Annotated in this window: 109 protein-coding genes and 2 tRNA genes (2 of these 111 cut by a window edge); 45 read left to right on the top strand and 66 right to left on the bottom strand. The window is 71.3% G+C overall.

What is annotated here, in order from left to right:
* The 3 genes from G3576_RS18730 to G3576_RS18720 all read left to right on the top strand — a co-directional run.
* Positions 1–61, top strand: partial view of a hypothetical protein gene (locus tag G3576_RS18730; RefSeq protein WP_164695954.1) — the 3' portion only. It extends 302 nt beyond the left edge of the window; the window shows 61 of its 363 coding nt (coding positions 303–363); its start codon lies off the left edge, out of view; its stop codon occupies positions 59–61.
* A gap of 101 nt (positions 62–162) precedes the next feature.
* On the top strand, positions 163–1,014 hold the full coding sequence (locus G3576_RS18725) for a hypothetical protein (RefSeq protein ID WP_164695953.1): 852 nt from the start codon (positions 163–165) through the stop codon (positions 1,012–1,014).
* Positions 1,015–1,045: 31 nt separating this feature from the next.
* Positions 1,046–2,041 (top strand): DUF4424 family protein, encoded by a 996-nt coding sequence (locus G3576_RS18720; RefSeq protein WP_164695952.1) that lies wholly within the window; start codon positions 1,046–1,048, stop codon positions 2,039–2,041.
* A gap of 31 nt (positions 2,042–2,072) precedes the next feature.
* Here G3576_RS18720 and G3576_RS18715 read toward each other — a convergent pair whose 3' ends face one another.
* The 10 genes from G3576_RS18715 to G3576_RS18670 form a co-directional block, all read right to left on the bottom strand.
* The gene (locus tag G3576_RS18715; RefSeq protein ID WP_164695951.1) at positions 2,073–3,026 is read right to left on the bottom strand and encodes an aldo/keto reductase; all 954 of its coding nucleotides are present in this window, start codon (positions 3,024–3,026) and stop codon (positions 2,073–2,075) included.
* Entirely contained in the window at positions 3,023–3,670 is a 648-nt protein-coding gene (locus G3576_RS18710) for a hypothetical protein (protein ID WP_164695950.1), read from the bottom strand. Before G3576_RS18710 ends, G3576_RS18715 begins: the two co-directional genes overlap by 4 nt.
* Positions 3,663–4,694, bottom strand: coding sequence for a zinc-dependent alcohol dehydrogenase (locus tag G3576_RS18705; RefSeq protein ID WP_164695949.1), 1,032 nt, complete (start codon positions 4,692–4,694; stop codon positions 3,663–3,665). The genes G3576_RS18710 and G3576_RS18705 overlap by 8 nt, the downstream gene beginning before the upstream one ends.
* 18 nt (positions 4,695–4,712) lie before the next feature.
* Positions 4,713–5,129 carry a MerR family transcriptional regulator gene (locus tag G3576_RS18700; protein WP_164695948.1) on the bottom strand — a complete coding sequence of 139 codons (417 nt, stop codon included), beginning with the start codon at positions 5,127–5,129 and terminating at the stop codon, positions 4,713–4,715.
* Positions 5,126–5,443 carry an integration host factor subunit alpha gene (locus G3576_RS18695; RefSeq protein ID WP_164695947.1) on the bottom strand — a complete coding sequence of 106 codons (318 nt, stop codon included), beginning with the start codon at positions 5,441–5,443 and terminating at the stop codon, positions 5,126–5,128. Before G3576_RS18695 ends, G3576_RS18700 begins: the two co-directional genes overlap by 4 nt.
* Before the next feature lie 147 nt (positions 5,444–5,590).
* Positions 5,591–6,556: a beta-ketoacyl-ACP synthase III gene (locus G3576_RS18690; RefSeq protein ID WP_164695946.1), complete on the bottom strand. Its 966-nt coding sequence runs from the start codon at positions 6,554–6,556 to the stop codon at positions 5,591–5,593.
* A 46-nt stretch (positions 6,557–6,602) separates the two neighbouring features.
* On the bottom strand, positions 6,603–7,670 hold the full coding sequence (gene plsX / locus G3576_RS18685) for a phosphate acyltransferase PlsX (RefSeq protein WP_164695945.1): 1,068 nt from the start codon (positions 7,668–7,670) through the stop codon (positions 6,603–6,605).
* Positions 7,671–7,715: 45 nt separating this feature from the next.
* Positions 7,716–7,916 carry a 50S ribosomal protein L32 gene (gene rpmF, locus G3576_RS18680; RefSeq protein ID WP_092960083.1) on the bottom strand — a complete coding sequence of 67 codons (201 nt, stop codon included), beginning with the start codon at positions 7,914–7,916 and terminating at the stop codon, positions 7,716–7,718.
* Between the two features lie 92 nt (positions 7,917–8,008).
* On the bottom strand, positions 8,009–8,557 hold the full coding sequence (locus tag G3576_RS18675; protein ID WP_164695944.1) for a YceD family protein: 549 nt from the start codon (positions 8,555–8,557) through the stop codon (positions 8,009–8,011).
* Entirely contained in the window at positions 8,554–9,108 is a 555-nt protein-coding gene (locus tag G3576_RS18670) for a ubiquinol-cytochrome C chaperone family protein (protein ID WP_164695943.1), read from the bottom strand. Before G3576_RS18670 ends, G3576_RS18675 begins: the two co-directional genes overlap by 4 nt.
* Positions 9,109–9,230: 122 nt before the next feature.
* Between G3576_RS18670 and G3576_RS18665 the strand changes: the two genes are divergently transcribed.
* Positions 9,231–9,791, top strand: a complete 561-nt coding sequence (locus G3576_RS18665) for an outer membrane protein assembly factor BamE (RefSeq protein WP_164695942.1) — start codon at positions 9,231–9,233, stop codon at positions 9,789–9,791.
* Positions 9,792–9,809: 18 nt separating this feature from the next.
* On the opposite strand, the gene G3576_RS18660 is transcribed toward G3576_RS18665, so the two are convergent.
* The 10 genes from G3576_RS18660 to rpiB form a co-directional block, all read right to left on the bottom strand.
* Positions 9,810–11,021 (bottom strand): MFS transporter, encoded by a 1,212-nt coding sequence (locus G3576_RS18660; RefSeq protein WP_164695941.1) that lies wholly within the window; start codon positions 11,019–11,021, stop codon positions 9,810–9,812.
* On the bottom strand, positions 11,021–11,980 hold the full coding sequence (thiL, locus tag G3576_RS18655; RefSeq protein WP_164695940.1) for a thiamine-phosphate kinase: 960 nt from the start codon (positions 11,978–11,980) through the stop codon (positions 11,021–11,023). Before thiL ends, G3576_RS18660 begins: the two co-directional genes overlap by 1 nt.
* Before the next feature lie 186 nt (positions 11,981–12,166).
* A complete protein-coding gene (gene nusB, locus G3576_RS18650) occupies positions 12,167–12,670 on the bottom strand; it encodes a transcription antitermination factor NusB (protein WP_164695939.1) in 504 nt (167 codons plus the stop codon).
* Complete coding sequence (ribH, locus tag G3576_RS18645) at positions 12,667–13,149, bottom strand: 6,7-dimethyl-8-ribityllumazine synthase (protein ID WP_164695938.1); 483 nt, start codon at positions 13,147–13,149, stop codon at positions 12,667–12,669. Before ribH ends, nusB begins: the two co-directional genes overlap by 4 nt.
* A 47-nt stretch (positions 13,150–13,196) precedes the next feature.
* Positions 13,197–14,315, bottom strand: a complete 1,119-nt coding sequence (gene ribB, locus G3576_RS18640; protein ID WP_164695937.1) for a 3,4-dihydroxy-2-butanone-4-phosphate synthase — start codon at positions 14,313–14,315, stop codon at positions 13,197–13,199.
* Positions 14,312–14,914 carry a riboflavin synthase gene (locus G3576_RS18635; RefSeq protein WP_164695936.1) on the bottom strand — a complete coding sequence of 201 codons (603 nt, stop codon included), beginning with the start codon at positions 14,912–14,914 and terminating at the stop codon, positions 14,312–14,314. Before G3576_RS18635 ends, ribB begins: the two co-directional genes overlap by 4 nt.
* Positions 14,915–15,997: a bifunctional diaminohydroxyphosphoribosylaminopyrimidine deaminase/5-amino-6-(5-phosphoribosylamino)uracil reductase RibD gene (gene ribD, locus G3576_RS18630; protein ID WP_164695935.1), complete on the bottom strand. Its 1,083-nt coding sequence runs from the start codon at positions 15,995–15,997 to the stop codon at positions 14,915–14,917.
* Between the two features lie 23 nt (positions 15,998–16,020).
* Positions 16,021–16,473, bottom strand: coding sequence for a transcriptional regulator NrdR (gene nrdR, locus G3576_RS18625; RefSeq protein ID WP_164695934.1), 453 nt, complete (start codon positions 16,471–16,473; stop codon positions 16,021–16,023).
* Positions 16,474–16,643: 170 nt separating this feature from the next.
* The gene (gene glyA, locus G3576_RS18620) at positions 16,644–17,942 is read right to left on the bottom strand and encodes a serine hydroxymethyltransferase (protein WP_164695933.1); all 1,299 of its coding nucleotides are present in this window, start codon (positions 17,940–17,942) and stop codon (positions 16,644–16,646) included.
* Entirely contained in the window at positions 17,939–18,400 is a 462-nt protein-coding gene (gene rpiB / locus G3576_RS18615; protein WP_164695932.1) for a ribose 5-phosphate isomerase B, read from the bottom strand. The genes glyA and rpiB overlap by 4 nt, the downstream gene beginning before the upstream one ends.
* 239 nt (positions 18,401–18,639) lie before the next feature.
* On the opposite strand from rpiB, the gene G3576_RS18610 reads away from it, so the two are divergent.
* Genes G3576_RS18610 through G3576_RS18600 form a run of 3 tightly spaced genes read left to right on the top strand, consistent with a single transcriptional unit; the run spans position 18,640 to position 21,324 of the window.
* The gene (locus G3576_RS18610; protein WP_164695931.1) at positions 18,640–19,932 is read left to right on the top strand and encodes an O-acetylhomoserine aminocarboxypropyltransferase/cysteine synthase family protein; all 1,293 of its coding nucleotides are present in this window, start codon (positions 18,640–18,642) and stop codon (positions 19,930–19,932) included.
* Positions 19,929–20,981 carry a porphobilinogen synthase gene (hemB, locus tag G3576_RS18605; RefSeq protein WP_164695930.1) on the top strand — a complete coding sequence of 351 codons (1,053 nt, stop codon included), beginning with the start codon at positions 19,929–19,931 and terminating at the stop codon, positions 20,979–20,981. Before G3576_RS18610 ends, hemB begins: the two co-directional genes overlap by 4 nt.
* Entirely contained in the window at positions 20,974–21,324 is a 351-nt protein-coding gene (locus tag G3576_RS18600; RefSeq protein WP_164695929.1) for a hypothetical protein, read from the top strand. Before hemB ends, G3576_RS18600 begins: the two co-directional genes overlap by 8 nt.
* On the opposite strand, the gene G3576_RS18595 is transcribed toward G3576_RS18600, so the two are convergent.
* The 4 genes from G3576_RS18595 to rfbC form a co-directional block, all read right to left on the bottom strand.
* Positions 21,325–23,382, bottom strand: a complete 2,058-nt coding sequence (locus G3576_RS18595; RefSeq protein ID WP_164695928.1) for a methyl-accepting chemotaxis protein — start codon at positions 23,380–23,382, stop codon at positions 21,325–21,327.
* An 82-nt stretch (positions 23,383–23,464) separates the two neighbouring features.
* Complete coding sequence (locus tag G3576_RS18590) at positions 23,465–24,448, bottom strand: Bug family tripartite tricarboxylate transporter substrate binding protein (RefSeq protein WP_164695927.1); 984 nt, start codon at positions 24,446–24,448, stop codon at positions 23,465–23,467.
* Positions 24,449–24,539: 91 nt separating this feature from the next.
* The gene (locus tag G3576_RS18585; RefSeq protein WP_164695926.1) at positions 24,540–25,871 is read right to left on the bottom strand and encodes an NAD(P)H-dependent oxidoreductase; all 1,332 of its coding nucleotides are present in this window, start codon (positions 25,869–25,871) and stop codon (positions 24,540–24,542) included.
* A 13-nt stretch (positions 25,872–25,884) separates the two neighbouring features.
* Entirely contained in the window at positions 25,885–26,490 is a 606-nt protein-coding gene (gene rfbC, locus G3576_RS18580; RefSeq protein WP_207622895.1) for a dTDP-4-dehydrorhamnose 3,5-epimerase, read from the bottom strand.
* Between the two features lie 193 nt (positions 26,491–26,683).
* On the opposite strand from rfbC, the gene G3576_RS18575 reads away from it, so the two are divergent.
* Entirely contained in the window at positions 26,684–27,616 is a 933-nt protein-coding gene (locus tag G3576_RS18575) for a hypothetical protein (RefSeq protein ID WP_164695925.1), read from the top strand.
* A 7-nt stretch (positions 27,617–27,623) separates the two neighbouring features.
* Here G3576_RS18575 and G3576_RS18570 read toward each other — a convergent pair whose 3' ends face one another.
* A complete protein-coding gene (locus tag G3576_RS18570; RefSeq protein ID WP_328729339.1) occupies positions 27,624–28,460 on the bottom strand; it encodes an alpha/beta fold hydrolase in 837 nt (278 codons plus the stop codon).
* 75 nt (positions 28,461–28,535) lie between these two features.
* Positions 28,536–29,744 (bottom strand): CaiB/BaiF CoA transferase family protein, encoded by a 1,209-nt coding sequence (locus G3576_RS18565; RefSeq protein WP_164695924.1) that lies wholly within the window; start codon positions 29,742–29,744, stop codon positions 28,536–28,538.
* A 138-nt stretch (positions 29,745–29,882) separates the two neighbouring features.
* Here G3576_RS18565 and G3576_RS18560 point away from each other — a divergent pair, with 138 nt between their 5' ends.
* The 7 genes from G3576_RS18560 to G3576_RS18530 all read left to right on the top strand — a co-directional run bounded on the left by G3576_RS18560 (position 29,883) and on the right by G3576_RS18530 (position 38,576).
* Positions 29,883–31,394: an aldehyde dehydrogenase family protein gene (locus tag G3576_RS18560; RefSeq protein ID WP_164695923.1), complete on the top strand. Its 1,512-nt coding sequence runs from the start codon at positions 29,883–29,885 to the stop codon at positions 31,392–31,394.
* Positions 31,391–31,948, top strand: a complete 558-nt coding sequence (locus G3576_RS18555; RefSeq protein WP_164695922.1) for a hypothetical protein — start codon at positions 31,391–31,393, stop codon at positions 31,946–31,948. The genes G3576_RS18560 and G3576_RS18555 overlap by 4 nt, the downstream gene beginning before the upstream one ends.
* A gap of 132 nt (positions 31,949–32,080) precedes the next feature.
* Positions 32,081–32,902 (top strand): transthyretin-like family protein, encoded by an 822-nt coding sequence (locus tag G3576_RS18550; protein WP_164695921.1) that lies wholly within the window; start codon positions 32,081–32,083, stop codon positions 32,900–32,902.
* 75 nt (positions 32,903–32,977) lie between these two features.
* Positions 32,978–35,365, top strand: coding sequence for a penicillin acylase family protein (locus G3576_RS18545; RefSeq protein WP_164695920.1), 2,388 nt, complete (start codon positions 32,978–32,980; stop codon positions 35,363–35,365).
* Positions 35,334–35,837 carry an RDD family protein gene (locus G3576_RS18540; RefSeq protein ID WP_164695919.1) on the top strand — a complete coding sequence of 168 codons (504 nt, stop codon included), beginning with the start codon at positions 35,334–35,336 and terminating at the stop codon, positions 35,835–35,837. Before G3576_RS18545 ends, G3576_RS18540 begins: the two co-directional genes overlap by 32 nt.
* Positions 35,838–35,876: 39 nt before the next feature.
* Positions 35,877–36,659 carry an arginyltransferase gene (locus G3576_RS18535; protein ID WP_164695918.1) on the top strand — a complete coding sequence of 261 codons (783 nt, stop codon included), beginning with the start codon at positions 35,877–35,879 and terminating at the stop codon, positions 36,657–36,659.
* A 111-nt stretch (positions 36,660–36,770) separates the two neighbouring features.
* Entirely contained in the window at positions 36,771–38,576 is a 1,806-nt protein-coding gene (locus tag G3576_RS18530; RefSeq protein WP_164695917.1) for an SLC13 family permease, read from the top strand.
* Positions 38,577–38,583: 7 nt separating this feature from the next.
* Here the strand turns inward: G3576_RS18530 and parC are convergent, their stop codons facing one another.
* The 3 genes from parC to G3576_RS18515 form a co-directional block, all read right to left on the bottom strand.
* The gene (gene parC / locus G3576_RS18525) at positions 38,584–40,818 is read right to left on the bottom strand and encodes a DNA topoisomerase IV subunit A (protein ID WP_164695916.1); all 2,235 of its coding nucleotides are present in this window, start codon (positions 40,816–40,818) and stop codon (positions 38,584–38,586) included.
* A 77-nt stretch (positions 40,819–40,895) separates the two neighbouring features.
* Positions 40,896–43,019, bottom strand: coding sequence for a methyl-accepting chemotaxis protein (locus tag G3576_RS18520; RefSeq protein WP_164695915.1), 2,124 nt, complete (start codon positions 43,017–43,019; stop codon positions 40,896–40,898).
* Between the two features lie 132 nt (positions 43,020–43,151).
* Positions 43,152–44,669, bottom strand: a complete 1,518-nt coding sequence (locus G3576_RS18515) for a calcium-binding protein (protein WP_164695914.1) — start codon at positions 44,667–44,669, stop codon at positions 43,152–43,154.
* Positions 44,670–44,870: 201 nt separating this feature from the next.
* Here G3576_RS18515 and G3576_RS18510 point away from each other — a divergent pair, with 201 nt between their 5' ends.
* Positions 44,871–45,734 carry a class I SAM-dependent methyltransferase gene (locus G3576_RS18510; RefSeq protein ID WP_164695913.1) on the top strand — a complete coding sequence of 288 codons (864 nt, stop codon included), beginning with the start codon at positions 44,871–44,873 and terminating at the stop codon, positions 45,732–45,734.
* Between the two features lie 108 nt (positions 45,735–45,842).
* On the opposite strand, the gene G3576_RS18505 is transcribed toward G3576_RS18510, so the two are convergent.
* Together G3576_RS18505 and ssb are read right to left on the bottom strand one after the other, a co-directional pair.
* Positions 45,843–47,495 (bottom strand): sensor histidine kinase, encoded by a 1,653-nt coding sequence (locus tag G3576_RS18505; RefSeq protein ID WP_164695912.1) that lies wholly within the window; start codon positions 47,493–47,495, stop codon positions 45,843–45,845.
* 204 nt (positions 47,496–47,699) lie between these two features.
* Positions 47,700–48,278, bottom strand: coding sequence for a single-stranded DNA-binding protein (gene ssb, locus G3576_RS18500; RefSeq protein ID WP_164695911.1), 579 nt, complete (start codon positions 48,276–48,278; stop codon positions 47,700–47,702).
* A gap of 222 nt (positions 48,279–48,500) precedes the next feature.
* Here ssb and uvrA point away from each other — a divergent pair, with 222 nt between their 5' ends.
* The gene (uvrA, locus tag G3576_RS18495) at positions 48,501–51,377 is read left to right on the top strand and encodes an excinuclease ABC subunit UvrA (RefSeq protein ID WP_164695910.1); all 2,877 of its coding nucleotides are present in this window, start codon (positions 48,501–48,503) and stop codon (positions 51,375–51,377) included.
* Positions 51,374–52,480 (top strand): glycosyltransferase family 29 protein, encoded by a 1,107-nt coding sequence (locus G3576_RS32620; protein ID WP_164695909.1) that lies wholly within the window; start codon positions 51,374–51,376, stop codon positions 52,478–52,480. Before uvrA ends, G3576_RS32620 begins: the two co-directional genes overlap by 4 nt.
* A 12-nt stretch (positions 52,481–52,492) precedes the next feature.
* Here the strand turns inward: G3576_RS32620 and G3576_RS18485 are convergent, their stop codons facing one another.
* Together G3576_RS18485 and G3576_RS18480 are read right to left on the bottom strand one after the other, a co-directional pair.
* On the bottom strand, positions 52,493–53,245 hold the full coding sequence (locus G3576_RS18485; RefSeq protein ID WP_164695908.1) for a molybdate ABC transporter substrate-binding protein: 753 nt from the start codon (positions 53,243–53,245) through the stop codon (positions 52,493–52,495).
* Positions 53,246–53,322: 77 nt separating this feature from the next.
* Complete coding sequence (locus G3576_RS18480) at positions 53,323–54,141, bottom strand: squalene/phytoene synthase family protein (protein WP_164695907.1); 819 nt, start codon at positions 54,139–54,141, stop codon at positions 53,323–53,325.
* 136 nt (positions 54,142–54,277) lie between these two features.
* Here G3576_RS18480 and G3576_RS18475 point away from each other — a divergent pair, with 136 nt between their 5' ends.
* Positions 54,278–54,916, top strand: coding sequence for a superoxide dismutase (locus G3576_RS18475; RefSeq protein ID WP_164695906.1), 639 nt, complete (start codon positions 54,278–54,280; stop codon positions 54,914–54,916).
* A gap of 60 nt (positions 54,917–54,976) precedes the next feature.
* On the opposite strand, the gene G3576_RS18470 is transcribed toward G3576_RS18475, so the two are convergent.
* Both G3576_RS18470 and yajC read right to left on the bottom strand, forming a co-directional pair.
* Positions 54,977–55,573, bottom strand: a complete 597-nt coding sequence (locus G3576_RS18470) for a cysteine hydrolase family protein (RefSeq protein WP_164695905.1) — start codon at positions 55,571–55,573, stop codon at positions 54,977–54,979.
* Between the two features lie 151 nt (positions 55,574–55,724).
* Positions 55,725–56,063: a preprotein translocase subunit YajC gene (gene yajC / locus G3576_RS18465; RefSeq protein ID WP_164695904.1), complete on the bottom strand. Its 339-nt coding sequence runs from the start codon at positions 56,061–56,063 to the stop codon at positions 55,725–55,727.
* A 112-nt stretch (positions 56,064–56,175) separates the two neighbouring features.
* Between yajC and G3576_RS18460 the strand changes: the two genes are divergently transcribed.
* Positions 56,176–57,042, top strand: coding sequence for an ATP-binding protein (locus tag G3576_RS18460; RefSeq protein ID WP_164695903.1), 867 nt, complete (start codon positions 56,176–56,178; stop codon positions 57,040–57,042).
* 245 nt (positions 57,043–57,287) lie between these two features.
* Positions 57,288–57,509 carry a hypothetical protein gene (locus G3576_RS18455; RefSeq protein ID WP_164695902.1) on the top strand — a complete coding sequence of 74 codons (222 nt, stop codon included), beginning with the start codon at positions 57,288–57,290 and terminating at the stop codon, positions 57,507–57,509.
* A 212-nt stretch (positions 57,510–57,721) separates the two neighbouring features.
* On the opposite strand, the gene G3576_RS18450 is transcribed toward G3576_RS18455, so the two are convergent.
* Complete coding sequence (locus G3576_RS18450; RefSeq protein WP_164695901.1) at positions 57,722–58,327, bottom strand: hypothetical protein; 606 nt, start codon at positions 58,325–58,327, stop codon at positions 57,722–57,724.
* 217 nt (positions 58,328–58,544) lie between these two features.
* Here G3576_RS18450 and G3576_RS18445 point away from each other — a divergent pair, with 217 nt between their 5' ends.
* Complete coding sequence (locus tag G3576_RS18445; RefSeq protein ID WP_164695900.1) at positions 58,545–58,760, top strand: hypothetical protein; 216 nt, start codon at positions 58,545–58,547, stop codon at positions 58,758–58,760.
* A 17-nt stretch (positions 58,761–58,777) separates the two neighbouring features.
* Here the strand turns inward: G3576_RS18445 and serS are convergent, their stop codons facing one another.
* The 11 genes from serS to G3576_RS18390 all read right to left on the bottom strand — a co-directional run bounded on the left by serS (position 58,778) and on the right by G3576_RS18390 (position 69,858).
* Complete coding sequence (gene serS / locus G3576_RS18440; protein ID WP_164695899.1) at positions 58,778–60,049, bottom strand: serine--tRNA ligase; 1,272 nt, start codon at positions 60,047–60,049, stop codon at positions 58,778–58,780.
* A 94-nt stretch (positions 60,050–60,143) separates the two neighbouring features.
* Positions 60,144–60,938: a twin-arginine translocase subunit TatC gene (gene tatC, locus G3576_RS18435; RefSeq protein ID WP_328729332.1), complete on the bottom strand. Its 795-nt coding sequence runs from the start codon at positions 60,936–60,938 to the stop codon at positions 60,144–60,146.
* Positions 60,939–60,955: 17 nt separating this feature from the next.
* Entirely contained in the window at positions 60,956–61,528 is a 573-nt protein-coding gene (gene tatB / locus G3576_RS32340) for a Sec-independent protein translocase protein TatB (protein WP_164695898.1), read from the bottom strand.
* Between the two features lie 103 nt (positions 61,529–61,631).
* On the bottom strand, positions 61,632–62,729 hold the full coding sequence (locus G3576_RS18425; RefSeq protein ID WP_164695897.1) for an ABC transporter ATP-binding protein: 1,098 nt from the start codon (positions 62,727–62,729) through the stop codon (positions 61,632–61,634).
* A gap of 153 nt (positions 62,730–62,882) precedes the next feature.
* Positions 62,883–63,506 (bottom strand): SMC-Scp complex subunit ScpB, encoded by a 624-nt coding sequence (gene scpB, locus G3576_RS18420; protein ID WP_164695896.1) that lies wholly within the window; start codon positions 63,504–63,506, stop codon positions 62,883–62,885.
* Between the two features lie 22 nt (positions 63,507–63,528).
* Positions 63,529–64,299 (bottom strand): segregation and condensation protein A, encoded by a 771-nt coding sequence (locus G3576_RS18415; RefSeq protein ID WP_164695895.1) that lies wholly within the window; start codon positions 64,297–64,299, stop codon positions 63,529–63,531.
* A complete protein-coding gene (locus tag G3576_RS18410) occupies positions 64,299–65,000 on the bottom strand; it encodes a site-2 protease family protein (protein WP_164695985.1) in 702 nt (233 codons plus the stop codon). The genes G3576_RS18415 and G3576_RS18410 overlap by 1 nt, the downstream gene beginning before the upstream one ends.
* 2 nt (positions 65,001–65,002) lie before the next feature.
* Positions 65,003–66,010: a beta-N-acetylhexosaminidase gene (gene nagZ, locus G3576_RS18405; RefSeq protein WP_164695894.1), complete on the bottom strand. Its 1,008-nt coding sequence runs from the start codon at positions 66,008–66,010 to the stop codon at positions 65,003–65,005.
* Between the two features lie 8 nt (positions 66,011–66,018).
* The gene (locus G3576_RS18400) at positions 66,019–66,885 is read right to left on the bottom strand and encodes an SPOR domain-containing protein (protein WP_164695893.1); all 867 of its coding nucleotides are present in this window, start codon (positions 66,883–66,885) and stop codon (positions 66,019–66,021) included.
* Positions 66,882–68,657: an arginine--tRNA ligase gene (gene argS, locus G3576_RS18395; RefSeq protein WP_164695892.1), complete on the bottom strand. Its 1,776-nt coding sequence runs from the start codon at positions 68,655–68,657 to the stop codon at positions 66,882–66,884. Before argS ends, G3576_RS18400 begins: the two co-directional genes overlap by 4 nt.
* 31 nt (positions 68,658–68,688) lie before the next feature.
* A complete protein-coding gene (locus G3576_RS18390) occupies positions 68,689–69,858 on the bottom strand; it encodes a deoxyguanosinetriphosphate triphosphohydrolase (RefSeq protein WP_164695891.1) in 1,170 nt (389 codons plus the stop codon).
* 104 nt (positions 69,859–69,962) lie between these two features.
* On the opposite strand from G3576_RS18390, the gene G3576_RS18385 reads away from it, so the two are divergent.
* Positions 69,963–70,310, top strand: a complete 348-nt coding sequence (locus G3576_RS18385) for a HesB/IscA family protein (protein WP_164695890.1) — start codon at positions 69,963–69,965, stop codon at positions 70,308–70,310.
* 8 nt (positions 70,311–70,318) lie between these two features.
* Here G3576_RS18385 and G3576_RS18380 read toward each other — a convergent pair whose 3' ends face one another.
* Positions 70,319–71,977 carry a methyl-accepting chemotaxis protein gene (locus G3576_RS18380; protein WP_164695889.1) on the bottom strand — a complete coding sequence of 553 codons (1,659 nt, stop codon included), beginning with the start codon at positions 71,975–71,977 and terminating at the stop codon, positions 70,319–70,321.
* A 167-nt stretch (positions 71,978–72,144) separates the two neighbouring features.
* Here G3576_RS18380 and xth point away from each other — a divergent pair, with 167 nt between their 5' ends.
* Positions 72,145–72,921 carry an exodeoxyribonuclease III gene (gene xth, locus G3576_RS18375; protein WP_164695984.1) on the top strand — a complete coding sequence of 259 codons (777 nt, stop codon included), beginning with the start codon at positions 72,145–72,147 and terminating at the stop codon, positions 72,919–72,921.
* Between the two features lies 1 nt (position 72,922).
* Here the strand turns inward: xth and G3576_RS18370 are convergent, their stop codons facing one another.
* Positions 72,923–73,192, bottom strand: a complete 270-nt coding sequence (locus G3576_RS18370) for a hypothetical protein (RefSeq protein ID WP_164695712.1) — start codon at positions 73,190–73,192, stop codon at positions 72,923–72,925.
* A 137-nt stretch (positions 73,193–73,329) separates the two neighbouring features.
* Positions 73,330–73,473 (bottom strand): hypothetical protein, encoded by a 144-nt coding sequence (locus G3576_RS18365; RefSeq protein ID WP_164695711.1) that lies wholly within the window; start codon positions 73,471–73,473, stop codon positions 73,330–73,332.
* 244 nt (positions 73,474–73,717) lie between these two features.
* Here G3576_RS18365 and G3576_RS18360 point away from each other — a divergent pair, with 244 nt between their 5' ends.
* Positions 73,718–73,954, top strand: coding sequence for a phage baseplate assembly protein V (locus tag G3576_RS18360; RefSeq protein ID WP_164695888.1), 237 nt, complete (start codon positions 73,718–73,720; stop codon positions 73,952–73,954).
* A gap of 3 nt (positions 73,955–73,957) precedes the next feature.
* Here the strand turns inward: G3576_RS18360 and ilvD are convergent, their stop codons facing one another.
* Positions 73,958–75,676, bottom strand: coding sequence for a dihydroxy-acid dehydratase (gene ilvD, locus G3576_RS18355; RefSeq protein WP_164695887.1), 1,719 nt, complete (start codon positions 75,674–75,676; stop codon positions 73,958–73,960).
* A 125-nt stretch (positions 75,677–75,801) separates the two neighbouring features.
* Here ilvD and G3576_RS18350 point away from each other — a divergent pair, with 125 nt between their 5' ends.
* Positions 75,802–76,371, top strand: coding sequence for a Uma2 family endonuclease (locus G3576_RS18350; RefSeq protein ID WP_164695886.1), 570 nt, complete (start codon positions 75,802–75,804; stop codon positions 76,369–76,371).
* A 4-nt stretch (positions 76,372–76,375) separates the two neighbouring features.
* On the opposite strand, the gene G3576_RS18345 is transcribed toward G3576_RS18350, so the two are convergent.
* Entirely contained in the window at positions 76,376–76,561 is a 186-nt protein-coding gene (locus tag G3576_RS18345; protein WP_164695885.1) for a hypothetical protein, read from the bottom strand.
* Between the two features lie 4 nt (positions 76,562–76,565).
* A complete protein-coding gene (locus G3576_RS18340; RefSeq protein WP_164695884.1) occupies positions 76,566–79,256 on the bottom strand; it encodes a valine--tRNA ligase in 2,691 nt (896 codons plus the stop codon).
* A 101-nt stretch (positions 79,257–79,357) separates the two neighbouring features.
* Between G3576_RS18340 and G3576_RS18335 the strand changes: the two genes are divergently transcribed.
* A complete protein-coding gene (locus G3576_RS18335) occupies positions 79,358–80,326 on the top strand; it encodes a Bug family tripartite tricarboxylate transporter substrate binding protein (protein ID WP_164695883.1) in 969 nt (322 codons plus the stop codon).
* Positions 80,327–80,478: 152 nt separating this feature from the next.
* Here the strand turns inward: G3576_RS18335 and G3576_RS18330 are convergent, their stop codons facing one another.
* From G3576_RS18330 to G3576_RS18320, 3 genes are all read right to left on the bottom strand, one after another.
* Entirely contained in the window at positions 80,479–80,970 is a 492-nt protein-coding gene (locus G3576_RS18330; protein ID WP_235952181.1) for a DUF2497 domain-containing protein, read from the bottom strand.
* Positions 80,971–81,037: 67 nt separating this feature from the next.
* Positions 81,038–82,450, bottom strand: coding sequence for a TolC family outer membrane protein (locus tag G3576_RS18325; protein ID WP_164695881.1), 1,413 nt, complete (start codon positions 82,448–82,450; stop codon positions 81,038–81,040).
* Between the two features lie 107 nt (positions 82,451–82,557).
* Positions 82,558–83,238: a protein-L-isoaspartate O-methyltransferase family protein gene (locus G3576_RS18320; RefSeq protein WP_164695880.1), complete on the bottom strand. Its 681-nt coding sequence runs from the start codon at positions 83,236–83,238 to the stop codon at positions 82,558–82,560.
* Between the two features lie 176 nt (positions 83,239–83,414).
* Here G3576_RS18320 and G3576_RS18315 point away from each other — a divergent pair.
* Both G3576_RS18315 and G3576_RS18310 read left to right on the top strand, forming a co-directional pair.
* Positions 83,415–83,485, top strand: a tRNA-Cys gene (locus tag G3576_RS18315).
* Positions 83,486–83,613: 128 nt separating this feature from the next.
* Positions 83,614–83,688, top strand: a tRNA-Asn gene (locus tag G3576_RS18310).
* A gap of 104 nt (positions 83,689–83,792) precedes the next feature.
* Here G3576_RS18310 and G3576_RS18305 read toward each other — a convergent pair.
* Positions 83,793–84,134 carry a hypothetical protein gene (locus G3576_RS18305; RefSeq protein WP_164695879.1) on the bottom strand — a complete coding sequence of 114 codons (342 nt, stop codon included), beginning with the start codon at positions 84,132–84,134 and terminating at the stop codon, positions 83,793–83,795.
* Between the two features lie 120 nt (positions 84,135–84,254).
* On the opposite strand from G3576_RS18305, the gene G3576_RS18300 reads away from it, so the two are divergent.
* Both G3576_RS18300 and G3576_RS18295 read left to right on the top strand, forming a co-directional pair.
* Positions 84,255–84,929, top strand: coding sequence for an HAD hydrolase-like protein (locus G3576_RS18300; protein ID WP_164695878.1), 675 nt, complete (start codon positions 84,255–84,257; stop codon positions 84,927–84,929).
* A 58-nt stretch (positions 84,930–84,987) separates the two neighbouring features.
* Complete coding sequence (locus G3576_RS18295; protein ID WP_164695877.1) at positions 84,988–87,990, top strand: calcium-binding protein; 3,003 nt, start codon at positions 84,988–84,990, stop codon at positions 87,988–87,990.
* A 16-nt stretch (positions 87,991–88,006) separates the two neighbouring features.
* Here the strand turns inward: G3576_RS18295 and G3576_RS18290 are convergent, their stop codons facing one another.
* Both G3576_RS18290 and phnF read right to left on the bottom strand, forming a co-directional pair.
* Positions 88,007–89,146, bottom strand: a complete 1,140-nt coding sequence (locus G3576_RS18290; protein WP_164695876.1) for an alpha-D-ribose 1-methylphosphonate 5-triphosphate diphosphatase — start codon at positions 89,144–89,146, stop codon at positions 88,007–88,009.
* Positions 89,147–89,902, bottom strand: coding sequence for a phosphonate metabolism transcriptional regulator PhnF (gene phnF / locus G3576_RS18285; RefSeq protein WP_164695875.1), 756 nt, complete (start codon positions 89,900–89,902; stop codon positions 89,147–89,149).
* 94 nt (positions 89,903–89,996) lie between these two features.
* On the opposite strand from phnF, the gene phnG reads away from it, so the two are divergent.
* Genes phnG through G3576_RS18245 form a run of 8 tightly spaced genes read left to right on the top strand, consistent with a single transcriptional unit; the run spans position 89,997 to position 96,214 of the window.
* Positions 89,997–90,455 carry a phosphonate C-P lyase system protein PhnG gene (phnG, locus tag G3576_RS18280; RefSeq protein WP_164695874.1) on the top strand — a complete coding sequence of 153 codons (459 nt, stop codon included), beginning with the start codon at positions 89,997–89,999 and terminating at the stop codon, positions 90,453–90,455.
* Complete coding sequence (gene phnH, locus G3576_RS18275; protein ID WP_164695873.1) at positions 90,452–91,024, top strand: phosphonate C-P lyase system protein PhnH; 573 nt, start codon at positions 90,452–90,454, stop codon at positions 91,022–91,024. The genes phnG and phnH overlap by 4 nt, the downstream gene beginning before the upstream one ends.
* Positions 91,025–91,029: 5 nt before the next feature.
* Complete coding sequence (locus G3576_RS18270) at positions 91,030–92,106, top strand: carbon-phosphorus lyase complex subunit PhnI (RefSeq protein WP_164695872.1); 1,077 nt, start codon at positions 91,030–91,032, stop codon at positions 92,104–92,106.
* Entirely contained in the window at positions 92,103–92,954 is an 852-nt protein-coding gene (locus G3576_RS18265; RefSeq protein ID WP_164695871.1) for an alpha-D-ribose 1-methylphosphonate 5-phosphate C-P-lyase PhnJ, read from the top strand. Before G3576_RS18270 ends, G3576_RS18265 begins: the two co-directional genes overlap by 4 nt.
* Positions 92,951–93,709, top strand: a complete 759-nt coding sequence (gene phnK, locus G3576_RS18260; RefSeq protein WP_164695870.1) for a phosphonate C-P lyase system protein PhnK — start codon at positions 92,951–92,953, stop codon at positions 93,707–93,709. The genes G3576_RS18265 and phnK overlap by 4 nt, the downstream gene beginning before the upstream one ends.
* Positions 93,706–94,404: a phosphonate C-P lyase system protein PhnL gene (gene phnL, locus G3576_RS18255; protein WP_164695869.1), complete on the top strand. Its 699-nt coding sequence runs from the start codon at positions 93,706–93,708 to the stop codon at positions 94,402–94,404. Before phnK ends, phnL begins: the two co-directional genes overlap by 4 nt.
* Positions 94,401–95,543 (top strand): alpha-D-ribose 1-methylphosphonate 5-triphosphate diphosphatase, encoded by a 1,143-nt coding sequence (locus G3576_RS18250; RefSeq protein ID WP_164695868.1) that lies wholly within the window; start codon positions 94,401–94,403, stop codon positions 95,541–95,543. The genes phnL and G3576_RS18250 overlap by 4 nt, the downstream gene beginning before the upstream one ends.
* Positions 95,543–96,214: a DUF1045 domain-containing protein gene (locus G3576_RS18245; RefSeq protein ID WP_164695867.1), complete on the top strand. Its 672-nt coding sequence runs from the start codon at positions 95,543–95,545 to the stop codon at positions 96,212–96,214. Before G3576_RS18250 ends, G3576_RS18245 begins: the two co-directional genes overlap by 1 nt.
* Here the strand turns inward: G3576_RS18245 and phnN are convergent.
* Positions 96,153–96,731, bottom strand: a complete 579-nt coding sequence (gene phnN / locus G3576_RS18240) for a phosphonate metabolism protein/1,5-bisphosphokinase (PRPP-forming) PhnN (protein ID WP_164695866.1) — start codon at positions 96,729–96,731, stop codon at positions 96,153–96,155. The genes G3576_RS18245 and phnN overlap by 62 nt on opposite strands.
* A gap of 88 nt (positions 96,732–96,819) precedes the next feature.
* Between phnN and G3576_RS18235 the strand changes: the two genes are divergently transcribed.
* The 4 genes from G3576_RS18235 to G3576_RS18220 all read left to right on the top strand — a co-directional run bounded on the left by G3576_RS18235 (position 96,820) and on the right by G3576_RS18220 (position 100,466).
* Positions 96,820–98,607: a gamma-glutamyltransferase family protein gene (locus G3576_RS18235; RefSeq protein WP_164695865.1), complete on the top strand. Its 1,788-nt coding sequence runs from the start codon at positions 96,820–96,822 to the stop codon at positions 98,605–98,607.
* 89 nt (positions 98,608–98,696) lie between these two features.
* Positions 98,697–99,005: a hypothetical protein gene (locus tag G3576_RS18230; protein WP_164695864.1), complete on the top strand. Its 309-nt coding sequence runs from the start codon at positions 98,697–98,699 to the stop codon at positions 99,003–99,005.
* Positions 99,006–99,060: 55 nt separating this feature from the next.
* Positions 99,061–99,462 carry a hypothetical protein gene (locus tag G3576_RS18225; RefSeq protein WP_164695863.1) on the top strand — a complete coding sequence of 134 codons (402 nt, stop codon included), beginning with the start codon at positions 99,061–99,063 and terminating at the stop codon, positions 99,460–99,462.
* Positions 99,463–99,497: 35 nt separating this feature from the next.
* On the top strand, positions 99,498–100,466 hold the full coding sequence (locus G3576_RS18220; RefSeq protein ID WP_164695862.1) for a Bug family tripartite tricarboxylate transporter substrate binding protein: 969 nt from the start codon (positions 99,498–99,500) through the stop codon (positions 100,464–100,466).
* Positions 100,467–100,526: 60 nt separating this feature from the next.
* On the opposite strand, the gene G3576_RS18215 is transcribed toward G3576_RS18220, so the two are convergent.
* The 3 genes from G3576_RS18215 to G3576_RS18205 form a co-directional block, all read right to left on the bottom strand.
* Positions 100,527–102,197: a thiamine pyrophosphate-dependent enzyme gene (locus G3576_RS18215; RefSeq protein WP_164695861.1), complete on the bottom strand. Its 1,671-nt coding sequence runs from the start codon at positions 102,195–102,197 to the stop codon at positions 100,527–100,529.
* Between the two features lie 96 nt (positions 102,198–102,293).
* On the bottom strand, positions 102,294–105,455 hold the full coding sequence (locus G3576_RS18210) for an efflux RND transporter permease subunit (RefSeq protein WP_164695860.1): 3,162 nt from the start codon (positions 105,453–105,455) through the stop codon (positions 102,294–102,296).
* 26 nt (positions 105,456–105,481) lie between these two features.
* Positions 105,482–106,594 carry an efflux RND transporter periplasmic adaptor subunit gene (locus G3576_RS18205; protein WP_164695859.1) on the bottom strand — a complete coding sequence of 371 codons (1,113 nt, stop codon included), beginning with the start codon at positions 106,592–106,594 and terminating at the stop codon, positions 105,482–105,484.
* A 267-nt stretch (positions 106,595–106,861) separates the two neighbouring features.
* On the opposite strand from G3576_RS18205, the gene G3576_RS18200 reads away from it, so the two are divergent.
* Complete coding sequence (locus G3576_RS18200; RefSeq protein WP_164695858.1) at positions 106,862–107,116, top strand: Lrp/AsnC ligand binding domain-containing protein; 255 nt, start codon at positions 106,862–106,864, stop codon at positions 107,114–107,116.
* A 100-nt stretch (positions 107,117–107,216) separates the two neighbouring features.
* Positions 107,217–107,459, top strand: coding sequence for a hypothetical protein (locus G3576_RS18195; RefSeq protein ID WP_164695857.1), 243 nt, complete (start codon positions 107,217–107,219; stop codon positions 107,457–107,459).
* A 27-nt stretch (positions 107,460–107,486) separates the two neighbouring features.
* Here the strand turns inward: G3576_RS18195 and G3576_RS18190 are convergent, their stop codons facing one another.
* The 3 genes from G3576_RS18190 to G3576_RS18180 form a co-directional block, all read right to left on the bottom strand.
* A complete protein-coding gene (locus G3576_RS18190; protein ID WP_164695856.1) occupies positions 107,487–108,983 on the bottom strand; it encodes an amidase in 1,497 nt (498 codons plus the stop codon).
* A 13-nt stretch (positions 108,984–108,996) separates the two neighbouring features.
* Positions 108,997–110,604 carry a gamma-glutamyltransferase gene (ggt, locus tag G3576_RS18185; RefSeq protein WP_164695855.1) on the bottom strand — a complete coding sequence of 536 codons (1,608 nt, stop codon included), beginning with the start codon at positions 110,602–110,604 and terminating at the stop codon, positions 108,997–108,999.
* Between the two features lie 163 nt (positions 110,605–110,767).
* A protein-coding gene (locus G3576_RS18180; RefSeq protein ID WP_164695854.1) for an SDR family NAD(P)-dependent oxidoreductase crosses the window boundary here: on the bottom strand, positions 110,768–111,233 show its 3' portion. 296 nt of this gene lie beyond the right edge of the window; the window shows 466 of its 762 coding nt (coding positions 297–762); the start codon falls outside the window, past its right edge; the stop codon is at positions 110,768–110,770.

Below are 111,233 nucleotides of genomic sequence, written 5' to 3'. Positions count from 1 at the left end.
CTCGGACCGCGGCGGCCGCTACTACCTCACCCCCTTCGGCGAGAAGCGATACCTCCAGTGACGGGGCCCTCTCCTCGCCGGCCCCGTCATGGCGCGCCCCTGCTCCATCGGCGCGTCCGGTCGCGCAGGGCGCCGATCACCACTCGAGAAGGGAACCAGTCGATGCGTGCAACCATGGCTGCCGCCGCGCTGGTCGCGGGCCTTCTCCTGCCCGCTGTCGCGGCCGCAAGGCCGGCGGATTGCCTGGTGCAGATCGAGGGCCGCACCCTCATCAACGGCGAGTGCAACTTCGAGGCCGCCCCCAACGGTGACTTCACCGTCACGCTCGGCAGCCGGGTGGCCCAGGTGATGGTTGACCCCGGGTCACGCCTCGGCCGGGCCAGCTACCAGGACCCCGCTTCCGGGGAGCCGCCGGGCGTCGCCGATGTGCGCCGCGACGGCGCGTGCTGGGGCGAGGTGCGCGCCATCCGCGTCTGCGCCTGGCAGCCAGGCCAGCGACCGGCGGCCTTCCGTAACCTTCCGGCGGCCGAGGCCGCGGCTCCCGCTCCGGTGGCGGCCTCGAAAGGCGCCGACCCTGCCATGCGTGTCGTATCCACCCGACAGGTTGGCCCCTGGACCCTGTCGCGGCTGGAGGGTGGCGGTCGCTGGCGGTGCGAGGTGGAACGCCGCTACCCCGATGGCAGCGCCCTGGCCTTCCTCGCCGCGAAGCCGAGCCCCGGCAACCAGAATATCGCGGATACCGGCCTGCGCTTCAGCGGCGCGGCGCTGCTGGGGCTGCGGGGCGAGATCAGGGTGGTGCCCTGGGGTCTCGGCCCCGACAACGCCCAGAGCGCCATCGCGGACGGCAACGCGACCGCGACGATGATGGACCCGCCCAACGAGCCGGGCTCATCCGACGCCTTTGCCAATGGGCGTGACTTCGAGGTCAGCCTTCCCGGCGGTGAGCGTCTCCGCTACGCCCTGAACGGGTCGAACGCGGCCTGGCGCGCCGTGTCGCAGTGTGCCGGCTTCTGAACCGATGGCGATCCTGCCTGGATTGCGCGGGATGAAGCGCGGATCGCTCCGCCGGACGATGCTGGCCGCGGGCCTCTCGGTGCTGCTCGCCGCGCCCGCCACCGCCAATGACAGCGAAGCCGCCATCGGCATCGGCGGCCTCACGCTGGTCCGCTCTCAAGCGATCCGGCTCGACACGCAGGCATTGTTCATCAGCCGGGACCAGGTCAGGGTCGAGTACCGCTTCACCAACACCAGCGATCGCGACATCGAGACGCTGGTCGCCTTCCCGCTGCCGGACATCGTGCTGAGTCCCGTGGCCCGCGCGCCGGATTTCGCGGCGGACCTCGATTTCCGCACGGTCGTCGAAGGCCAGCCTGCACAGCTGCAACTGGTCCAGCGGGCCAGCTTCCGGGGCCAGGACATCACCGCGCGATTGCAGCGGCTCAACCTGTCGCTCCTCGCCCGGGGCGATGAATTCTCCGCTGCCGTGAATCGGCTGCCGGCGGATGCCCGCGCCGCCCTGGTGCGGGAGGAGATGCTCCTCGACGGCGGCACCGACGGGCGGATGCAGCTCTGGGATGCCCTGTGGACGGTGCACACGACCGTCACGCGGCGCCAGACCTTCCCGGCCGCGCGGAGCATCCGGGTTGAGCACAGCTATCGGCCGGTGGTGGGCGGCCGGATCGGCGGCGCGCTTGCCCCCGCCCTGCGCGGCACGCCGGAGTTCCGGGAGCAGCAGCAGCGGCAATGCATCGAGGACGGTTTCCTGGCGGCGCTCGACCGGCGCCTCGCCGGTCGGGGCGGTGACCCGGACTATGCGGAGGTCTGGCTGCAATACCTGCTGCGACCGGGCGCCAACTGGGCCGGGCCGATCGGCGAGTTCAGGCTGGTGGTGGACAAGGGCGACCCCCGATCCATCGTCAGCTTTTGCGGAACCGGCGTGCGGCGCCTGGACGATCGCCGGTTCGAGGTACGCTATCGCAACTTCGTGCCGGACCGGGACCTCGACATCCTGATCATCGACTTCGTCGCACCGCCACGCTGACCGGCTGCGCCCACCGGCGCAGGCGTTGCGTTCATCGCGGCAGCGTCGAGACCAGCCCGGTTGCGCGCAACTCCTCCCACAGCGCGGCTGGGATCTCCGCCTGCATCAGGGCCAGGTTGCGGGCCAGTTCCCCCGGCGCCTGGTGGCCGACCACCACGCCCTTCACCGCCTGGCACAGCAGCGGGAATCGCATCGCGGCCGCGGCCAGCGTGACGCCGTGGCGGGCGCAGGCGGCCTCGATGGCAGCGGTGCGGGCCATGAGGTCCTGGGGCGCGGGCTTGTAGCGGTAGCGGGCGCCGGGGATGGCGCCGGTGGCCAGGATCCCCGTCTCGAAGGGCGCGGCGAAGAGCACGGGCGTGCCGGTCGCGACGCAATGCGGCAGCAGTGCCTCGCAGGCCTCCTGGTGCAGCAGGGTGCAGCCGCCGGCGAGCATCACCGCATCGAAGGGCGCCTCCTTCAGCAGCCGGAGGATGGGCCAGGGGTCGCGCATGGCGACGCCGACGGCGCCGATCACGCCCGCCGCCTTCAGCCGCTGCAGCACGGGCAGCGCGCCCTTCAGCGCCATGGCGTGCTGGGCCTCATAGGCCTCGCCATGCAGGCTCGGCTGGACGTCATGGATGAAGACCAGGTCGAGGCGATCGGTGTGCAGGCGCGCCAGCGCGGTCCGGATCGTGGCCTCCGTCCCGGCGGCGGAGTAGTCGAATCGATCCGTGCCGTCCGGCAGCAGGTAGCGGCCCGTCTTGGTGCCCAGGACATAGGCGTCCCTCGGCCGGTCCCGGAGCGCCAGGCCAAGGCGCCGCTCGCTCTCGCCCCCGGCGTAGTAGGCGGCGGTGTCGAAGTAGCGCAGGCCGGCGTCCCAGGCGGCGTCGACCACGGCCTTCACCCCCGCCTCCCCGGCCGCGCTGGCCAAGGACCCACCGCCGATGCCGAGGCGGGACATCATCAGGCCCGTGGCGCCGAAGGGGGTGCGGTCGGTTGCGTTCATGCGGGGGGCTTCCAGTGGGGCCGGCGATGCGCCGCCCTTTCGTCAGGGCTGGTGCCGGGAAAGGCGAAGAGCAGGTCGTAGACGTCGCCGCCCCGGCCGATCGCCCGCAGCGCGGCGGCCGCCGCGTCACGGTCCTGCGCCTCCAGCAGCAGCACGGCGGCCACGCTTTCCTCCGACGCGCCGGCGCCGAGGCGATGGGCGGGGCCAGCCTCGGCAGCGCGCAGGCCGAGCCGCGCGGCGACCAGCCCGGGCCGGGCCGCCAGCGCCGCCACCTCGATTCCCGCCGGATCGGCCAGCCGCAGCACGGCCAGCGCCGCGCCGAAGCCATGGCCGGCCCGCGCCACCTCCCGGCACGGCGCGCGGAGGAAGGCGCGGAAATCCGGGCGCATGGAGGCCGACCAGGGCGTCGGATTGGCCAGCAGGTCGCGGTATTCCGGCGTGTCGAGCGCCGCCAGGGACTCGACCTCGTAGAGCGTGAACCAGCGATGGGTGGGGTGCGCGGCGTCGCGGTAGCGGCGGCCGGCAAGGAAGCCGGGGGCGGCGACGCGCTCCGGCAGGTGCTCGCGGGCGTGCCATTCCTCGTACTCGGCCTCCCGCCCCGGGGCGAGGTCGTTCCAGAGGGCGAGGAAGCCGCGCTCAGGCATCGTCGGGCTCGGGCATCAGCACCACCTTCGTCGCTTCCCGCCGCCGCGTCAGCGCGAAGCCTTCCAGCCCGCGCCGGAGCGGCAGGCGGTGCGTGACCATGGGCGCCAGCGCGCTGCCCTGGCGGAGGACGAAGTCGAGGGTCCGGCGCCAATCCGCTGACTTGCCGCGATTCGTGCCGCGGAGCTGGAGCTGTTCCCGCACCACGGTGTTGAGCGGGATCTCGGCCGGGCGGGCATGGATGCCGGCGATGACCAGCACGCCCTCCCGCCGCAGCAGGGGCAGCGCCGCGGCGACCAGGGTGGGCAGGCCCACCGCCTCGAACACCACGTCGAAGCGGCCTCCCTCGGCAAGGTGGGCGAGGCCCTGGTCACCCACCTCCCGGAGCCGGTCGAAGCCCAGGCGTTCGAGCACGGCGAAGCGCGGGCCGTCGTCCCGCCCGGCGATGGTGACCTCCGCCGCCCCGGCCTCCCGCGCCATCAGCGCGATGGCCTGGCCGATGGCGCCGGGGCCGAGGACCAGCACGCGATCCCCCTGCCCCACGCCGCCCACGGAGACGGCGCGGGCGCCGATCACCAGCGGCTCCGTCAGCGCGGCGATGGCGGGGTCGAAGTCCTCCGGGATGGCCAGGCAGTTGCGGGCAGGCGCCAGGACGAGGGGCGCGAAGCCGCCATCCCGTGTCATGCCGATGCCCCGCCGGTCGATGCAGCGATCGGGGTCACCCCCCTGGCAGGCCGCGCAGACGCCGCAGGTGACGGAGGGGATGACGACGACCCGCGTCCCCACCGCCAGCGCGGGATCGCTAGATTCGGCGACCCTCCCCGCCAGTTCATGGCCGAGCGTCACGGGCATGGCGGCGGTGACGAACTCGTAGCCGCCCGACCAGTCCTCGATATGCAGGTCGCTGCCGCAGATGCCGGCGGCCTCCACCTGGACCAGCACCTCGCCCGGCCCCGGCCGGGGCGGCGGCGGAACGTCGCAGAGCAGCAGGCCAGGGGCCGGCGCCAGCTTGCGAATTGCCTTCATGGAGATGCGCGCGCGGGCCTAGCCCCGCGCGGCCAGGGCCCGGAGTTCATGCGCCAGGCGTTCCAGCGCATCCAGCGCCTCCCGCACCGGCTCGGGCGCATCGGCCTCGTCCAGGTCGCCCAGCGGCAGTTCGGGGGCGCCGCCGGCCTCCTCGATGCCGCCCTCGCGCAGCAGGCGCTGCACGCCCTTGATGGTGTAGCCCTGAGTGTAGAGCAGGTCGCTGATCCGCTTCAGCAGGCCGATATCCTCCGGCCGGTAGTAGCGGCGCCCGCCGCCGCGCTTCAGCGGCTTCAGCTGGGGGAACTTGGTTTCCCAGAATCGCAGCACATGCTGGGGGATCTGCAGGTCGTCCGCGACCTCGCTGATGGTGCGGAAGGCCGTGGGCGCCTTGCGCGGCCGCGCGCGCCCCTCGGCATCCGCGCTGTCATCGCTCATTCGTCGTCGCCGCCCGATTCGACCGCCTGGCCGGGGTTGAGGCGCGCCTTGAGGACGTGGGAGGGCCGGAAGGCCAGCACCTTGCGGGGCTGGATCGGCACCTCGACTCCGGTCTTGGGATTGCGGCCGACGCGCTTGCCCTTCTGCCGCACGACGAAGGAGCCGAAGGCGGAGATCTTCACCGGCTCGCCGGCCTCCAGCGCCGCCGACATCTTCTCCAGCACGGTTTCCAGCAGGGCGGCACTCTCGTTCCGGGAGAGACCGACCTGCGTGTAGATCGCCTCCGCGAGATGCGCGCGGGTCATCGTCGTCATGGCGCAACAGGCCCCTGCAAGCCATTCATCGCGCTAGAAAACCGGTATCCGCAGGGGGCGTCAACCATGGGGTTTCACGCGACCGTGCGCCACTTCGCGCGGGTCGGCAGGATCGCGCGCCAAGAGGCTGAAATGGTTAATCTATCGTCAGAAGCGCGCCAGCGCCGCGCCCCAGGTCAGCCCGCCGCCGATCGCTTCCATCAGCACCAGGTCGCCCGACTTGATGCGCCCGTCCCGCGTCGCCTCTGCCAGCGCCAGCGGGATGGAGGCGGCGGAGGTATTGGCGTGGCGGTCCACCGTGATCACCACGCGGTCGAGCGGCAGGCCGAGCTTCTTGCCCATGGCCTCGATGATCCGGACATTCGCCTGGTGCGGCACCAGCCAGGCAACCGCGGACTGGTCGAGGCCATTGGCGGCCAGCGCCTCATCCACCGCCGAGGCCAGCTTGGTGACGGCGTGCTTGAACACTTCCCGCCCCGCCATCCGGACCACGCCGGTGCCGCCGGTGGAGCCCGCGCCGCCATCGACGTTCAGGATGTCCCCGAAGCGGCCATCGGCGTGCATGTGGGTCGAGAGCAGGCCATCCCCGGCCGCGGGATTGCCGGCCCGCAGGAAGACGGCGCCGGCGCCGTCGCCGAACAGCACGCAGGTGCCGCGGTCCGACCAGTCCAGGATGCGGGAATAGACTTCCGTGCCGACCACCAGCACGCCGCGCGCCTGGCCGGTGCGGATCAGCGCATCGGCAATGCCGAGCGCGTAGATGAAGCCGGTGCAGGCGGCCGCCACGTCGAAGGCCATGCCGCGGGTGACGCCGAGCGCCCCCTGGATGCGCGCCGCGGTGGAGGGGAAGGCGCTGTCCGGCGTCGCCGTCGCGACGATGATGCAGTCCACCTCCGACACATCCGCGCCGCCCTGCGCCAGCGCGGCCCGGCAGGCGGCGGCGCCCATGGCGGACGCCGTCTCGCCATCCGCGGCGAAGTGGCGCTGGCCGATGCCGGTACGCTCCCGGATCCAGCTGTCGGAGGTATCGAGTCCCTTCTCCGCCGCCAGTTCCTCATTGGTCACGGCCCGTTCCGGCAGGTAGCCGCCGGTGCCGACGATCACGGCGCGCATCGCGCGTTCCCCCCTCAGGGCCGAATGGGTCTGGGTCGCCCGCGTATCAGCGCGGGGTGGCCGCGACGCGCGGCGTGGTCTCCGAGAGGCGCGCCAGCCCCTCCTGGATCCGTTCGTTGAAGCGGTGCGTGACCATGTCCATGGCGACGTCCACGGCATGGGCGAAGCCGACGCCATCCGTGCCGCCATGGCTCTTCACCACGACGCCGTTCAGGCCGATGAGCACCGCGCCGTTGTAGCGGCGGGGATCCATCCATTCGCGGAGACGATCGAGCGCGGGCCGCGCCAGCAGGTAGCCGACGCGCGCGGGGATGGAACTGGTGAAGACCTGGCGCAGCAGGTCGCGCATCAGCTTCAGCGCGCCCTCCCCGGTCTTCAGCGCGACATTGCCGGTGAAGCCATCGGTGACGATCACGTCCACCGTGCCGGCGGCGATGTCATGGCCTTCGACGAAGCCGCGGAAATTGGCGCCGATATGGCTGTCCCGCAGCGTCTCCGCCGCCTGGCGCACCCGCTCGTCGCCCTTCAGCTCCTCCGACCCGACATTCAGCAGGCCGAGCGTCGGCTCCGTCAGCCCGAGCACGGCGCGGGCGAAGGCATCGCCCATGACGGCGAACTCGACCAGGTTGCGGGCATCGCACTGCACATTGGCGCCGAGGTCGAGCATGACGACGTCGCCGCGCGCCGAGGGGCCGATGGCCGCCAGCGCCGGCCGGTCGATCTCCGGCAGGGTCTTCACGACGATCTTGGCCAGCGCCATCAGCGCGCCGGTATTGCCGGCGGAGACGACGCCCGAAGCCTCCCCATTCGCGACCGCATCGATGGCGCCGCGCATGGAGGATCCGCGGACGCGCAGCGCCGCGGTGGGCTTCATGTCACCGGGGATGGATTCCGGCGCGTGGCGCAGGCTGCACGCCTTGGCCGCGCGGGGCCGACGCGCCAGCAGCGCGCCGAGCCGAGCTTCATCACCCACGAGCAGGAAGCGCGCCTGCGGATGACGCTCCGCAGCCAGTTCCAGCCCGTCCAGCACGGACTCCGGTGCGTGGTCCCCGCCCATGGCATCAATTGCCAGGGCGAATTCCCCGCTTCCGCGTGCCGCAACGGCCTTCGCCATCAGGATCCGACCCTTCGCCGCATCGGCATCAGCCCGGCAACCCGATCAGACGCGGATGACACCCTTGGCCTTGTCCGCCGCCATCACCTCACGGCCGTCATAATGGCCGCAATGGGAGCAGACGTGGTGGGGACGCTTCAGCTCACCGCAATTGGAGCATTCCAGGCTCGCAACCGCCGTCAGCGCCTCATGGCTGCGGCGCATGCCGCGGCGGGAGGGCGAAACCTTCTTCTTCGGAACGGCCATGGTGCCGAGCCTTTCTCGTCAACAATCTGAAAAGCAGATGGGGCCGGCGGCATTACCACCGGCTCCGAGTGGGCGCAAGCGATCCGGGGGAATCAATCCCGCTTCAACCTTGCCAGCGCGGCAAAGGGGTTGGGGCGGGACTCCCCCGGCGTCGTCACCGCCGCTCTTTGCGCCGCCGGCGCCTCCGCGTCCAGCCCCGTTGCATCCAACTCGGGCGGAAGCGCGGCATCCGGGCGCCTGGGATAGGGGTCGAGCGCCAGTGCGAGCTGCTCCGCCATCGCCTCGCCGAGGTCGATGAAGCCGCCCGCGCTCTCGATCTCATCGGGGCTGTCGGGGTCGTCATCCGTGGGCGGCACGCCATCGGGCAGGATGCGGAGATCGACCGCCGCATCGACCGCCTGGTCCACCGGATCGAGCGTCACGATGCATTCCTGCGTCACCGCCGCGCGGATGCGGCCGCGGGCGCGCACCGTGCCGCCCGTCTCCGCCGCCAGGGACAAGCTTGCCGTGAAGCGCGCGATTCCCAGGATCCCGAAGCGCCGCGCCAGCGCCGCGCATTCGGCTTCCGTCGCCACCAGTTCCACCGACTTCGGCTCATTGCCTAGGCGGTAGGGGCGGGCAAATTCCGGGGCCATGCTCATGCCGCCACCGCCTCCGGCGGCGCGGGCGGGAAGCGGACCTCGCCCTTCAGCAGCGCGGCCAGGGGCTGCGCGGCGAGCGCAGCCCGGATGCGGCCCGCCTGGGCCGCGAGCTCCACCGCCGCGCCGGCGGGAGCCTCGCCGCGCCAGACGTTGCGGGCCAGCGCCTCCGCCAGCGCCGGCAGGTCATCCGACTCGAAGGCGGATTCGTAGGCCGCCGCGCGGCCGTGGAAGGCTTCCCACATCTTCTTGACGCGCTTGCCGACGACGAGGTCGCCCACCCCCATCTCCCGCAGGTTCACGTCCATGTCGGCGAACATGGCATCGAACACCGCCTGGGCGAGCTTCGGACCCTCCGCGTCAGAATCATGGCGCAGGCGGTTGATCAGCAGCGCCACATGGAAGGAGACGAGGTCGAACCGTCCATCCAGCGTGTCCGGCACGCCCAGCCGGTCGAAATAGACGGGCTGGCGCGCCGCGCCGACCGCCGCGCCATACAGCGCGAATCCGGCGCGCTCATGCGGCCGGCGGGTGAAGAGGCCGAACAGGCCCATGGGCAGCTCCGATCGCGATGCCGCCCCCATTGGCGGATCGGCCGCCCCCCATGCCGGCGCCAGGCCGGCCAGGAAGGGCCGGGGCCGTTGACCGCGCCGCGCGGGGGTGGAATACCGCCCACATGGAGCGCCACCGCCACCCGGTCAACGTTTCGCGTCGCCCCGCGCGCGGGTTCGGCGCTGCCCTGGGGCTTGCCGCCCTGCTTGCCGCGGGAGGCTGCTCCTGGCTGCCCAGCGTGCCGGGCGGCGGCCTGTTCGAAAGCCCCCGCACCCTCCGCGGCCACCAGGTGGATGAGGAGACGCTGTCGCAGATCACCGTCGGCGTGTCCTCCCGCGCGGATGTGGAGGCGCTGCTCGGTTCGCCCTCCACCACCGGCACCTTCGACGATGGCGCCTGGTACTACATCAGCGGCGTCACCCGGCAGCCGCCGGGCCGGACCCTGGCGCTGGAGGATCAGCGCGTGATCGCCGTGATGTTCGACGGCCGCGGCACGGTGCGGGAGATCAGGCGGCTCGGCCAGGACGATGCGCGAGACGTCCGGGTCGTGAGCCGCGTCACGCCCTCCCCGGGCAATGACCGGACGCTGCTGCAGCAGCTCTTCGGCAATCTCGGCCGCCTCGGCCCGGGCCTTGGTGGCGGCGCCAACAACACGGTCGGCGCCCCCTCCCCCACCTCCCGCTGAGAAGGCGGCCCCGGCGCTTCAGGCGGGCTTCACCGCCCGCCTGGGCCACAGCGTGACGGCCAGCGCCACCGCCAGCGCGGGCAGCAGCAGCAGGTTCAGCACGTTCCAGCCCGCGCCGGCATGCACGGCGCCCGATCCCATGGCCGTGCAGGCGACGGTGCCGAAGACGATGAAGTCATTGGCCGTCTGAGCCCTGACGCGCTCCGCCGGGCTGTGCGATTCGCCGAGCATGGTCGTCGCGCCCACGAACATGAAGTTCCAGCCCACCCCCAGCAGCACCAGCGCGCCGGTGAAGTGCCAGAATTCCTGGCCGGACAGCGCCACGGCGACGCAGAGCGCGTTCAGCACCGCGCCCACCGCCACGATCGGCCGGGCGCCCCAGCGCGCGATCAGCCGCCCGGTGACGAAGCCCGGCGCGAACATGGAGACCGCATGCAGCTGGATGACGGTGGCGCTGGCCGTCACCGCGAAGCCGCAGGCCATCATCTCCAGCGGCGTGGAGGTCATGACCAGGTTCATGGTGCCGTATGCGACGGCGGCGGTCAGCGCGGCCGCCATGAAGGCCGGGCGGCGGATGATCTCGCCGACCGGCGTCGGGCTGGCCTGGCGGGGCGGCGCCGGCGGCAGGCGGACCAGGGAAAGCAGCGTCATGCAGGCCACCGGCAGCAGCGCCAGGATCAGGTAGGTGCCGAGGAAGAGGAAGGGCGGCGCCAGGTCCTTGCTGTGCTTCACCAGCTCCGGCCCGAAGATGGCGGAGAGCACGCCGCCCGCCATGACGAGGGCGATGGCGCGGGGGCGGTAGGCCGGGCTTGCGACCTCGCTGGCGGCGAAGCGGTAATGCTGGGCGATGCCGAAGCCGATGCCGGCCGGCAGCCCGCCCGCGACATAGAGCCAGAAGCTGTGCTGCCAGATGCCGGCGGCGAAGGTCAGGCAGCCCAGCAGGCTCGCCACCGCCCCCAGCATGAAGCCGGCCCGGCGGCCGAGGCGGGCGAAGACGATGCCGGCGGGAATGGAGGCCGCCATGGTCGCAACCATCTGGATGCCCATGGGCAGGGTCGCCAGCGACTTGTCGGACGCCAGGCTGAAACCCACCAGCGCCGACATCGCCACCTGCCCCACGACCGAGGCATTCATCAGCGCCTGGCAGAAGAACAACAGCCAGACATCGCGGCGCATCCGGGCGTCCTCGCGCGGATCGCCAGTGGCCGCGGCAGCGGTCGTGGTGGACATCAGAAGTGGCTCCATCCCCCCCGGGGCAGCGGGACCTCGCCCCCCGCGGCGTCCGTCACGCGGACGCCCTCTCCTGCCATGAAGCACCCGATGCGCGTCACCGCCACCCCCGCTTCCATGCCGGCGGCGCGGATGAGGGCGGCGTTGGCCGGGGGCGCGGCGAAGAGCAGTTCGTAGTCGTCGCCGCCCGCCAGGATGCGGGGCAGCAGCGCCGCATCGGCGGCCAGCGCCGCGGCGGCGGGGGCGGAAAGAGGCACGGCGGCGGCCTCCAGCATCGCGCCCAGGCCCGCCGCGCGGGCGAGGTGGCCGAGGTCCTGCACCAGCCCGTCCGAGACATCCATGGCGGCATGCACCAGCCCCGCGAGGCGCTGGCCGAGCGCGAGGCGGGGCTTCGGCAGGCGATAGCGATCCGCGAGGTGGTCGTCCGGCTGCAGCCGTCCCGTCAGCGCCAGCAGGCCGAGCGCACCATCGCCGATGGTGCCCGACACCCACACATCGTCGCCCTCCTGCGCCCCCACCCGCCGCAGCGCCTGGCCGGGGGCGACATGGCCGAGGATGGTGAGGGAGAAGGTCGCGGGCCCCGGCGTGACCACCGTATCCCCGCCGAGCACGGAAAGCCCGAACTCCGCCTGGTCCGCCGCCAGGCCGCGGGCGAAGGCGGCGATCCAGTCATCGCCGGTGCCGCGCGCGAAGCCGCAGGTCATGAGGTAGCCGAGCGGCGTCGCGCCCATGGCGGCGAGGTCGGAGAGGTTCACCCGCAGCAGCTTGCGGCCGATGGTCTCCGGCGGGTCGTCGGGCAGGAAATGCACGCCGGCGACCATGGCATCGGCGGCCAGGACCAGGGTGCGGCCCGGCGGGGGCGTCAGCAATGCGGCATCATCGCCGAGGTCGAGCGCGCCTTCGCCGGCCAGGGGCAGGAAATGACGGGCGATAAGGGAGAATTCGGGGGGGAGGGTCATTTGCGACGGCGCCCTCCCCGGCGCTTGCGGGGGCTTGCGGCACTGCCGCAAGGCCGAAGGCTGGTTGGGGTGGGAGTCGGCGAAGGCTGACGCCGCGAGGGGAGCGATTTTCCCGCCGGAATGTCCCTATCCGGCGCCTCCCCCACCCTAACCCTCCCCCGCAAGCGCGGGGGAGGGAACAGGCGGTCAAGGCCGCGCGAATTCATCGGCCCGCAGCGTGCGCGCCAGCGCGTCCAGCACGCCATTCGCGAAGCGTGGCTCATCGCCCACGAAGAAGCCATGCGCGATGTCGAGGTATTCGTTGATCACCACCCGCGCCGGCGGCTCATGCGGCGTGGAGAGTTCCGCCGCCGCGGCGCGCAGCAGGGCGCGCAGCACGGGGTCCAGCTTCTCCAGCGGCCAGTCCTTGGCCAGCGCCTTGGCGATCGTCTCGTCCAGCGATTCGATGCGTGAAGCGGTGTCCCGCACGATGCGGGCGAAGAGCTTGGCGTCGGCGTCGGGCACCCTGCCCTCGCCCAGCCCCTCATCGGCATCATTGGGGCCGAGGCGGTGGCGGACGAATTGCTGGATCACCGTCTCCGGATTCTCGCCCGCCTGCTCCGACTGGAACAGCGCCTGCACGGCGGCCAGGCGCGCGCCCGTGCGGGGGCGCCCCTTCTGCAGCCGGCCGCTGTCGCGCGCGCCGCTCATGCCCGCCCCCAGCGGCGCGCCAGCGCCACCTGGGTCAGCGCGGCATGCGCGGCCTCCGCGCCCTTGTTCATGCCGTCATCGCGGGACCGGGCGATGGCCTGGTCGAGGGTGGCGACGGTCAGCAGCCCGAAGCCGAGCGGCGCGCCGGTCTCGGCGGAGATCGCCATGACGCCCTGGCAGACGGCGTCGCAGATGAAGTCGTAGTGGTCGGTCTCGCCCTTCACCACGCAGCCCAGCAGGATGTAGCCATCGAAGCCGCGCGCGGCCTGGATCGCCATGCGGAGTGCGGCCGGCAGTTCGAAGGCGCCGGCGACATCCACCACCTCCAGCACCCCGCCCGCTTCTTCCACGCTGCGCCGGGCGCCGGCCAGCATGCCGCCGACGACCTCCGCGTAATACGGGGCCTGGATGACCAGCAGCCGGGGCGGCTGGCCGGGGATCGTCGCGGCCGAGCGGGTCGGCGCGTCCTTCGTGCTCATCGTCAATCCTCGATGCGCCGGCCTGGCGGGCCGGCGCGTGAATCACATCAGTCCTTGGGGATGGGCCGGGTCTCGAGCACGGTCAGCCCGTAGCCCTCCAGCCCCACCAGCGGGCGGGGGTTGTCCGACAGGCGGATGATGTCGCGCAAGCCCAGATCGGCCAGGATCTGCGCGCCGATGCCGTAGTCCCGGATTTCCGGCGCATTCTGTCGCCGGTCCCGCTGCGCGCGGACCTGCTGGGAAAGCCCGTCCGGCCGCCAGTCCCGCAGCAGCACCACCACGCCGCGCCCGGCCTCCCCGATCATGCGCATGGCGGCGTGCAGGTCCTGCTCCACCCGGCCGCCGATCATGTCCCGCAGCAGGGAGGCCGCGTGCATCCGCACCAGCGTCGGCTGGTTGCCCGTCACGTCACCCTTCACCAGGGCGACATGCTCCCCCTCCTGCAGCGTCGAGGAATAGACGACGGCCCGCCAGGGCCCGCCGATGCCCTCCACCATCCCTTCCTCGACCCGCTTCACCAGGCGTTCCGTCCGGCGGCGATGGCCGATCAGGTCCGCGATGGTGCCGAGCTTCAGGCCGTGATGCTGGGCGAAGGAGACGAGGTCCGGCATCCGGGCCATGGTGCCGTCATCGTTCATGATCTCGCAGATCACGCCCGACGGGTTCAGCCCCGCGAGGCGGGCGAAATCCACCGCGGCCTCGGTATGGCCCGCGCGGACCAGCGTGCCGCCATCCCGCGCCACCAGCGGGAAGACGTGGCCAGGGGTCACGATATGCTCCCGCCCCAGCTCCGGGTTGATGGCGACGGCGACCGTCTTGGCGCGGTCGGCGGCGGAGATGCCGGTGGTCACGCCGTCCCGCGCCTCGATGGAAACGGTGAAGGCGGTGGCGTGCCTGGTGCCGTTGGACTGCGCCATCAAGGGCAGGCCCAGCTGTTCCACGCGGTGCCGGGCCATCGCCAGGCAGATCAGCCCGCGGGCGTGCTTGGCCATGAAGTTGATGGCGTCCGGCGTCGCGAACTGTGCGGGGATGACCAGGTCGCCCTCATTCTCCCGGTCCTCGTCATCCACAAGGATGAACATGCGGCCGCGGCGGGCTTCCTCGATCAGCTCCTCGGTCGGGCTCAGGAACTCCGCGAAGCTGGTGGTCTTGGGCTGCACGTTCATGCCTTGAACTCCGCCAGGCGCGCGACGTAGCGCGCCAGCATGTCGATCTCGATGTTCACGGAATCACCCGGCTTCAGCGTGCCGAAGCCCGTGACCTCCGCCGTGTGGGGGATGATGTTGACGCCGAAGGTTTCGGCCGTTGCCTCGTTCACCGTCAGCGAGCAGCCGTCGATGGCGATGCTGCCCTTCTGCGCGATGAATCGAATGAAATCGCGGGGCACGCCGAAGGTCCAGCGCGTCGATCCGTTCTCCGGCACCGCGGCGACCACGGTGCCGACGCAGTCCACATGGCCGGAGACGATGTGGCCGCCCATCTCGTCGCCGAGCTTCAGGGAGCGTTCCAAATTGATCCGCCGGCCCACCTGCCAGGTGCCGAGCGTGGTTTTCGACAGCGTCTCGGCCGAGGCCTCCACCACGAAGCTGTCGGTGCCGTATTCGATGGCGGTCAGGCAGCAGCCGGAGCAGCAGATGGAGGCGCCGATCGCGGCCCCCGCCAGCCAGCCCGGCGGCGTCGCGATGGTGAGGCGCATGTCCTGCCCGCCGCCGATCGGGGTGATGGCGGTGATGGTGCCCTGCGCGGTGACGATACCCGTGAACATTCAGCCGGCCTCGCATTCGTATTCGGAGAGCAGGTCAGGCCCCAAGGTCCGCACCGCCACCCGGCGGAACTTGGGCGCAGCGGCGAGATCGGGCAATGGGAGGGCGTAGGCGGCGGGAATTCCATCCCCGCCGATGACCATCGGCGCGTGGAACCAGGCCAGGCGATCCACCAGCCCCTCCCGCAGCAGGGAGGCCGCGATGCCCGATCCCCCCTCCGCCAGCACCCGCGTGATGCCTTTCGCGGCGAGCGCCGCCAGCACCGTGTGCATGGCGAGGCCACCGGGGCCGGCTTCGACCTCGATCACTTCCACCCCGGCATCACGCAGCGGTGCCAAGGCGGCGGGGGCGTGGCCGGGCACGGTGCAGACCAGCGTCGGGACGTCGCGCGCCGTGCGGACCAGCTTCGACGCCAGCGGGATACGAAGCCGCGCATCCGCCACCACGCGCGGCGCCGGCACAGGCACGCCGCCGGGCAGGCGGCAGGTCAGGTCGGGGTCGTCATCGATGACGGTGCCGCTGCCGACCAGGATCGCGTCATGCCGCGCCCGCAACCCATGCGCCGCACGGCGCGCGGCGGGGCCGGTGATCCAGCGGCTTTCCTTGGCGGCGGTGGCGATGCGGCCATCGAGCGTCGTCGCGAGCTTCAGCGTCACCAGGGGCAGGCCATGGCGCAGGCGCTTGATGAAGCCCCAGGTCAGGCGCTCCGCCTCCTCCCGCAGCAGCCCCTCCTCCACCGCGATCCCCGCGGCGGCGAGCTTCCGGAAACCCTCGCCATCCACGCGCGGGTCCGGATCGCGCAGCGCCACCACCACCCGCGCCACGCCGGCCGCCGCCAGCGCATCCGTGCAGGGCGGCGTGCGACCCCAATGGCAGCAGGGCTCCAGCGTGACATAGGCGGTGGCGCCGCGCGCGCGGACGCCGGCGCGCTTCAGCGCCTCCGTCTCCGCATGCGGCCGCCCGCCGGGCTGCGTCCAGCCGCGGCCAACCACCTGGCCGTCCTTCGCCACGATCACGCAGCCGACAGAGGGGTTGGGCCAGGTATTGCCAAGCCCGCGCGCCGCCAGGGCGAGCGCGGCCCGCATGTGAAACGCGTCGTCCACGGAAGTCAGGAGCCTTCGATCTTGCCCAGGAAGGCGCGGAAATCCTTGGCCTCCCGGAAATTCCGGTAGACCGAGGCGAAGCGGACATAGGCCACCTCGTCCACGTCGCGCAGCGTCTCCATCACCACCTCGCCGACCCGGCGGCTGGTGACCTCGCTATCGGCCTCGACCTCCAGCCGGCGCTGGATGCCGGAGACGATGCGCTCGATCCGCTCCTCGTCGAAGGGGCGCTTGCGCAGCGCGACGCGGACGGAGCGCGCGAGCTTGTCGCGGTCGAAGGGCACACGGCGGCCATCGGTCTTGACCACCAGCAGCTCCCGCAGCTGGACCCGTTCGAAGGTGGTGAAGCGGTTGCCGCAGGCGGGGCAGGACCGCCGGCGCCGGATGGAGGCGCCATCCTCCGCCGGACGGCTGTCCTTCACCTGCGTGTCTTCGTTCCCACAGAACGGGCAGCGCATAGATTTATGCCCTCAGACGGCGGGCGCGCGCTCCGCGCGCTTGCCTTCGCGCCTTGCACTCGCGTGCAGGGCCATGCGGTCGGTCTGGGCGCGGCGGCCATTCGGCCGCTCGGCCTGCTGAAGGGCGCAGGCCGCCTTGGGGTAGCGCGCCGTGGGCCATCGGCTTCGCCTCAGTAGATCGGAAAGCGCCGGCAGAGTTCGAGCACCCTGCCCTTCACCGCGGCCTCGACCGCCGAATTGCCGTCCGGCGCATTCGCCTTCGCGAGCCCGTCCAGCACCTCGCCGATCATCTGGCCGACCTGGCGGAACTCCGCCTCCCCGAAGCCGCGCGTCGTGGCGGCGGGGCTGCCGAGGCGGACGCCGGAGGTCACCATCGGCTTCTCCGGGTCGAAGGGGATGCCGTTCTTGTTGCAGGTCAGGTGGGCGCGGTTCAGCGCACCCTCCGCCGCCTTGCCCGTCAGCTTCTTCGGGCGCAGGTCCACCAGCACCAGATGGTTGTCGGTGCCGCCGGTGACGAGGTCGAGGCCCTGCGTCTTCAGCTCCCCGGCCAGTGCCGCGGCATTGGCGACGACCTGCTTCGCATAGGCCCGGAATTCCGGCCGCAGCGCCTCCCCGAAGGCCACCGCCTTGGCGGCGATGACATGCATCAGCGGGCCGCCTTGGAGGCCGGGGAACACCGCGCTGTTGAACTTCTTCGCCAGCGCCTCGTCATTCGTGAGGATCATGCCGCCGCGGGGGCCGCGCAGCGTCTTGTGCGTGGTCGTGGTGGCGACATGGGCATGCGGGAACGGGGACGGGTGCGCGCCGCCGGCCACCAGGCCCGCGAAATGCGCCATGTCCACCATGAAATACGCGCCGACCTCATCCGCGATCGCGCGGAAGGCGGCGAAATCCCAGGTGCGGGCATAGGCCGAGCCGCCGGCGATGATCAGCTTCGGCTTGTTCTCCAGCGCGATCCGGCGGACCTCCGCCATGTCGATCCGCTGGTCTTCGCGCCGCACAGTATAGGGCACGGGCTTGAACCACTTGCCGGACATATTGGCCGGCGCGCCATGGGTCAGGTGACCGCCCGCCGCCAGGTCCAGGCCCATGAAGGCGTCGCCGGGCTGGAGCAGGGCCAGGAACACCGCCTGGTTCGCCTGCGCGCCGCTATGCGGCTGGACATTTGCGAAGCCGCAATCGAACAGCTTCTTCGCCCGCTCGATCGCCAGCGTCTCCGCCACATCGACGAATTCGCAGCCGCCATAGTAGCGGCGGCCCGGATAGCCCTCCGCATACTTGTTGGTCATCACGCTGCCCTGCGCTTCCAGCACGGCGCGGGAGACGATGTTCTCGGAGGCGATCAGCTCGATCCCGTCCTGCTCCCGGATCAGCTCGTCCCGGATGGAGGCGGCGAGCTCCGGATCGACCTCGGCCAGCGGGGCGGAGAAGAAGCGGGCGGGCGTCACCGCCGGGGTGGTCTCGTTCATTGGGGCGCGCTCCAACCGGGGCTGATCTTCTGGATGCGGCGCCCGTGGCGGCCGCCCTCGAAGGGGGTGGAAAGGAAGGTCCGCACGGCGTCCAGCGCCACCTCGATCCCCGTCATGCGGGCACCGAGGGCGATGACGTTGGCGTCGTTGTGCTGGCGGGTGAGCCGCGCGCCCGTGACATCATGCACCAGGGCGCAGCGGATGGCGGGGTTGCGGTTGGCGGCGATGGAGATGCCGATGCCGGTGCCGCAGACCAGCACGCCGAAGGCGGCACGGCCCTCCGCCACGGTCGAGGCCACGGCAGCGCCGAAATCGGGATAGTCCACGCTTTCCGTCCCATGGGTGCCGAGATCGGCCACGGGATGGCCCGCGGCCTCCAGCATCTCCCGGATCGCGGCCTTCATCGCCACGCCGGCATGGTCGGCCCCAAGGGCAACGGGGGTATTGGCAGGGTTCATGGCGGCTTGACTACCACGGCGGGTGGCCCGCCGGAACCACCGACCCAACCCCTGGGGGGCGCAACCCTGCCCCGCGCGGCGCGGGAGATGAAATGGCCCTTTTCGACCCCAGCGGCAGCAAGGCCCCCTCCCCCGCGCCACCACCACGGCAGGTTGCATCCTGCCTTGCGCGCCCCCCCGGCGGCGTGGAACGGATGCGCCAGCAACGCACCGCCAGAGGCGGGCAGGAGGAGGGCCACATGGTGGATTCGACGAACCCGGAGACGATCGCGCTCCACGCCGGCTGGCGCGCCGACCCGACCACGGGATCGGTCGCCGTGCCCATCCACCAGACCACCAGCTTCCAGTTCCAGGATACCGGCCATGCCGCCCGCCTGTTCGGCCTGGCGGAGATGGGCAACATCTACACCCGCATCATGAACCCGACCGTCGACGTGCTGGAAAAGCGCGTCGCGGCGCTGGAGGGGGGCGTGGCGGGCCTGGCGCTCGGCTCCGGCCAGGCGGCCACGACCTTCTCCGTGCTGAACCTCTGCGAGGCCGGGGACAATATCGTCTCCTCGACGGACCTCTACGGCGGCACCTGGAACCTGTTCGCGAACACCCTGAAGTCCTTCGGCGTGGAGGTCCGCTTCGTCGATCCGGCGGACCCGCAGAACTTCGTCAACGCCACCGATGACCGCACCCGCTGCTGGTATGCGGAGACGCTCCCGAATCCGAAGCTCCGCGTCTTCCCGATCGCGGAAGTGGCGGCGCTGGGGCGGAAGATCGGCGTGCCGCTGATCATGGACAACACCGCGGCGCCGGTGCTGTGCAAGCCGCTGGCGCTGGGGGCGGCGGTCGTCATGCACTCCACCACCAAGTGGATCGGCGGGCATGGCACCAGCATCGGCGGCATGGTCGTGGATGGCGGCAATTTCGATTGGGAGGCCAACGCCGCCCGCTTCCCGACGCTGAACAAGCCCGATGCCAGCTACCACGGCGCGGTCTGGACGCAGGCGGTGAAGCCGCTCGGTCCCATCGCCTACATCATCCGGATGCGGGTGATCCTGCTGCGCGACCTCGGCGCGCCCATGGCGCCGATGAACGCCTTCCTGACGCTGCAGGGGCTGGAGACGCTGCCGCTGCGGATGGAGCGGCACTGCGCCAACGCCATCAAGGTGGCGTCCTTCCTGGCCAGCCACCCCGCCGTCGCCTCCGTCACGCATCCCAGCCTGATGACCGGGGAGAACAAGCGCCGGGCGGACGCCGCGCTGAAGGGCGGCTACGGGTCGCTGCTGGGCTTCGAGTTGAAGGCGGGGGCGGAGGCCGGCAAGAAGTTCATCGAGGCGCTGAAGATGTTCTACCACGTCGCCAATATCGGCGATGCGCGGAGCCTGGCGATCCACCCCGCCACCACCACGCATAGCCAGCTGAATGCGGAGGAACAGGCGGCCTCCGGCGTCTCCCCGGGCTATGTGCGGCTGTCCATTGGCATCGAGCATATCGACGATATCCTGGCCGACCTGAGCCAAGCCCTGGACGCCGCCGCATGAACGCCTTTGACAAGACAAGCCCCACGACGCCGATCCTTGCGGCGGGGGGCGGCTTCCCGGCCATCCGCCCGCGGCGCAACCGGGTGGATGCCTTCACCCGGCGCCTGGTGGCGGAGAACAAGCTTTCCGTCGATGACCTGATCTGGCCGATCTTCGTCATCGAGGGGACGGGCATCGAGACGGAGGTCGCCTCCATGCCCGGCGTGAAGCGCGTGACGCTGGACCGGCTGGCGCATCACGTGGCCCCCGCCGTCGCGGCCGGCGTGCCGGCCGTGGCGCTGTTCCCGGCCACGCCGCCGGAGAAGAAGGATGGCGAGGGGACGGAGGCCAAGAACCCGCAGAACCTGATGTGCAGCGCCGCGCGGCTGCTGAAGCACGAATACCCGCAGCTCGGCCTGATCGGGGACGTGGCGCTCGACCCCTACACCGACCACGGCCATGACGGCGTGCTGCGCGCGGGCCCCGGGGGCCTCTACGTCGCGAATGACGAGACGGTGGACATCCTCTGCACCCAGGCGGTGATCCAGGCGGAGGCCGGGATCGACGTCATCGCGCCCTCCGACATGATGGATGGCCGCATCGGCGCCATCCGCGCCGCGCTGGACGCGCGGGGCCTGATCCACACGCGGATCATGTCCTACGCCGCGAAGTATGCCTCCGCCTTCTACGGCCCGTTCCGGGAAGCGGTGGGGTCGGGCGCGAGCCTCAAGGGCGGCGACAAGAAGACCTATCAGATGGACCCCGCCAATTCGGACGAGGCGCTGCGCGAGGTGGCGCTGGACCTGGCGGAGGGCGCGGACATGGTCATGGTCAAGCCGGGCATGCCCTATCTCGACATCGTCCGCCGCGTGAAGGATGCCTTCGCCGTGCCCACCTTCGCCTATCAGGTCAGCGGCGAATACGCGATGATCATGGCGGCGGTGGAGCGCGGCTGGATGGACCGGGAACGCGCGATGATGGAAAGCCTGCTCGGCTTCAAGCGCGCCGGGGCCGATGGCGTCCTGACCTATTTCGCGGTCGAAGCCGCGCAGGTGCTGCGCCGTGCCTGAACCCATCCCGCTCCGGCGGCCCTGGCACGGCGCCTCCGACAAGCCGGAGACCCCGGCCGTCGCGGCGCTGCGGGCGCAGCGGGCGGAGGTGGATGCCCTCCTCGCCTTCCGGCACGCGCCGGACGGCGAGGCGAAGGCCATTGCGTGGTGGCGGCTGCACGCGCTTCGCCAGGCGCGCGCCGCCCTTCTCGGGGCGGAGGAAGCGGCCCGCCTGACCGCCCTGCCCGCCCCGCCGGAGGGCGCGCTCGGCCCCCTCCAGAAGCTGCGGCTCCGCCTCGGCTGGCTTGACCTGGCGCGCGCAAGGCCACCCGCGAAGATCGCGAAGCGGCTCGGCGCCGCTTGATCAGGCCGCGCGCAGCGCCGTCAGGAAGCGCTGCACGCCGTCCTGCAACTCATCCCCGCGCTTCGCCAGGTCGCCGGTCGCGCCCTGCACCGCATCCGCCGTCTGCCTCGTGCGGCCCGCACCCTGGCGCACGGCCTCCGCGTGATGGGCGGCGTCCTGCGCGCCGGTCGCGGCGCGGCTGATGGCCTCCGCGATGCTGCGCGTCGCCTCCGCCTGTTCGCGGGCGGTATCGGCCACCGCGACGGTCACGCCCTCCAGCTGGCCGACGGTTTCCCCGATCGCGCGGATGGCGGAAACCGCGCCCTCGGTCGCGCCCTGCATGGCGCCGATCTGGGCGGAGATCTCCTCCGTCGCCTTGGCGGTCTGGCTGGCCAGCGCCTTCACCTCCTGCGCCACCACCGCGAAGCCCTTGCCGGCCTCGCCGGCGCGCGCGGCCTCGATGGTCGCGTTGAGCGCCAGCAGGTTGGTCTGCCCGGCGATGTCGCTGATCAGGCGCACCACGTCGCCGATGCGGCTGCTGCTGTCGGCCAGGCTGGTCATGGCCGTATTGCCGTCCCGCGCCGCGCCGGCGGCGCCGGAAGCGATGCGCGCGGCATCGGCCACGCGGCGATGCACTTCTGCGATGCTGGCGGTCAGCTCCTCGATCGCGGCGGCCACCAGCTGGACATTCTCCGACGTCGTCATGGCGGCGCCCGCCACCGCATCCGCCTGGCCATTGCCGTCGGTGGCGGCGCCGGTCAGCGTCCGCGCCTGGTCCTGCAGCTGGCCGGTGGCGCGGGTGACGGCGCCGAGCGCGCGGTCGGCCTCGGCCTCGAAGGCCCTTGCCGCCTGTTCCAGCGCGGCACCGCGCGCGGCGCGGGCCTGCTGTTCCGCCAGGCTGGCGCGGGCATCGGCTTCCGCCGCCACCGCGTCCCGCCGCATGGCGTCGATGGCCTGGGCGAGTTCGCCGAGTTCGTCGCCACGATCCTGCAGCGGCATCGCCGCTTCCTTCGCGCCGCCGGTCAGGGCGCGGACGGCCAGAGTCAGCTGGCCCGCGGGGGCGACGACGCGGCGATTGAACAGCCAGGCGCCGACAAGGCTGGCCAGGACGGTCGCTGCCGCCAGCAGGCAGGCCAGGACGAAGTTGAAGCGTGCGGCATCGATGGCGGCCTCCGCGCGACGCAGCGTCTCCACCAGCGCGGCGTCACGCAGCGGCGTGATGGTGTTCAGCACGGGGATGACGTCGCTGAACAGCGCCTCCACCGTCGTCGCCGGCGGCTGGCCGCGGCCGGGCTGGACGTAGCGCGCATACATGTCGCCACCGCGGCTCCAATAGCCCGCCTGCACGCCGGCCATGGCCTGCTCGATGGCCGGGCTCTGGACCTCCAGCGCCAGTTCGCGCAGCGCCGACCAGGCGGCGTCCACGCGGCCGCGGAACAGCGCCACCTGCTCCGCCAGTTCGCCCTCCATGGGCAGGCGGAGGCCTGCGGCGCGGACCGTCAGCGTCACCTGCCGCCCGGCCTGGTCGCGCATCTCCCACGCCATCAGGGCGAGGCGCGCGGAGGGGCCGAGCCGGCCATCGGCCAGCGCGATGCGGCGCTGCACGGTGGCGGCGAAGGCGGCGGCCAGTTCCTGCGCGGCGAACATCTGGGGCACGTAGTCCCGCACCAGGCCCGCGTCCCGCGCCTCCCGCGGCTGTGCGACGGCGGCCAGCGCCGCGTTGCGCTGGCGCAGGATGGCGGCCTGGATGCGGTCCAGCGCCTGCGAATCCTCCGCCCCGCTGGCGAGGCTGCGCGCAGCCGCCAGGGCGGCATCGCCTTCCGCCACCCGGGCGCGGACGGGGCCCATCTGCTCCGCGGTCGCGGCGCCAGGCTGCACCAGGAGGGGGTTGATGAAGGCACGCTCGAAGTTCAGCGCTTCCGGCAGCCGCAGCGATTCCGCCAGCAGCTTGCTGTCCTGCAGCGCCAACTGCTCCCGCGTCAGGCCCGACCATTGGCTGGCCGCGAAGAGGATCGCGGCCACGATGCCGATCAGGGAGCCGAGCAACGTGGAGAGCAGAAAGACCTGGCGGATGCGCATGCGGAACTCCGTCCCGCGGCAGTGCGGGAAAGATCGCACCCTAGGGCTTCGACATTGACCGCCCCTTAAGCAGTGCCGTCCGTCACTCCACCTGCATCCGCAGGTCACGCACCAGCGGCCGCACCGCGGCGATCTGCCCATGCACCTGCCGGGTGAACTCCGCTGCGCTATTGCCGCCGGGCTCGGCGCCGAGTTCCGCGATGCGGGAGGCCAGCGGCGGGTGGCGGGCAGCGGCGGCGATTTCCGCATGCAGGCGGGCCAGCACCGGCTCCGGCGTCCGCGCCGGGGCGAAGAAGCCGTTCCAGCCCAGCAGCTCCGCATTGGCGAAGCCCTGTTCGCGCACCGTCGGGATGTTGGGCAGGGCGCTGGCGCGGTTGGCGGCCAGCGTCGCGATCGGCTTCAGCGCGCCGCCCCTGATGTGCTGGAGGGAGGAGGAAAGCTGGTCGCCGCCGAAGGCGATGCGGCCCGACAGCATTTCCTGCACCAGCGGCGCCGCGCCGCGGAAGGGCACGTGTTCAATGGCGAAGCCGCCATCGCGCTTCAGCACCTCCGCGATCAGGTTGATGGTGCTGCCGGGGCCGGTGGATCCGTAGAAGGGCGGCGAGGGTTGCGCCTTCGCCCAGGCGATCATCTCCGCCAGGTTGCTGGCCGGCACCTGCCCATTCACCAGCAGCATCATCGGCACATTGGCGCCGAGGCTGATGGGCGCGAAGTCGCGCTCGATCGAATGCGGCGCGCGGCCGACGAATTCCAGCGCCGCGGTGGTGGTGGAGAAGGTGAGGTTGTGGAAAAGCAGGGTCTGCCCGTCCGGCGCCGCCTTGGCCACGACATCGGCGCCGATGGACCCGCCCGCGCCGCCGCGATTCTCGACGACGACGGAGACGCCCAGCACCTCCCCCAGGCGCTGCGCGTAGAGCCTCGCCAGGATGTCCGTGGTGCCCCCCGCCGGGAAGGGCACGACGATGCGGATGGGCGCGGTGGGCTGCCAGGCGCCCTGGGCACGAAGCCCGGGCGCTGCCAAGAGGCCAGCGGTGGTGAGCGCGAGGGCGCGGCGGGTCAGGCGCATGGGGTTTCCTCCGTCGCGCCGTCCTTTGGATTGCGGCGCCGTAAGGAAAGCCTGGAACCGCCGCCGCCGCGCCGTCAAGCAGCCTTGTGGATCACTCGGCCGCCGCCACCCGGGCGCGCGGGTCGTTCGCGGCGGAAGCCGGGAACATCGCGTCCTGTTCGGCCCGCAGCCGGTCGATCAGCCGGCCCGAGGGCAGTTCCACATCGGCGTAGCTGAGCGCGGCATCCTTCGGCAGGTCGCGCTTCAGCCGGCAGCCCTCCGCCACGCCCATCGGCAGCAGGCCCTCGGCGCGGGAGACGGCGTAGGATTCCGCCTCCCCATAGGTCATGAAACCGCCCAGCCCATCGATGACCTCGCCCGCCTTGAGGTCGCGCTTGGCGGTCGCCACCACATCCACCATCGGCGCGCCGATGGGCTGCAGCACCGCATCCCCGCACAGCACGACGCGCGCGACCGAGATCGGCACCTCGAAATGGCAGAGGTGGTAGGGGGTGTAGAAGGAGTAGAGCGGCCCCTCCCCCAGCTTGTAGAGGTTGAGGTAGTGGCGCTGCTTCGGGTCGTCATGCGTGGCCAGCACATAGACGCCGGGGCCGGGCTTCGACCCCACGACATAGTCCACCACGCCGCCGAGGCGCTGGAGCTCGGCCACATCGTACATCTTCGTCAGCTCGTCGACATGCCCGGCATGGTCGCGCCCCAGCATGCCGCGCTTCGCGACGGTCATGCCCGTGGCATTGGCGACGATCGCCTGTTCGAAGCTGATCTTGGTGCCATCCGCGAAGCTGGTGACCATGTGCGGGTCCTGGCCCCATTTCGCGGCGAAGGCGGCCTGGGTCTCCGGCGTGCGATAGGGGTCCTGCAGGCCCTTGATGTTGCCGCAGACCAGCGGCGTCAGCCCGATCGACTTCACGAAGCGGAACAGGTTCATCTGCACGCCGGGCTGGTCGCCGTCGCTGCCGGTGAAGATCACCCCGGCCTCATCCGCCATGCGGCGCAGCAGCGGGCCGACGGTGCCATCCAGCTCCGCATTCATGGAGACGACGGGCCGCCGCGCCTTGATCGCCGCCAGCGTCACCTGCGCGCCATGCTCCACAGCCCCTGTGACATCCACCAGGCAATCGATGCCGCCGGCCTGGCAGAGCAGCATCGGGTCGTCCGTGATGGCGGGCCGCCCCTCCCGCACCGCCTGTTCCAGCGCGGCGACGGAGGAGACGGTGGTGGTGTCCGCGATGCCCGCTTCGGCATAGCAGGCGGCGGCACGGGCGAGGGTGCGGTTGGCGATCGCCACCAGCGCCATGCCCGGCGTGGAATTGACGATCTGGTTGGCGATGCCCCGGGCCATGAAGCCCGCGCCCACCATGCCCACCCGGATCGGCTGGCCGGCGGCGGCGCGTTCGGCGAGGAGCCTGTCGACGATGATCATCTGGAATCCCCGCTCACATCAGGCCGCGCATCTGTTCGGTCCCGTGGAAGGCGGGATCGAAGGCAGGCCAGGCCGAATCCTTGGCGGAGAGCTCCGCCGGCTCCTCCGGCCACTCGATCGAGAGGAAGGGATCGTCGTAGCGCAGCCCCCTTTCCTGCTGCGGCGCATAGGCGGCGCTGACGAGGTAGAGCGCCTCCGTATCGGGCTCGAGCGTCAGGAAGCCATGCGCGCAGCCGCGGGGGACCAGCATCATCTGCCGGTTCTCGGCGGTCAGCGTGGCGCCGAACCACTGGCCATAGCTCGGGCTGTCCGGGCGGAGATCCGCCACCACGTCGAACAGCGCGCCGGCCAGGCAGCGCACCAGCTTCACCTCGGCCGCCGGAGGCAGCTGGTAGTGCATGCCGCGCAGGGTGAAGGGCTTGTGGGTCAGGGAGTTGTTGGCCTGGACGAAGCGGCTTTCCACGCCGGCGGCGGCGAATTCCGCCTCGCAGAAGGCGCGGGCGAAGAAGCCGCGTTCGTCGCCGCGCCGGACGGGATCGACGATGAAGCAGCCTGCGACGGGGGTGGGTTGGAAGCGGATGCTGCCGGGGGCCGGCTTGGGGGGTGCCAGGCTCGTCATGCCGAAGCCCGTCCGGCGCTGGTGCTGCCCATGCCTCAATCTCCCCGCCATATTGTCGTGACTGAAACGACAGCGGCAGGACGCGCGGGCAGCGCGACGGTTTCGCCCCTCCGGGTTTCGTGACGAAGCGCTACCGGAACGGCCATGAGGGCGCGCGTGTTCCCGGCGCATCAACCACCCGGAAAGGTTGTCAGTGCTCGCACAGGAACGGCGCCGCGCCTTGCTGGTCTTCCAGACCCACTTCTTCGACCGGTGGTGCGAAAGGGCGTTCCGGGAGATTGCCGCGGGCTGCCCGCCGCACATCACGCCGATGGTCGTGTTCCACCAGGGGCGGGGCGTGGCGCTGCCGAAGCGCCTGGCGCGCGTGCGGCATCACGTCGTCCCCACCGCCGAACTGCGCGACCCCGCCTATCCCGGGAAATCCGGGGGTCCGGACTGGGACCTCTGGCGTGGCGGGCATACCGACCTGATCGCGCTGCACGCCTTCAACGCGCATCCCGGCTACGACGACTACTGGGCCATCGAATATGATGTCCGCTTCTCCGGCCCCTGGTCCCGCTTCTTCGCGGCCTTCGAGGATGAGCGCGCGGACCTGCTGATCTCCTCCGTCCTGCGGCGCCGCGACGATCCCGGCTGGTTCAACTGGCCGAGCCTGGCGGCGCCGGAATCCCTCGACGACGACACGACGCTGCGGGTCTTCCTGCCGATCTTCCGCGCCAGCGCGCGGATGGTGGCGGCGATCGATGCCGCCTATCGTGCCGGCTGGGCCGGGCATTGCGAAGCCACCTGGGGCACCATCGCCATGGCGCGGGGCCTGTCCGTGGTGGATCTCGGCGGCGAGGGCGAGTTCACGCCGGAGCGCTACCGCGGCCGCTTCTACCTGAACTGTCCGCGCCAGGTGCACCTTGCCCCCGGCACGCTGGTCTTCAAGCCGGCGCTCTATCGCATGGGGCGGCGGCCCGACATGCTGTGGCACCCGGTGAAACCCTTCTTCTGGCGGGCGGAGGCGAAGGAGGGGCTGCGCGACATCAAGCGCCGCGCGGGGATCGTGGTGCGCGGCATTGCCGGGTGGATGCGGCGGAGGCGTAGCGCCCCGGAGCAGCAACCGGCCCAGCCGGCGACCTGACCGGCGGTCAGGCGGCCAGGAACCCAGCCACCATCGCCACCTGCGACGGGTCCATCAGCGCGGGGGCGTGGCCCGCATCCTCGATCACCTCAAGCCGCACGCCAGGCTTCTCCGCCATCGCGGCCGCCGTCTCCGGCAGCAGCAGGTCGCTCTCCGCGCCACGGATCGCGAGGATCGGCAGGTCCAGCACGTTCCAGAGGAAGTGCATGTCGAGCGCCTGCGCCTCCTGCGTCCGGATCGGGGTGGCGATGGCGGGGTCGTAGTGCAGCAGCAGGCCGCCATCGGGCGCGGGCCGCGCGGAGGTCTCGGCGAGATGCCGCCATTGCGCATCCGTCAGCCGGCCGAAGGGGGCATGGACACGACGGAGATGCGCCTCCAGCGCCGGGATGTCGGCGAAGCGGGGCACATCGGCGATGTAGTCACGGATGCGGGCCATGGCCGCCTGCGGCACGAAGGGGCCGAGGTCGTTCATTACCATGCGGCGGATCGGATGGCCCCTGGCGGCCGCGATCCCCATGCCGCAGATGGCGCCGAGCGAGGTGCCGACCCAGTCGACCGGGCCGTCCAGCCGCGCCAGCAGATGCGCCAGCGCCGCCACATAGGAGGGTGGCTGGTAGAGCATGGGGTCGGGCAGCCAGTCCGAGGCGCCGCGCCCCGGGAGGTCCGGGCAGATCACCCGCCGCCCCTGCCCGGCCAGCGCCTCCGCCAGCACGTCGAAATCCCGCCCCGTGCGCGTCAGGCCATGGACGCAGAGGACCGGCGCGCCATCCGCGGGCCCCCATTCGACATAGGCCATCCGGTGGAAGGCGCCGGCCAGGAGGTAGCTGATATGGCCGTGGCGCACGCGGCGGTATCCTTGCTGCTCCCTCCCCCGCGCTTGCGGGGGAGGGTCGGGGTGGGGGTCAGCGGCACCCCCGTTTCAGACGACGCCCTTGTCCTTCAGCGCCTGCACCTGCGCTTCCGTCATGCCGAGCAGGCCCGTCAGCACTTCCTCGCTGTGTTCGCCCAGCAGCGGCGGGGCGATACGGTAATCCGCCGGGGTCGCGGACAGGCGCACGGGGTTGGCGATGACCGTGACGGCCGCGCCATTGCTCAGCGTCAGGTCCACCGTGCAGCCGCGCGCCTTCACATGCGGGTCGGCGAAGACGTCGGACAGCTTGTTGATCGGGCCGCAGCCGATCTTCCGCTCCTCCAGCGCCGCCACCCATTCGGCGGTGGTCTTCGACTGCATCACCGGCGTCAGCGCCGCCGTCACGGCATCCCGGTTGGCCACGCGCTCCGCATTGGTGGCGAAGCGCGGGTCTTCCAGCATCGCCTCGCAGCCGAAGGATTTGCAGAAGCGCTCGAAGGTGGGGTCATTGCCGACGGACAGCACGATGTGCCCGTCCTTCGTCGGGAAGACCTGGTAGGGCGCGATGTTCGGGTGCTGGTTGCCGAGCCGGGGCGGATTCTCCCCGGTCGCCAGGTAGTTCATCCCCTGGTTGGCCAGCCAGGCGACGGAGGTGTCGAGCATGCCGATGTCGATCTGCTGGCCCTGCCCCGTGCGCTCGCGGTGCCGCAGCGCCGCCAGGATGCCGATGCAGCCATAGAGGCCCGCGAACAGGTCCGCGACCGGCACGCCCACCTTCTGCGGCAGGCCCTCGGGTTCGCCCGTGAGCGACATGACGCCGCCCATGCCCTGGATCAGCGCGTCATAGCCCGGGCGCGGGGCGTAGGGGCCGGTCTGCCCGAAGCCGGTGATGGAGCAGTAGATGAGGCCGGGATACTTCACCTTCAGCTGCTCGAACCCCAGGCCGTACTTGGCCAGCGCGCCGACCTTGAAGTTCTCCACCAGGATGTCGCAGGTCTCGAGCAGCTGGTGGATGATCGCCTGCCCCTCCTCCTTCGCGATGTCGAGGGTGAGGGACTTCTTGTTGCGGTTGACGCCCAGGAAGTAGGCGCTCTCCTCCGTGCCCGGCCAGACCGGCGGCGCGAAGCCGCGGGTGTCGTCGCCCGATTCCGGCCGCTCGATCTTGATGACCTCGGCGCCCATGTCGCCCAGCATCTGGGTGCAGGTCGGCCCGGCCAGCACCCGGGTCAGGTCCAGGACCCGGAGGCCACGCAGCGGCCCGCTCGGCGCCTTCTCCATGCTCAAAACGCCCCTTCAATCCATCTGTCGCCGACGCCCCGGTGGGGCGCCCAGGTCACCGCAGCATTGCCGCCGGCCGGCGGGCGACGCATGGTGCGGCCCGCGCTTATAGTGCCGTGTCCGCGGCGGAGGAAACCCATGCTCGACCTGCCCCATCCCACCCCCGATGCCCCGACGGCGGACTGCTTCGCCCTCGCGAAGGCCCTGTCCGGCGTGCATTTCATCGGCGGACGTTATGTGCCCGCCCGCTCCGGCAAGACCTTCGCCGTGGTCAATCCCGCGACAGGCGCGGAGGTCGCCCGTGCCGCGGAAGGTGATGCGGCGGATGTGGACGCCGCCGTGCTGAACGCCGCCGAGGCCCAGAAGGCCTGGGCCAAGGTGCCGGCCCGCAAGCGCGGCGCCCTGGTGCATGCCTGCGCCGCCGCCATCCGCACCCATGTGGACGAATTGGGCCGCCTGATCGCGCTCGAGACCGGCAAGGCGCTGCGGACCGAGAGCCGGGTCGAGGCCAATGTCGTCGCCGATGTCTTCGAGTTCTTCGGCGGCCTCGGGTCGGAGCTGAAGGGGGAGAGCGTGCCCTTCGCCCCCAACGTGCTGAGCGTGACGGTGCGGGAGCCGCTCGGCGTCGTCGGCGCCATCATCCCCTGGAACGTGCCCATGCTGCTGATGGCGCTGAAGGTCGCGCCGGCGCTGGTGGCGGGCAATTCGGTGGTGGTGAAGAGCGCGGAGGAAGCGCCGCTCGCGGTGCTCAGGATCTGCGAGATCATGAACCGCATCCTGCCGCCCGGCGTCTTCAACATGGTCTCGGGCTTCGGCCCGGAATGCGGCGCGCCGCTGGTCGCCCACCCCAAGGTCCGCAAGGTGACCTTCACCGGCAGCGTGGAGACCGGGAAGATCGTCGCCAAGGCCGCGGCCGAGAAGCTGGTGCCCGTCACGCTCGAACTCGGCGGCAAGTCGCCGATGATCGTCTTCGCCGATTGCGACTTCGAGAAGACGGTCTCCGGCGCGCTGACCTCCATGCGCTTCACGCGCCAGGGCCAGTCCTGCACCGCGGCGTCGCGCATCTATGTGGAGCGCCCGATCTTCGACCGCTTCGTGGCGGAGATGAAGAATGCGGTGGACGCCATGGTCATGGGCGATCCGCTGGATGAGAAGACCGATATCGGCACCATCGTCAGCGAGGGCCAACTGGAGAAGGTGAAGGCCTACATCGCCGAGGGCACCGCGACCCCGGGCGCCACCGCCCATGTCTGCTCCGCCATGCCGACCGACCCGGCGCTGAAGAAGGGGCTCTTCATCCAGCCCGTGATCTTCACCGGCCTCGACAATTCGTCGCGCCTGGTGCGGGAGGAGATCTTCGGACCGGTCACGGTGATCCAGGCCTTCGACGATCCGGAAACCGTGCTGGCCCAGGCGAATGACAGCGAATACGGCCTCGCGGCCTCGCTCTGGACCAACAACCTGAAGGTGGGGCTCGACCTGGCGCATCGGCTGGAGGCGGGGCTGGTGCAGATCAACCAGAACCTCGTGGTGCAGGCCAATCTCAGCTATGGCGGCGTGAAGTCCTCCGGCCTCGGCAAGGAGGCCTCGCTGGAAGCCATGCTGGAACACTTCACGCATAAGAAGACCATCATGGTGAACATGGCGTGAGCACGAACCCGATGGACTACAGCGGCAAGGACAAGGCGGAGCTCGCCAACCTCCGCGCCAATGCCGAACGCATCCTGGCGGACCCGAAGCGGTCCAAGCTGCACGCCCAGGCGCGCGCCATGCTGGAAGCCCTGCCCCCGCCGCCCGCACCGACGCGTGGCGGCAGCACGGCCGCCGCCACCGCGACCACCGCGGCGGTGGAGCAGCTGACGGCGCTGGCCGTGGAGCTGGCGGGGGTCTTTGACCTCTCGCCCCCCGCGGGCACCGCCCAGCCCCACAAGTTCACGGGCGCGGACGGCAAGCCCAAGGTCGGCGGGCGGCAGCGCAGCAAGGCGGTGGCGGCGGATCGCTACCTCAGCCACCGCCGCGGCGATGCCATCGCCGCCATCGGCTGGATCCGCACGCTGGAGGACGAGGCCGAGACCGGCGGCGCCTGGTATGTGGACCAGCAGAACGCCGATGCGCTGCCCACGAAGCTGGAGGAGAGCTTCGAGGCCGCGCGGGAGGCCTTCGTGAAGCGGCTGGAGTCGATCGGGACGCCCCGCAAGGCGTGACGCAGGAAGCGCTCCGGCCGCCTGCCGGCCGGGGCGATTGCAGCGAAACAGGGCGACACACGCCAGGGCTGTGTCGCGTCTAGCATCGTTCCCGGCGACCAATGACTGGCCGCCCCATGGGGGGACGAAGCAATGCCAAGCATCTCGATCGCCGGGCGCCTGGTCCACGCGCCCGGTCCCGGTGGCGCCCAGGTGCCGGTCAGCGGCGCCGACATCCGGATCTACGACATCGATGCGCCCGGGCGCGGCGATGACCTGATCTGGGAAGGCCGCACCAATGCGCAGGGCCAGTTCAGCGGCACCTCCGCCAACTGGCAGGACAGCGTCAAGGTCATGACGCCGTTCGGACCCAAGACGGTGGCCGATGCGTCGGACATCCTGCTGCTCAAGATGGAGGTGAAGCAGGGCCCCAACGCCGTCACCATATCACCCTTCGTCACCAATGCGCCGGTGCCCGTGGTGGTGCCCTGGCCGCAGCCCGCCGGCGCCATCCTGCTCGCGGTGGTAAACGACAAGGTTGTCACCGGCGCCAAGCCGGACATGCTCTACGAATATGTGAAGGACCTGGCGGAAAGCGACGTGCCGCGCATCCGCATCGTCTGCACCGGCGACTGGGCGAAGCCGCTGGAGCCGCTGCTGGCCGCCAACGCCGCACCGGCCGCCCGCGCCCTGGTGCTGAGCCGCCTCGGGCTGCCCGCGGACTCGCTGGTCCTGCGCCAGAACCCGGCGGATTGGGTGATCGTCGCCTGCTGCGCCATCATCTGCCTGGCGGTCGTCGCCACCGCCGTCGTCGCCGTGGTCGGCATCCTGGCCACCGCGGTCACCCTCGCCGTCCTGCTCGGCTATCGCAAGGTGAAGACCAGCACCTGCAACCAGCTTGGCGTCACCCTCCCCGGCGGCTACGGCTCGCTCAGCCTCGGCGACTATTGCTTCGTCATGGACCTGGAGAAATGAGCAGCGCGGGCGGGTGAGGATGCGGCGCGGGGCCGCCGCTTCCCTTTCCGCCCCCGCCGGTCCATCTCCCGGCCCATGCGCACCTTCCTCGCCTTCGCGGGCCGGCTTCTCGTCTTCCTGCTCGTCCTGGCCGGCATCGCCGTCGCCTTCGGCTTCGGCCTGGTCAATTCCAGCCTCCCCGATGCGCGGGAGGAGCCGGGCATCCCGACCCTCTCCGCCCCCGTCGCCATCACGCTTGACGAACACGGCATCCCGCGCATCGAGGCCGCGAACGACCGCGACGCCGCCGTCGCGATGGGCTGGCTGCATGCGCGGGACCGCATGTTCCAGATGGAGGCGATGCGCCGCGGCGCCTCCGGCCGGCTGGCGGAGATCGCGGGTGGCAGCGCGCTGCGCCTCGACCGATTCTCCCGCACCCTCGGCCTGGTGCAATCCGCCGAATCCGACCTCGCCGCACTCTCCCCCGAGGCACGCGACCTGCTGGAGGCCTATGCGGAGGGGGTGAATGCCCTGATCGCCGCGCGCGGGCGGCTGGCGGCGCCGGAATTCCTGGCGCTGGGGGAGCCGGAGCCCTGGCGGCCGGTGGACAGCCTGCTCTGGGGCAAGGTGATGGGCCTGTGGCTCTCCGGCAATTGGCGGCGGGAGCTGGAGTATGCCGCGCAGGCGGCCAGCCTGCCGGCGGACCGGCTCGACGACCTCTGGCCCCGCGATGCCAGCGCCGGGCGGCCGGACCTCGCCTCCCTGCCCGGCGCCGTCTCGCTGGCCCGCATCCTGGAGGCCGTGCCGGTCTTCGGCGTCGATGCGCCGCTGCCCGACAGCGCGTCCAATGCCTGGGCGGTGACGGGGGCGCGCAGTGCCTCCGGCGCGCCGCTGCTGGCGAACGACCCGCATCTCGGCTTCCAGGCGCCCGTCCTGTGGTACCTCGCCCGCATCGACTTCCCCGATGGCCGCTTCCGCGCCGGCGCCACCGCGCCGGGCGTGCCCGCCATCGTCATCGGCCGGAACGAGCGCCTGGCCTGGGGCTTCACCACCACCCATTCGGACACGCAGGACGTCTTCGTCGAACGCCTCTCGGGCGCCGATGCCTACGACACCCCGGACGGCCCCCGCCCCTTCACCATCCGGGAGGAACGCATCGCCGTGCGCGGCCGGGCGGAGCCGGAGGTGCTGCGCGTCAGGGAGACGCGGCACGGCCCGGTCGTCTCCGGCCTCGATGGGCTGGCGGCCGACCAGGGCTATGTGCTCGCGGTCTCCATGGCCAACCTCGCGCCGCGCGACACGGCGGCGGAGGCGCTGCTGGCGCTGAACCGCGCCACCACCCTGGCCGAGGCACGGCGCGCCGCCTCCCTGTTCACCAGCCCGCCGCAGAACCTGATGGTGGCCTCGGCGGAGGGATCGATCGCGCAATACCTGGTCGGCCGCACGCCGCTCCGCCGCGCCGGCGATGGCCGCCTGCCCGCCCGGGGCTGGGACGGCAGCATGGACTGGACCGGCTTCGTGCCCTTCGACGCCATGCCGCACATCGAGAATCCGGCCAGCGGCCAGATCGCGAACGCCAATTCGCGGCCGGCGCCGGCGGACCATCCGGTCTTCCTGGGCGTGGACTGGTATGGCGACTGGCGCCTCCGCCGCATCCGGGAGCTGCTGGCCGAGCGGCCGACCCATGACCTCGCCGGCTTCGCTGCCATGCAGAACGACGTGGTGTCGCTGCTGGCGCGGGAGGTGCTGCCCCGGCTGCTCGCCGTGCCGGCGCCCCAGGGCCTGGCCGGGCGTGCGCAGGCCCTGCTGCGGGACTGGGACGGCGCGATGCGGGCGGACGCGCCGCAGCCGCTGATCTATCACGCCTGGCTCCGCGCCTTCCGCCGCCTGGCGCTGGCGCAGGGCGGCGCGCCGGAAGGCACCAGCCCGGGCGCGGAATTCACCCGCCTGCTGCTGACCGACGCTGGCCGCGCCGCCGCCTGGTGCGGGCCCGCCGGCTGCGACGCGATGCTCGCCCGCGCGCTGTCCGACGCCACGGCGGAGATCGAGGCGGCACAGGGCAGCGACCCGGCGAAGTGGGCCTGGGGCCGCGCCCATGTCGCCACCTTCGAACACCCGATCCTGCGCTTCCTCCCCGTGCTCGGCCCCATGACGCGGCTGGAGATGCCGAGCCCCGGTGACGGGGAGACGGTGTCGCGCGGCGGCATGCGGGGCGGCGGGGCCAACCCCTACGCCCACCTGCACGGGGCCGGGCTGCGCGCGGCCTTCGACCTCGGCGATCCCGATGGCGCGGTCGCCATCATCGCCACGGGACAGTCGGGCCACCCATTTTCACCGCATTGGGATGACCTGCTGCAACGATGGCGGGATGGTGACGTTGTGCGCCTGGGGCGGGTGCCGGCCAATACGACCGGGACCATCCGCCTCAAGCCCGAAGCCCCCGGAGTCCCCAGTGAACCAGAACCGCGCCAGCGACGCCGATGACCGGCCGCGCCCCTTCGAGGGCGTGATCGGCCGCCGTGTCGCCGCCTGGCTGATCGATGGCGCGATCCTGTTCATCCTGTCCTGGCTGGTCTGGGGCGGGACAGGGCTGCTGGCCGTGCTGACGCTGGGCCTGGCGGGCGGGCTGTTCATGCTGCCCTGGGGGCTGGTGCTGCCCATCCTCTACGGCACGCTGTCCATCGGATCCCCGCTTTCCGCCACGCCGGGCCAGGCGCTGATGGGGCTGGTCGTGCGGTCGGAATCCGACACCGGCCATCCCAGCTTCGGCCAGGCCTTCACCAGCACCACGCTGCTGGCCCTGTCCTGGGCCGCGGGCGGCGTGCCGCTGCTGGCCGCCTTCTTCTCCTCCCGCTCCCGCACCCTTCACGACCTCTTCTCCGACACCATTGTCGTGCGCAGCGCGGCGTTGCGATCGGAAGCCCGCCCGGGGCGATTCCTGGCGGAGGATGGTTGATTTGCCAGCGGCCAGCGCGGACAGTAGAGCCTGAGACACATGCTCCAACGCGCCACCCGCCGTCCGCAATTCTTCTACACCACCGCGCCGCTGCCCTGCCCCTATCTGGCAGGCCGGACGGAACGGAAGATCGTGACCGAACTGGCGGGCGGGGATGCGGAGGCGCTGCATGACCGGCTGTCCCGCGCGGGCTTCCGGCGCAGCCACAACATCGCCTATTCGCCGGTCTGCCCGGGCTGCCGCGCCTGCATCCCGATCCGCATCGTGGCCGACGCCTTCACCCCCGACCGCACGCAACGCAAGGTCATGCGCTTCAACGCCGACCTCGTGACGGCGGAAATGCCGGCGCGCGCCAGCGCGGAGCAGTTCGCCCTGTTCCAGCGCTACCAGGGCGCGCGCCACGGCGATGGCGACATGGCGGCGATGGGTTTCTACGACTACCGCGCCATGGTGGAGGACACGCCCATCACCACGGGCGTCGTCGAGTTCCGCGATGGCGGCGGCCGCCTGCTCGGCGCCTGCCTGACGGATTGGCTGAGCGACGGGCTCTCCGCGGTCTATTCCTTCTATGCGCCGGAGGAGACGCGCCGGAGCCTCGGCACCTATGCCATCCTGTGGCTGGTGTCGCGCGCCCGCAGCCTCGGCCTGCCCTACGTCTATCTCGGCTACTGGGTCCCCCAGAGCCCGAAGATGGCCTACAAGGCCCGCTTCCGCCCCAGCGAGACACTGTCCGGCGGCGTCTGGCGCGTGCTGCCGGACCAGGAGGAGGCGCCTGCCCTCGGCGTCGAGGGGCAGGAAAAGGTCAGCGTCTCCGGTCTCTGACCGCCTGCCGCGCCGCGCGGCACGTTTCCCCGCCCCTCTTCGCCATTCGCGGGAACGGACCCGGCCGATCCGGGTTCACGGCGGCACATCCGAAACGGAGCGTGCCGGCGCATGAGCCGCGACCAGGTCCTCATCACGGGACTCCTGCTGGCTACCCTTGTCATGTTCGCCTGGGGGCGGTGGCGCCACGACATGGTGGCGATGGGCGCGCTGCTCGCCGCCGTCGCGCTCGGCTTGGTGCCGGGCGAGGCGGCCTTCGCAGGCTTCGGCCATGCCGCCGTCATCACCGTCGCCTGCGTGCTGGTGCTGAGCAGCGGGCTGCAGAGCTCCGGCGCCGTGGATGCGCTGGCCCGCGTGATGCTGCCGCGTGGGGGCCGGCCGGTGGTCAGCGTCGCCGCCATCACGGCACTGGCCGCGGTGCTGTCCGCCTTCATGAACAATGTCGGCGCGCTGGCGCTGCTGATGCCGATCGCGATCCAGCTGGCGGCGCGGGAGGGGCTGCCGCCCGGCCAGGTGCTGATGCCGCTGGCCTTCGGCTCCATCCTCGGCGGCATGACGACGCTGATCGGCACGCCACCCAACCTCATCGTCGCCGGCTTCCGCGCGGAGGCGGGCGGCGAGCGCTTCGCGATGTTCGACTTCGCGCCCGTCGGCGTCGCCGTCGCCCTGGCCGGCGTCGCCTTCGTGGTGGTGGCGGCACGCTGGCTGGTTCCGGCGCGCGAGCGTCGCGGCGCCGAGGCCTTCGACATCGGCAGCTACATGACCGAGGCGCGGGTGGCGGAGGACAGCGCCGCCGCGGGCATGACGCTGCGGGAGATCGAGGCGGCGCTCGATTCCGCCGATGCGCAGGTCGTCGGGCTGATCCGGCACGAGGTCCGCATCCCCGCGCCGCCGCCCCAGCACCGCGTGGAGGCCGGCGACATCCTGGTGATCGAGGCGCGGCCGGAGGGCCTGGCCGCCACCCTCTCCACCCTCGGCCTGGCGCTGGAGGAGGACGTGCCCGTCGCCACCGACGGCGCGGCGACGCCGGCGGAGGAGGAGACGCCCGCGGCGGCGGCCGATGACGACCTGGCGCTGACCGAATATGCGGTCATGCCGGCCGCCGCGATCGTCGGCCGCTCCGCCACCGATATCCGGCTGCGCGACCGCTATGCGGTCAACCTGCTCGCCATCTCCCGCCAGGGGACGCAGCGGATCACGCGGCTCCGGACCGAGCGGGTGCGGCCGGGCGATGTCCTGATGCTGCAGGGCGCGCCGGAGGCGCTGGCCGAATTCGCCACCCAGTTCGGCTGCGTGCCGCTGGCCAGCCGGACGCTGCGCCTGCCGGCGGCGCGCCAGGCCTGGGCGGCGGCCGGGGTGATGCTGGGTGCCATCGGCCTCGCCGCCTCCGGCCTTGCCAGTTCCGCCGTCGCCTTCGCGGGGGGCGTGCTGGCGGCGATGGCGCTGCGCGTCGTCTCGCCCCGCGGCATCTATGCGGCGGTGGACTGGACCGTCGTGGTGCTGCTGGCCGCGCTGATCCCGGTGGCCGGCGCGATGGAGACGACCGGCGCGGCGGAGGTGCTGGCGCGCTTCATCCTGGACCAGGTCGATGGCCAGGCCGTCATCGCGCTGGTCGTGATCCTGGTCGCGACCATGACGCTGTCGGATGTCATCAACAATGCGGCGACGGCGGCGGTGATGTGCCCGATCGCGGTGCAGACGGCGGGCCAGCTTTCGGTCAGCGCCGATGCCTTCCTGATGGCGGTCGCCATCGGCGCCTCCTGCGCCTTCCTGACGCCGATCGGCCACCAGAACAACACGCTGATCCTGGGGCCGGGCGGCTTCCGCTTCGGCGACTACTGGCGGCTCGGCCTGCCGCTGGAGGTCATCGTCGTCGCGGTCGCCGTGCCCATGCTGCTGGTCTTCTGGCCGCTGTGAGCCACCCTCACTCGAAGCGGTTGCTGCGCGGAAAGCCGTTCGGCGGCTGCTTGCCCGCACCCGCGCGATTGCCGCGCCACTCCCGCAGATCCGTCTCCGTCCGGAAGCCGGAGCCGTATTTCCAGCGCAGCCCGGCCTTGGCGAAGAACACCTGCACATCCGCCAGGCCGCCATCCTTGTAGCCCTGCAGCTGCACGCCGCGGCCGCGCGTCATCTCCGGCACCTGTTCCAGCGGGAAGATGAGCAGCTTCCGGTTGTCGCCCAGCACGGCGACCATGTCGCCCTCGGCCGGCTTGCAGCAGACGGCTTCCTTGCCGGGGTCGAGCACCAGCACCTGCTTGCCCGTCCGCTTCTCCGCCAGCAGGTCCTCCCCCTTCACCAGGAAGCCCTTCCCGTCCTGTCCGGCGACGAGGTAGCGGATGCCGTCCTTGTGGACGAACATCGTCACCACGTCGTCCTCATTGGTCAGGTCGAGCATGAGGCGCACGGGCTGGCCATCGCCACGTCCGCGGGGGATGGCGTCGGCCTTCAGGGTGAAGGCCTTGCCGTTGGTGGCGACGATGACGATGCGGTCGGTGGTTTCCGCATGCAGCGCGTATTTCAGCGCGTCGCCTTCCTTGAAGCGCAGTTCCGCATCGGCGGGCAGATGCCCTTTCTGGGCGCGGATCCAGCCCTTCTCCGACAGGATGACGGTGATCGGCTCCCGCTCCACGAAGGCGTTCTCATCCACGACGATGTCGGCCAGCACGCCGCCGACCTCGGTCCGCCGCTTGCCGAGCGCCGTCTCCTCGCCGAATTTCCGGCGCGTCTCCTCGATCTCCTTGCCGATCGCGGTCCAGCGCTTCGCCTCGCTCGCCAGCAGCCCCTGCAGCCGCTTCTGCTCCGCGCTGAGCTTCGCGTGCTCCTTCCGGATCTCCATCTCCTCCAGCTTGCGGAGCGCGCGCAGCCGCATGTCGAGGATGGCGGTCGCCTGGACGTCGGTCAGCGAGAAGGTGCTCATCAGCGCCTCCTTCGGCTTGTCCTCGTAGCGGACGATGCGGATGACCTCGTCGAGGTTGAGATAGACGATGAGGTAGCCGTCCAGGATCTCGAGCCGCTTCGCGATCGCCGCCAGCCGGTGCTCCGACCGCCGCACCAGCACGACGTGCCGGTGGTCCAGCCAGCAGCGCAGCACCTCCTTCAGCCCCATCACGCGGGGCGTGCGGTCGGCATCCAGCACGTTCATGTTCAGCGGGAAGCGCGTCTCCAGCGCCGAATTGCGGAACAGCGTCTCCATCAGCATCTTCGGATCGACCGCGCGGGTCTTGGGCTCCAGCACCAGGCGGACGATGTCGGTGCTTTCGTCGCGGACGTCGCCGAGCAGCGGGAGCTTCTTCTCCTCCATCAGCTGCGCGATCTGCTCGATCAGGCGCGACTTCTGGACCTGGTAGGGGATCTCCGTGACCACGATCTGCCAGGTGCCGTTCTTCAGCGGCTCCGTCTTCCACTGCGCGCGCAGGCGGAAGCCGCCGCGGCCCGTCGCATAGGCCTCCCGGATGCTTTCGGCGGATTCCACCAGCAGGCCGCCGGTCGGGAAATCGGGCCCCTTCACGTGCTTCAGCAGGTCATCGACGCTGGCGCCGGGGTTCTCGATCAGCGCAAGGGCGGCGCCGCAGAGTTCGCCCGCATTGTGCGGCGGGATGGAGGTCGCCATGCCCACCGCGATGCCGGCCGCGCCATTGGCCAGCAGGTTCGGAAAGGCGGCCGGCAGGACCAGCGGCTCCTTCTCCTCCCCGTCATAGGTGGCGCGGAAATCGACGGCATTCTCCTCGATCCCCTCGAGCAGCGCCTGCGCGACCTCGGTCAGCCGCGCTTCCGTGTAGCGCATGGCCGCGGCGTTATCGCCGTCGATATTGCCGAAATTCCCCTGGCCCTCGACCAGCGGGTAGCGCGCGGCGAAATCCTGCGCCTGGCGGACCAGCGCCTCATAGATGCTGCTGTCGCCATGGGGGTGGTACTTGCCCATCACGTCGCCGACGATGCGGGCGCATTTCTTGAAGCCGGCGGCCGGGTCCAGCTTCAGCTGGTGCATGGCGTAGAGCAGCCGGCGATGGACCGGCTTCAGCCCGTCCCGGACATCCGGCAGGGACCGGCTGACGATGGTGGACAGCGCATAGGCCAGGTAGCGCTCCGACAGCGCATCGGCGAGGCGCGTCTCTCGTTCGTTGCCCCCCGGGGGGACCGCCTTGATGTCATCCGGCATGGGTCAGATTCGTGCTTCGTTCCTGTCCCCCGGGGTCTAGCCCATCACGCGCGCGATGTCGAAGCCTGGAACGGGGCTCAGGCGGCCCGGACGGCCGCCAGGAACCGGTCCACCCGCCCGCGCAGCTCGTCGGAGGCGGCGGAGACGCCATCCCCGGTGGCCTGCACGGCCTGGGCCTGGGCCTCGGAGCTGCGGACGGCGGCCTGGACCTGCTGCATCATGCGGGTCGCCTCCTCGTTCTGCTGCGCCACCACCTGGACGCTGCCCGCGATCTCCCGCGTCGCGCTGCCCTGTTCCTCCACCGCGGCGGCGATGGCCGTGGCCACCTCGCTGACCCGCGCGATGCTGCCGCCGACCTCCTTGATGGCGGAGACGGCGAGGTCGGTGGCCGACTGGATGGCGCCGATCTGGGCGCTGATCTGTTCCGTCGCCTTGGCGGTCTGGCCGGCCAGCGTCTTCACCTCGCTCGCCACCACCGCGAAGCCCTTGCCCGCATCGCCGGCGCGCGCGGCCTCGATGGTGGCGTTGAGGGCGAGGAGGTTGGTCTGGCCCGCGATCTCCCCGATCAGGCGCACCACGTCGCCGATCTGCGCCGCCGCCTCCGCCAGGCTCAGCACCGTCGCGTTGGTGCTGCGGGCGCGCTCATCGGCCTCCCGCGCCATGCCGGCGGCGGAGGCGACCTGGCGGCTGATCTCCCCGATGCTGGCGGTCAGCTCCTCCGTCGCCGCGGCGACGGAGGCGAGGTTGGCAGCGTTGCGCTCCGCGCCCTCCGCCGTGGTGGCGGCGGCCTGGCCGGCGCTGGCCACGCCGCTCGCCATGGTATCCGCGGCCTGGCGCAGCGCGGTGGCGGAATCGCCGAGCCGCGCCATGATGCCGGCGGCGGCATCGCCGAAGCCGCCCGTCTCCCGCTCGATCGCCTGGTGCCGGGCCTCCCGCGCCGCGCGGTCGGCGGCGGCGGCGGCCTCCAGCTCCCGCGCCCGGCGGGACCCGTCCCGCAGGCTGCCGAGCGCGCGGGCCACGGCGCCGACCTCATCCCCCCGGTCCATGCCGGGGATCGGCGTCTCCAGCTCCCCGGCGCCGAGCCGTTCGGTGGCGGCGGCAAGCCCCGCCAGCGGCGCCGTCACGCGCCGCAGCACGATCCAGACGGCGCCCACCGCGACCAGCAGCACCAGCAGCGCGGCCCCGGCGGAGAAGGCGAGCGCGGTGCGCTTGGCATCGACCAGCGCCTCCATATGCGCCTCGCTGGCCGTGCCGGCGGCGTCGCGCACCAGCAGCAGGGTGCCGACCATCGGGTTGCCGCCCTCGATCCATTCGCGGCCGGTCATGCCGTAGCGGCCGCCCGGCGCTTCCGCGCCGCGCCGCACCGCCTCATCCACCCGGCGGCGGAACCCCTCGAAATACTGCTGGCGGATGGTGTCGAAGGCGGCGCGCAGGGCGGGATGGGTGGCGGGGTCGGAGGCCGGGGCCAGGTTCTCCACCTGCGACCACAGCGCATCGATGCGCGACCGCATGGCGGCGATCTGCGTCATCTGCCCCTGCTCCAGCGGCCGTTCCCCGCTGATGGAGACGCCGACCAGGCCGAGTTCGAAGCCCGCGGCTTCGCGCATCCGCCAGCCAATCTCCTTCAGCGTGGCGAGGCGCGTCAGCACCGCATCCTCCCCGGCCGCGTCATGCGCATAGGCCGCCCAGAGCCGGGTGGAGGCTTCCAGCAGGCGGGACATGGTGGGCACGAAGGGCTGGATCGCGGCCGCCTGGCGCTGGTCCCGCGGCAGGCCGAGCGCCAGATCCGCCTGCTGGCGGACCGCATCCGCATCCCGCAGCGCCGTGCGGAAATTCTCCAGCAGCGCCGCGCCGCCCGGCAGGGACGCCGCGGCGGGCAGGCCTTCCGCCCGCAGCGCCGCGCGGTTCTCGGCCCGGTGCTGTTCCATGCGCTGGCGCGCCTCGGCCGGCATGGGGCCGGGCGCCTGCAGGGCGGTGCCGGTGAACAGCCGTTCCAGCAGCAGGTCGTGTAGCCCGGCGGCGAAGCGGTTGGCGGCGCGGTCCTCGGCCTGCGCCTCCTCCGCCTGCCGCAGCACGGACCAGGCGTTCAGGGCGTGCAGCCCGGCCATGGCGGCGGCCAGCAGCGACAGTACGGCCACCACCCCCAACAGCGCGCCCCGGATCGACAGCGCCATCGGCGCCAGCTTGCGAAGAAGGGTCATGGTCACTCCTCCGGGCCCTGGCGGGCCCGGCCTATCCAGCGGCGGAGCAGTAGCGGCGAAGGCTGAACGGGCCTCTAACGCCGCGGGGGCGCCAGGGGGGGGGGGCCGCCCCCCGGCGCCCCCGCCCCGGGGTCAGAGGATGAAGTCCTGCACCTGCGCGTCGAAGCGCAGCGCGTGGGTGCCGGCCAGCACGATCTCCAGATCCGCGATGCCGTCCCCGTTGATCTCCAGCTGCACCAGCGTATCGGCGCCCTGCGCCTGGTAGCGGACCTGCCCGTGGCTGCCGCCGGTCAGGAAGCGCTCCGTGCCGATGAACAGGAAGGCGTCGTCCGCGCCGCCGGGCTGGGCATCGATGCCGGAAAAGTCGAGCCTGTCGCCGGCGGTGAAGTCCCGCACCACGTCGCGCTCCCCGGCATACTTCACCTGCCCCGCGACGCTGAGCTTGCCGATATCGGCCTGGGTCCAGATGAAGAGGTCGGCCTCCGCGCCCCCGAAGAGCTGGTCGATGCCCGACCCGCCCGCCAGCCGGTCCGCCCCGGTGCCGCCAATCAGGATGTCGGCGCCCGCGCCGCCGCGAAGATCGTCCGCATTCGCGCCGCCGAGCAGACTGTCATTGCCCGCGCCGCCGTCCAGCAGGTCGTTCCCGTTGCCGCCTTCCAGCGTATCCAGCCCCGCATCGCCGCGCAGCGTGTCGTCATCCGCGCCACCGAGCAGCCGGTCATTGTCCGCGCCGCCATTCAGGACATCGCGGCCGACGCCGCCATCCAGCAGGTCGTCCCCGGCATCGCCATCCAGCCGGTCATTGCCGCCCGCGCCCTGCAGCGTGTCCCGGCCATTGCCGCCCTGCAGGGTATCGGCGCCGAACCCGGCCTCCCCGATCACGTCGCCCACCAGCAGGTCGTCATCGTCGCCGCCGCGCAGCAGGTCCGCGCCCATGCCGCCCTGGAGCGTGTCGAAGCCCTGGCCGCCATCCAGGACATCGTTGCCCTGCTCCCCCGCCAGGCTGTCATTCTGCGTGCCGCCGGAGAGGTTGTCGTTGCCCGCGGCACCGAACAGCGTATCGGCGCCCTGCCCGCCCTGCATCTGGTCGTCACCCGTGCCGCCATCCAGCAGGTCGTTGTTGGCGCCGCCATCCATCTGGTCGTTGCCGGCACCGCCCTTCAGCGTGTCGTCCTGGTCGCCCCCATCCAGCGTGTCGTTGCCATCGCCGCCATCCAGCAGGTCGGCGCCGGAATCGCCCTTCAGGCTGTCCGCGCCGGCGCCGCCATTCAGCGTATCGGCCCCGATGCCGCCATTCAGCGTATCCCGCCCGGCGCCGCCGGAGAGGCTGTCGTCGTCCTCGAAGCCCATCAGGTCATCGTCGCCGTCGCCACCATCCAGCGTGTCGTTGCCGTCATGGCCGAAGAGGATGTCGTTGCCCTCGCTGCCGAAGAGCTTGTCGGCGCCGCCGCCGCCATGCAGGTAGTCCTCGCCCTCATCGCCATACATGGTGTCCCTTCCGGCGCCGCCGAAGATCATGTCGTCGCCGCCGAAGCCGCGGACGATGTTGTCGCCCTCGCCGAGGTCGATGAACTCGCCGAACATCCCGGTGGCGCGCCAGGTGGTGAAGCGGTCGTTGCCGGCGCCACCCTTGGGATCGAACAGGCCCATCGTCGTCTCCATCGTCCAGGGCCGCGACCATCCGCGGCGTGGCGGGAGAATGGCGTCGGACCGGGCCGGGGCCCTGTTCCCGCGGGAACAGCCCGGCCGGGATCACATTCCTTGGCAGCGCGCCGCGGCGGGTGGCCCGCGCTTCGGCAATCGCCCCGCCGCGTGTAGCCTGCGCGGCTGATGACGGACGGAAAGGCATCCATGGCCGGGCGGGACGCGGCGGCACCCAGGCTTCCCTATATCGACCACCTGCTTGGCGGGCTCGGCCGCGGCAACAGCGTCCTGGAACGGAGCTTCGGCGAGCACATCCACTGGGGCTACTGGCCCGATCCCGCCGCGGCCCGGCCGGATTCGGTGGAGGATTTCAAGGACGCCGCGAACCGGCTGAGCCTGGAACTGCTGGACCTCGCGGCCATCACGCCGGGCATGAGGGTGCTGGATGCCGGCTGCGGGTTCGGCGGCACGCTGGCCCGCCTGGAGGAGAGGCTGCCGGGCCTCGACCTCGTCGGGCTGAACATCGATGCGCGGCAACTGCGCCGGGCGGCCGGGCTTGCGGCCGCGCGGCCCGGCCGCGCGCCCGCCTTCGTGGCCGCCGATGCCTGCGCCCTGCCCTTCGCCGATGCCAGCTTCGACCGCGTGCTGGCGGTGGAATGCATCTTCCACTTCCCCTCCCGCGCAGCCTTCCTGGCGGAGGTGCGGCGGGTGCTGAAGCCCGGCGGCGTGCTGGTGCTGTCGGATTTCGTGCCGGCGGCCATCTGGTTGGGGCCGGCCTGGATGCTCCGCTGGCGGGCGATCGAGCGCCTGAACCTCTTCGGCAGTTGCGACGTCACCTGCTCCGCGGCGGGCTACCGGCGGCTCGCCGAACGGTCGGGCCTGCGGATGACGACGATGCGCGACATCAGCCGGCACACGCTGCCGACCTACGCCTTCCTCCGGCACCTGCTGGACCAGCGGAAGGTGCGCGACCGCGGACACCGGGTGGCGCAGGCGGGGCTCGGGCTGATGGACTTCGTCGGCCGTCATGGCCTGCTGCGCTACAGCCTGGCGCGCTTCGATCGGTCCTGACGCGCCCCGGCAGCGCCAGGGCATGGCGCCGCCCTCCAGGACATCGCGGCCGGCGCCAGCTTCCGGCAGGGGTGCCGGCCTCGCCCGGCACCTCGACCAGCCGCGGCGTCAGGCGACCCCGGCGCCGTCCTGCAGCGAGGCGATGGCGAAGCGCAGTTCGAAGACCGTGCCATCCCCGACGCTGGACGCGGTGATGCTGCCGCCGAAGGCGCGCATGGTGGAATAGGCGATGGACAGGCCAAGCCCCGTGCCCTTGCCAACCTCCTTCGTGGTGAAGAAGGGCTCGAACACCCGCTGCAGCACGGCCTCGGGAATGCCGCCGCCATTATCGGCCACGGTGAGGGTCACGGCGTCGCCATCGCTGGCGCCGACCAGCGTGATCCGCCCCTGCTCCTGCCTGGCGACGCCCTGCCCCGCGATGGCGTCGCGCGCATTGACCAGCAGGTTCACGATGGTCTGTTCCAGCGGCACCAGCGCCGCGACGATCGCCGGCAGCGTCGGCGGGACCGCGACATCGAGCTGGATGCCGGCGGATCGGATGGCGCCACCCGTGAGCACCAGCGCGCCGGCGACCGCATCGGCCAGCACGATGGCGCGCGGCTCCGCCGCTTCCGCACGGCCGAAGATGCGCAGGTGGTCCACGATGCTGCGCGCCCGCGCCGCCTGGTTCGCGATGCGGTCGAGGCGCTGCAGAACGCCGGGGATGGCTGCCTGGCCGTGCGATTCCAGCGCGCGGCGCGCATTGTCCGAGGCGAGCAGCATCACCGACAGCGGCTGGTTCAGTTCATGCGCGAGCCCGGTCGCCATCTCCCCCAATACCGCAAGGCGGCCATTCGCCTCCGCCTTGGCCTGCACGTCACGCTCCGCGGAGATGTCGGCGACGTAGCCGATCACCTCCGCCGCTCCGCCCGGCAGAAGGGAGACGACGCCGACATGGTCGCGCACCCAGATCCAGCTGCCATCCGCGCGGCGCAGGCGGTATTCGGACGTCATCGCGCCGCCCTGCACGGCGCCGCGCATGAAGGCGCCCCGGCGCGCGGCCGCTTCCTCATCCTGCAGCAGGCGCCAGTCGAAGCCGGGGAGGATCAGGTCCGGCGTCCAGCCGGTGATGCGCGTGAAACTCTCGCTGACGGTATCGAGGCTGAGGACACCCTCCGCATCCACCTTGCCGCCATAGACCACGGCCGGCAGTTCCGCGAGCTGGCGGGCGAAGCGGTCATGCGCCTCCGCCAGGCGCCGGGTTCGCTCGGCCACGCGCTCTTCCAGGGCCTCGGTCAGGGAACGCAGGTCGGCTTCCCGGCGACGCAGGTCCCTCACGAGGCGATCCTTCTCCGCCGCCTCCTGGGCAAGGCGCGAATTCGCGGCCTGCAGCGCATCGGTGGAGGGAATGGCGACCAGGCGGGGGATCAGCGGCCAGAGCAGGATCGCGGTGGCGACGGAGACGAAGGCCGTCGCCAGCTTCACCGCGCCTTCCAGCCAATAGGCGGGGTACCACAGCGTCGCGAGGCCGGTGGCGTGGGTCAGGCCGCACAGCAGGATGAAGCTGGCGAAGAGGATGACGAGGCCCGGGTAGCGCCAATCCCGACGCTGCCGCAGGACCGCGAGCATCGCCAGCGGTATCGAGAGATAGGCCAGCGTGATCGCGACATCGGAACCCGCATGGAGCCAGATGAGCCCGGGCTCCCACCAGAGGCAGAAGCCATGCGGGGAGAATTGAGAGGGTGCGAGCCAGGTATCGAGATAGGCGAGGAGGGTATTCACCGCCCCGGCTGCCGGCGTGGGGAAACGGCCTCCGGCACGTCAGCGGATCGCGCCGGCACATGCATCTGATGGGGCATGGAGGAAGCACGCGCGTGGGTTGGAGCGCGAGCCTCAGGCTATTCAAGGCCGAATAAAATTATCTTTTTCGTGATTGGAACCGTTGCGGTGGCGCCGCCGATCGACTGGCGGCGCCCCTGCCCGCGATCAGAACGGAATGTCGTCATCCAGGTCGCTGCCGCCCTTGGGCGGGCCGCCGCGGCCGCCGCCGGCGGGCGCGCGGCCACCGCCGCCGCCGCTATTGTCCCAGCCGCCCGAGGACCGGCCGCCGCCACCGCCGGAACGGCCACCGCCGCCCCCGCCATAGCCGCCGCCACCCCCGCCGCCGGCATAGCCACCACCGCCCTCGCCGGGGTCGCCGCCCATCTCACCGCCCGTGCCGCGGCCGCCGAGCAGCGCGATCTCGCCCCGGAACTGGCGCAGCACGATCTCCGTGGTGTAGCGGTCCTGGCCCGACTGGTCCTGCCACTTGCGGGTCTCGAGCTGGCCCTCGACATAGACCTCCGAGCCCTTGCGCAGGTACTTCTCCGCGATCTCGCCCAGCTTCTCGTTGAAGATGGCGACGGAGTGCCACTCCGTCCGCTCCTGCTGGTTACCCTCGCGGTCCTTGTAGCGCTCGCTGGTGGCGAGGCGCAGGTTCACCACGCGGCCGCCATTCTGGAAGTTGCGCACTTCCGGGTCGCGGCCGAGCCGGCCCACCAGGATCACCTTGTTCACACCAGCCATGGCGGCACCCCTATCCTTTGGTCGCACCCTATAGCGCAGGGGGCGGCCCAGACCAGACGGCACAGGCCAGCCATGCGTCGCGCGGCCGGCCCTGGCACTCTGGCAATTCGCAACGCGGGACTACCTATAGGGCTTCGCATCATCTAGAACAAGACGCGAACGCCGGCCCGACTCCGCGGGGCGGTGCCCTGCTGGCCCTTCCTTGATCGATCGGTGACCCCCATGAGCGGCTTGATCCGCATCCGCGGCGCGCGGGAGCACAACCTCAAGAACGTGGACCTCGACATCCCGCGGGACACGCTGACGGTGGTCACGGGCCTGTCCGGTTCCGGCAAGTCCTCCCTCGCCTTCGACACCATCTATGCCGAGGGCCAGCGCCGCTATGTCGAGAGCCTGAGCGCCTATGCCCGGCAGTTCCTCCAGCTCATGCAGAAGCCGGATGTGGATTCGATCGAGGGTCTGAGCCCCGCGATCTCGATCGAGCAGAAGACGACCAGCCACAATCCGCGATCGACCGTCGGCACGGTGACGGAGATCCATGACTACATGCGCCTGCTCTGGGCCCGCGTCGGCGTGCCCTATTCGCCGGCCACAGGGCTGCCGATCGAGGCGCAGACCGTCTCCCAGATGGTCGATCGCATCATGGCCATGCCGGAGGGCACGCGGCTGCTGCTGCTGGCCCCGGTCGCCAAGGGCAAGAAGGGCGAGTTCAAGAAGGATTTTCTCGAATTCCAGCGGCGCGGCTTCGAACGCGTGAAGGTCAACGGCACGCTCTATGCGGTCGGCGAGGTGCCGGCGCTCAACAAGAAGCTGAAATACGACATCGAGGTCGTGGTGGACCGCATCGTGGTCCGCGAAGGCATCGAAAGCCGGCTGGCCGACAGCCTGGAGACGGCGTTGGCGCTGGCCGATGGCGTTGCCTATGCGGAAGGGGCCGACGACCAGAAGCGCACCGTCTTCAGCCAGAAATTCGCCTGCCCGGTCAGCGGATTCACGATCGAGGAGATCGAGCCGCGGCTGTTCAGCTTCAACAGCCCGCAGGGCGCCTGCCCGACCTGCGACGGGCTCGGCACGCAGTCCTTCTTCGACCCGATGCTGGTCGTGCCGGATGACAGCAAGTCGCTGAAGGATGGCGCGGTGCAGCCCTGGTCCGGCGCCTCCTCCCCCTATTACGACCAGACGCTGGAAAGCCTGGCGCGGCACTACAAGGTCGCGATGACGACGCCCTGGGCCGACCTGCCCAAGGCGTTCCGCAGCGTCGTGATGACCGGCACCGGTTCCGAAGTGATCACGCTGAAATACAAGGACGGGCTTCGCGCCTATGACGTGAAGAAGCCCTTCGAGGGCGTGATCCCGAACCTCGAGCGCCGCTACCGCGAGACGGACAATCCCTGGGTGCGGGAGGACCTCTCCCGCTACCAGGCCGATCGCCCCTGCCCCGCCTGCCAGGGCCATCGCCTGAAGCCGGAAAGTCTCTCGGTGAAGGTGGCGGAATGCCACATCGGCCAGGTCAACAACCTCTCGATCCGCAAGGCGCGGGACTGGTTCGCGGGCGTGATGCCGACCCTGACGCCGCAGCGGGCCGAGATCGCGCGCCGCATCCTGCGGGAGATCGAGGATCGGCTGCAGTTCCTGGTCGATGTGGGCCTCGACTACCTCTCCCTCGGCCGCTCCTCCGCCACGCTGTCGGGCGGCGAATCGCAGCGCATCCGGCTGGCGTCGCAGATCGGCAGCGGCCTCACCGGCGTGCTCTACGTGCTGGACGAACCCAGCATCGGCCTGCACCAGCGGGACAATGAGCGCCTGCTCAAGACGCTGCGGCGCTTGCGCGACATCGGCAACACCGTGCTCGTCGTGGAGCACGACGAGGATGCGATCCGCAGCGCCGACCACCTGATCGATATCGGCCCGGCCGCCGGCAAGGGCGGTGGCCGCGTCATCGCCCAGGGCACGCCGGCGGAGGTGGAGGCGCATCCCGACAGCATCACCGGGCAATACCTCTCGGGCGCGCGCCGCATCCCGATGCCCGCCACGCGCCGGCCGCTCGACCCCAAGCGGATGATCCGCGTCGTCGGCGCCCGCGGCAACAACCTCAAGGACGTCACGGCGGAGATCCCGCTCGGCACCTTCTGCTGCGTCGCCGGCGTCTCCGGCGGCGGCAAATCCACCCTGGTGATCGAGACGCTGTTCAAGGCCGCGTCGCGCCGCCTGATGGGCAGCGGCGAGGTGCCGGGCCCGCATGAGCGGATCGAGGGTCTCGAACACCTCGACAAGATCATCGACATCGACCAGTCGCCGATCGGCCGCACGCCGCGTTCCAACCCCGCGACCTATACGGGCCTGTTCGGCCCGATCCGCGACTGGTTCGCGGAAATGCCGGAATCCCGCGCCCGCGGCTACCAGGCCGGCCGCTTCAGCTTCAACGTCAAGGGCGGCCGCTGCGAGGCCTGCCAGGGCGATGGCGTGCTGAAGATCGAGATGCACTTTCTTCCTGATGTGTACGTGACCTGCGATACCTGCAAAGGGAAACGCTACAACCGCGAAACCCTGGATGTGAAATTCAGGGGAAAATCCATCGCCGACGTGCTGGACATGACGGTGGATGAGGGGGTGGAGTTCTTCTCCGCCGTGCCGTCGATCCGCGACAAGCTCGTCGTGCTGCGCGATGTCGGCCTCGGCTACATCCATCTCGGCCAGCAGGCGACGACGCTGTCGGGCGGCGAGGCGCAGCGCATCAAGCTGTCGAAGGAATTGTCGCGCCGCGCCACCGGCCGCACGCTCTACATCCTCGATGAGCCGACGACGGGCCTGCATTTCGAGGACGTCCGGAAACTGCTGGAAGTGCTGCATGCGCTGGTGGCGCAGGGCAACACCGTCGTGGTGATCGAGCACAACCTCGAGGTCATCAAGACCGCCGACTGGATCCTCGACCTCGGCCCGGAAGGTGGCGAGGGCGGCGGGCGCATCGTGGCGCAGGGCACGCCGGAACAGGTGGCGGAAGCACCGGAAAGCCATACCGGCCGCTTCCTGAAGCCCATCATCGCGCGGGACGGCGCCGCGGCCGCGCCGGTGGTCGCGAAAAAGCGGAAGAAGGCGTGACGGCCACCATCCACTCGCCGCACTACCTCCTCCGCATGGCGGTCGCCGGGCAGCCGGAGGGCGAGCGCGCCGACTGGCTGCGCCATCACCTGGAAGGCAAGCCCGATACGGACCGGCGCTACGCCTGGCACGTGGCGGAGGCGCTGTTCGAGACGCATCCGGTGGTGCTGCGCACCGCCGCGACCGCACTGCTGGCGCACGCGCCGAGCCGGCCCTTCGCGGCCATGGCCCTGGCGCGGCTGCTCAACCGGCTGGGCGAGTTCGAGGCGCTGCGCGCCCTTATCCTGGCGGAACTGCCCGCGCCGCCGGTGCCCCGCCCGGAATGGCTGCGCGCCCTGCTCCGCACCGAACTCCTCGCGCCCTCCCCGGAGGCCAGCCGCCACTGGGCGATGGCGATGGCCGAGTTGTCGCCCCTCGCCCGCCGGTCGCTCCGCCTCCAGCACCAATGCCTGCAGGGCCGTCCCGGCGATGATGGCGAGGTGCGGGAAGTGCTCGCCAAGCGCCTGCCGCCCGTGATGGCGCAGGGCCTGCCGCCGGCGCTGGAGCGCCTGGCGATGGCGCGCGACGTGGCGGTTGTCGGCAACGGCTCCGGCCTGGCCGGCAGCGGCGCCGGCGCCGCGATCGAGGCGCATGACGTCATCATCCGCATGAACTATCCGCGGCTCGGCGGGCATGAGGCCGATGCGGGCCGGCGCTGCGACCTGATGCTGTTCCACGAGACCAAGCGCCCGATCCTGCCCAGCCTGGTCGCGCGCGAACCCGGCTTCGCCAGCCTGCCTGCGCTCGGCATCCGCGGCATCCCCTTCGAGGATCACGCGCCGCCCGGACCCCCGCGCCTGCCGAACGGGCTGATCGAGCTGGTTTCGGGCATCGCCTATCCCTGGCCGACCACGGGATTGGCGGCGATCATCCTGGCCGCCGTCATCTTCGCCCGGCCGGTGACGCTGTTCGGCTTCGACTTCTTCGCGCCCGGACGACCCGGCCATTACTTCGGCGACGTCACCGCCGCCGTCATGCACGAACTCGCCTATGAACGCTGGTTCGTCGCGCGGGCCCTGCCGCTGCTGGGCCGTGCCGTCACGCGCCACGCATCCTGCGCCTGACCGGCGCGGCCGTCACACCGGCCGGAAGCCGATCCGCGCATAGGCCGCGCGCGCGGCCTCCCCGGACAGCAGCGCCAGCAGCGCCCTTGCCGCCGCCCCGTCCTCCACGATCGCGGCGCGATAGACGGTCCAGAGGTTCAGCGCCTCCGGCAGCAGCCCCACCAGCTGCACGCCGGGGCGGTCGATGATCTCGGTGGCCTGGCTGAAGGCCAGCGCCACCTCCCCTCGCCCGGCCATCGCCACGCCTTCGACGCCGAAGGAGACGAGCCGCAGCTTCGGCCGCAGCGCTTCCGTCAGGCCGAGCCGCTCGATCACCGCCGCCACATGCCGCCCGGCGGTCGCCCCGCGGGCGGGATCAGCATAGGCGATGGACTCGGCCGCCAGCAGCGCGCTGCGGAAGGCCTCCGGCGTGCCGATATCCGGTGCCGGACGCCCCGCCGGGGCAGCGAGCCCGACGCCGGTGCGGCCGACATCCACCGCCCCGTCCGCCGGACCGATTCCCCGCGCCCGGATCGCGGCCACCGCCTCCGCCGAGAGCAGCGTGACCGCCGGGCGTTCCCCAGCCAGGATCCGGTCGCGCAGCGCGCCCACCGTATCGAAGGCGGCGTCCGGCACCGGGCGGCCGGCAGCGCGCTCGGCGTCCTGCAACTCCTCCACCGCATGCTTGGTGGCACCGGCTGCGAAGATGGCCGGCGTGGCCTGCGCGAGGGCCACCGCGGGCAGCGTCAGCAGCGGCGCGGCCAGCACGGCACGACGAGACGGCATGGCATCGATCCTCCCCGGTCACAGCGAGCGTGGCACGGGCCGCGGCGGTCTGGAACCGCCCATCCGGCCGCGGCCCGCTACAGCCGCGCGCGGAAGGCCGCCCAGGTGACGGCCAACCGGTCGCCAAGCCCCCGCGGTCGCGGCACCGGCATGCCGCGCGCGATCCGCCGGAGGTCCCGCCGCGCCAGCACCGCCGGCAGCGCCGCCGGCAGCGCGGCGCGTGGCAGCGCCTCCGTCATCGCCTTGTCCAGCATGGTGCCGCCTTCCTCCGCCAACGCCGCCACCAGGCCTTGCGCGCTGCCGGGATCGGCGACCACGCCTTCCGCGCTCAGCCCGGCCTCCGCCAGCGCATCGCGCGGCAGCAGGCAGCGGCCCTGGGCGGCATGGGCAGGGACGCTGCGCAGCACGCCGGAGAGGCCATGCAGCGCGCCGAGCCGTTGCAGCAGCGGCAGCGCTTCGGGCGGCGCGCCCGCCAGCCGGCCCGCCACCACGGCGAAGCCGCCGGCACCGGCGCGGAGATAGGCGCCGAAGGCCTCCCGCGTCGGGATCCCCTCCTCCTCCGCCTCCGGCTCCCGCGCATCAATCAGGCCGGTCAGGTCATCCGCCGCCAGCGCGCCGGACACGATCGCGGCATGCAGCGGTGCCGCCACCTCATGCCGCCGGGGTGGCTTGCCCGCCGTCGCTTCCGTCACCGCGTCCCGCCACCATTGCAGCCGGATCAGCGCGGCGACGGGGTTCGTGGCGGCTTCTCGCGCCCGTGCCAGCTCATGGTTGAAGGCGATCAGCGCGAAGAAGGCCTCCCGCACCGCGGCCGGCATGAACAGCGCGGTCAGGAAGCGGTCCGGGTCATGCGCGCGCGCGAAGGCGGCGATCGGGGAAAGCGGGGCATCGGCCATGATGGCTTGATGACCGTCCCTTGCAGGGCGGGCAAGCGTGGGCGGGCGCGGTTGACGCTCCCTGCCACCACGCCTAGGTCAGTCGCCGGCCCTCGGCACGACACGGGGGCGAGAACCTCCAACGGGAGAGTCCCCCATGCCCTTCAGCCTGCCGCCCCTGCCCTATTCCACCAACGCCCTCGCGGGCCAGGGCATGTGCCAGGAGACGCTCGAGCTCCATCACGGCAAGCACCACAACGCCTATGTCACGGCGCTGAACGGCCTGATCGAATCCAAGGGCCTGGCCGGCAAGACGCTGGAGCAGATCGTGGCCGAAGCCGGCAAGGCCGGTGCCGATGGCCTGCCCGTCCTCAACCAGGCCGGCCAGCACTGGAACCACATCCTGTTCTGGCAGGTGATGTCGCCGAAGGGCGGCGGGGACAAGCTGCCCGGCAAGCTCGCTGCCAAGATCGACAGCGACCTCGGCGGCCTCGCGGCCTTCAAGGAAGCCTTCAAGCAGGCCGGCGTGACGCAGTTCGGCTCCGGCTGGGCCTGGCTGATCATCGGCACGGACGGCAAGCTGAAGGTCACCAAGACCCCGAACGGCTCCAACCCCGTGGCGACCGGCGAAGGCACGCCGATCCTCGGCGTGGACGTCTGGGAACACGCCTACTACCTGGATTTCCGCAACGTCCGCCCGAACTACCTCGACAACTTCCTGAACAAGCTCGTGGATTGGGAAGTGGTCGAGGGCCTGATGGACAAGGGCGGCCTGAGCAGCGGCCAGGCGGCCTGACCCCTTCAAGGGTCCAGGCTATGGGGGCGCCGGAGCGATCCGGCGCCCTTTTTCGTGGGATCAGCCGATCGACGCGGCCGGCACCACCACCGCGAAGCGGTCCGCCAGTTCCGCCAGGGCATGGCGGTGGATCGCGGCGCCGCTGATCGGCGCGCCTCCCAGCGCATCCGGCAGCGCCCGCGTCGCGCAGGCGTCATGCGGCACCGTCACGCGATAGCCGAGGTCGAGTGCCGCCCGCGCGGTGGAGCTGACGCACATATGCGTCTGGTAGCCCGCCACGATCAGCTCCTTCCGCCCGATGGCGGCCAGGCGCTGCGCCAGGTCGGTGCCGGCGAAGGCGTTCGGCAGCGGCTTCTCCACCACCGCCTCCTCGCCCACAGGCGCGACCTCCGCCAGGATGGCGCCGCCCGCGGCATCGCGGTCGAACAGCCCGCCGGCGCGGCCCTTATGCGCGACATGGATCACCACGGCGCCGCCGGCGCGGGCACGGGCGATCAGGCCGGCCAGGACCGGCAGGCTTTCCTCGATTCCCTCCAGCGGCAACTTGCCCGTCCGGTATTCGCCCTGCGCGTCGATCACCAGCAGCACGGCATCGGCCAGCGCAGGCGGGGCCAGGCTGGCGCCGGCCATCTGCAGCAGGGTCTTGGGCTCGCTCATCATCGCTCTCCTTTGGGTCGAGCGCGCTTCTGCCACCCGGCGCCCGTGCTGTCCCGCGCGCGGGACGCATGGCGGAGCGAGGTCGCCATGCGCGCATGAAAAAGGGGGCGGACCTTGCGGCCCACCCCCTCGATACCAACCGCAGGCCGGTTCAGGCCTTGGTGTCGTTCGCCGGCTCCGGCGGCTTGATCACGCTGCCGATGGTGCCGCGCACCACCGTCACGCGCACGCCGGGCGCGATCTCCACCTCCACCTCGTCGCTGTCGTCCCGCACCTTGGACACGGTGCCGACGATGCCGCCGGCGGTGACGATCTTGTCGTTGCGCTTCAGCTGGCCGAGCATCGCGCGGTGCTCCTTCATCTTCTTCTGCTGGGGCCGGATCAGCAGGAAGTAGAAGACCGCGAAGATCAGGATCAGCGGCAGCAGCTGCATGATCACGGCCGTTGTGCCGCCATCGGCGGTCTGGGCATAGGCGGGCGAAATGAACATGAGGGTGGGTCCGGCTTTCTTGGGAGCTGGCGCCGGGGTTGCGGCGCTCAAGCGCGCAACCTAGCTTCCGCCCCCTTCCCGTCAATACGCCGCAGAGACCGGGGCCCAAGCCTTGTCAGACCCGCACGCCCTCCTCCCCACCCTGACCCGCATCGCGGAGGCGCTGGAGCGCCTGGCGCCCCCGCCGCCGCCCGCGCCGAGCCTGCGCGGCGCCGATGCCTTCGTCTGGCACCCTGGCCCGCCGGCGCGGCTGGCGCCGGTGCCGCGCGTGGCGGCGGTGGACATCGCGCTGCTGCAGGGCGTGGACCGGCAGAAGGGCCTGGTGCTGGAGAACACGCTCCGCTTCGCGCGCGGCCTGCCGGCCAACAACGCCATGCTCTGGGGCGCCCGCGGCATGGGCAAGTCGTCCCTGGTCAAGGCGGCGCATGGCGCCGCGAACCGGGAGAATCCCGGCTGCCTGGCGCTGGTGGAAATCCAGCGGGAGGATGTCCGCACCCTGCCCGACCTGCTGAACATTCTCAGGGCCCAGCCCCGCCGCTGCCTGGTCTTCTGCGACGACCTGTCCTTCGAGCGGGAGGACGCCGACTACAAGGCGCTGAAGTCGGTGCTGGATGGCGGGATCGAGGGCCGGCCCGCCAATGTCCTGTTCTACGCCACCTCCAACCGCCGCCACCTCATGTCCCGCGACATGATCGAGAATGAGCGCAGCACGGCCATCAACCCCGGGGAGGCGGTGGAGGAGAAGGTGTCCCTCAGTGACCGCTTCGGGCTCTGGATCGGGTTCCACAACTGCGACCAGGACACCTTCTTCGCGATGATCGAGGGCTACGCCGCGAGTTTCGGCCTGCCGGCATCGCAGGAGGAGTTGCGCAAGGCCGCCGTCGAATGGTCGGTCACGCGCGGCGGGCGGTCGGGCCGCGTCGCCTGGCAGTTCGTGCAGGAGATGGCCGGGCGGCTCGGCGTGAAGCTCGACGCGTGACGTTGCGGCGGCGTGAACGCCTTCTCATGACGTGAAGCTTGCCCGCTAAGTTACGGCATATACAGGGTTTTCGACGATTCATTGCGGAATGGCACCCGGACCTGAAGCCCGGGTGAATTCGCCGCATCCTTTCGACATCATGCTTGTGTCATCCACATGACGGCGAGAGCGTCCCGGGCGCGCGCCGTCAGGGCCATCAAGGGGATGGGCCTTGCCGGCGCGGCGAGCAAAGGATCACGGCCTTGATGGCTGCCCTCTACGCCCCCTTCGGCCTGCTGTTCGGCCTCATCGGCCGCCTCCCCTGGCCGACCGTCCTCGTCAGCGTCATCGTCACCGTGGTTGGATGGGCGACGGGTCATGACGTGATCAGCGTCAGCTTCGCGCTGATCGGCTCGATGGTCATGATCTGGATCGACGAGACGACGCATCCCCGCGCGATCGACGAGGGGGTGGCAGCCGGCGACTGATCCGGAACGGGGCGCCGGGACGGCGCCCCTGTCGCGATCGAAAACGCTGGCCACGGGTCTGGTGTTTCCGCTACGTTCTCGCGGCCATCTGGCGACCCGTGCGCGGTTGCCGGGTCAGGCGATAGCACCCCGAAAAACGGTGCTAAACATCCTAAAGGGGCTAAATCGGCTAAACCCGCAGTAGCTCCTGGTGGCCTCGACGCCACAGCGGTTCAGCTGACGCCCCGTCCCGGCCGCCGGTCCTGCCGGCGGGATCCATCGGGCATGAAGAGCCAGACATTGCCCTCCCACTCCCCGAAATCGACGCCCTCGTACTCGCTGAAGACGGGAATGCCGAAGAGCGTGGTTGTCACCACCCCGTGGTTGTAGGTCTGCACGGAATCGGAAGCGCGGACCGTCGCATTGATCTGCCCGGCCAGCTCCCGCATCAGCAGCCGCCCATTGCCGGTGAAGCCCGTGGAGGAGCTGTCCTCGGCCGCCGCGCAGGCATAGATGTCCATCTGTCCGCCGCCGCTGAACCTGCCGGACAGCGCATTGAAGGCGCCGACCGTGTCGAAGGTCAGGTCATCCTGGCCGAGCTGCAGCCCGAAGCCGCCGCCCATGCGGGACATCGCCATCCGGTCATCGGCGACGCCACCCTCGTAGCCATGGCAGCAGATGGAAAGGCGGGACAGCCTGTTGCTGCCGAGTGCCGCCGTCACCCGTTCGAACAGCCGGGTCAGGGGCGTGGCGGTACCGACGATGATGTCGCTGCCGCGCGGCCGCTTGAACCGCGCGCCGATCCTGGTGTCGAGGACCCGCAACTCCACCGATGCCATGCCGGGCCTCCTGCCGTCGGAAGCCGCAGCCTGGACCCCGCCGGCGCGGGCTGTCGATGGCGGGCGGTTTCGCCATGTTTCGCGGGTTCGGGCGGCCCCGCCCGGCACGCACGCGCCGAATTGCCTTGTGTCCGGCGCCCTGGCGGCGGAGGGTGCGGGGCGCATCCGTCCGGCCGCCCTTCCGGTGGCGAGGGGTCCGCGAAGGATCCCCCCGACCGTGCTGCGTATCCTGCTGCTGCCCTACACCCTGCTGACGGGTGTCGTGGGGCGCTACCCCTGGCCGACCATCGCCTTCTGCGCCGTCATGACGCTGGCGCTCACGCTGCTCGGCCAGCCCTTCTATGGCGTCTGGTTCGCCATGTTCGGCGCCGTGGTGCTGATCTGGCTGGACCAGAGCCGGCGGCCCAAGCCCGCGCCGATCCCCGGCGAGTGAATCCAGGCTGCACCCCTTCAGCCGGGGTGCAGCATCTCCACCCCGCCCATCCAGGGGCGCAGCACCTCGGGCACCAGCACGCTGCCATCGGCCTGCTGGAAGGTCTCCAGCACCGCGATCAGCGCGCGGCCCACGGCCACGCCGCTGCCGTTCAGCGTGTGCAGGAACTCCGTGCCTTTCCCACCGGCGGGCCGGAACCGCGCATCCATCCGCCGCGCCTGGAAGTCGCGGCAGTTGGAGCAGGAGGAGATCTCGCGCCAGGCCTGCTGGCCGGGCAGCCAGACCTCCAGGTCATAGGTCTTGGCCGCGCCGAAGCCGGTATCGCCGGCCGAGAGCACGATGCGCCGCCAGGTCAGGCCGAGATCGGTCAGCACCCGCTCCGCACAGGCGGTCATGCGTTCATGCTCCGCCTCGCTGTCCTGCGGCAGGCAGATGGAGACGAGTTCGACCTTCTGGAACTGGTGCTGACGCAGCATGCCGCGCGTGTCGCGCCCGGCCGATCCGGCCTCGCTGCGGAAGCAGGCGGACAGCGCGGTCAGGCGCATCGGCAGCGCGGATTCGGCCAGGATCTCGCCCCGCACCAGGTTGGTCAGCGGCACCTCCGCGGTCGGGATCAGCCAGCGGCCATCGGTGGTGCGGAACGAATCCTCGCTGAACTTCGGCAACTGGCCGGTGCCGTATAGGGTGGCGTCGTTCACCAGCAGCGGCACGGAGACTTCCGTGTAGCCATGCTGCTCCGTGTGCAGGTTCAGCATCCACTGACCGAGCGCGCGTTCCAGCCGCGCCAGCGGCCCGCGCAGGATGGTGAAGCGCGTGCCGGCCAGCTTGGCGGCATTCGCGAAATCCATCCCGAAGGCTTCGCCCAGCTCGAAATGCTGCTTCGGCGTGAAGGCGAAGTTGGCCGGCGCCCCATGGGTGTGCAGGACAACATTGGCGGTCTCGTCCAGCCCCTCCGGCACCGCCTCGTCCAGCACATTGGGCAGGGCCGCCAGGATCGCGTCGCGCGCGGCCTCATGCACCTCCGGCGTCGCGGCGGCGGCGGCATCGACCGCGGCCTTCACCTCGGCCTTCAGCCGCTCGGCCTCCTGCGTGTCGCCGCGCTTCATGGCGGCGCCGATCTGGCGGGAGAGCTCGTTGCGCGTGGTCTGCGCGGCCTGGGTGATGCGGATGGCCTCGATGCGGAGGTCATCGAGGCGCAGCGCCTCCGCGGCCGCGGGCGGCGCGCCGCGGCGGGCGAGCGCGGCGTCGAAGGCGGCGGGGTTGGCGCGCACCAGCTTGATGTCATGCATGGGAAGCAGCCCCTGATGGCAGGCCCCTCAGGGCCGATCGGTCAGCGAGAGAGAGCGGAAGCAGGGCGGGGGGCGGAGGCCCCCGGCGCCAGCGTCAACTGCTCGCCTCGTCCTTCGGCGGCTTCGGCGTCATCCACACGGCCATCAGGATCGAGATCTCGTAGAGCAGGATCAGCGGCACCGCGAGGCCGATCTGGCTGATGATGTCGGGCGGCGTGATGATGGCCGCGACCACGAACATGCCGACGATCGCGTAGCGCCGTCCCTTCCGCAGCCCCTCGACGCTCACGATGCCGACGCGCGCCATCAAGGTCAGCAGCACCGGCAGCTGGAAGGCGATGCCGAAGGCCAGGATCATGTGCATGACCAGCGAGAGATACTCGCTGACCTTCGCCTCCAGCTGGATGGGGATGGACCCCGCATCGGCCGGCGTCTCGAAGGAGATGAAGAACTTCCAGGCCAGCGGGAAGATGAAGTAGTAGGCCAGCGCCGCGCCCGCGAGGAACAGGAAGGGGGAGGCGATGAGGAAGGGCATGATCGCCTTCTTCTCGCTTCGGTACAGGCCAGGCGCGATGAACAGCCAGAGCTGGGTGGCCCACATCGGGAAGCTGAAGAAGGTGGCGCCGAAGAAGGCGACCTTCAGGTAGGTGAAGAAGGCCTCGTACAGCGCCGTGAAGATCATCCGCCGGTCGCCGCCGCCCTGGGCGTAGAGGATGTCCGCGAGCGGGGCGGCGAGGAAGCCGTAGATCTGCGTGGAGAAATAGTAGCAGACGGCGAAGGCGATGATGAAGGCGCCGATCGACCACATGAGCCGCGTGCGCAGCTCCATGAGGTGCTCGATCAACGGCATCGGCTTGTCGTCGATCTGGTCTTCCGGATCACGCGGCACGGGGGGGATCCGTTATCTCAGGCTGCGGTGGAGGGCGAAGCCGGCGGCGGCGTCACCGGCGTACCGGCCGGCGCAGGCGCGGGGCTGGCGACGGGCGGCACCGAGGCCGGCGGCACGAAGGCGGGCGGGACGGCGGCCGCGGTCGGCGGCGGCGGCTCCGGCAAGGGCGGCAGCGTGCCCGGCGGCACGAAGGCCGGCGCCACCGGCGGCGGCGGTGCGGACGGCATGGCAGAGGGCGGCGGCGTCACCGCCGCGCCATGGCCGGCATCGGGCGAGAAGGCGTCGCGCAACGGGTTGCCGATCGGGTCTTCCGTAAAGGTCTTCCGGATCGACCCATCCTTGTCGATCTCCTTCTCGACGATGTCGCGGACGTTGAAGTTGCGGATCTCGTTGATCGAGTTCCGCACATCCTCCAGCTTCGCCTCGCGCACCACCTCATCCACCTGGCCCTGGAACTCCCCGGCCATGCGGCGGAGCTTCTGGATGCCCTTGGCGATTCCGCGCACGGCATCGGGCAGGTCCTTGGGGCCGATGACGACCACCGCGACCACCGCGATCAGCGCGAGTTCGGACCAGTCGAGACCGAGCATTCTTCCCCATTCCCGCGCCGCGCATCGTGCCGGCCTGCGGGCCCATCCCGTTAGCAGGATCGCCGCGTCGCGCCAATCCGGCGGCGATGACAGCCACCCCTATCTAGGGAGCCTCGGCCGGGAATACGAAGGCCCGTTGCGGGTCCATCGCGACGGAAACGCGTTCCCCCCGGTTCAGCCAGATGCCCGGCGGCAGCCGCGCATGCAGGTGCAGCAGCGCCCCCTGCCCGTCCGGCACCGCCAGATGGACCAGGGTCGTGGCGCCGAGCAGCCGGCACGCCTCCACCTCCGCCACCGCGCCGCAGCCCGCGAGATCACCGGCCAAGGGCTCCGCCGGACCATCGGCGGAAGGCGCCGTCATCACCCGCAGCCCCTCTGGCCTCAGCAGCACCTGCACGGGCTGGTTGCCGAGCGCTTCCGGCGCCGGGACGGTGCCGATCGGCGTCTCCGCCCGCCCGGCATGGAGTCGCGCGGGCAGGACATTCACCTCGCCCAGGAAGGTCGCGACGAAGCGGCTGGCGGGCGTGAGGTAGAGTTCGGCGGGGGTGCCGAGCTGCTCGATCTGGCCGGCATTCATCAGCGCGATGCGGTCGGCCATGAACATCGCCTCCTCCGCATCATGGGTCACGATCAGCGTCGCGATCCCCGCTTCCTGGAGGACATGCAGCGTGTCGTCCCGCACCTGCTCCCGCAGCCGGGCATCGAGGCTGGCAAAGGCCTCGTCCAGCAGCAGCACGGCGGGGCGCGGCGCCAGGGCGCGTGCCAGCGCCACCCGCTGCTGCTGCCCGCCCGAGAGCATGTGCGGCCAGGCGGCCGCGTAGCCTTCCAGGCCGACGCGGGCCAGCGCATCCATGATCCGCCACTTGCGCTGGCCGCGCGGGATGAAGCGCAGCCCGAAGGCGACGTTCTCCTCCACCGTGAGGTGGGGGAACAGCGCGTAGTCCTGGAAGACGAAGCCGACTCCGCGGCCCTCCGGCGGCGTCTCCCGCCCCGGCTCCGCGATCAGCTGCCCGCCCAGCGTGATCCGCCCGGCCTGGAGCGGCTCCAGCCCCGAGGCCAGGCGCAGCAGCGTCGTCTTGCCGCAGCCCGAGGGACCCAGAAGGCACAGGATCTCCCCCGGCCCGACATCCAGGTCGAGCCCGCGCAGCACCTGGCCGCGCTCGGGGTAGGCGTGCGAGACACCCTCGAATCGGATGCTCACGTGTTCATGCCCTCAGACGCCGGGCGCCGCCTCCGGCGGCTTGGCTTCGCGCGGGCCGCTGGCGCGCCGGGCCAAAAGGCTGGTTGGCGCGCGGGCCGCATTCGCGGCCTCGGCCGGCATGGCCGGCCGCCCCGGGAAGCGCGCTTCGTAGGGTCATTCCACCTTACCGTCGGCTTTGGGCTCTACCGTCTCATCCTTCGGCGCCTGCATCGCCGCCAGCAGCGGTGCCGCGGCGTCGGCGCTGACCAACTCCTCCCGCCGCGGCAGGTCGCGCAGCGACTTCAGGCCGAACTGCTCCAGGAAGCGCGTGGTGGTGCCCCAGAGGGTCGGGCGGCCCGGCACCTCCCGCTGTCCGCGCGGCGCGACCAGCCCGTGTTCCAGCAGCGATTCGAGCGTGGCCTGGGAGAGGCTTGCGCCGCGGATCTCCTCGATCTCCGCCCGCGTCACCGGCTGGTGCCAGGCGATCACGGCCAGGGCCTCCATGGCCGCGCGGGGCAGGCGCTTCGGCACCTCCACCACGCGGGTCAGGGCCGGGGCCAGCTCCGGCGCGGTCCGCAGCGCGAAGCCGCCGGCCACCTCCGTCAATGTCACGCCGCGGCCATCCAGCAGGATCGCGAGTTCCGCCAGCACGGCATCGGCCGCCTGGCCTTCCGGGAGCACCTGCTGAAGCCGGGCGGGCGCCAGCGGGCGATCCGTGGCGAAGAGGAGGGCCTCGGCGATGCGGATCGCCTCCGCCGTCACGGCGGGGGGCGCCTCGATCGCGTCGGGGACCAGCATCGGCTCCCCCTCCCCCTCCTCCTCAGGCGGCGCGCACATCCCGCTGACCCTCCACGGCCTCCGCGCGGCGCAGCAGGATGGGGCCGAAGGCCCGGTCCTGGCGCAGTTCCAGCGCGCCGCCGCGGGCCATCTCCAAGCCCGCGATGAGCGTGCTGGCAAGGGCCGCGCGGCGCTCCACCGGGTCCAGCGCCGCGTCATCCGGCATGAAGCGCTGCAGCACGGCCCAGGAGGGCAGCTCCCCCAGCACCTGGGACAGGCGCTGGATCGCCTCCTGCACCGTGAACAGCTTCCGCGGCTTGGGCCGGTAGGGCCGCTGCGCCAGCGCCCGCCGGCGCGCGGCGGCATAGGCCTGGCAGAGCGACGCCAGGTCCGCGCGGATGCCGGAGCGGTCCTCCACCGTCAGGCTCTCCGGCGCGCCGCGGGCGAAGACGTCCCGGCCCAGCTGCGGGCGGGCCTGCAACCAGGCGGCGCCGACGCGCATCGCCTCCAGCTCCGCCAGCCGGTCGGTCAGGCGGGCGGCGATGGCTTCCGGATCCTCCTGGTCGGCTGTCTCCTCCTTCGGCAGCAGCAGGCGGGATTTCAGCCAGGCGAGCCAGGCGGCCATGACCAGCCATTCCGCCTGCAACTCCAGCCGCATGCCGCGCGCCTGCTCGATGACCGCCAGGTACTGGTCGACCAGCGACACGATGGAGATGTTGGCGATGTCGAGCTTCTGCGACCGCGCGAGGTCCAGCAGCAGGTCGAGTGGCCCCTCATAGCCATCGAGCCGGAGATGCAGCACCGGATCCGTCATCAGCTGCCTCCGTGGCCAGAGAGGATGAACATGACGCGCAGCACCGGCAGGGCGACGTCGCGGATCAGCGTTCCCAGCGGATCGAAGCCCGTGATCAGGTGCGGCAGCACGAAGATCAGGCCGATGACGATCAGCAGGCCGAACCGCTCCAGCCCCGCCACGGCGCGCGCCAGCGGCGCCGGCAGGATGCCGACCAGGATGCGCCCGCCATCGAGGGGCGGCAGCGGCAGCAGGTTGAAGCAGGCGAGAATCACGTTGTAGAGCATGCTCAAGGCGATGAAGCGCAGCAGCCATTCCGTGCCGTCCTCCGGCAGCGAATCGGCCAGCGCCGTCACCCCATGGGCCGCGAGGCCGAAGCCCCAGGCAAGCACGAAGTTGATGGCCGGCCCCGCCGCCGCCACCAGCACCATGCCCCAGCGCGGGTTGCGCAGCCGCCAGATGTTCACCGGCACGGGCTTGGCCCAGCCGAACATCGCCTCCACCCGCCCGATGGTCAGCAGCTGCGAGACCAGCAGGAAGGCCGGCAGCAGGATGGTGCCGACCGGGTCGATGTGGCGGATCGGGTTGAGGCTGACCCGCCCCATCTCCGCCGCCGTGCTGTCGCCCAAAGCCTTGGCCGCATAGCCATGCGCGGCCTCATGCAGGGTGATGGCGAGGATCGCGGCGAGCGCGATCGCCGCGATCTCCCCCACCCATTCCATGATCACGAGGAGACGGCCAGCAGCGTGTCCCGCGCCGCGACCAGGGCGGCCGGGTTGAGCGGGCGCGATGCCGCGGCGGTGGCCGCGCGGGCGGCGGCAAGGCGGCGCGACGCCGCCTCCGACAGCGGCGGGCAGGTGGCGAGGATGGCCGCCGTTTCCGCCAGCACCCCCGTGCAATGCAGCACCAGGTCGCAGCCCGCCCGCACCGTGTCGCCTGCCAGGTCGTTGGAAAGCCCCGCCATGGCGCCCATGGCCAGGTCGTCCGAGACCAGCACGCCATCGAAGCCGATCTCGCCCCGGATCACGTCCCGGATCAGGCCGGGGGAGAGCGTCGCAGGCAGCCGCGCATCAAGGGCGGGATAGAGGATATGGGCCGTCATGGCCCAGAGCCCGTCGCCGCCGCCATCGGCGCAGATCCGACGAAAGGCCTCGATATCCGGGGCCAGGGTGGCGCGGTCGCAGTCCACGACGGGCAGGCTTTCGTGGCTGTCCACCCGGGCGCGGCCATGGCCGGGGATGTGCTTGATGACGGGGATGCAGCCGGCCTGGCGCAGCCCGCTGATCCAGGCGGCGCCGAGCCGCGCCACCTCCTCCGGGTCGGCGCTGAAGGCGCGGTCGCCGATCACCTGGTGCATGCCGGGCAGCCGCAGGTCGAGCAGCGGCGCGCAGACCACGTCGAGCCCGGCCGCCGCGCATTCCATGCCGATGAGGGCGGCATTCGCCTCCGCCGTCGTCTCGGGCCTACCCTCGAAGGTCGCGGCGGGGGGGAAGTCCGGCCAGTGCGGCGGGCGCAGCCGCGCGACGCGGCCACCCTCCTGGTCGATGAGGATCGGCGCCTCCGCGCCCAGCTCCGTGCGCAGCGACTCCGTCAGGGCGCGCAGCTGCACGGGGTCCTGGACGTTGCGGCGGAACAGGATGGCGCCGGCGGGGCGATGGCGGCGGAACAGCGCCACCTCCTCCGCCGAGAGCGCCGGGCCGGCGATGCCGACCACGGCGGCGAGTGCGGTCATGGGCTGTCTCAGCGCACGGGGATGCAGGTGGCGCCGCGGGCGCGGACCTGTTCGCAGAACTCGCGCGCCGCATCCTGGTCGGCGAAGCCGCCGGTGCGGAGGCGGAAGAGCGGTGCCTGGCCGTCGCGGTCGAGGCGCGTCACGGCGGGGCTGCGGCCCTGGAAGAGCTCGGGCGCACGGCGGGCGACGCGGTCCCATTCGGCGCGGGCGCTGTCCTCGCTGGTCAGGGCGGCGATCTGCACCTGGACGCGGCCGGAACCGGCCGGCCGCGCGGGCGGCGTCACGGCGGTAGCGGCTGGAGCCGCGGCGGGCGGTGTCGCGGCCGGCGGCGCGGCCTGGCGCGCGGCAACCTGCGGCGTGGCGGGCTGGGCGGCGGGGGCATTGCCATTGGCGGGCGGCGTCGCGGCGGGCGCAGGGGTTGCCGGCGCAGCCACACCCGGGGCGGTCTGCCCCGGCACCACCTGCCCCGGTCGCGGCGCGGGCTGCGGCGGCCAGGTCGGCGCGGGGGCGATCACGGGCGGCGGCGCCACGGCAGCGCGGAGCCCGCCGATATTCGGCGCCTCGGCCTCCGGCGCCAGGCCTGGCGCACGGGCGGTTGCGGCGTTGCCCTGGGCGCGCTGGCCGGGCCGTTCGAGCACGAGTTCGGACTGGTTGGGAACGCGAAGGCCGCCGGGATCGCTGGGCCGGACCTTGAAGGGCCGGGGATCAGCCTCCACCAGCGGCACGCTGCGGGTGCCGATACGCTGGATCGCCCACCACCCCGCCGCGCCGGCGGCGACGAAGGCCAGCACGCCCCCCGCCATGGCGATCATGCGCCATGGCACGGTCGAGGCCGGCCGGTGCAGGCGATAGGAAGGCACCATCGCGTCGCTCATCGCATCTCCTCGACGGGTTCCACCCCCATGACCGCGAGGCCGGAGCGGAGGATGGTCGCCGTGGCCGCCACCAGCGCCAACCGCGCCCGTGTCGCCTCCGGCTCCTCCGCCCGGATGAAGCGCAACGTGGAATCGTCACGCCCCCTGTTCCACAATACATGAAAATCGCTGGCCAAGTCTTGGAGAAAGAACGCGATTCGGTGAGGTTCCCGCGCCGCGGCAGCGGCCTCCACCGTCCGCGGCCAGCCGGCCATGCGGCGGATCAGGGCGAGTTCGGCGGGGTCCGTGAGCGCGGTCAGCGGCGCCTCCGCCAGCCCGGCCAGCGCCGGGTCGCCGGCCTGGCGCAGCACGGACCGGCAGCGGGCATGGGCGTACTGGACGTAGAAGACGGGGTTGTCCCGGCTCTGCTCCACGACCTTGTCCAGGTCGAATTCCATCTGCGCGTCGGCCTTGCGCGTCAGCATGGTGAAGCGGACGGCGTCCTTGCCGACCTCATCGATCAGGTCGCGCAGCGTGATGTAGGTGCCGGCGCGCTTCGACATGCGCACCGGCTCGCCATTCTTCATGACGTGGACGATCTGCGTCAGTACGACGTCGAGCGAGACCTTGCGGTCCGACAGCGCCGCGACCGCGGCCTGCATGCGCTTCACATAGCCGCCATGGTCGGCGCCCCAGACCTGCACCAGCTGCGGGAAGCCGCGCTCGATCTTGGCCAGGTGGTTGGCGACGTCATTGGCGAAATAGGTGCCGGAGCCGTCCGACTTCCGCAGCGGGCGATCGACGTCGTCGCCGAACTGGGTCGCGCGGAACAGCACCTGCGGCCGCGGCTCCCAGTCATCCGGCGTCTTGCCCTTCGGCGGCTCCAGCACGCCGGTATAGATCAGCTCCTTGGCGGTCAGCGCGGCCTCCGCCTTCTCCAGCCAGCCCTCGGCCACGACCTGCCGCTCACTGATGAAGACGTCGTGCTGCACGCCGAGGGCGGCGAGGTCGTCGCGGATGGCGGACATCATCGCCTCCACCGTGAAGTCGCGTACGGTGTCGAGCCACAGCGAGGGATCGGCCGGGGTCGCGCCAGGACCCGACAGCGTGTCCTTGAAGATCTGGCGCAGCGCGACACCGACGGGGACCAAATAGTCGCCGCGGTATTGCAGGCCGGATGGCGTGGCGGCGGCGTAGTCCTCCTCCGTCATCGTCGTGCCCAGCGCCTGGAGGTATCGCCAATAGGCGGCATAGGCGAGCGCCAGCACCTGCGCGCCGGCATCGTTGACGTAGTATTCCCGCGTGACGTCGAAGCCCGCCTTGCGCAGCAGCAGCGCCAGCGCATCGCCGACGACGGCGCCGCGGCAATGGCCGACATGCATGGGCCCGGTCGGGTTGGCGGAGACGTATTCGACATTGACCGGCCCCCCTTCCCGCTTCGGCCCATCGCCATAGGCCGGGCCGGCGGCCAGCACGGCCGGGACGACGGAACGGGTGAAATCCTCGGTCAGCTTGATGTTCACGAAGCCAGGGCCAGCCGGCGTCGCGGAGACGACGACCGGCAGCGCCGCCAGCTTCTCGCAGAGGCTCGCGGCCAGCTTCGGCGGCGGCACCTTCGCGGCCTTGGCGACGACCATCGCGGCATTGGTCGCCATGTCGCCATGCGCCGCGTCGCGCGGCGGCTCCACCAGCACGCGGGCGAAATTCTCCGGCGGCAATTCGGGCAGCAGCGCCGACAGCGCCTCCACCACATGGGCGCGCATGGCGGCGAAGAGGTCGTGGGTCGGGGTCATCGATACGCTTTCGGTCAGGCTCGGGCTTGGTTCAGCCGGGAATGGTCGGGTCCGTCAGCCGCTTGTGCTCCTCGAGCGCATAGCGGTCCGTCATCCCCGCGAGGTAGTCGCACACCGCGCGCGCGGCGGCCTGGCTGCCGGGCTCGCCGGCCTTCTGCTGCCACCAGGGCGGCAGCAGGCGGGGTTCGCCATGCAGCAGGCTGAACAGCACCTGCAGCGCCCGCTTGCATTTCTGCGTGGTGCGGTTGACGCGCCAGTGGCGGTACATGCGCTGGAAGAGGAAGGCGCGGAGGTCGTTGTTCGCTTCCAGCATGGCGTCGGAGAAGGCGACCACCGGCCGGTCATGCGCCCGGATGTCGGCCGCCGTCTTCGGCTGCAGGGCCGCGATGCGGCGGCGCGTCTCCGCCACCACGTCGTTCACCATGGCGTTGATCACGCGGCGAACCACCTCGCTGGTCGCGCGATCCTTGGGCAGCGTCGGGTGCTGGCGCTTCGCTTCCTCGAAGGCGGTCTTCACCAGCGGCAGCGTCGCCGCCTCCTCCAGCGTGAAGAGCCCGGCCTTCACGCCATCATCGAGGTCATGGTTGTTGTAGGCGATGTCATCCGCCAGCGCGGCCACCTGCGCCTCGGCACTCGCATGGGTGGTCAGGTCCAGCGGGTGCAGGCGGTCATATTCGACGATGTAGGGGGAAGGCCGCCGCAGCGGGCCGTTGTGCTTGGCCAGCCCTTCCAGCGTCTCCCAGGTCAGGTTCAGCCCGTCGAAGCCGGCATAGCGGGTTTCCAGCAGCGTGACGGCCTTGAGGGACTGCGCGTTGTGGTCAAAGCCGCCATGCGGCTTCATCGCGGCATCCAGCGCATCCTCCCCGGCATGGCCGAAGGGGGGGTGGCCGAGGTCATGGGCCAGCGCCAGCGCCTCCGCCAGGTCTTCCTCCAGCGCCAGTTCCCGGGCGACGGAGCGGGCGATCTGCGCCACCTCCAGGCTGTGCGTCAGCCGCGTCCGGAAATGGTCGCCCTCGTGATAGACGAAGACCTGGGTCTTGTACTGCAGGCGGCGGAAGGCGGTGGCGTGGATGATGCGGTCGCGGTCGCGCTGGAAGGGCGAGCGTGCGCCGCCGGCGGGCTCGGCATGCAGCCGGCCGCGCGAATCACTGGCCCTGACCGCCCAAGGGGCCAGGCCGTCCGGAAGCCGCGTCGGGTCCATCCGACAGGCCGTAGCACCGGCCGCGCCGAAGGGGCAACATCGCCGCGGGCGTGGAAACCGCGGCGGGACCATCCTATCTTGTCAGCCAAGGAGTACCGGGCCCCATGGATACGAATGTCAGCACTGGCTTCCGCGTGACACCCCGCGCCGCCGCCCAGGTGGCGGAGATCGCGGCGCGGGAAGGCCGGCCGGGTGCCGGGCTGCGCCTGGCGGTGGATGCGGGCGGCTGCTCCGGCTTCCAGTACAAGTTCGGGCTGGAGGATGCGCCGGCCGCCGATGACCTGGTGGTCGAACAGGCGGGGGCGCGCGTCTTCGTCGATCCCGTCAGCCTCGACCTGCTGGCAGGCGCTGAGCTGGATTGGACGGAGGCGCTGATCGGCGCCCATTTCGCCGTGAAGAACCCCCAGGCCGTCTCCGCCTGCGGCTGCGGGACCAGCTTCAGCGTGGGCTGACCGGCCGCTCAGGCGGCCAGCCTTCGCCCCAACAAGCCGATCGCGGCCTGCAGCCGCCGCTCCTGCGCCGGATCGACCGTCCCGAAGCCGAGGCGCAGGCCCGGTGACGTGCCCACGACCTCCACCGCCAGCGCCAGCCCGGGCTCCACCTCCAGCAGGTGAAGCGTGGCACGGCTGCCCTGGCGCAGCGCTGGCAGGGCCTCCACCAGCGCCGCGCCGCCCAGCGACAGGTCGCGGAGCGTGACGGCGGCGGGCGCCGCCAGGAGCGGCGATTCGAGCCGCGCCGGCACGCTGCCCGCGACGCGCGGATGCTCCCGCCGATCAACCTCGGGCGCCGATTCCCGTACCACCCGGGTCAGCATCTGCCGCAGCACATCGAGCGACGCGCGCGCCTGCTCGGCCCCGTCCTGGACCCGGCCGGCCCGGTGGCCCGTATCGGTCGTCAACCCGGCGACAACGGCGATCCGGCCACCCACCGCCTCCGTCGCCTCGGACGCCGCGCCGACCGCACGAGCGATTTCCTGCGTCGCGGCGCTCTGTTCCTCCATGGCCGCGGCAATCGCGGCAGCGGCCTGGTCGATGCCGGACACCGCATCCGCCATCTCCCGCACCGCGGCGACGGCATGGCCGGTGGCAGCGGAGACTTCCTGCACCTGCCGGCTGATCTCCTCCGTCGCCTTCGCCGTCTGGGCAGCGAGGCTCTTCACCTCCCCGGCCACCACGGCAAAGCCCTTGCCGGCCTCGCCGGCGCGCGCCGCCTCGATCGTGGCGTTGAGCGCCAGCAGGTTCGTCTGCGCCGCGATGTCCGCGATCAGGCGCGCGATGCCGCCGATGCGCTCGACCTCCGCAGCCAGGGTCGCGATCCGGGTCCGGCCTTCCTCCCCATGGGTGGCGGCGAGCCGGGTGGCGCGCGTGGCGCCATCCACCTGCTGCGCGATCTCCCTGATGGAGAGGCCGAGCTGGTCGGTCGCCTCGGCCACCGCCTGGACATTCACCTGCGCCTGCTGCGCCGCGTCCCGTACCGCTGCGCTGTCGGCGGCAACCTGGGCGGCGGACCGCGCCATCTCGGTCGCCTCCCCCGCCATCACATCCATGCCGGCGGAGATTTCGCTGACCGCCTTGTCGCTCTCGGCCTCCACCCGCGTCGCCATGGCGCGCATCGAACTGGCGCGCGACTCGGCCTCGCCGGTCGTGAAGGTCTCGAGCAGCAATTCGCAATGCAGCCAGCTGAGGCGCGACAGGGATCGGGCGAGTGCCAGCCGCTCGGCATCCCGCGAGCGGGACAGCAGCCCCCCGCCCGCGTCCAGCTTGAGCGCGGCCATCACCCCGTTGATCACGGTCACGGCGCAGAGTGCCACGCCGAAGATCGGCAGCCCGTGCCGGTGGAGCATGGAACCGAGCGTCCGCGCGGATGCGAGGAAGCCCTCGTCCAGCCGGCCGCAGATCACCCGCTGCCAGTGGCTGACGCGGAAGGCGTGGACTTCCGGATGGCCGAGGATGGCCGCGATCTCCGGCCAGGCGGCTACCTTGGCGCCGAGCCCCGCGATGACGCCCGGCAGGTCCCGCTGCGCGAACTCCTCCAGCGCTGAAACCCGCGCAAGGTCCGCCTCCGTCAACTCAAAGGCGGCGAAGCGCTTGAGCAATTCCGGGGGAACCACAACCGCCATCACGTCATCCTTCCTGCGCTGCCCGCCGCCGGGCGCAGCAGCACCGCCCGGGTGTGCGGCCAGCATGCCAGAGTGGGGTTAACGAAGGCCGAGCCCGCCGACACAGCCCGGCAGCCCGGCCAAGCCGGTTGATCCGGCCGCAAGGCCGGCGCAGTGTCCGGCGCATGATCCGCCTCGCCAGCTTCAACGTGAACTCCGTCCGCAAGCGGGCGCCGCATATCCTGCGCTTCCTGGCGCGGCAGCAGCCGGACCTGCTGTTCCTGCAGGAACTGAAGTGCAAGACGGAGGAGTTCCCGGCGCTGGAACTCGGCGCCTCCGGCTACCGCATGAAGGCCGTGGGCCAGCAGGGTGGCCGCAACGGCGTGGCGGTCCTGGCGAAGCCGGGTGTTGAGTTTGAGGTGGTGGCGGAGGCCCTGCCCGGCGACGACTCCGACAGCCAGGCCCGTTACATCGAGGTCTCGGCGCGGGGCATGAACCTCGCCGGCATCTACCTGCCCAATGGCAATTCCGGCGGTGACGAGGGCTACGCCTACAAGCTCCGCTGGATGGAGCGGCTGCGCCTGCTGGCGCGGGAGAGGCTGGACAGCTTCACCCCCTACGCCGTGCTGGGCGACTTCAATGTCTGCCCGACCGCGCTGGACCTGGCGCCGGGCGCCCTGCCGCCGACCGATGCGCTGGTCCGGCCGGAGACGCGGGCGGCCTGGCGGGCGCTCGAGAATCTCGGCCTGACCGACGCGCTGCGCGCGCTGCACCCGGGGGAGCGGACCTATACCTACTGGGACTATGGCAGCGCCTTCGAGCGCAATGCGGGGCTGCGCATCGACCACGCCCTCCTCTCCGCCGAGTTGGCGGAGAGGCTTTCGGCGGCTGTGGTGGATGTCGATCCCCGCGCGGAGGAAAGCCCCTCCGACCACACGCCGCTCATCGTCGACATCGACGACTGACCTACCAGCGGCGATCCCAGTCGCGGCGGTGGTGATGGTGCCGCGGCGGCGGGCCCCAGTGGCGGGGCGGCGGCGCGTAGTAGGGGCGATAGACCGGCTGCGGGCGGTAATAGGGCCGCGGCGGGGGCGGCGGCGCGTAGTAGGGCCGCGCATAGCCGTAGCCGCCGCCATAGTAGCCGCCCCCATGCACCGGGGTCAGGTCGCCGGCGATGACGCAGCCGGGGGCGAAGGCCAGGGGCAGGACGAGAAGCAGCGCGCGAAGGCGTTGCATGACCGGTCTCCGGCGGCGGGGATGAAGGTTGTAAGGCGATTCCGCCGCGCCTGATGATGAAACGCCCGCCCCGTGCCGGGCTCGGGGCGGGATCAGGGCGATGTCACGGCGATGACGGCGGGTTCATGGCAGGCGCCTCACCAGCCGCGATAGGGCCGGTAGCCGTAGGCGCGCGGGCCATAATAGGGGCGCGGCGCGTAGTAGACCGGCGGCGGGGGCGGCGCGTAATAGGCCGGCGGCGGCGCCCGGTAGGCATAGGGCGGCGGAACCTCGGCGACCACGCAACCCGGCAATCCGGCCAGGCCCGCCAGCAGCAGCAGGGGGCGAAGCGTCTTTATCGTGGGGGCTCCTCTCGGCACGCCCTTCCAACGCCCGAGGCGCCGGAATGTTTGCGGGCCGTCCTGGTGGCGCGGCCTGGATCGACCGGGCTTCCCTCCCTAGGCTCGGACCATGGCGATCCCGGGGAGGCCGCGCGGCTGGCGCGTGGCCGCATCGTGGCGGGTCGCCGCAGGAGGAAGCCGCGCCATGCCCGCCTTCCACGGCCTGTACCGGGCCAGCGTCGTCAATACCGGTGACCCGATGGGCCAGGGCCGGCTCCAGGTCCAGGTGCCGGCCGTGAGCGGCGGGGCCAGCCAATGGGCCCTGCCCTGCCGCCCGCCGGCGGCGACGCGCCAGACCGCCGCGCCCGCGGTCGGCGCGACGGTCTGGGTGATGTTCGAGGGCGGAGATGCGTCCCGCCCCGTCTGGATGGGCGTGCTGTAGCGCCTACTGGTCGGCGTAGACGTGGCTCTCCCCGGCCGCGCCGGGATGCGTCACGGCACCCTGGGAGGCGGGGCCGACGAGCTGCGCGTATTTCCAGAGCGCGCCGCTGGTGTAGTCCGTCTTCCGCGGCGTCCAGGCAGCGCGGCGGGCGGCGAGTTCCGCCTCGGGGATCATCACGTCGATCGTCCCCTTCTCAGCATCGATGACGATGGGGTCGCCATTCTTCAGCAGCGCGATCGGGCCGCCGACCGCCGCTTCCGGCCCCACATGGCCGATGCAGAAGCCGCGGGTGGCGCCGCTGAAGCGGCCATCGGTGATGAGGGCCACCTTGTCGCCCATGCCCTGGCCATAGATGGCGGAGGTGGTGGACAGCATCTCCCGCATGCCCGGCCCGCCCTTCGGGCCTTCGTAGCGGATGATGATGACGTCGCCGGGCTTGTAGGCGCGCATGTCCACGGCCTTGAAGGCATCCTCCTCGCAATCGAAGCAGAGCGCCGTGCCCTCGAAGCGGAGGTTCTTCATGCCCGCGATCTTCACGATGGCGCCTTCGGGGGCCAGCGTGCCCTTCAGCGAGACGACGCCGCCGATGGGGGAGACGGGATCGGAGGTCGGGCGCACCACATCCTGGTCGCGCGGCACGATCACCTCCCGGTGGTTCTCCGCCAGCGACTTGCCCGTCACGGTGATGGCGTCGCCGCGGAGGTAGCCGCCTTCCAGCAGCGCCTTGATGATGACGGGCACGCCGCCGACGTTGAAGACATCGAGCGCGACATACTTCCCGCCCGGCTTGAGGTCGGCGATGTGCGGCGTGGCGCGCATGATCTCGGCCACGTCGTGGATGTCGAACTTGATGCCGGCCTCATGCGCGATGGCGGGCAGGTGCAGCGCCGAGTTGGTGGACCCGCCTGTCGCGCCGACGATCGCGGCGGCGTTGAACAGCGCGTCCTTCGTGACGATGTCGCGCGGCCGCAGGTTGCGACGGATCAGCTCCACCACCGCCTTGCCGGATTCGACGGCCCAATGGTCCCGCCGCTGGTCGGGCGCGGGGGCACCGGCGGAGCCGGGCAGCGCCAGGCCGATGACTTCGGAAATGCAGGCCATGGTGTTGGCCGTGAACTGGCCGCCGCAGGCGCCGGCGCCGGGGCAGGCGTGCTCCTCCAGCTCCTGCAGCTCCTCGTCCGACATGTTGCCGGCGGCGTGCTGGCCGACCGCCTCGAACACATCGAGCACCGTGACATCGCGGCCGCGATGCCGGCCCGGCATGATGGAGCCGCCATACATGAAGACGGAGGGGACGTTGAGGCGCACCATCGCCATCATCAGCCCGGGCAGCGTCTTGTCGCAGCCGCCGAGGCCCACCAGCGCGTCATAGCAATGGCCGCGCATGGTCAGCTCCACGCTGTCCGCGATGATGTCGCGCGACGCGAGGGACGACTTCATGGATTGGTGGCCCATGGCGATGCCGTCGGTCACCGTGATGGTGGTGAATTCGCGGGGCGTGGCACCTGCCTCCTTCACGCCGACCTTCACCGACTGCGCCTGGCGGGAGAGGGCGATGTTGCAGGGCGCGGCCTCGTTCCAGCAGGTGGCGACGCCGACGAAGGGCTGGGCGATCTCCTCCTTCGTCAGGCCCATGGCGTAGTAGTAGCTGCGATGCGGCGCGCGTTCCGGCCCCACGGTGGTGTGGCGGCTGGGCAGCCTGGACTTGTCCCACTGGGTCATTCTGGCGGTCTTCCCTGTTCCCGTCGGCGCGTTCCCTGTCCCGGCCAGGGCCGCCCGATCCCTCGCCTTGCCTGCCACAAGGCGCGCTTGCGGGTAAGGGGGGATGGTGGCGTAGGATGCGGCGCATGTCGGAACGGCCGGAGATGCCGCCCGGGCTGCTGACCATCCGCGAATTCATGGAGTGGGTCGACCGGCAGCCGAAGGGTACCTATGAGCTGGTCGCTGGCCGCGTCGTGGTGGAGGCCATGGCGCCGGGCCTGATTCGGCACGCCCGCACCAAGATGGCAGCCACCCTAGCTCTCCGATCCGCCTTACGTGCAGCGGGCAGCGGTTGCGACGCCTTTATCGACGGCATCGGCATCCAGGTGGGCTCCGACACCATCCGGATCCCCGATGCCTCGGTGAATTGCGGGCCGGTGCCGGACAATGACAGCCGGCTCCTGCCGCAGCCCGTGATCGTGGTGGAGGTCCTGTCCCCCTCGACCCATCGGGAGGACACCGTTGGCAAGTTCCGCGATTATTTCCGCGTCCCTTCCATCCGCCACTACCTGATCCTCGACCCGGAGGCGCTGGTCGTGCTGCATCACCGGCGCGACGAGAACGGCGCGGTGCAGAGCGCGATCCTCGGCGCCGGGCCCCTCACCCTCGACCCGCCCGGGATCACCGTCCAGGTCGAGAGCCTCTTCGAAGACTGAGGCGTCAGCCCATCGCCAGCAGGTAGCCGACGCCGAGCGCGAGACCGACCAGCGCCATCAGCGCCTGCGCCTCCGCCTTGCTCAGCACATGCTTGCCGATCCGCCGCCCCGTGATCTGCGGCGTGCCGAGCAGCACGGGGAAGCTGAACAGGATGATGGCGCCGAACAGCTTCAGCGTGCCGGCGTCCATCCCCCTACCCCGCGATCCGCGCCATGGCGGCATCGAGCCGCGCCATCTCCGCCTGCGCGGCCGCCAGGCGCTCCCGGTTCTCCTCCACCACCTCCTCCTTCGCGCGGGCGACGAAATCGGCGTTGCCGAGCTTGGCCGAGATCTTCTTCGCATCCGCTTCCGCGGCGGCGCGGGCCTTGGCGAGGCGCGTGCGCTCCGCGGCCAGGTCGATGACATCGGCCAGCGGCAGCATCACCGTCGCCTCCCCCACCACCACCTGCGCGACGCCCTTGGGCGCGGCGCCGTCCAGCGCCTTCACCTCGGTCGCGCGGGCCATGCGGCGGATGACGTCGATCCAGCGATCGGCGCGGGAGAGCGTGATGCCCGAGGCACCCGACAGCAGCAGCGGCACGGTGACGGAGGGCGGCACGTTCATCTCCGACCGCACGGCGCGGACCTCCCCGATGAAGGAGACCACCCAGTCCAACTCCTCCCGCGCCGCCTCGGCATCGCGCACCTCGGCGGCGCCCGGCCAGCTCTCCCGGATCAGGGAGCATTCCGGGCCATAGCCGAAGAGATGCCAGAGCTCCTCCGTGATGTAGGGCATGGCGGGGTGAAGCATCTTCAGCAGGGTGCCGAAGACATGCTGCCCCGCGCCCTTCACCTCGGCCTTCGCGGCCTCGTCGCTGCCATTCAGGACGGGCTTGGCGAATTCGAGGAACCAGTCGCAGAAGCTGCCCCAGGCGAAGCGGTAGCAGGCATTGGCGTATTCATCGAAGCGGTAGGCTTCCAGCGCCGCCGTCGCCTCCGCCACCGCGCGGTTCGCGCCATCCAGGATCCAACGCGCCAGCGGCAAGGTTGCCGTGGCCGGGTCGAAGCCCTTGTCCGCCGCGATCCCGTTCATCTCGAGAAAGCGCGCCGCATTCCACAGCTTGGTGCCAAATGAACGAAAATCTTCCACACGCTTGCGGCCGAGCTTCACGTCGCGGCCGGGGCCCGTCAGGCTCGCGATGGTGAAGCGGAGCGCGTCGGCGCCGAAGGCGTCGATCAGCTCCAGCGGGTCCATCACGTTCCCCTTGGACTTCGACATCTTCTGGCCCTTCTCGTCCCGGACCAGGCCATGGATGTAGACGTGCCGGAAGGGCACCTCCCCCATGAAGTGGATGCCCATCATCATCATGCGGGCGACCCAGAAGAAGATGATGTCGAAGCCCGTCACCAGCACGTCGCCGGGATAGTATTTCGCCAGCTCCGCCGTCTTGTTCGGCCAGCCGAGCGTGGAGAAGGGCCAGAGCGCGCTGCTGAACCAGGTGTCCAGCACGTCCTCGTCCCGCACCAGCGTCACGTCGCGACCGATTTTCTCGCGGGCCAGCGCGGCGGCTTCCTCCTCCGTCTTGGCGACGAAGACCTCCCCATCCGGCGCGTACCAGGCGGGAATCTGGTGTCCCCACCAGAGCTGGCGGGACACGCACCAGGGCTGGATGTCGCGCATCCAGGCGAAGAAGGTGTTCTCCCACTGCCGCGGCACGAAGACGGTCTGCCCGGTCTCCACCGCCTTGATGGCGGGCTGGGCGAGCGTCTTCGCATCCACATACCACTGCATGGTCAGCCGCGGCTCGATCGGCACGCCGGACCGGTCGCCATGCGGGACCTGGTGGGTGTGTGGCTCGATCTTCTCGAGGAAGCCGAGTTCCTCCAGCTTCGCCACGATCGCCTTGCGGGCCGCGAAGCGCTCCATCCCGTCCAGCGAACGGACGAAGTCGGGATCGCCGCCATCGGTCGTCAGCGCCGCGCCGATCTCCGCCACCGTCACCTTCGCATCGGCATCGAGCACGGAGAGCATCGCCAGGCCGTGGCGCTTGCCGACCTCGAAATCGTTGAAGTCATGCGCGGGGGTGATCTTGACGGCGCCCGTGCCCTTCTCCGGGTCGGAGTATTCATCGGCCACCACCGGCACGCGCCGACCGGTCAGCGGCAGGATGACGTTCTTCCCGACCAGGTCGGCGAAGCGTTCGTCCGTCGGGTGCACGGCGATGGCGGTGTCGCCCAGCATCGTCTCCGGCCGCGTCGTCGCGACCATGAGGAAGCGGCCAGGCTGACCCTCGACGGGGTATTTCAGGTACCAGAGATTCCCCTTCACCTCCCGGCTCTCGACCTCGAGGTCGGAGATCGCGGTCTGGAACACCGGGTCCCAGTTCACCAGGCGACGGTCGCGGTAGAGCAGGCCCTGGCGGTAGAGGGTCACGAAGACCTCCCGCACCGCCTCCGACAGGCCCTCATCCATGGTGAAGCGCTCACGCGGCCAGTCGAGCGAGGCGCCCAGGCGGCGCAGCTGGCGCGTGATGGTGCCGCCGGACTGGCCCTTCCATTCCCAGACATGCTGGAGGAAGGCGTCCCGCCCCATCGTGCGCCGGTCGAGCCCCTGGCTGCCGAGCAGCCGTTCGACCACCATCTGCGTCGCGATGCCGGCATGGTCGGTGCCCGGCTGCCACAGCGCGTCCCGCCCCTGCATCCGCCGGAAGCGCGTCAGCATGTCCTGCACCGACATGGTCAGGGCATGGCCGATATGCAGGCTGCCCGTGACGTTGGGCGGCGGGATCATGATGGTGAAGGGCTTGGCCGGCGATGCCGGATTGGCGGCGAAGGCGCCGCTCTCCTCCCACCCCTTGTAGAGGCGGGCTTCCACGGCGGCGGGGTCGAAGGATTTGTCGAGCATGGCGGCATCCCTTCCCCGCCGGCGCGCGCGCGTCAAGGGCGGGCGCTTGCCGCATGCGGCCACCCGCCGCATCCTGCCATCAATCGACCGGAGGAGACACCATGCGCGCGACACGCCGCGGCCTGATGCTGGCCAGCCTGGCCACGCTGGCGACGCCATCCCTGGCGCAGCCGGCCTGGCCTTCCGGCCCCATCCGCATCATCGTCCCCTTCCCGCCCGGCGGCAGCATGGACACCATCACGCGGCTGCTGCAGCCACGCATCGCCGCCGATCTCGGCCAGTCCATCGTCATCGAGAACCGGCCCGGCGCCTCCGGCGCGCTCGGTACCGCGGTCGCGGCGCGGGCGCAGCCGGATGGCCTGACCTTCGTCATGGTCTTCGACAGCCATGCGGTGAACCCGTCCTTCATCCCGAACCTCGGCTTCGACCCGAAGCGGGATCTGCAGCCCGTCACGCTGGTGGGCTCCGCGCCCATGCTCATCACCACGCATCGCGCGCGCCCCTGGCAGAACCTCGGCCAGGTGATCGAGGCCGCGAAGGCGGCGCCGGATACCCTCACCTATGGCTCGATTGGCGTCGGCAGCCTGTCGCACCTGACGATGTCGCGGCTGCAGCAGCTGGCCGGGATCAAGCTGATCCACGTGCCGTATCGCGGCGGCGGCCCGATGAGCGCGGCGGCCGCGGCGGGCGAACTCGACATGCCGGTGGCCTCCCATGCCGGGCTCGGCGGCCAGGTCGGCGTCTCGCTCCGGCCCCTCGCGCAGACCGGCGCGCGGCGCTCCAGCCTCTTCCCGGACCTGCCGACGGTGGCGGAGGCGGGCGTGCCGGGGATCGATGCGCTGGCCTGGTGGGGCATGCTCGCGCCCATCCGCGTGCCGGCGGAGATCGTGACGCGGATGCGCGATGCGTTGGTGAAGGCGCTGCAGGTGCCGGAGGTGCGCGAACGCCTGACCGGCCCGATGGGCGTCGAGATCGTGGGCAACACGCCCGCCGAATTCGGCGCCTTCATCGACCGCCAGACGGAGACCTGGGCGACGGTGATCCGGGAGAACAACATCCGGCCGGAATAGTCTCGACGGCGCGATCGAGCGGCCGGCGACGCGGGCCGAGGCCGCGAACGCGGCCCGCGGCAGGTGCCGCGCAGCCAAGGCCCCGGAGGGGCCGCCCGGCAACTGAGGGCGTGAAAAACCAGCCAACGAATCGCCGCAGGCGACCGTTGGCGTCAGGGCAGCGCCCGGCCCACCACGCGCTCGATCTCGGCCCGCACCAGGCGTTCCACCAGCGGCGGCAGGTGCTGGTCCAGCCATTCCTTCAGCAGCGGGCGAAGCTCCTCCCGCACCACATCCTCGATGCTCGGACCGCCGCGATAGACCGGCGCCTGGCGTTCCGCCGCGACGCTGCGCAGCAACTGGCCAAGCGCCGCCGTGGTGGCGGCCGCCACGGCCGGGGCGATGAGCCCATCGGCGGGGATGACGGGGGCCGCGGCCGGCAGGGGCTGCGGCGGACCCTCCGGCTCCGGCTCCGCCGGCAGGGAGACATGCGTCGGCGCCGGCGGCGGCTCCGCGGCCGGCGGCGCGGGCTCGGGCGGCGGCGGGCTCGCGACCAGCATCGCCTCCGTCAATTCAAGCGGCTCCGCGGGCGGCGCGCTGGAGGGCGTGGCCGGCGTCTCGTCCTCGTTCAGGATGCGCCGGATGGAGGCGAGGATATCATCCATCGCCGGGTCGGCCCCCTGGGGTCCCCCCTGGGGCCCACCCGGCTTGCCTGCCGCGCCGCTCATGCGTTCAGCGCCCCGCCGCGGAGTAGTCGCCCCAGCCGGCCCAGCGGTTCCGGACCTCCCGGTAGTAGCTCTCCATGTCGTAGATCTGCACCGGCAGGTTCAGGTCCCGCGCCGTCAGGCGGCCAAGGGAGGAGGCCAGGCTGTGGGAGGCGGTGATCACATTGGCCAGCGCCCGCACCAGGCTGACGCGGGCGTTCAGCAGTTCCTGCTCGGCGTTCAGCACATCGAGCGTCGTGCGGCTGCCGACCACGGCTTCGCGCTGCACGCCATCCAGCGCGATCTCGGCCGCGCGGATCTGGGCGCGCACGCTGTCCACCTGGGCGCGGGCCGCCGTCAGCGTCTCCCACGCCTGGGTCGCCTGCTGCGTCGCGGCGCGGCGCTGGTCCTCCACGACCTGGCGGGCCTGCTGGGCGCTCTGCCTGGCCTGGCGCACCGCCGCATGCTCCGCGCCGCCCTGGTAGAGGGGGACGGTCAGGTTGGCGGTGACCTGGGTGCCGTTCTGACGGACGCCATCCGTGGTGGAGTTGTCGTTCCGGAAGGTGGAGCCGGTGACGCTGACCTGCGGCAGCAGGGAGGCGAAGTTGACATCGACCAGGTCGCGCGCCGCGGCCTCGTCGAACAGGGCAGCGACGACGTTGGGATTGTTCTGGCTGGCGACGGCGCCGGCTTCGCGCGCATCGGCCACCGGCACCCGCAGCGGCTGCGGCGCAACGAGGCGCTGCGGCGGCTGGCCGACGAGGCGGGCGAAGGTGGCACGGGATTGCTGCAGGCGGCCTTCCGAATCGGCGCGGGAGGCGCGGGAGCCGGCCAGGCGGCTTTCCGCCTGCGCCACGTCCGTGCGCGTGATCTCGCCGACGCGGAAGCGTTCGTTGGTGGCCTGGAGCTGCCGGGTCAACACCTGTTCGTTGTTGATGTTGAGTCGCACTTCCTCCTGGTCCCGGATCACGGCGACATAGGCGTTCACCGTGTCCTGCAGCACCTGCTGTTCCGTCGCGAGCAGCCGCGCGCGCTGCGCCAGCACCTGGTTCTCCGCCCGGCGCGTGGTCGCGGTGGTGCGGCCGCCGCGATAGATGGGCTGGGTGACGGAGGCCTGGTTGGAGACGACGTCGCGCGACCGCCACGGGCTGACGGTGCGCGTGGTGTTCGTCGGCTCCGTGGAACCGATGGCGGAGCTGGTCGTCTGGCCGACGCTGCTCTGGATCTGCACGGTGGGCCGCCAGCCCGCCAGGGCCTGCGGCACGTTCTCGTCCACCGCCCGCAGCTGGGCACGCGCCGCCTGCAGCGTCGGGTTGTTGGCATAAGCCATCGCCAGCGCTTCCTGGAGGCTCTGCGCCTCCGCGGACCGCGCGCTGGCGATGATCGCAGGGGGCGCCAACATCAGGGCAGTCAGGGCAAGCGCGTGGCGGGACAGCGTCATGGTCTGGCGGCTCCTGAATCCCGCCGAGCATAGCGGGTCCGTCCTGGGATCAAAGACAAAGCGGCGCGCCTCCGGCGGATCGGGGCCACGCGCCGGATATCGTTACGTCAGAACACGAATCCAGGGGCCGGCTGGAAGGCGGGCAGCGGCACCGTGGCGCAGTCGAAGGCATCCGTCGTGCCGAAGCTGCCGCCGGCCTTCCGGCCGAGCACGGCGCGCGGCCCGGCGGCGGGGCCGCGGGCGGCCAGGATGGCGGCCAGGCGACCACCCTCGGCCAGCTGGGCGCTGAGCGCGGCGGGGATGGCGGGGACTTCGCCCTCGATCAGGATGGCATCGTAGGGCGCGCCGGCGGCATGGCCCTCCGGCAGGCTGCCGCTGACGGCGGTGATGGCGCCCGGCGGGAAGAGCCCCGCCAGCGCCTTGGCAGCGATGCCCTGCAGGCCTGCATCCTCCTCCAGCGCCGTCACGCGCGCGCCGCAATGGGCGGCGACGGCGGCGACGTAGCCGGTGCCGGCCCCCACCACGAGGACGCGGTCACCGTCACGCAGTCCCAGCAGCTGGACCAGCCGCGCCGTCACCATGGGCGTCAGCATCGCACGGCCACCCGGCAGCGGGATGATCCCGTCGCCATAGGCGCGGGCCGCGGCGGCGGCGGGCAGGAAGCGTTCGCGCGGCAGGTCGAGCATCGCGGCGATCACGCGCGGGTCGGTCACCTTGTTCGGGCGGAGCTGCCCATCGACCATCCGGCGCCTTGCTTCCGTCGTATCGAGCGCGGTACCCAGTTCCATCGTCGCAGCCTCTTGCATGGCGCGGTTATACGGGGGGCCGGCGCGGCGGCCAAGCGGCGCCGCTGCGCCGCAACACGCGGTTACCTCGCATGACTGGGTTAACAGGATGCGCAGTGCGCTCGACCATCGCGCTTGACCATCGGCGCGCGCTGCCGGATATGGGGCCCACCACCTGTGGCCGCGTGGCAGAGTGGTGATGCAGCGGACTGCAAATCCGTATATGCCGGTTCGATTCCGGCCGCGGCCTTGGTTTCCTGCCTTCCGGGGCAGGGGCGTTCAGCCTGGGGTGGCTTCCATCCCTCCGCGGAACGCTTTCTGGTCCGGGGGGTCTTTACCCGGCGTCGGGCGCTCGCTATAGCCCGCCGCCTTGGCTGATCCGGCGTGGCGCAGCGGTAGCGCAGCGGACTGTTAATCCGTTGGTCGTTGGTTCGAATCCAACCGCCGGAGCCATATTCCCCTCACTGGACGATCACCGCCGGTTGCGACGCGCGAGCGCGGATCCCCACGCGTGCAGTCATGGGCGACACGGCTGCGGGCCGCGCCGCCCCAAATCGCTACTGCGCGGACATGCCCCGATCGGTGACCGTCACGTCGGTGATGCGGCAGATGTCCACCTGGCGCAGTTCCACGCTCTGCCCCGTCTCCAGCACCGCCTTGAAGTCATAGAGGCCGCTATAGGCGGCGCGGAAGGTGCGGCTGCGGCCGGCGGGCAGCACATCCGCGCCCAGCTCGTCCCGCGTCCAGTTCGGGTTGCTGGACCGGTCGAAATAGATTTCCGTCACCGTCCGGCTGGATCGGTTGTGGAAGTTGAAGCGCGTATCGCAGTTCTGCGCCTGGGCGGGCGCCAGCGCGCTCACGGCCAGCAGCGGAAGGGCGAAAAGGGCACGACGGAGCATGGGACGTTCCTGGGGCGCGGGATTGCGCCGCGCGCGAACGCTATGCGCAATCCGGTCGATGCATAGCCGACACGCTTTGACATGACCGAAATGACACGGGGCGCACAGGAAGGGGCAAGGATGCCGCGCCGCTGGCATCGGCTGCCGGCCACGCCCCGCCTCCTCATCCTCGATTTCGACGGCACGCTGGTGGATTCGCGCCCCTGGTTCCTGCTCGCGCTGGACGATGCGGCGCGCCGCTTCGGCTTCCGCCGGATCACCGCGGAGGAGGCGGAGGCGCTGCGCGGCCTGCCGACGCGCGCCATCCTCCGCGCGCTGCGCGTTCCACCGTGGCAGGTGCCGATGATCGCGCTGCATCTCCGCCGGCTGGCTGCGCAGGCGCCGCCCCCGCCGCTGTTTCCCGGCGTGCCCGACCTGCTGGCGCGGCTTCGCGCCCACGGCGTCACGCTGGGCCTCGTCACCTCCAACGCCGAGGCCACTGCGCGGCGCGCCCTCGGCGCCAGCGCCGCCACCATCACGCACTGGTCCTGCGACGCCTCGCTGTTCGGCAAGGCCGCGCGGTTCCGGACCATGCTGCGGCGCGCCTCCGTCGCGCCCCGTGATGCCGCCGCGATCGGCGACGAGATCCGCGACATCGAGGCTGCGCGTCGCGCGGGCCTCCGCGTGGCCGCGGTCACCTGGGGCTATGCGACGGCGGAAGCGCTGGCCGCGGCACGCCCCGATGCGCTGATCGACACCATGGACGACCTCGCCGACTGGATCGGCCTGGACCCCGCCACACCAACCCGGGGTTGACGCCGTGCCGGCTGGCGCCTTGTCTTGAGCGCTCCACACGAAGGCATGGTTGTTGCGGATGGTGCGCAGGGTTGGCTCGCAGGCTGATGACCGCATCAATGGCAGCAGGGGCGCCGACAGCCTCTTCGGGCTCGAGGGCGACGACACGCTTTGGGGCGGGCCCGGCGCCGATACGCTCGATGGCGGGCCGGGATTCGACCTGGTCCTGTTCGGCAACACCGCGACCACCATCGACATCCCGCGCCTGATCCTCAGCGGCGAGGCCGAGGGGGATCTGTTCCTCGATATCGAGGCCTTCCGCTTCGGCGCCGCCGGCGACTCGCTCTCCCTGTTCGGCGTGACGGGGGCCTTCCTGGTCCGGCTCGGCGCCGGCGACGATTCGGCCCTGGGCGGACAGGGCGCCGACACGATCCTGGGCGAGAATGGCGACGACAGCCTGCATGGCGTTGCCGGCGACGACCTGCTCCGGGGCGGCGCCGGCGATGACACGATCTTCGCGGGCTGGGGCGCCGCCAGGGCGGAAGGCGGAACCGGCGATGATTCGCTCATCGGGGTGAATGGCGGTGATACGCTCCTCGGCGGCAGCGGGAACGACACGCTCACCACGCTGCTGGCGGATCTGCCGGAACTGGGGCTCGAGGGCCAGCGCGGACACGACGCCATGCGAGGCGGGGATGGCGACGACGTCCTCATGGGCAGCCTCCTCGGCGTCATCGCCAAGGGCGATGCGGGCAACGACACGATCATCGCGGGCAGCGCCGGTGACAGGCTGGAAGGTGGGGCGGGCGACGACCTCATCGACGCCGACAACGGCACGGTGAATCCGGGTGGCCCGGGCGGCAACGACACGATCCTGGGCGGCGCGGGCGCCGACACCGTCATCCCCGGCGCCGGCGACGACCGCGTCGATGCGGGCGACGGCGCCGACACCGTCCTCGACGTCCGGGACACGACCTTCGGCAGCGGGCACGACACGATCCGCGGCGGTGCCGGCGATGACGCGATCATCGAGGGCGACGGCGACGACCGCATCGATGGCGGCACCGGCGACGATACGCTGGTCGGCAACGCCGGCGCCGATACGCTGACCGGTGGCGAGGGGGCGGATTCGCTCCAGGGCGGCGGGCCTTTCGCGGCGATCCTCGTCACCACCGATGATCCCGATAACCCGGTCGGCCTGGTCATCCTGCCGCCGCCTGGCGGCTTCAGGGGCGATCGGCTGGACGGAGGCGGCGGCGCCGATACCCTGGTGGGCGACTGGGGGGCGGACACGCTGACAGGCGGCGACGGCGATGACCGCCTCTCCGGCGACCCTCTGGCGGTGGTCCTGGAGACGCTGCTGCCGCAGGGCGCGCGGCCGGATGACAGCCTCTCCGGCGGCGCCGGGGATGACTGGGTGAAGGGCTTCAACGGGAACGACACGCTGCGGGGCGGCACGGGCGCCGATACGCTGGATGGCGGCGACGGCATCGACTGGGTCGTGCTGGATGACGGTCCGGTCTTCGCGACCACGGGCGGGGCGACCAGCGCCGGCGGCGTCGACCTCTTCATCTCGATCGAGGGCTTCCGCTTCGGCGCTGGCGACGACGCATTCGAGTCCGACGCCGATGTTGCCGCCCGGGTCCGGCTTGGCGGCGGGGCGGACCGGGCGCGTGGCTCCCTCCTTGCCGACACGCTGGCGGGCGATGCGGGCGACGACACGCTGGAAGGGATGGACGGCGACGACAGGCTGCGCGGCGGCGCGGGCAACGATTCCATCGCCGTCGCCGGCGCGGGCCATGCGCTGCTGGAGGGTGACGCCGGCGACGACACCCTGCTCGGGCTCGGCGGCGGGGACACGCTGGCGGGCGGCCATGGCAACGATCTGCTCATCGCCGCCTCCCTGTCATCCGGCGCTGCCATGGCGGCCGAGGGCTTCGGGACGGATCTGCTGCTCGGCGGCGCGGGTGACGACGTCGCGATCCTCGGCGACCAGGGCGGCACCATCCAGGGCGGGGCCGGCGCCGACACGCTGTACGGCAATGCCGGGGACGATCTGCTCGATGGCGGCGATGGCGACGACCTGATCCATGGCGACCTTGCCGGCGTCGACGCAGCGGGCGGCGATGCCGACACCCTGTCGGGCGGCAGGGGGGCCGATACGATCCTCGCGGGCCAGGGGAACGACTCTGTCTCCGGCGGCGATGGCGACGACGTCATCCTGGCGTCGGACCTCGTCGCCCTGGATATCGGCCTGGTCCCCCTGGAGGCCGGGGACGACACGGTATCGGGCGGCCGCGGGAATGACCGGATCCTGGACTCCGGCGGGCATGACAGCCTGTCGGGCGAGGCGGGGGCCGACACTATCGCCGCCGGGATCGGGGCGGATACCCTGCTGGGCGGCAGCGGCGATGACAGCCTCCGGGGCGGCGACGAGATCGCGCGCGTCGCGGGTGACGAGGGCAATCTCCTCGATGGCGGCGCCGGTGCCGACACGCTGCTCGGCAGTTGGGGGGCCGATACGCTGCGCGGCGGCGACCATGACGATTCGCTGTTCGGCGATGACGAAGACCCGGGGTCAGCCGCCGACCTGCCCGCCGGCGCCGCGCCGCATGACTGGCTGGAGGGTGGCCGCGGCCAGGACTGGCTGCACGGCCTGGCCGGCGACGACACGCTGGCGGGCGGGGACGGCGCCGATACGTTGCTGGGCGGCGGTGGCGACGATTCGCTGGCCGGCGATCGCGGCCATGACCTGATCCGCGGAGGCGCCGGCCAGGACGTGATCGAGGGCGGCGGCGGCGCCGACACGCTGATCCTGGACCTGTCGGGCGGCCCCGACCTCTTCCTCGACATGCGCGCAGGCCAGGACCGGCTGCAATTCGCCGAGGCATTACCCGGCATGGCGGGCGTGACCCTGACATTCGGCGCCGCGGCGCGGAGCGATGCCGCGCAGTTGGTCTATGACCGTGCCACCGGCCTGCTCTCCTGGTGGGCGGAGGGCGCGGCGGGCGATGGCCTCGATCTGCTGATCCTGGCCAACCGGCCTCACCTCTCGGCGGCCGATATCGACCTGTTCGGTTGAACCTGGCCGGCGCGGGTCAGCCGATCCGCGCCGCCGCGCCAGGCGCCAGCCAGGCAAGCCGGCCCGCCGCGAAGGTGGCGACCGGTGCGCGCCGCGCCGGATCCACCACCACCACATCGCCCCGCAGCCCCGGCGCGATGCGGCCGCGATCCGCGAGCCCCGCCGCCGCGGCGGGATTGGCGGAGACCAGCGCCCAGGCCGAGGCCAGGTCCAGCACGCCGCGCGATTCCATGACGAAGGCGGCTTCCAGCATCGCAGGCCAGTAGTAGTCGCTGGCCAGCACGGTCACGAGGCCGCGTTCCGCCAGCGGCGCGGCGGAGGCCCAGCCCATATGGCTGCCGCCGCGCACGACGTTGGGCGCGCCCATCACCACCGCCTCCCCGGCCGCGCGCGCGGCCTGCGCGACATCCTCGCCCATCGGGAATTCGCAGACGGCAGCACCCAGCGCGCGGAACTCGGCGCGCATGGCAGGTGTCGCATCGTCGTGGCTCAGCATGGGGATTCCGTGCATGCGGGCGGCCTCCGCAAGGCGCGCGCGGGCGGCCGGCACGTCGGGGCGCATGGCGGCGGCACGCTGCGCCAGCGCGATGAAGTCCGCCGCCGGCACACCGGCGCGGGCCGCATAGGCGGCGGCCTTGGCGGGGTCGGCAATCCGCTTCACGATACCCGGGGTGTGGTCGTTGAAGGCCAGCAGATGCACGCGCCCCGCCGCCATGTCGGCCAGCAGCTCCTCCAGCGCGTCGAGGTTGTCGGCCTCGAACCGGCAATGGATGCGCAGGTCGCAGCCGGCAGCCGGACGCACCGCCTCCACCGCCGCCAGCGTCGCGCGCCAGGCCTCGATCCCTCGCAAGCCGGGCTCCCAGGACAGGGTCACGCCGAGGCAGGCCGTGGTGATCCCGGCCGCCAGAAGCTGCGCCGCGCTGTCGCGCATGCCGAGCGCGGCGGGAAAGCCGATGCCCGGCCGCGGCTGCATCTGGCGTTCATGCGCATCGCCATGGATGTCCACGAGGCCGGGCATCACCAGCAGCCCCGTGGCATCGAAGCGCCGGCCGCCGGTGCCGCCAGCCTCGGCGATGACGCCGCCCGCCATCGCCACCTCGCCCGCCGCCAGCGTGCCGTCCCGCAGGGCCGTGCCGCCCCCGATCACCCAGTCCATTCAGCTTTCCACCACCATCTGCATGCGGCCGGCGGCGTAGCGCGCGATTGTGACATCCACCACCTCGCCCGCCGGATCGACGTTCACGGCCTCGCTGACCAGCACGGGGCGGTTGCGGGATTGCTGCAGCAGTTCCGATTCCTCCGCCGTCGGCAGCCGGGCGGTGATGCGCGTGACCTTGCGGCGATAATCCGGCACCCCGCAGGCCACCAGCGCCGCGGTGATGGAGGGGTTCTCCTTCAGCAGGTCGGGAATCCGGCCGAAGCGGGACGCGGGAAAATGGTGCGTGCCGATCAGCAGCGGGCGTCCATCCACCAGCGACAGCCGTTCCACCACCACCACCGGGCGGCCGCGCCGCATGCCGAGCAGATCGGCCAGTTGCGCCTCGGCCGGCATCTCCTCCACCCGCAGGATCCGCCCGCCCGGCTCGCGGTTCTGGCGGCGGATGTTCTCGGAGAAGCGCGTGCGCGGGCCAAGGCGGTAATCCACCACATCCTCCGCGACGAAGCTGCCACGGCCCTGCTCGATGCGGACCAGGCCGCGGCCCTCCAGCTCCTCCATCGCACGGCGCACGGTGTGGCGGTTCACGTCGAAGCGCTCGGCCAGTTCGGCTTCCGTCGGCAGGCGCGCGCCGGGCCCGTACTGGCCGCCGCTGATCTCACGCTCCATCTGCTGGGTGATCTGCCGCCAGAGCGCGACGCCCTCTCCGCGCGCGAGCTTGCGGGCTCCGCCCCCGATATCGCCACCATCTGTCATGGAACGTTCAACCTCCCGGTGCCTTTGGCGTGGCAGTTTCACTTGACCTTAACGGCCCGGATAACTAGTCGTCTAGATGAATTTGGCAAGCACCATGACCCTTTCCGACACAGCCGACACGGCAGCGCGGCAGCGCTGGATGGCCGTCCTGGCCCGGGCCAGCGCCGCCGACATCGCGCGGCACCTGGCCGATGCGCCACCCCTCCCCGCCCATCGCCGCCTGCGGGGGCCTGAGACGGGTCTCGTCATGGTGCGCGGCCGCGCCGGCGGCGATGGCGCGCCCTTCAACCTCGGCGAGATGACGGTGACGCGCTGCACGGTCCGCGTCGAGTCCGGTGCCATCGGCCATGCCCATACGGCAGGGCGTGACCACGGCCAGGCGGAGATCGCCGCCGTGCTGGACGCGCTGATGCAGGATGGCGCCTGGCGGGAAAGGCTGGAGGCGCTGGTCATCGCGCCGCTGGAAGCCGCGCAGGCCGAAAGACGGGCGGAAACGGCGCGTCGCGCCGCCGCCACCAAGGTCGAGTTCTTCACCATGACCCAGATGCGATGAGCGGCGCGACGAGCCTGGCGGGCTTCGCCGACCCCGTCCTCGATTCCCAGGCCACCTTCCGCGCGGTGCTGGAGGCGATGAGCCGCCCCGGCCGCGTGCAGCAGGTCCCGGTGCCGCCGGAATTGCCGCCGGGGATCGAGCCTGCCGCCGCCGCCGTGCTGCTGGCACTGGCCGATGCCGATACGCCGATCCGCCTGGCGGCAGGGCCGGAAGCCGAGGCCTGGATCCGCTTCCACACCGGCGCCCGCGCCGCCGCGGTCGCGGAAGCGGCCTTCGTGCTGGATCCCGCGGCGCGGCTGCTCGACCTGGCCGCGGGGACGGAGGAGGAGCCGGAGCGTGGCGCCACGCTGATCCTGCCCGTCGCCGCGCTGGCGGAGGGTTCGGGATGGCGCTTGGCCGGCCCGGGCATCCAGTCCACGCACCGCCTGTCGGTCCAGGGCGCGCCGTCCGGCTTCCTCGCGGATTGGGCCGCCAACCGGGCGCGCTTCCCGCGCGGCGTGGATGTCATCCTCTGCGCCGGGGACCGCATCGCCGCCCTGCCCCGCAGCGTCGCGATCCAGGAGGGCTGAGGGCGATGTATGTCGCGACCAAGGGCGGCGAGAAGGCCATCGGCGCCGCCCATGCCTGGCTGGACGAGGTCCGCCGCGGCGATCCCGCGCAGCCCGAACTCACCACGACTCAGGTGGAACAGCAGCTGGGCCTGGCCGTGGACCGCGTGATGGCGGAGGGCTCCTGCCATGATCGCGGCCTGGCCGCGCTGGCGGTGAAGCAGTCCCGCGGCGACCTGATCGAGGCCGCCTTCCTGCTGCGCGCCTATCGCACCACCCTGCCCCGCTTCGGCGCCAGCCTGCCGCTGGACACCAACGCCATGGCCATCCAGCGGCGCATCAGCGCCACCTACAAGGATCTGCCAGGCGGCCAGGTGCTCGGCCCGACCTTCGACTACACGCACCGACTGCTGGATTTCCGGCTGGCGGCGGAAGGCGGACTGCCCGCCGGGGCGCCCCAGGGCGAACCGGACCCGTCGCCGACGCCCCGCGTGACCGAGCTGCTGGCCCAGGACGGGCTGATGCAGCGGGAGGCGCCGGAGGAGTCCGAGCCGGGCGATTTGACACGGCAGCCCCTGTCCTTCCCCGCCGACCGCCCGCTCCGCCTGCAGGCGCTGGCGCGGGGCGATGAAGGCTTTCTCCTGTCGCTCGGCTACTCCACCCAGCGCGGGTATGGCGGCAACCACCCCTTCGTGGGCGAGATCCGCATGGGCGAGATCGCGGTGGAGTTCGTGCCGGAGGAGCTGGGCTTCGCCGTGGACCTCGGCGACATCACCATCACCGAATGCCAGATGGTGAACCAGTTCAAGGGCAGCCGGACGGAGCCGCCGCAATTCACCCGCGGCTATGGCCTGGTCTTCGGCCATGGGGAGCGCAAGGCGATGTCGATGGCCCTCGTCGATCGCGCGTTGCGGTCGCCCGAACTCGGCGAGGGATCGGAGGCGCCGGCGCAGCAGCAGGAATTCGTGCTGAGCCACTGCGACAATGTCGAGGCGACGGGCTTCGTGGAGCATCTGAAGCTGCCGCATTACGTCGATTTCCAGTCGGAGCTGGAGAATGTCCGCACCATGCGCGCCGCTGCCATGAAGGAGCGCGGCGAATGAGCACCGATGCCGGCTACAACTTCGCCTATCTGGATGAGAGCACGAAGCGGATGATCCGCCGCGCGCTGCTCAAGGCCGTCGCCATCCCCGGCCACCAGGTGCCCTTCGGATCGCGCGAGATGCCGCTGCCCTATGGCTGGGGCACGGGCGGCATCCAGGTGACGGCCGCGGTGCTCGGGCCGCGCGACGTGCTGAAGGTGATCGACCAGGGCAGCGACGACACCACCAACGCCGTCTCCATCCGCGCCTTCTTCCGCCGCACCGCGGGCATCGCGACGACGGAACGCACGGCGGAGGCCACGATCATCCAGACCCGCCATCGCATCCCGGAACGCAAGCTGACCGAGGGCCAGATCCTGGTCTACCAGGTGCCGATCCCGGAGCCCCTCGCGCGGCTGGAACCGCGGATCGCGGAGACGCGGCGCCTGCACGCCATGGCCGATTACGGCCTGATGCATGTGAAGCTCTACGAGGACATCGCGAAGCACGGCCATATCGCGACCAGCTACAGCTACCCCGTGATGGTGAACGAGCGCTACCTGATGTCGCCCAGCCCCATCCCGGCCTTCGACAATCCGAAGATGCACATGATGCCGGCGCTGCAGCTGTTCGGCGCGGGGCGGGAGAAGCGGATCTACGCCGTGCCGCCCTACACCCATGTGCGGAGCCTCGACTTCGAGGATCATCCCTTCCGCCCCATCCGCGCGCCGCATGCCTGCGAGCTCTGCGGGTCGCGCGACACCTACCTCGATGAGGTGCTGGTGGACGACAAGGGCGGGCGCATCTTCGTCTGCTCCGACACCGACCATTGCCAGGAACGCCAGGCGATGAAGGAGGCCGCGGAATGAGCACGCCGCTCATGGAGGCGCGCGGCCTGCAGCTCCGCTTCGGCCGCGTCGCCGCGCTCGACGATGTCGCGATCGACATCCATCCGGGCGAGGTCGTGGCCATCGTCGGCGAGTCGGGCAGCGGCAAGACCACGCTGCTCCGCGTGCTGTCCGGCCTCATGCGCCCCGATGCGGGTGCGGTGACCTATCGCGGCGAGGATGTGCTGGCCATGCCGGAAGCGGCGCGGCGGCGCCTGATGCGCACGGAATGGGGCTTCGTGCATCAGAACCCGCGTGACGGCCTCAGGCTCGGCGTCACCGCCGGCGGCAATATCGGCGAAAGGCTGATGGCCGTCGGCGCGCGCCACTACGGCAACATCCGCGCGGAAGCGACGGAATGGCTGAAGCGCGTCGAGATCGACCCCGCCCGCATGGACGACATCCCAGGCAAGTTCTCCGGCGGCATGCAGCAGCGCCTGCAGATTGCCCGCGTGCTGGTGACGCGCCCGAAGCTCGTCTTCATGGATGAGCCGACCGGCGGGCTCGACGTCTCCGTCCAGGCCAGGCTGCTCGACCTGATCCGCGCACTGGTCGCGGACCTTGGCCTCGCCGTGCTGATCGTGACGCATGACATTGCCGCCGCGCGGCTGCTGGCGCATCGCATCCTGGTCATGCGCCAGGGCCAGGTGGTGGAGGAAGGCCTGACCGACCGCGTGCTGGACGATCCGCAGCACGCCTATACGCAACTCCTCGTCTCCTCGGTGCTGGCGGCATGACCTGGGTTCTGAAAGCGGAAAACCTCTCCAAGGATTTCCGCCTGCACCTCCAGGGCGGCGTCCGCATCCCTGTGCTGGATGACGTGTCGCTGACCGTCATGCCCGGCGAATGCGTGGCGCTGGCCGGGCCATCGGGCGCGGGCAAGTCCACGCTCATGCGCTGCCTCTACGGCAATTACGGCGCGGGCGCCGGGCGCATCCTGATCCGCCATGGGGGCGAGGTCGTGGACCTCGCCACCGCCGATCCGCGCCTGGTGCGCGCCATCCGCCGCGACACGCTCGGCTATGTCTCGCAATTCCTCCGCGTCATCCCCCGCATCGGTGCGCTGGATATCGTGGCGGAGCCGCTGACGGCGCGCGGCGTTACCCCCGACGCTGCCCGCGCCCGCGCACGGGACCTGCTGCTCCGCCTCAACCTGCCGGAGCGCCTGCATGGCCTGCCGCCCGCCACCTTCTCCGGCGGCGAGCAGCAGCGCATCAACCTTGCCCGCGGCTTCGCCGCCGACTACCCCGTGCTGCTGCTCGATGAGCCCACCGCCAGCCTCGACGCCGCCAACCGCCAGGTCGTGATCGGCGTGATCGAGGAGGCGAAGGCCCGCGGTGCCGCCCTCATCGGCATCTTCCACGATACGGAGGTCCGTGACCGGATCGCCGACCGCATTTTCGACGTTGCCCCCATCCAGGACGCCGCATGAGCCCCGAAGTCATTCTCACCAACGCCCTCCTCGTCCTGCCCAAGGAGGTGATGGAGGGGACCATCGTCATCCGTGGCGACCGCATCGCGGAGGTGCAGCCCGGCCGCAGCCATGCCGCGGGGGCGCAGGACCTCGGCGGCGACCACGTCATCCCCGGCATCGTGGACGTGCACACGGACAATCTGGAACGCCAGGTGCAGCCGCGCGCGACCGCGCGCTGGCCGTCGCGCTCCGCCATGATCGCGCATGACAGCCAGACGGCGGCGGCCGGCGTGACCACGGTGCTGGACGCGCTCTGCCTCGGTGACCTCGGCTTCGATGCGGGCCGGACCCAGACCTTCAGGGAAGGCGTGCAGGACCTCGATGCGCTGGCGGGCACCGGCCTGCTCCGCAGCGATCACTTCCTGCACCTCCGCTGCGAACTGCCCGCCGCGGACATGGTGGAGCTGGTCGATCCCGTCGCCGACCATCCGCTCGTGCGCATGATCAGCCTGATGGACCACTCCCCGGGTGTCGGCCAGTACCGGGATGTCGAGCGCTACCGGAAGATGCGCGTCCGCCAGCACAGCCTGACGCCGGAGCAGGTGGAGAAGCGCATCAACGAATTGCTGGAACAGCGCGGGCGGCTCCGCGAACCCCAGCGCCGCTGGCTGATCGACCGCGTGAAGCATCGCGGCCTGCCGCTGGCGAGCCACGACGACGCCACGCCGGAGGAGATCGCGGCCAATGCCGCGGACGGCATCATGATCAGTGAATTCCCCGTGGCGATGGAGGCCGCGGAGGCCGCCAAGCGCCTCGGCGTGCAGGTCATCGCCGGCGCGCCCAACATCGTCCGCGGTGGCAGCCATTCCGGCAACGTCGCCGCCGCCGATCTGGTGCGGGCCGGCGCGGTCGATGTGCTGGCCAGCGACTACGTCCCCCCCGCCATGATCGAGGCTGCCTGGCTGGCCGTCGGGCATGGCGACACGACGCTGCCCGATGCGGTGGCCATGATCACCGACCGCGCCGCCCGCATGGCCGGCTTCACCGATCGCGGCCGGATCGAGGCCGGGCTGCGCGCCGACCTGGTGCAGGTCCGCCCGCATGAGGGCCACGCGATCGTCCGCAAGGTCTGGCGCGCCGGGGAGCGCGTCGCCTGATGCGCGTCGCGCTCTACTGGGCGCCACGGCTGGAGGATCCGCTGCACCGCCTCGGCTCGCAATGGCTGGGTCGGGATACGGAAACCGGCGCGACGCTGCCCCAGCCCGCCCTGCCGGGCCTCGACATCGCGGAGATCACGGCGGACGCCCGCGGCTACGGCCTGCACGCCACGCTGAAGCCGCCCTTCCGGCTGCGCACCTCCTGGGCCGCGATGCGCGCGGATGCCATGGCGCTGGCCGCGCGCACGCGCCCCTTCGCGCTGCCGCCGCTGAAGCTCGCCGACCATCACGGCTTCCTGGCCCTGCTGGAATCGGAGAAGTGCCAGGCGCTGCAGGATCTCTGCGATGCCTGCGTCACCGGCCTCGACGCCCATCGAGAACCGCCCACGGACGCCGAGATCGCCCGCCGCAACCCCGCGCGGATGACGGAGCGGCAGCGCGAGCTGCTCCACCTCTGGGGCTACCACTATGTGCTGGACCAGTGGTGGTTCCACGTCACGCTGACGCGGCGCCTCTCGCCGGAGGAACGCGCCGTGGTCTGGCCGGCGCTGGAGGCGCATCTGGGCGGCGTGCCCGCGCAGCCCCGCCGCGTGACGGAACTCTGCCTCTTCACCCAGGCGGGGCCGGGCGCGCCCTTCCTGCTGGCCGAGCGTCTGCCGCTGCTCGGCTGAGCGCGGCCAGCACATCCTCGACGCCCGCCTGCACCGGGCCGTCATTCATCACCGTCACCACATCGAGCCCGGCGGGCAGCGTCACCTCCCGCGCCAGCCGGGCCTCGATATCGGCGGCCTTCTCCCGCCCCCGCGCCAGCAGCCGCGCCGTCAGCACCGGCAGCGGCGCGGTGATTCGCAGCACGCGGAGCTGGTAGCGCGCATCGGCATCCGCCAGCACGCCGCGCGACAGATTGGCGATGACGACGCGGCCCGCCGCCATCTCGGCCTCGATGGCGCGGGGGATGCCGTAGGACAGGCCATGCGCCTCCCACCACAGCGCGAAGCCGCCGGCCTCCCGCCGCGCGGCGAAATCGGCGGGCGTCATGGCCTCATGATCCTCGCCACCGGCCTCTGCAGGTCGCGTGATCGCGCGGCGCGCGAAGACAAAATGCGCATCGCCGAGCAGCCGGTCCCGCGCCGCGCCCATCAGCGTATCCTTGCCCGCACCGGACGGGCCCACGACAGCAACCAGCATCGCCGGATCATGCACCGCAATATTGACCGCGCCGCTTCTGCCTGCGCCTATCCCACTACTCAAGACAGTTGCATGGGTCTGACACCGAATGTTCACGACGCGCCCCGAGATCGCCGGCACCTTCGGTGTCGTCGCCTCCACCCACTGGATCGCCTCCCAGGTCGGCATGTCGGTGCTGGAGCGTGGCGGCAACGCCTTCGATGCGGCGGCCGCGGCGGGCTTCACGCTTCAGGTGGTGGAGCCGCATCTGAACGGCCCGGGCGGCGACTGCCCCATCATCCTGCATGACGCCAAGGCGGGCGCGCAGCGCGTGGTCTGCGGCCAGGGCGTGGCGCCGGCGAAGCTGACCGTCTCCCACATCAAGGACGATCTCGGGCTGGACCTGGTGCCGGGCACGGGCTTCCTGCCCGCCATGGTGCCCGGCGCCTTCGATGCCTGGGCGCTGATGCTGCGGGACTGGGGTACCTGGTCGCTGCGCGACGTGCTGTCCTACGCCATCGGCTATGCCCGCCGCGGCGCCCACTACGTGCCGCGCGTCGTCGCCACGCTGAACACGGTGCGGCCGCTCTTCGAATCGGAATGGCCGACCTCGGCGGAGATCTGGCTCCGCAATGGCGGCCCCGTCGCCGGCGGCCTCTACGCCAACCCGACGCTGGCCGACACCTGGGAGCGCCTGCTGCGAGAGGCCGAGGCCGCCGGCCATGACCGCGTGGCGCAGATCGAGGCCGCGCGGAACGCCTGGTATGGCGGCTTCGTGGCCGAGGCCATCGGCGATTTCTTCGCGAAGAACGAGATGCTCGACACCTCCGGCCAGCGCCACCGCGGCGTGCTGACGGCGGACGACATGGCGCATTGGCGGGCGGGCATCGAGGCGCCGCTGAAGCGCGACTACCGCGGCACGACGCTGCTGAAATGCGGCGTCTGGTCGCAGGGCCCGACCATGCTGCAGACCATGGCGCTGCTCGAGGGTTTCGACATGGCGGCGATGGACCCGATGGGGGAGCAGTTCGCCCATACGGTCATCGAGGCCATGAAGCTCGCCTTCGCGGACCGTGAGGCCTTCTATGGCGACCCCAACTTCGTCGACGTCCCCATCCATCACCTGCTCTCCGACGCCTACAACGAGGAACGCCGCAAGCTGATCGGCGAGGCGGCGTCCATGGAGCTGCGCCCCGGCAGCCTGCCCGGCATGGCCACCCCCTGGGTGGACCACAATGCCGCCGCCCGGACGGAACTGCTGACCCGCGCGCCCGGCGCCGGGGAGCCCACCGTCTCCCGCCTCGGCGCCTCGGGCGGCGACACCTGCCACATCGATGTCATCGACGCGCAGGGCAACATGGTCTCCGCCACGCCGTCCGGCGGCTGGTTCCAGTCGTCGCCGGCGATCCCCGGGCTCGGCTTCTGCCTCGGCACGCGCGGGCAGATGTTCTGGCTGGACGAGTCGCTACCGAACGGCCTGAAGCCGGGCAAGCGGCCGCGCACGACGCTCTCCCCCGCCATGGCGCTGAAGGACGGCCGCCCCTGGCTCAGCTTCGGCACCCCGGGCGGAGAGCAGCAGGACCAGTGGCAGCCCATCATGTTCAGCCGCATGGTGGACCACGCGCTGACCATCCAGCAGGCGATCGACGCGCCGAGCTTCCACACGGAACACTGGCCCTCCAGCTTCTGGCCGCGCGTGGCCAAGCCCGGGAAGGTCGTGGTCGAGGGCCGCTACCCAGCCGAGATCGCCGAAGCCCTCAAGGCGCGTGGCCACCTGGTCGAGGTGGGCGGCGAGTGGTCGGAAGGCCGCCTGACCGGCGCGCGGCAGGAGAGCGACGGCCAGCTCTTCGCCGGCGCCAATCCTCGCGGCATGCAGGGCTACGCCGTCGGGCGCTGACGCGGCCGTGACGCCCGGTTGAATTGACCGGGCGCCGGGCCGGTTGCAACGGTGCGGCCATGCCGGGACGACGGGGATTCGCGTGGGGCTTGCTGCTGGCGGTCGCCGCCTGCGCGCCCGTTCCAGCGCCTCGGCCCCCGGCACCCGCCCCGCCGCCCGCCCCCGCGCCGCCGCCGACCCTCGCCACCCGGGTGCGGCGTGAGGCCTGGCTGACCCGCTTCTGGGAACAGCTGACCCCCGCCCAGCGCCGCCGCGTCCTGGCCCGCATGCGCCGGGGCGAAACGCCGGTGGCAAGGACGGAGGCCGAGGCGGCGCCGGTCTGGGACGGGCTCGGCCTGCCGGAGCGGAATGCGCTGGTCTTCGGCGCCGGACTGCCGCGGCCCTCGCCGCCCGATTGATTCGCTGGCATCCGGGCCCCCGCCCCTGCCATGGTCCCTGGAAGGGAGCCCCGCCATGCTGAGAGTCCTTCTTCTTCTCCCCCTGCTGCTGCTGTCGCCGCCCGCCGCCGCGCAGCGCGCCGCCCCGGACCTGTCCTGGGTGGAGCGCGAATGGTCGGCGCTCGATTCCCAGCAGCGCGGCCGCGCCGTGCGCCGCTTCGGCCGCGACCTGGAACGCGATGCCCGCCCCGACCGGCCGGAGATGCAGGCGCGCTGGGATGCGATGACGCCGGGCCAGCGCCGCGAACTCATGCTGGGCCCGACCCGCGCGACGCGGGAGGCGCGCGGCACGCCCCCGCGGGCTGAGAGGCTGCCGCGCCCGCCGCCCGCCGCGCCGCGCCCGGGCCTGGTGGCACCGCCGCCCGCCGCGCCCTCCGTTCCGCAAGGCGCTTTGCGGCCGAACCTTTCCAGGGCTTAATTCCCGCGTCCACAACGATTCCGGGAATCCCGCCCATGATCCGCCGCCGCGCCCTGCCTGCCCTGGGTGCCTCCCTGCTCGCCATGCCTGCCCTGGCCCAGGCCCCCTGGCCCGCGCGCCAGATCCGCCTGGTGGTGCCCTATCCCCCGGGCGGCGCCAGCGACATCGCCGGCCGGCTCCAGGCGCAGGTGCTGCAGGAAGGGCTCGGCGTGCCGGTGGTGGTGGACAACCGCGCGGGCGCCGGCGGCACCATCGGCACGGCGCATGTCGCGCAATCCGCCCCCGATGGCTACACGATCATGATGGCGAGCCCGTCCAGCCACCTCGGCGCGCCGCTGCTGTTCAAGACCCCGGGCTATGAGGGTGTGGACGACTTCACCGCCATCGCCACCTTCGCCACCGGCACGGCCATGGTCTGCGTCACCAACAGCCTGCCGGTGCGCAACATCCAGGAGCTGATTGCCTATGCCCGCGCCAATCCGGGGAAGCTGAACTACGGCAGCGCCGGCGCGGGCGGCGCCAACCACATGCTCGGCGTGCTGTTCATGCAGCGGACCGGCGTCGAATTGACGCATGTGCCCTATCGCGGCGCGGCGCCGGCGCTGGCTGACCTCATCTCCGGCAACATCCAAGTGGTGTTCGACAGCTTCTCCGGCGTCATCCCCGCCGTGCGCGCGGGCCAGGTGCGGGCGCTGGCCGTCACCAACCCCACGCGCTGGCCCCTCGCGCCGGAATTCCCGACCGTGCAGGAACAGGGCGTGCCCGACTACGACCTGCCGAGCTTCTCCGCCGTGATGGGCCCGCGCGGCATCCCGGAGCCGATCGTGGCGCGCATGAACAGCGTCATCAATGAGGGGCTGAAGAACCCGCAGCTGGTGGAGCGCCTGGCCGCCAACGGCAACGCGCCCTTCCCCAGCACGCCGGCGGAGTTCGGCACGCTGATGCGCACGCAGCGGGCGCTGTGGCAGGGGCTGGTGCGGGCCACGGGCCTCCAGCCGGAGTGAGCTGGGCGGGGGCGCCGCGCGGCGCCCCCGATCACCCTGCCTGAGCGCCTCGGCGCGCCCCTACTTCGTCGCCTGCGCCCGAAGCTGCGCAATGGTCGCGCGGTTGGTCACCTGCTCCGGGTTCATCCGCACCTCGATGATCGCGGGCTTGCCGCTGGCCTTCGCGCGCTGGAAGGCCGGCACCATCTCCTCCGTCGTCTCCACGACTTCGCCGTGGCCGCCGAAGCTTTCGATGAACAGGCGGAAATCGGGGTTGGTCAGCGCGGTGCCGGAGACGCGGCCGGGATAGGTCCTCTCCTGGTACATGCGGATCGTGCCGTACATGCCGTTGTTGAAGACCATCACGATGGGCGCGGCGCCGTGGTGGAAGGCCGTCGCGATCTCCTGCCCCGTCATCAGCGCGCCGCCATCGCCGACGAAGCACAGCACCGTGCGGTCGGGATGGGTGATCGCCGCGCCGATCGCGGCCGGGATGCCATAGCCCATGGCGCCGTTGGTCGGGCCGAGGAAGTCCTGCTTCTCCGACACATGCATGAAGCGCGTCGGCCAGGTGGCGAAGTTGCCGGCATCCGTCGTGAAGATCGTGTCGGCGGGCAGCACCTTCTCCAGTTCCTGCAGCGCCACGGCGAGGTTCAGCGAACCCTCATAGGACGGCGCCTTGGCCTGCGCCTCCCGCGCCTTGCGCACCTCCGCACGCCAGCCCGCCCAGCGGGGCGAGGCCACCGGCGGCAGCGCGGCCGCGCTGGCCGCGAAGGCGTTGAGGTCGGAGACGATGCCGAGCGCGGGGCGATAGACGCGCCCGATCTCCGCCTGGTCGGGGTAGACATGGATGATGGGCTTGGAGCCCGCCATGTCGAAGATCGTGTAGCCCTGGCTCACCGGCTCCCCGATCCGCGTCCCGATGGCCAGGATCAGGTCGCTCTCCTTCGCCTTGGCCACCAGCCCGGCATCCGCACCGACGCCGAGATCGCCCGCGAAATGGGCGGAGGTGCCGTCGAACAGGCCCTGCCGGCGGAAGCCCACGGCGACGGGGATGTCGTTGGCGGTCAGGAACTTCGCGATATCGGCGCGGCCCTGGTCGGTCCAGCGGCTGCCGCCCAGGATCGCCAGCGGCTTCTCCGCCTTCTCCAGCATCGCCATCAGGCGCGGCAGCGCATCCGGCGCGGGATGCGGCGGCAGCACGGGGGCCGGGCCGATATCCACGGCCTCCACCAGATGCTTCTGCATCTCCTCGCTCAGCGCCACCACCACGGGGCCCGGGCGGCCGCTGGTCGCGACGTCGAAGGCATGGGCCATCAGCTCCGGGATGCGCGCGGCCTCGTCGATCTGGGTCACCCATTTCGCGATGGGGCCGAAGAAGCGGCGATAGTCCACTTCCTGGAAGGTCTCGCGATCCGTCTCGTTCATCGGGATCTGGCCGACCAGCAGCACCAGCGGCGTGCTGTCCTGGAAGGCGACATGGACGCCGATGGCGGCATGGCAGGCGCCGGGCCCGCGCGTCACGACCGCGACGCCCGGCCGCCCCGTCAGCTTGCCATGGGCTTCGGCCATGTGGACGGCCCCCGCCTCGAACCGGCAGGTGACGAGTTCGACCCGGTTGCGCTGGGCATAGAGGCCGTCGAGCAGGTCGAGATAGCTTTCGCCGGGCACCGCGAAGACATGCGTCGCGCCATTCGCGACCAGCGCATCCGCGAGCAACTGACCCCCGGTCCGAGCCTCGATCCCTGCCACTGCTGGCCTCCCCTTCGAACTGACCGAAGGGGTTTAAAACAGAAGCGGCCGCCGGGCTATCCGGCGGCCGCCTCGCCGTGTCGCGGAAGGGCCTGGCTATTCCGCCGGCGCAGGATGCGGCTTGCCCGCGCCACGCTCCAGCTCCGCCAGCTTGGCCGCCACGGCGCCGATGGGCTTGGTGAAGGGCGCCAGCAGCAGGTACAGCGCCGGCACGGCGTAGAGCGTGATGAAGGTGGAGAAGGTGACGCCGCCCACGATCACGATGCCCAGCGCCTGCCGGCTTTCCGCCCCCGCCCCCGTCGCCATGGCCAGCGGCACCGCGCCGAAGACGGTCGCGATGGAGGTCATGAGGATCGGCCGCAGCCGCACGACGGAGGCTTCCAGCACCGCGTCATGCACGGAAAGCCCGCGGTCCCGCAGCTGGTTGGCGAATTCCACCACCAGGATGCCGTTCTTCGCCATCAGCCCGATCAGCAGGATCATGCCGATCTGGCTGAAGATGTTGAGCGTGCCGCCGGTGAAGTGCAGCGCGAGCAGCCCGCCCGTCAGCGCCAATGGCGTGGAGAGCAGGATGATCAGCGGGTGGATGAAGCTCTCGAACTGCGCGGCCAGCACCAGGAACACCACGAGCAGCGCCAGCGCGAAGGTCACGTAGAGCGCGCCGGAGCTTTCCTTGAATTCCAGGCTCTGGCCCCGGTAGCTGATGCGCGTTTCCGGCGGCAGCACGTCCCGCGCCGTCTGTTCCATGAAGGCCAGCGCCTCGCCCAGCGTGTAGCCGGGCGCGAGGGAGGCGGTGATGGTGATGGCCCGCACTCGGTCCTCGCGCGCCAGGCTCTGCGGCCGCGCCCGCTCGCTCAGGGTCACGACGTTGGACAGCGGCACCAGCGCCCCCTGGGAGGACCCGCTGCCCGCGATCAGGCCGAGCTGCCCGCCCGCACTGGTGCGGACGAAGATGTTCTGCAGGTCATAGGGTGTCGCGCGGTCCTGTTCCCGCGCCTGGACCAGGATCTTGTACTCGTCGCCGCCCTCGACGTAGGTGCCGACCTCCCGCGAGCCCAGCATCGTCTCGATCGTGCGGCCGACGGCCTGGATGGAAAGACCCATCTCGGCCGCCTTGCGGCGGTCGATCTCGACGCGGATCTCGGGCTTGGTCTCGCGGTAGTTGCTGTCCAGGTTCTGCAGGCGCGGGTTCTGCCGGGCTCGTTCCAGGAAGCGGTCGCGCCACTGCACCAGCGTGTTGTAGTCCGACCCGCCGATGACGAACTGCACCGGCGGCTGGAAGCCGCGCTGGCCGAGCGAGGGCGGGTTCAGCGCGAAGGCGCGCACGCCCGGGATGGCGAGGAGCTGCGGCATCATCTCCGCCGCGATCGCCTGCTGCTTGCGGTCCCGCTGGTCCCAGGGCGCGAGGCGCATGAAGATGTTGGCGACGTTGGACTGCGCCGGCCGCTGGAAGCCGCCGATGGTCGCGAACTGGCTGTCCACCTCGCCGCGTTCCACGAAAGGCTGCAGGATGCGCTCGACGCGCACCACCTGTTCGCGGGTATAGGCGAAGGAGGCACCCTCCGGCCCCGTGGTCGGGATGATGATGGTGCCGCGATCCTCGACCGGGGCGAATTCCTTGGGGAGGATGTTGAACAGCACCACCGCCAGGCCGCAGAGCACGCCGGAAACGCCGAGCGTGATCAGCGGCGCGGCCAGCGCGCGCTTCAGCGTGGTCCGCAGCACCCAGTTCATGCCGAGAAAGAAGGGCTCCGTCCAGCGGATGAGGCGGCTTTCCCCCTCATGCGCCTTCAGCAGCTTGGAACACATCATCGGCGTCAGCGTCAGCGCGATGAGGCCGGAGAAGATGACGGAGGCCGCCAGCGCGAAGCCGAATTCCGTGAAGAGCCGCCCCGTGTTGCCGCCCATGAAGGACAGCGGCACGAAGACCGCCACCAGCACCAGCGTCGTCGCGATGACGGCGAAGGCGATCTCCCGCGATCCGCGGATGGCCGCCAGCAGCGGCTCCTCCCCCTCCTCGATCCGGCGATGGACATTCTCCAGCACCACGATGGCGTCATCGACGACCAGGCCGATGGCCAGCACCAGGCCCAGCAGCGTCAGCACGTTGAGCGAGAAGCCGAGCGCGGCGAGTGCGGTGAAGGAGGCGATGAGGGAGACCGGGATGGCGACCGCCGGGATGATGGTGGCGCGCCAGGACCGCAGGAAGAAGAAGATGACGATCACGACCAGCGCCAGCGCCACCATCAGCGCATGCTCGACCTCATAGATCGACCGCGCGATGAAGGTGCTCTCGTCATAGCCGATCACCACCTCGACGCCGTCGGGCATGGAGGCGCGGATGCGCTCCACCTCCGCCTTCACGCCATCGGCGACCGACAGCGTGTTGGCGGTGGATTGCCGCAGGATGCCGAGGCCGACGCCGGGCTTGCCGTTGATGCGGTATTCGCCGCGCGTATCCTCCGGCGCCACCTCCACCTGCGCGACGTCGCCCAGCAGCACCTGCCCGCCCGAGGCACGCGCGAGCACGAGGCCGCGGAACTGCTCGGGCCGGCTCATGCGCGTATCGGTGCGGACCGTCAGCTCGCGCGCCGTGCTCTCGATGCGCCCGCCTGGCAGTTCCACATTCTCGCGCCGGATCGCGTCCTCCACGTCCTGCACCGTCAGGCCGCGGGCCGCCAGCGCCTGGCGGTCCAGCCAGATCCGCATGGAGGGCTTGCGTTCGCCCAGCACGAGCACCTGCGCCACGCCCTCGACGATGGCGAGGCGATCGACGAAGCGGCGCCGCGCCACTTCCGTCAGCTCCATCGGCGACAGCGCCTCGGACACCAGCGCGACCCAGAGGATCGGCCGCGCATCGCCATCGACCTTCTGCACCACCGGCGTGTCGGCCTGTTCCGGCAGGCGCGCGAGCGACCGCGCCACGCGGTCGCGCACGTCATTCGATGCGGCGTCCACGTTGCGGGTGAGGCGGAACTCGATGGTGATCTGGCTGCGTTCGTCGCGCGACTGGCTGGTGATGAACTTGATGCCCTCGATCCCCGCGACGGCGGCTTCGAGGATCTCGGTGATCTGCGTATCGACCACGGCCGCGGAGGCGCCGCGATAGGTGGTGGTGACGGAGACGACCGGCGGGTCGATGGCGGGGTATTCGCGCACGGGCAGGCGCATCAGCGCCGCCAGGCCCAGCACCATCAGCATCAGGCTGATGACCATCGCGAAGACAGGTCGCTTGATGGAGACGTCGGAAAGCACCATGGCCGGTTATCCCGTCTTGCAGCCGGTCAGGAGGTCGGGCGGGTCAGCGTCTCTGTCACGCGCACGGGCGCGTCGTTGCGCAGGCGCTGGATGCCGCGGACCACGACATGGTCGCCCTGCTGGACGCCCGACAGGACCTCGACCTCCCCCTGCAGGCGCTGGCCGACGCGGATCTCGACGCGCCGCGCGCGATTGTCGCGGATCACGTAGACGAAGTTGCGGTCGCCGAGGGGATCCAGCGCCTCCTCCGCCACCAGCAGCGCATCCTCGCGCCGGTTCAGCACCAGCTCCACCGTCATGAACAGGCCGGGCTTCAGCGCCTCATCGGCATTGTCGAATTCGCTGACGACTCGGACCGTGCGCGTATTGGTGTCGATGCGCGTATCCACCACGGCGACGGTGCCGGTGAAGCGCCGGTCGCCGAAGGCGGTGCTGCGCGCGACCACCGTGCTGCCTTCCCGCACCCGGGCGACGAAGACCTCCGGCACCGCGAATTCGACGCGGACGCGGGAGATGTCATCCAGCGTCGTGACCAGCGTGCCCGGCTGCACCAGCGCGCCCACGCTGACCTGGCGCAGGCCGACCCGGCCGGAGAAGGGGGCGGCGACGCGCAGCTCCTCCAGCCTGGCCTGGGCCTGGCGGACCCGGCCCTCGGCCTGGCGGGCCACGGCCTCCAGCGTTTCCAGCCGCTGGGCGGCGATGCTCTGGCCGGGCTGCAGCTGGCGGGCGCGAATCACCTGGCTGCGCGCATCGTCGAAGAGCGCGCGCGCCTGGTCGAGCTCCGCCCGCACCGCGGCGGCTTCCAGGTCCACAAGCTGGTCCCCTTCCCGCACCCGCTGGCCTTCCTGGAAGCGGATGGCGGTGACGATGCCGGTGACCTTGGCGGTGATGGAGACCGAATCGCGCGCGCGGACCGTGCCGACGCTCTCCGCCCGGTCCACCACGGTGCCGACCCGCACGGGCGCCACGGCCACGCCGATCGGCCCGCCGCCACCACCGCGGGCAGCCGGGGCCGGCGCGGCCTCCAGCCCCACCAGGGCGAGCGGGCGCGGCAGGCCGACTTGCTCACCATAGATGTGCCACGCAGCCCCGAGCCCTCCGATGAGGGCCAGAACGGCGAGCTGGGAGGTTGTGCGCATGCGACCCCAGTCCTGACAGCATTGTTCTGGCCCGGCCCGGGAGGGGACGGGCGAGAGTCACGATCCCGCTACTCGTCAGTCCGGACAAAATGTCCCGCCCCTTGGGCAAGCCTACCCTGTCCGACCGCAGTTGACCCGCTTTGCGGCGGTTTGCAAGACGTAACGCTCAAATTTAGCCATGCAATGAACGTGCCGGGAACCCCGCCCTTCCCCGGCGCGCCGCGGCACGCCAATCTGGCCCCAACACCGTTTCATGGAGCCCCCGCGATGCGAGCCATCTTCGTCATGATCAAGTGCGAGATGGGCCGCGCCTATGCCGTGGCGCGGGAGATGGCGGACAGCATCTCCGAATTGTCCGAGATGCACTCGACCAGCGGGCAGTACGATCTGCTGGGCAAGTTCTACCTGGAGGCGGACCAGGATATCGGCCTGTTCGTGGTGGAACGCGTGCAGAGCGTTGCGGGGGTGAAGGACACCTACACCATCCAGACCTTCAACGCCTTCTCCGGCGGGCGGGCCTGACGGCGCCTTCGCGGCGCCACCATCGTCGCGGCGCCGCCATGATGCGGCCCCGCGCCCGCCCTGCCCAAGGGGGAAGCTTCCTGCCCAGGAGGTTCCCCCGATGCGCATCCTCGCCCCGCTCGCCCTCTCCGCTGCCCTGATGCTCGGCGCCTGCCAGAACCCGGACGGCACGGTCAACGTGCCGGCCAGCCTGGCGCTGGGCGCCGGCGTGGCGCTGGCGGGCATCGCCATCGCCTCGGCCAATGACCAGCCGAGGCACCGCCACTACGACCGGCACCCGTCCTACGGCCACCGGGGCTATGGCTACGAACGGGGCTACGACCGCGGCTATCGCCGCTGGTAGGCCTGGAGGCTGCGCAAGCGCAGCCCGCTACGCCCAGGACTTGAAGCTCGGCATGGCCGAGATCGGCGCCGCGGCAGTGAGCTTGGCGATATCGGGCACCGGGCGGGCGAGCGACGAATCGCCTGCGACGGCTTCCTCGATCGCCGCCGCGACGGCCAGCACAAGCGCGTCCCCGCCGCGCGGCCCCACGATCTGCAGGCCGAAGGGCATGCCCGCCTTGTCCAGGCCGAGCGGCAGGCTGACCGCGGGGTGGCCGACCAGCGTCACCGCATAGGCCATGGCCAGCCAGTGGAAGTAGGTGCGCGTCGGCTGGCCGTCGATCTCTGCCGGGTAGAGTTCCGACCAGGGGCGCGGGCTGATGGTGATGGCCGGCGTGATGATGATGTCGTGCTTCGCGAAGAAGCCCTGCCACAGCCGGTAGATGCGGGTCTGCTCCGTCGCCGCGCGGGCATAGTCGGCCAGGCTGTAGCGCAGCCCCTCCTCGACATTCGCCCGCACATTGGGGCCGACATCCTGCGGCCGCGTGCGGCATTTCTCCGCATGGCTGGCGACGAAGCTGGTCGCGCGCAGGATCTCGAAGGCCTCGTCGGTTCCGGCGCAGTCGGGGGTGGCTTCCTCGACCCGGCCGAAGAGCGGCGTCAGCGCGGCGACCCGCGACGCGAACACCTCCCGCACGTGGCGCTCGGTCGGCGCGAAGCCGAAATCGGGCGTGGCCGCGACGCGCAGCGCGCCGAGATCGACCTGCATCGGCGGGAACAGGTTGCGGTCCCCGCCCCGCACCCGCCGATCCGGCAGGGTGTAGGCCAGCGGGTCCAGCGCATCGTCATCCGCCATGGCGGAGAGCAGCAGCGCCGCGTCCCGCGCATTGCGCGCCATCGGGCCCAGCACCGGCAGCGGCGACCAGCCATGCCCGCGCCGCTCCGCCGGCACCAGGCCCGGCGAGGGCCGGAAGCCCACGATTCCGTTGAAGGCCGCGGGGTTGCGGAGCGAGCCCCCCGTGTCGCTGCCCGACGCGATCGGCACCATCCCGCAGGCCAGCGCCACGGCCGAGCCGCCGGAGGACCCGGCCGCGGAGCGCGTGGGGTCGAAGGGGTTGCCCGTGGCACCATAGACGAGGTTGCGGGTATTGGCGCCGGCGCCGAATTCCGGCGTGTTGGTCTTGCCGACGACGATCGCCCCCGCCTCGCGCAGGTTGGCGACCATCGCCTCGTCCCTCGTCGGGATATGGTCGGCGAAGATCGGGCTGCCCCAGGTGGTGCGGAGCCCCTTCGTCTCCTCCAGGTCCTTGATGCCGATCGGCAGCCCGTGCAGCGGGCCCAGCTTCGCCCCGGCCATGACCGCGGCCTCCGCCGCCTTCGCCCCTTCCCGCGCCCGGTCGGTATCCATCGCCACCATCGCGTTCACCGCGTGGTTCACGGCACCGATGCGGGAAAGGCAGCTGTCCAGCAGTTCCACCGGGGAGAGCTTGCGCGTGCCGATGAGGCGCCGCGCCTCGCCGGCGGAGAGGTCGCAGGGTTCGGTCATGGCCAGGATATCCTCAGTAGCCCATCGCGCAGCCATCCTTGCGGGGGTCGGAGCCCCCGACAAGGCAGCCGCGCTCGCGGTCGATCAGGATCGCCTGGCCGCCGCCATGCGGCTTGTCGATCAACTCGCACTCATGGCCGAGCCGGTTCAGGCGATCCAAGACCGAGGACGGGATGCCCTGCTCCACCTGCACCTTGCCGAGGCGCGGGAAGAGGCGCGGCGCGTCCAGCGCCTCCTGCACGTCGAGGCCATAGACGAAGTGGTTCACCAGGAAGTTGGTCTGGCCCATCGGCTGGTAGTGCCCGCCCATGACGCCATAGGGCATCACCGCCTGGCCGTCCTTCATCACCATGCCCGGGATGATGGTGTGCATGGGACGCTTGTCCGGCGCGATGCAGTTCGGGTGGCCTTCCTCCAGCCGGAAGCCGTAGCCGCGGTTCTGCAGCATCACGCCAGCCTCCGGCGCGTAGATGCCGCTGCCAAAACCCTCGAACAGCGAGTTGATGAAGGAGACGGCATTGCCGTCGCGATCGACGACGGAGAGGTAGACCGTGTCCTTGTGCTTCGCGAGGTCGGACTGCCCGGCCAGCGGCATCTCCGGCATGGCGCGGTCATCCCGCACCAGCCTGGCCAGCGCATCGAGGTAGGTGTCGGAGAGTAGATGCTCCACCGGCACCTCCACCTGGGACGGGTCGGCCAGGAAGGCGTCGCGGTCGCGATAGGCGAGGCGCGCGGCCTCGATGTGCCGGTGCAGGCGCTCGGTGCTCAGGAAGCCTTCCTCGGGGAAGCCGAGCTTGTCGATCAGCGCCAGCACCATCAGCGTGATCATGCCCGAGCCGTTCGGCGGGCACTGGAAGACCTCCATGTCGCGCCAGGCGCGCTTGATGGGATCAACGAAGCCGGCCACGGAGGCGCCGCGGGCGAAATCCTCCTCGGTGTGCGTGCCGCCGGCCTCGCGCAGGGTCTTCACCATGTCGGCGGCGATGGCGCCCTCATAGAAGGCCTTGGCGCCGTGCTTGCCGATGGCGCGCATGGTGGCGCCGAGCTTCGGGTTCACGAATTTGTCGCCCAGCGCGAAGGCCGCGCCATCCTTCAGGAAGTGCTTGGCGGCCGGGCCATGCTTGGCCAGCTTGCCGACGGAGCCTTCCCAGTCGCTGGCGACGCGGGCGGAGAGGAAGAAGCCGTTCTCGGCATAGCCGATGGCCGGCGCCAGGATTTCCTCCAGCGACTTCTTTCCATGCGCCTCGTTCAGCTTGGCCCAGGCGGAGATGGCGCCGGGCACGGTCACGGAATGGGCGGAGGTCGGCGACATGGCGGTGAGGCCCGAGGCGCGCAGCGCCTCCGGCGTCGCACCGCGCGGCGCGCGGCCCGACCCGTTCAGCGCGATCACCTGGCTGGAGCCCGCGGGCACATAGAGGCAGAAGCAGTCGCCGCCGATGCCCGTGCTCTGCGGCTCCACCACGCCGAGCACGGCGCAGGCCGCGATGGCAGCGTCCATGGCATTGCCGCCGGCGCGCAGGATGTCGAGCGCGGCCAGCGTCGCCTGCGGCATGGAGGTCGCGGCCATCCCGTTCGCGGCATAGACGGCGCTGCGGCCGGGGGCATGGAAATCGCGCTTCATCGATCAGGACCCTTGGACGTCATGGGAAGAGAGCAGGCGGCGTGGCTGTTTCCATGCAGCGCCACCGGAAAGGCGGCGTGGCGGTTGCCACGCCGAGGCGCCGAACGGCGCCCGCGGCCAGTGCCGCGCGCTTGAAAAACGCAGCAATGAGCGGCGCAGCCGCTCATTGCGCGCAGAAGCCGCCATCGATCAGCAGGCAGGTGCCGGAGACCATGGCGCTGGCCGGCGAGGCCAGGAAGACGATGGCGCCCATGATGTCCTCGACCGTCATGATGCGCCCCAGCGGCGTGCGGCGGATCTGGGCGTTCCGCACCTTCTCATCCGCCAGGAAGCCGGCCGTCAGCGGCGTATCCACGAAGCCCGGCGCAATGGTGTTCACCCGGATGCCCTTCGGCCCGAGTTCCACCGCCATGGCCTTGGTCAGCCCCTCGATCCCGTGCTTGGTCGCCGTGTAGACGCTCCGGTTCAGCCCCGCGACATGGCCGTTGACGGAGGAGAGGTTGATGATCGCACCCCCCTTCCCCTCCGCCGCCATCCCCTGCGCGACCGCCTGCGCCACGGTGAACATGGACCGCAGGTTGAGATCGAGCAGCGCATCCAGCGCGCCATCCTCCACCTCGAGGAAGGGC

The organism is Falsiroseomonas algicola, assembly GCF_011040385.1.
Classification (GTDB): Bacteria; Pseudomonadota; Alphaproteobacteria; order Acetobacterales; family Acetobacteraceae; genus Falsiroseomonas; species Falsiroseomonas algicola.
Note: the sequence above shows the minus strand (reverse complement) of the source record. Positions and strands in the feature narration are given on the sequence as shown.

Coding starts and splice junctions, on each gene's coding strand:
- G3576_RS18370 (WP_164695712.1), bottom strand. CDS start 73,192: ATGCAACGCCTTCGCGCGCTGCTTCTCGTCCTGCCCCTGGCCTTCGCC.
- ribH (WP_164695938.1), bottom strand. CDS start 13,149: ATGAGCACGAAGGACGCGCCGACCCGCTCGGCCGCGACGATCCCCGGC.
- G3576_RS18320 (WP_164695880.1), bottom strand. CDS start 83,238: ATGGAACTGGGTACCGCGCTCGATACGACGGAAGCAAGGCGCCGGATG.
- G3576_RS18485 (WP_164695908.1), bottom strand. CDS start 53,245: ATGCCGTCTCGTCGTGCCGTGCTGGCCGCGCCGCTGCTGACGCTGCCC.
- G3576_RS18595 (WP_164695928.1), bottom strand. CDS start 23,382: ATGCGCATCCGCCAGGTCTTTCTGCTCTCCACGTTGCTCGGCTCCCTG.
- G3576_RS18725 (WP_164695953.1), top strand. CDS start 163: ATGCGTGCAACCATGGCTGCCGCCGCGCTGGTCGCGGGCCTTCTCCTG.
- G3576_RS18560 (WP_164695923.1), top strand. CDS start 29,883: ATGCTCGACCTGCCCCATCCCACCCCCGATGCCCCGACGGCGGACTGC.
- nagZ (WP_164695894.1), bottom strand. CDS start 66,010: ATGACCGCACTCGCCGCCGTGGTCGGCATCGCCGGCCCGGCGCTCTCG.
- G3576_RS18290 (WP_164695876.1), bottom strand. CDS start 89,146: ATGGACTGGGTGATCGGGGGCGGCACGGCCCTGCGGGACGGCACGCTG.
- G3576_RS18695 (WP_164695947.1), bottom strand. CDS start 5,443: ATGACGACGATGACCCGCGCGCATCTCGCGGAGGCGATCTACACGCAG.
- G3576_RS18565 (WP_164695924.1), bottom strand. CDS start 29,744: ATGGAGAAGGCGCCGAGCGGGCCGCTGCGTGGCCTCCGGGTCCTGGAC.
- G3576_RS18480 (WP_164695907.1), bottom strand. CDS start 54,141: ATGGCCGATGCCCCGCTTTCCCCGATCGCCGCCTTCGCGCGCGCGCAT.
- rfbC (WP_207622895.1), bottom strand. CDS start 26,490: ATGACGAGCCTGGCACCCCCCAAGCCGGCCCCCGGCAGCATCCGCTTC.
- ggt (WP_164695855.1), bottom strand. CDS start 110,604: ATGAAGCGCGATTTCCATGCCCCCGGCCGCAGCGCCGTCTATGCCGCG.
- G3576_RS18380 (WP_164695889.1), bottom strand. CDS start 71,977: ATGGCGGTTGTGGTTCCCCCGGAATTGCTCAAGCGCTTCGCCGCCTTT.
- G3576_RS18225 (WP_164695863.1), top strand. CDS start 99,061: ATGCTGAGAGTCCTTCTTCTTCTCCCCCTGCTGCTGCTGTCGCCGCCC.
- G3576_RS18475 (WP_164695906.1), top strand. CDS start 54,278: ATGCCCTTCAGCCTGCCGCCCCTGCCCTATTCCACCAACGCCCTCGCG.
- ssb (WP_164695911.1), bottom strand. CDS start 48,278: ATGGCTGGTGTGAACAAGGTGATCCTGGTGGGCCGGCTCGGCCGCGAC.
- plsX (WP_164695945.1), bottom strand. CDS start 7,670: ATGGCGAAGGCCGTTGCGGCACGCGGAAGCGGGGAATTCGCCCTGGCA.
- G3576_RS18205 (WP_164695859.1), bottom strand. CDS start 106,594: ATGCGCACAACCTCCCAGCTCGCCGTTCTGGCCCTCATCGGAGGGCTC.
- G3576_RS18330 (WP_235952181.1), bottom strand. CDS start 80,970: ATGGATGATATCCTCGCCTCCATCCGGCGCATCCTGAACGAGGACGAG.
- G3576_RS18590 (WP_164695927.1), bottom strand. CDS start 24,448: ATGCGCCTGACCCGCCGCGCCCTCGCGCTCACCACCGCTGGCCTCTTG.
- G3576_RS18450 (WP_164695901.1), bottom strand. CDS start 58,327: ATGGCATCGGTGGAGTTGCGGGTCCTCGACACCAGGATCGGCGCGCGG.
- G3576_RS18250 (WP_164695868.1), top strand. CDS start 94,401: ATGAGCCCCGAAGTCATTCTCACCAACGCCCTCCTCGTCCTGCCCAAG.
- G3576_RS18715 (WP_164695951.1), bottom strand. CDS start 3,026: ATGAACGCAACCGACCGCACCCCCTTCGGCGCCACGGGCCTGATGATG.
- G3576_RS18550 (WP_164695921.1), top strand. CDS start 32,081: ATGCCAAGCATCTCGATCGCCGGGCGCCTGGTCCACGCGCCCGGTCCC.
- G3576_RS18700 (WP_164695948.1), bottom strand. CDS start 5,129: ATGAGCGATGACAGCGCGGATGCCGAGGGGCGCGCGCGGCCGCGCAAG.
- G3576_RS18660 (WP_164695941.1), bottom strand. CDS start 11,021: ATGTCCACCACGACCGCTGCCGCGGCCACTGGCGATCCGCGCGAGGAC.
- G3576_RS18415 (WP_164695895.1), bottom strand. CDS start 64,299: ATGACGGATCCGGTGCTGCATCTCCGGCTCGATGGCTATGAGGGGCCA.
- G3576_RS18665 (WP_164695942.1), top strand. CDS start 9,231: ATGGAGCGCCACCGCCACCCGGTCAACGTTTCGCGTCGCCCCGCGCGC.
- phnN (WP_164695866.1), bottom strand. CDS start 96,731: ATGCTGGTTGCTGTCGTGGGCCCGTCCGGTGCGGGCAAGGATACGCTG.
- G3576_RS18235 (WP_164695865.1), top strand. CDS start 96,820: ATGTTCACGACGCGCCCCGAGATCGCCGGCACCTTCGGTGTCGTCGCC.
- nusB (WP_164695939.1), bottom strand. CDS start 12,670: ATGAGCGGCGCGCGCGACAGCGGCCGGCTGCAGAAGGGGCGCCCCCGC.
- phnL (WP_164695869.1), top strand. CDS start 93,706: ATGACCTGGGTTCTGAAAGCGGAAAACCTCTCCAAGGATTTCCGCCTG.
- phnK (WP_164695870.1), top strand. CDS start 92,951: ATGAGCACGCCGCTCATGGAGGCGCGCGGCCTGCAGCTCCGCTTCGGC.
- rpiB (WP_164695932.1), bottom strand. CDS start 18,400: ATGAACCCTGCCAATACCCCCGTTGCCCTTGGGGCCGACCATGCCGGC.
- G3576_RS18470 (WP_164695905.1), bottom strand. CDS start 55,573: ATGAGCGAGCCCAAGACCCTGCTGCAGATGGCCGGCGCCAGCCTGGCC.
- G3576_RS18515 (WP_164695914.1), bottom strand. CDS start 44,669: ATGGGCCTGTTCGATCCCAAGGGTGGCGCCGGCAACGACCGCTTCACC.
- G3576_RS18410 (WP_164695985.1), bottom strand. CDS start 65,000: ATGGAATGGGTGGGGGAGATCGCGGCGATCGCGCTCGCCGCGATCCTC.
- G3576_RS18210 (WP_164695860.1), bottom strand. CDS start 105,455: ATGGTGCTTTCCGACGTCTCCATCAAGCGACCTGTCTTCGCGATGGTC.
- G3576_RS18335 (WP_164695883.1), top strand. CDS start 79,358: ATGCGCGCGACACGCCGCGGCCTGATGCTGGCCAGCCTGGCCACGCTG.
- ribB (WP_164695937.1), bottom strand. CDS start 14,315: ATGAACGTGCAGCCCAAGACCACCAGCTTCGCGGAGTTCCTGAGCCCG.
- G3576_RS18400 (WP_164695893.1), bottom strand. CDS start 66,885: ATGAGCGACGCGATGGTGCCTTCCTATCGCCTGCACCGGCCGGCCTCG.
- G3576_RS18635 (WP_164695936.1), bottom strand. CDS start 14,914: ATGTTCACGGGTATCGTCACCGCGCAGGGCACCATCACCGCCATCACC.
- G3576_RS18300 (WP_164695878.1), top strand. CDS start 84,255: ATGCCGCGCCGCTGGCATCGGCTGCCGGCCACGCCCCGCCTCCTCATC.
- G3576_RS18585 (WP_164695926.1), bottom strand. CDS start 25,871: ATGATCATCGTCGACAGGCTCCTCGCCGAACGCGCCGCCGCCGGCCAG.
- ribD (WP_164695935.1), bottom strand. CDS start 15,997: ATGCGGGCCGCGCTCGCCCTGGCGGCGCGCGGGCTTGGCAATACCTGG.
- G3576_RS18325 (WP_164695881.1), bottom strand. CDS start 82,450: ATGACGCTGTCCCGCCACGCGCTTGCCCTGACTGCCCTGATGTTGGCG.
- argS (WP_164695892.1), bottom strand. CDS start 68,657: ATGACCCCGACCCACGACCTCTTCGCCGCCATGCGCGCCCATGTGGTG.
- G3576_RS18385 (WP_164695890.1), top strand. CDS start 69,963: ATGGATACGAATGTCAGCACTGGCTTCCGCGTGACACCCCGCGCCGCC.
- G3576_RS18610 (WP_164695931.1), top strand. CDS start 18,640: ATGGTGGATTCGACGAACCCGGAGACGATCGCGCTCCACGCCGGCTGG.
- G3576_RS18265 (WP_164695871.1), top strand. CDS start 92,103: ATGAGCACCGATGCCGGCTACAACTTCGCCTATCTGGATGAGAGCACG.
- serS (WP_164695899.1), bottom strand. CDS start 60,049: ATGCATGACATCAAGCTGGTGCGCGCCAACCCCGCCGCCTTCGACGCC.
- phnH (WP_164695873.1), top strand. CDS start 90,452: ATGAGCGGCGCGACGAGCCTGGCGGGCTTCGCCGACCCCGTCCTCGAT.
- ilvD (WP_164695887.1), bottom strand. CDS start 75,676: ATGACCCAGTGGGACAAGTCCAGGCTGCCCAGCCGCCACACCACCGTG.
- phnF (WP_164695875.1), bottom strand. CDS start 89,902: ATGACAGATGGTGGCGATATCGGGGGCGGAGCCCGCAAGCTCGCGCGC.
- nrdR (WP_164695934.1), bottom strand. CDS start 16,473: ATGCGCTGCCCGTTCTGTGGGAACGAAGACACGCAGGTGAAGGACAGC.
- G3576_RS18345 (WP_164695885.1), bottom strand. CDS start 76,561: ATGGACGCCGGCACGCTGAAGCTGTTCGGCGCCATCATCCTGTTCAGC.
- G3576_RS18295 (WP_164695877.1), top strand. CDS start 84,988: ATGGTGCGCAGGGTTGGCTCGCAGGCTGATGACCGCATCAATGGCAGC.
- parC (WP_164695916.1), bottom strand. CDS start 40,818: ATGCCGGATGACATCAAGGCGGTCCCCCCGGGGGGCAACGAACGAGAG.
- glyA (WP_164695933.1), bottom strand. CDS start 17,942: ATGAACGAGACCACCCCGGCGGTGACGCCCGCCCGCTTCTTCTCCGCC.
- G3576_RS18520 (WP_164695915.1), bottom strand. CDS start 43,019: ATGACCCTTCTTCGCAAGCTGGCGCCGATGGCGCTGTCGATCCGGGGC.
- G3576_RS18200 (WP_164695858.1), top strand. CDS start 106,862: ATGCGAGCCATCTTCGTCATGATCAAGTGCGAGATGGGCCGCGCCTAT.
- G3576_RS18535 (WP_164695918.1), top strand. CDS start 35,877: ATGCTCCAACGCGCCACCCGCCGTCCGCAATTCTTCTACACCACCGCG.
- uvrA (WP_164695910.1), top strand. CDS start 48,501: ATGAGCGGCTTGATCCGCATCCGCGGCGCGCGGGAGCACAACCTCAAG.
- G3576_RS18670 (WP_164695943.1), bottom strand. CDS start 9,108: ATGGGCCTGTTCGGCCTCTTCACCCGCCGGCCGCATGAGCGCGCCGGA.
- yajC (WP_164695904.1), bottom strand. CDS start 56,063: ATGTTCATTTCGCCCGCCTATGCCCAGACCGCCGATGGCGGCACAACG.
- tatB (WP_164695898.1), bottom strand. CDS start 61,528: ATGCTCGGTCTCGACTGGTCCGAACTCGCGCTGATCGCGGTGGTCGCG.
- G3576_RS18545 (WP_164695920.1), top strand. CDS start 32,978: ATGCGCACCTTCCTCGCCTTCGCGGGCCGGCTTCTCGTCTTCCTGCTC.
- G3576_RS18455 (WP_164695902.1), top strand. CDS start 57,288: ATGGCTGCCCTCTACGCCCCCTTCGGCCTGCTGTTCGGCCTCATCGGC.
- G3576_RS18705 (WP_164695949.1), bottom strand. CDS start 4,694: ATGAAGGCAATTCGCAAGCTGGCGCCGGCCCCTGGCCTGCTGCTCTGC.
- G3576_RS18195 (WP_164695857.1), top strand. CDS start 107,217: ATGCGCATCCTCGCCCCGCTCGCCCTCTCCGCTGCCCTGATGCTCGGC.
- G3576_RS18340 (WP_164695884.1), bottom strand. CDS start 79,256: ATGCTCGACAAATCCTTCGACCCCGCCGCCGTGGAAGCCCGCCTCTAC.
- scpB (WP_164695896.1), bottom strand. CDS start 63,506: ATGCTGGTCCCCGACGCGATCGAGGCGCCCCCCGCCGTGACGGCGGAG.
- G3576_RS18675 (WP_164695944.1), bottom strand. CDS start 8,557: ATGAGCATGGCCCCGGAATTTGCCCGCCCCTACCGCCTAGGCAATGAG.
- G3576_RS18690 (WP_164695946.1), bottom strand. CDS start 6,556: ATGCGCGCCGTGATCGTCGGCACCGGCGGCTACCTGCCGGAACGGGCC.
- G3576_RS18270 (WP_164695872.1), top strand. CDS start 91,030: ATGTATGTCGCGACCAAGGGCGGCGAGAAGGCCATCGGCGCCGCCCAT.
- G3576_RS18710 (WP_164695950.1), bottom strand. CDS start 3,670: ATGCCTGAGCGCGGCTTCCTCGCCCTCTGGAACGACCTCGCCCCGGGG.
- G3576_RS18530 (WP_164695917.1), top strand. CDS start 36,771: ATGAGCCGCGACCAGGTCCTCATCACGGGACTCCTGCTGGCTACCCTT.
- G3576_RS18350 (WP_164695886.1), top strand. CDS start 75,802: ATGTCGGAACGGCCGGAGATGCCGCCCGGGCTGCTGACCATCCGCGAA.
- G3576_RS18390 (WP_164695891.1), bottom strand. CDS start 69,858: ATGGACCCGACGCGGCTTCCGGACGGCCTGGCCCCTTGGGCGGTCAGG.
- G3576_RS18190 (WP_164695856.1), bottom strand. CDS start 108,983: ATGACCGAACCCTGCGACCTCTCCGCCGGCGAGGCGCGGCGCCTCATC.
- G3576_RS18305 (WP_164695879.1), bottom strand. CDS start 84,134: ATGCTCCGTCGTGCCCTTTTCGCCCTTCCGCTGCTGGCCGTGAGCGCG.
- G3576_RS18510 (WP_164695913.1), top strand. CDS start 44,871: ATGGCCGGGCGGGACGCGGCGGCACCCAGGCTTCCCTATATCGACCAC.
- G3576_RS18245 (WP_164695867.1), top strand. CDS start 95,543: ATGCGCGTCGCGCTCTACTGGGCGCCACGGCTGGAGGATCCGCTGCAC.
- rpmF (WP_092960083.1), bottom strand. CDS start 7,916: ATGGCCGTTCCGAAGAAGAAGGTTTCGCCCTCCCGCCGCGGCATGCGC.
- hemB (WP_164695930.1), top strand. CDS start 19,929: ATGAACGCCTTTGACAAGACAAGCCCCACGACGCCGATCCTTGCGGCG.
- thiL (WP_164695940.1), bottom strand. CDS start 11,980: ATGACCCTCCCCCCCGAATTCTCCCTTATCGCCCGTCATTTCCTGCCC.
- phnG (WP_164695874.1), top strand. CDS start 89,997: ATGACCCTTTCCGACACAGCCGACACGGCAGCGCGGCAGCGCTGGATG.
- G3576_RS18720 (WP_164695952.1), top strand. CDS start 1,046: ATGAAGCGCGGATCGCTCCGCCGGACGATGCTGGCCGCGGGCCTCTCG.
- G3576_RS18220 (WP_164695862.1), top strand. CDS start 99,498: ATGATCCGCCGCCGCGCCCTGCCTGCCCTGGGTGCCTCCCTGCTCGCC.
- G3576_RS18360 (WP_164695888.1), top strand. CDS start 73,718: ATGCCCGCCTTCCACGGCCTGTACCGGGCCAGCGTCGTCAATACCGGT.